Annotated in this window: 98 protein-coding genes, 2 tRNA genes and 2 pseudogenes (1 of these 102 cut by a window edge); 61 read left to right on the forward strand and 41 right to left on the reverse strand. The window is 71.0% G+C overall.

The window, feature by feature from the left end; all coding sequences use genetic code 11:
- The 3 genes from ACIQAC_RS10740 to ACIQAC_RS10750 form a co-directional block, all read left to right on the forward strand.
- Positions 1–364 carry the 3' portion of a hypothetical protein gene (locus ACIQAC_RS10740; protein WP_402189007.1) on the forward strand. It extends 125 nt beyond the left edge of the window, so only the last 364 of its 489 coding nucleotides appear in the window; its start codon lies off the left edge, out of view; its stop codon occupies positions 362–364.
- 170 nt (positions 365–534) lie between these two features.
- On the forward strand, positions 535–726 hold the full coding sequence (locus ACIQAC_RS10745) for a ferredoxin (protein ID WP_402189009.1): 192 nt from the start codon (positions 535–537) through the stop codon (positions 724–726).
- 1 nt (position 727) lies between these two features.
- Positions 728–1711, forward strand: a complete 984-nt coding sequence (locus ACIQAC_RS10750; protein ID WP_402189011.1) for an FkbM family methyltransferase — start codon at positions 728–730, stop codon at positions 1709–1711.
- A gap of 151 nt (positions 1712–1862) precedes the next feature.
- Here ACIQAC_RS10750 and ACIQAC_RS10755 read toward each other — a convergent pair whose 3' ends face one another.
- Positions 1863–2624: a glycosyltransferase family 2 protein gene (locus ACIQAC_RS10755; protein WP_402189012.1), complete on the reverse strand. Its 762-nt coding sequence runs from the start codon at positions 2622–2624 to the stop codon at positions 1863–1865.
- A gap of 200 nt (positions 2625–2824) precedes the next feature.
- Positions 2825–7000, reverse strand: coding sequence for an AAA family ATPase (locus ACIQAC_RS10760; RefSeq protein ID WP_402189014.1), 4176 nt, complete (start codon positions 6998–7000; stop codon positions 2825–2827).
- Between the two features lie 761 nt (positions 7001–7761).
- Between ACIQAC_RS10760 and ACIQAC_RS10765 the strand changes: the two genes are divergently transcribed.
- Positions 7762–8319 (forward strand): DUF4760 domain-containing protein, encoded by a 558-nt coding sequence (locus ACIQAC_RS10765; protein WP_402189015.1) that lies wholly within the window; start codon positions 7762–7764, stop codon positions 8317–8319.
- 30 nt (positions 8320–8349) lie between these two features.
- Here the strand turns inward: ACIQAC_RS10765 and ACIQAC_RS10770 are convergent, their stop codons facing one another.
- Positions 8350–8925, reverse strand: coding sequence for a GNAT family N-acetyltransferase (locus ACIQAC_RS10770; RefSeq protein WP_402189017.1), 576 nt, complete (start codon positions 8923–8925; stop codon positions 8350–8352).
- 112 nt (positions 8926–9037) lie between these two features.
- On the opposite strand from ACIQAC_RS10770, the gene ACIQAC_RS10775 reads away from it, so the two are divergent.
- On the forward strand, positions 9038–9901 hold the full coding sequence (locus tag ACIQAC_RS10775; RefSeq protein WP_402189019.1) for a DUF1932 domain-containing protein: 864 nt from the start codon (positions 9038–9040) through the stop codon (positions 9899–9901).
- A 51-nt stretch (positions 9902–9952) separates the two neighbouring features.
- On the opposite strand, the gene ACIQAC_RS10780 is transcribed toward ACIQAC_RS10775, so the two are convergent.
- From ACIQAC_RS10780 to ACIQAC_RS10800, 5 genes are all read right to left on the reverse strand, one after another.
- The gene (locus ACIQAC_RS10780) at positions 9953–10513 is read right to left on the reverse strand and encodes a guanylate kinase (RefSeq protein WP_402189021.1); all 561 of its coding nucleotides are present in this window, start codon (positions 10511–10513) and stop codon (positions 9953–9955) included.
- A 745-nt stretch (positions 10514–11258) separates the two neighbouring features.
- Positions 11259–11813 (reverse strand): hypothetical protein, encoded by a 555-nt coding sequence (locus ACIQAC_RS10785; RefSeq protein WP_402189023.1) that lies wholly within the window; start codon positions 11811–11813, stop codon positions 11259–11261.
- A 253-nt stretch (positions 11814–12066) separates the two neighbouring features.
- Positions 12067–13278, reverse strand: coding sequence for a helix-turn-helix domain-containing protein (locus ACIQAC_RS10790; protein ID WP_402189024.1), 1212 nt, complete (start codon positions 13276–13278; stop codon positions 12067–12069).
- Positions 13271–14074 carry a hypothetical protein gene (locus ACIQAC_RS10795; protein WP_402189026.1) on the reverse strand — a complete coding sequence of 268 codons (804 nt, stop codon included), beginning with the start codon at positions 14072–14074 and terminating at the stop codon, positions 13271–13273. Before ACIQAC_RS10795 ends, ACIQAC_RS10790 begins: the two co-directional genes overlap by 8 nt.
- Positions 14075–14226: 152 nt before the next feature.
- Positions 14227–14793, reverse strand: a complete 567-nt coding sequence (locus tag ACIQAC_RS10800) for a hypothetical protein (RefSeq protein ID WP_402189312.1) — start codon at positions 14791–14793, stop codon at positions 14227–14229.
- Between the two features lie 11 nt (positions 14794–14804).
- Here ACIQAC_RS10800 and ACIQAC_RS10805 point away from each other — a divergent pair.
- A pseudogene (locus tag ACIQAC_RS10805) lies at positions 14805–15614 on the forward strand (LacI family DNA-binding transcriptional regulator); the annotation flags it as partial.
- 192 nt (positions 15615–15806) lie between these two features.
- Here the strand turns inward: ACIQAC_RS10805 and ACIQAC_RS10810 are convergent.
- The gene (locus ACIQAC_RS10810; RefSeq protein WP_402189028.1) at positions 15807–16616 is read right to left on the reverse strand and encodes a hypothetical protein; all 810 of its coding nucleotides are present in this window, start codon (positions 16614–16616) and stop codon (positions 15807–15809) included.
- Between the two features lie 133 nt (positions 16617–16749).
- On the opposite strand from ACIQAC_RS10810, the pseudogene ACIQAC_RS10815 reads away from it, so the two are divergent.
- From ACIQAC_RS10815 to xerC, 3 genes and pseudogenes are all read left to right on the forward strand, one after another.
- Positions 16750–17409 (forward strand): annotated as a pseudogene (locus tag ACIQAC_RS10815) (replication initiator); the annotation flags it as partial.
- A complete protein-coding gene (locus ACIQAC_RS10820) occupies positions 17406–17594 on the forward strand; it encodes a helix-turn-helix domain-containing protein (RefSeq protein WP_402189029.1) in 189 nt (62 codons plus the stop codon). The pseudogene ACIQAC_RS10815 and the gene ACIQAC_RS10820, both read left to right, overlap by 4 nt.
- Entirely contained in the window at positions 17594–18763 is a 1170-nt protein-coding gene (xerC, locus tag ACIQAC_RS10825; protein WP_402189031.1) for a tyrosine recombinase XerC, read from the forward strand. Before ACIQAC_RS10820 ends, xerC begins: the two co-directional genes overlap by 1 nt.
- 103 nt (positions 18764–18866) lie before the next feature.
- Here xerC and ACIQAC_RS10830 read toward each other — a convergent pair.
- From ACIQAC_RS10830 to ACIQAC_RS10840, 3 genes are all read right to left on the reverse strand, one after another.
- Positions 18867–18940 (reverse strand) — tRNA-Pro (locus ACIQAC_RS10830).
- Between the two features lie 33 nt (positions 18941–18973).
- Positions 18974–19756, reverse strand: coding sequence for a Pr6Pr family membrane protein (locus ACIQAC_RS10835; protein WP_402189033.1), 783 nt, complete (start codon positions 19754–19756; stop codon positions 18974–18976).
- 260 nt (positions 19757–20016) lie between these two features.
- Positions 20017–20943: a metallophosphoesterase gene (locus tag ACIQAC_RS10840; RefSeq protein ID WP_402189035.1), complete on the reverse strand. Its 927-nt coding sequence runs from the start codon at positions 20941–20943 to the stop codon at positions 20017–20019.
- Positions 20944–21187: 244 nt separating this feature from the next.
- Between ACIQAC_RS10840 and ACIQAC_RS10845 the strand changes: the two genes are divergently transcribed.
- Positions 21188–21652, forward strand: coding sequence for a GatB/YqeY domain-containing protein (locus ACIQAC_RS10845; RefSeq protein ID WP_402189037.1), 465 nt, complete (start codon positions 21188–21190; stop codon positions 21650–21652).
- Positions 21653–21808: 156 nt separating this feature from the next.
- Here ACIQAC_RS10845 and ACIQAC_RS10850 read toward each other — a convergent pair whose 3' ends face one another.
- On the reverse strand, positions 21809–24145 hold the full coding sequence (locus ACIQAC_RS10850) for a transglycosylase domain-containing protein (protein ID WP_402189039.1): 2337 nt from the start codon (positions 24143–24145) through the stop codon (positions 21809–21811).
- Between the two features lie 407 nt (positions 24146–24552).
- Between ACIQAC_RS10850 and wblA the strand changes: the two genes are divergently transcribed.
- Entirely contained in the window at positions 24553–24891 is a 339-nt protein-coding gene (gene wblA, locus ACIQAC_RS10855) for a transcriptional regulator WblA (protein WP_362433732.1), read from the forward strand.
- A 135-nt stretch (positions 24892–25026) separates the two neighbouring features.
- Here the strand turns inward: wblA and ACIQAC_RS10860 are convergent, their stop codons facing one another.
- Entirely contained in the window at positions 25027–26595 is a 1569-nt protein-coding gene (locus tag ACIQAC_RS10860) for an ArsA-related P-loop ATPase (protein WP_402189040.1), read from the reverse strand.
- The gene (locus tag ACIQAC_RS10865) at positions 26592–27569 is read right to left on the reverse strand and encodes an ArsA family ATPase (protein WP_402189042.1); all 978 of its coding nucleotides are present in this window, start codon (positions 27567–27569) and stop codon (positions 26592–26594) included. Before ACIQAC_RS10865 ends, ACIQAC_RS10860 begins: the two co-directional genes overlap by 4 nt.
- Positions 27570–27745: 176 nt before the next feature.
- Between ACIQAC_RS10865 and ACIQAC_RS10870 the strand changes: the two genes are divergently transcribed.
- The 4 genes from ACIQAC_RS10870 (at position 27746) to ACIQAC_RS10885 (ending at position 30240) form a co-directional block, all read left to right on the forward strand.
- Positions 27746–27901 carry a DUF4177 domain-containing protein gene (locus ACIQAC_RS10870; protein ID WP_010350935.1) on the forward strand — a complete coding sequence of 52 codons (156 nt, stop codon included), beginning with the start codon at positions 27746–27748 and terminating at the stop codon, positions 27899–27901.
- Complete coding sequence (locus ACIQAC_RS10875; protein WP_402189044.1) at positions 27898–28365, forward strand: RidA family protein; 468 nt, start codon at positions 27898–27900, stop codon at positions 28363–28365. Before ACIQAC_RS10870 ends, ACIQAC_RS10875 begins: the two co-directional genes overlap by 4 nt.
- A 178-nt stretch (positions 28366–28543) precedes the next feature.
- Entirely contained in the window at positions 28544–29413 is an 870-nt protein-coding gene (locus tag ACIQAC_RS10880) for an NUDIX hydrolase (protein ID WP_402189046.1), read from the forward strand.
- The gene (locus ACIQAC_RS10885) at positions 29410–30240 is read left to right on the forward strand and encodes an MBL fold metallo-hydrolase (RefSeq protein WP_402189048.1); all 831 of its coding nucleotides are present in this window, start codon (positions 29410–29412) and stop codon (positions 30238–30240) included. The genes ACIQAC_RS10880 and ACIQAC_RS10885 overlap by 4 nt, the downstream gene beginning before the upstream one ends.
- A 76-nt stretch (positions 30241–30316) precedes the next feature.
- Here ACIQAC_RS10885 and ACIQAC_RS10890 read toward each other — a convergent pair whose 3' ends face one another.
- Positions 30317–31123, reverse strand: coding sequence for a nucleotidyltransferase domain-containing protein (locus ACIQAC_RS10890; protein ID WP_402189315.1), 807 nt, complete (start codon positions 31121–31123; stop codon positions 30317–30319).
- Positions 31120–31794, reverse strand: coding sequence for a Crp/Fnr family transcriptional regulator (locus ACIQAC_RS10895; RefSeq protein WP_141311739.1), 675 nt, complete (start codon positions 31792–31794; stop codon positions 31120–31122). The genes ACIQAC_RS10890 and ACIQAC_RS10895 overlap by 4 nt, the downstream gene beginning before the upstream one ends.
- A 392-nt stretch (positions 31795–32186) precedes the next feature.
- On the opposite strand from ACIQAC_RS10895, the gene nth reads away from it, so the two are divergent.
- The 3 genes from nth to ACIQAC_RS10910 all read left to right on the forward strand — a co-directional run bounded on the left by nth (position 32187) and on the right by ACIQAC_RS10910 (position 35267).
- Complete coding sequence (gene nth / locus ACIQAC_RS10900) at positions 32187–33134, forward strand: endonuclease III (protein WP_402189316.1); 948 nt, start codon at positions 32187–32189, stop codon at positions 33132–33134.
- 117 nt (positions 33135–33251) lie between these two features.
- Positions 33252–33947, forward strand: coding sequence for an NUDIX hydrolase (locus ACIQAC_RS10905; RefSeq protein ID WP_402189318.1), 696 nt, complete (start codon positions 33252–33254; stop codon positions 33945–33947).
- 120 nt (positions 33948–34067) lie between these two features.
- On the forward strand, positions 34068–35267 hold the full coding sequence (locus ACIQAC_RS10910) for a MarP family serine protease (protein ID WP_402189050.1): 1200 nt from the start codon (positions 34068–34070) through the stop codon (positions 35265–35267).
- A 24-nt stretch (positions 35268–35291) separates the two neighbouring features.
- Here the strand turns inward: ACIQAC_RS10910 and ACIQAC_RS10915 are convergent, their stop codons facing one another.
- The 5 genes from ACIQAC_RS10915 to acs form a co-directional block, all read right to left on the reverse strand.
- The gene (locus tag ACIQAC_RS10915) at positions 35292–35471 is read right to left on the reverse strand and encodes a hypothetical protein (RefSeq protein WP_402189052.1); all 180 of its coding nucleotides are present in this window, start codon (positions 35469–35471) and stop codon (positions 35292–35294) included.
- A 226-nt stretch (positions 35472–35697) separates the two neighbouring features.
- Positions 35698–36651: an alpha/beta fold hydrolase gene (locus tag ACIQAC_RS10920; RefSeq protein WP_402189054.1), complete on the reverse strand. Its 954-nt coding sequence runs from the start codon at positions 36649–36651 to the stop codon at positions 35698–35700.
- A complete protein-coding gene (locus tag ACIQAC_RS10925) occupies positions 36648–37136 on the reverse strand; it encodes a phage holin family protein (RefSeq protein WP_402189056.1) in 489 nt (162 codons plus the stop codon). Before ACIQAC_RS10925 ends, ACIQAC_RS10920 begins: the two co-directional genes overlap by 4 nt.
- 81 nt (positions 37137–37217) lie before the next feature.
- Positions 37218–38669, reverse strand: a complete 1452-nt coding sequence (nhaA, locus tag ACIQAC_RS10930; RefSeq protein WP_402189058.1) for a Na+/H+ antiporter NhaA — start codon at positions 38667–38669, stop codon at positions 37218–37220.
- 176 nt (positions 38670–38845) lie between these two features.
- Positions 38846–40804 carry an acetate--CoA ligase gene (gene acs / locus ACIQAC_RS10935; protein WP_402189060.1) on the reverse strand — a complete coding sequence of 653 codons (1959 nt, stop codon included), beginning with the start codon at positions 40802–40804 and terminating at the stop codon, positions 38846–38848.
- 279 nt (positions 40805–41083) lie between these two features.
- On the opposite strand from acs, the gene ACIQAC_RS10940 reads away from it, so the two are divergent.
- Positions 41084–41689: an RNA polymerase sigma factor gene (locus ACIQAC_RS10940; protein ID WP_402189062.1), complete on the forward strand. Its 606-nt coding sequence runs from the start codon at positions 41084–41086 to the stop codon at positions 41687–41689.
- Positions 41686–42438 (forward strand): hypothetical protein, encoded by a 753-nt coding sequence (locus ACIQAC_RS10945; RefSeq protein ID WP_402189064.1) that lies wholly within the window; start codon positions 41686–41688, stop codon positions 42436–42438. The genes ACIQAC_RS10940 and ACIQAC_RS10945 overlap by 4 nt, the downstream gene beginning before the upstream one ends.
- Before the next feature lie 66 nt (positions 42439–42504).
- Here the strand turns inward: ACIQAC_RS10945 and ACIQAC_RS10950 are convergent, their stop codons facing one another.
- Positions 42505–45120, reverse strand: a complete 2616-nt coding sequence (locus ACIQAC_RS10950) for a SulP family inorganic anion transporter (RefSeq protein ID WP_402189066.1) — start codon at positions 45118–45120, stop codon at positions 42505–42507.
- A gap of 347 nt (positions 45121–45467) precedes the next feature.
- On the opposite strand from ACIQAC_RS10950, the gene ACIQAC_RS10955 reads away from it, so the two are divergent.
- Entirely contained in the window at positions 45468–46733 is a 1266-nt protein-coding gene (locus ACIQAC_RS10955; RefSeq protein ID WP_402189067.1) for a hypothetical protein, read from the forward strand.
- A gap of 42 nt (positions 46734–46775) precedes the next feature.
- Here the strand turns inward: ACIQAC_RS10955 and ACIQAC_RS10960 are convergent, their stop codons facing one another.
- Positions 46776–47756, reverse strand: coding sequence for an ATP-binding protein (locus tag ACIQAC_RS10960; RefSeq protein WP_402189069.1), 981 nt, complete (start codon positions 47754–47756; stop codon positions 46776–46778).
- Between the two features lie 101 nt (positions 47757–47857).
- On the opposite strand from ACIQAC_RS10960, the gene ACIQAC_RS10965 reads away from it, so the two are divergent.
- Entirely contained in the window at positions 47858–48682 is an 825-nt protein-coding gene (locus tag ACIQAC_RS10965) for an oxidoreductase (RefSeq protein WP_402189071.1), read from the forward strand.
- Positions 48683–49151: 469 nt separating this feature from the next.
- On the opposite strand, the gene ACIQAC_RS10970 is transcribed toward ACIQAC_RS10965, so the two are convergent.
- Positions 49152–49985, reverse strand: coding sequence for an HAD family hydrolase (locus ACIQAC_RS10970; RefSeq protein ID WP_402189072.1), 834 nt, complete (start codon positions 49983–49985; stop codon positions 49152–49154).
- A 594-nt stretch (positions 49986–50579) separates the two neighbouring features.
- Here ACIQAC_RS10970 and ssd point away from each other — a divergent pair.
- From ssd to ACIQAC_RS11005, 7 genes are all read left to right on the forward strand, one after another.
- Positions 50580–51683, forward strand: coding sequence for a septum site-determining protein Ssd (gene ssd / locus ACIQAC_RS10975; protein ID WP_402189074.1), 1104 nt, complete (start codon positions 50580–50582; stop codon positions 51681–51683).
- Entirely contained in the window at positions 51680–52885 is a 1206-nt protein-coding gene (locus ACIQAC_RS10980; protein WP_402189076.1) for a TadA family conjugal transfer-associated ATPase, read from the forward strand. Before ssd ends, ACIQAC_RS10980 begins: the two co-directional genes overlap by 4 nt.
- A complete protein-coding gene (locus ACIQAC_RS10985) occupies positions 52878–53741 on the forward strand; it encodes a type II secretion system F family protein (RefSeq protein ID WP_402189077.1) in 864 nt (287 codons plus the stop codon). The genes ACIQAC_RS10980 and ACIQAC_RS10985 overlap by 8 nt, the downstream gene beginning before the upstream one ends.
- Positions 53738–54520 (forward strand): type II secretion system F family protein, encoded by a 783-nt coding sequence (locus tag ACIQAC_RS10990; protein ID WP_402189079.1) that lies wholly within the window; start codon positions 53738–53740, stop codon positions 54518–54520. The genes ACIQAC_RS10985 and ACIQAC_RS10990 overlap by 4 nt, the downstream gene beginning before the upstream one ends.
- A gap of 72 nt (positions 54521–54592) precedes the next feature.
- Positions 54593–54814 (forward strand): DUF4244 domain-containing protein, encoded by a 222-nt coding sequence (locus tag ACIQAC_RS10995; protein ID WP_402189319.1) that lies wholly within the window; start codon positions 54593–54595, stop codon positions 54812–54814.
- On the forward strand, positions 54801–55211 hold the full coding sequence (locus ACIQAC_RS11000) for a TadE family type IV pilus minor pilin (protein ID WP_402189081.1): 411 nt from the start codon (positions 54801–54803) through the stop codon (positions 55209–55211). Before ACIQAC_RS10995 ends, ACIQAC_RS11000 begins: the two co-directional genes overlap by 14 nt.
- Positions 55208–55579, forward strand: a complete 372-nt coding sequence (locus ACIQAC_RS11005) for an Rv3654c family TadE-like protein (protein ID WP_402189083.1) — start codon at positions 55208–55210, stop codon at positions 55577–55579. Before ACIQAC_RS11000 ends, ACIQAC_RS11005 begins: the two co-directional genes overlap by 4 nt.
- A gap of 16 nt (positions 55580–55595) precedes the next feature.
- On the opposite strand, the gene ACIQAC_RS11010 is transcribed toward ACIQAC_RS11005, so the two are convergent.
- A complete protein-coding gene (locus tag ACIQAC_RS11010; protein WP_402189085.1) occupies positions 55596–58121 on the reverse strand; it encodes a DEAD/DEAH box helicase in 2526 nt (841 codons plus the stop codon).
- 160 nt (positions 58122–58281) lie between these two features.
- Here ACIQAC_RS11010 and bldG point away from each other — a divergent pair, with 160 nt between their 5' ends.
- The 11 genes from bldG (at position 58282) to ACIQAC_RS11065 (ending at position 75628) form a co-directional block, all read left to right on the forward strand.
- Positions 58282–58623, forward strand: coding sequence for an anti-sigma factor antagonist BldG (bldG, locus tag ACIQAC_RS11015; RefSeq protein ID WP_402189087.1), 342 nt, complete (start codon positions 58282–58284; stop codon positions 58621–58623).
- A 119-nt stretch (positions 58624–58742) separates the two neighbouring features.
- The gene (locus ACIQAC_RS11020) at positions 58743–59180 is read left to right on the forward strand and encodes an ATP-binding protein (RefSeq protein WP_402189089.1); all 438 of its coding nucleotides are present in this window, start codon (positions 58743–58745) and stop codon (positions 59178–59180) included.
- A 480-nt stretch (positions 59181–59660) separates the two neighbouring features.
- Positions 59661–62075, forward strand: coding sequence for a sodium-translocating pyrophosphatase (locus tag ACIQAC_RS11025; protein ID WP_402189091.1), 2415 nt, complete (start codon positions 59661–59663; stop codon positions 62073–62075).
- A gap of 210 nt (positions 62076–62285) precedes the next feature.
- A complete protein-coding gene (locus ACIQAC_RS11030; protein ID WP_402189093.1) occupies positions 62286–62879 on the forward strand; it encodes a small secreted protein in 594 nt (197 codons plus the stop codon).
- A gap of 111 nt (positions 62880–62990) precedes the next feature.
- Positions 62991–64520: a methyltransferase gene (locus tag ACIQAC_RS11035; protein WP_402189094.1), complete on the forward strand. Its 1530-nt coding sequence runs from the start codon at positions 62991–62993 to the stop codon at positions 64518–64520.
- 490 nt (positions 64521–65010) lie between these two features.
- Positions 65011–65208, forward strand: a complete 198-nt coding sequence (locus tag ACIQAC_RS11040) for a hypothetical protein (RefSeq protein WP_402189096.1) — start codon at positions 65011–65013, stop codon at positions 65206–65208.
- A 516-nt stretch (positions 65209–65724) separates the two neighbouring features.
- Positions 65725–68553: a type I DNA topoisomerase gene (topA, locus tag ACIQAC_RS11045; RefSeq protein ID WP_402189098.1), complete on the forward strand. Its 2829-nt coding sequence runs from the start codon at positions 65725–65727 to the stop codon at positions 68551–68553.
- A gap of 192 nt (positions 68554–68745) precedes the next feature.
- Complete coding sequence (tmk, locus tag ACIQAC_RS11050; protein WP_402189100.1) at positions 68746–72264, forward strand: dTMP kinase; 3519 nt, start codon at positions 68746–68748, stop codon at positions 72262–72264.
- Positions 72265–72458: 194 nt separating this feature from the next.
- Positions 72459–73664, forward strand: coding sequence for a DNA polymerase III subunit delta' (locus ACIQAC_RS11055; RefSeq protein ID WP_402189102.1), 1206 nt, complete (start codon positions 72459–72461; stop codon positions 73662–73664).
- Between the two features lie 195 nt (positions 73665–73859).
- Positions 73860–75437 (forward strand): alpha/beta hydrolase, encoded by a 1578-nt coding sequence (locus ACIQAC_RS11060; protein ID WP_402189104.1) that lies wholly within the window; start codon positions 73860–73862, stop codon positions 75435–75437.
- A 117-nt stretch (positions 75438–75554) separates the two neighbouring features.
- A tRNA-Thr gene (locus tag ACIQAC_RS11065) sits at positions 75555–75628 on the forward strand.
- 108 nt (positions 75629–75736) lie between these two features.
- Here the strand turns inward: ACIQAC_RS11065 and ACIQAC_RS11070 are convergent.
- On the reverse strand, positions 75737–77668 hold the full coding sequence (locus ACIQAC_RS11070; protein ID WP_402189106.1) for a protein kinase: 1932 nt from the start codon (positions 77666–77668) through the stop codon (positions 75737–75739).
- 193 nt (positions 77669–77861) lie between these two features.
- Between ACIQAC_RS11070 and ACIQAC_RS11075 the strand changes: the two genes are divergently transcribed.
- Complete coding sequence (locus ACIQAC_RS11075) at positions 77862–78455, forward strand: TetR/AcrR family transcriptional regulator (protein WP_402189108.1); 594 nt, start codon at positions 77862–77864, stop codon at positions 78453–78455.
- Between the two features lie 72 nt (positions 78456–78527).
- On the opposite strand, the gene ACIQAC_RS11080 is transcribed toward ACIQAC_RS11075, so the two are convergent.
- Complete coding sequence (locus ACIQAC_RS11080) at positions 78528–79493, reverse strand: CU044_5270 family protein (RefSeq protein ID WP_402189110.1); 966 nt, start codon at positions 79491–79493, stop codon at positions 78528–78530.
- On the reverse strand, positions 79486–80103 hold the full coding sequence (locus tag ACIQAC_RS11085) for an RNA polymerase sigma factor (RefSeq protein ID WP_402189111.1): 618 nt from the start codon (positions 80101–80103) through the stop codon (positions 79486–79488). Before ACIQAC_RS11085 ends, ACIQAC_RS11080 begins: the two co-directional genes overlap by 8 nt.
- A 513-nt stretch (positions 80104–80616) precedes the next feature.
- Between ACIQAC_RS11085 and ACIQAC_RS11090 the strand changes: the two genes are divergently transcribed.
- Positions 80617–81840, forward strand: a complete 1224-nt coding sequence (locus ACIQAC_RS11090) for a styrene monooxygenase/indole monooxygenase family protein (protein ID WP_402189112.1) — start codon at positions 80617–80619, stop codon at positions 81838–81840.
- A 59-nt stretch (positions 81841–81899) separates the two neighbouring features.
- Here the strand turns inward: ACIQAC_RS11090 and ACIQAC_RS11095 are convergent, their stop codons facing one another.
- Positions 81900–82835: a LysR family transcriptional regulator gene (locus tag ACIQAC_RS11095; protein WP_402189113.1), complete on the reverse strand. Its 936-nt coding sequence runs from the start codon at positions 82833–82835 to the stop codon at positions 81900–81902.
- A 204-nt stretch (positions 82836–83039) separates the two neighbouring features.
- Between ACIQAC_RS11095 and ACIQAC_RS11100 the strand changes: the two genes are divergently transcribed.
- A complete protein-coding gene (locus tag ACIQAC_RS11100; protein ID WP_402189115.1) occupies positions 83040–84482 on the forward strand; it encodes an MFS transporter in 1443 nt (480 codons plus the stop codon).
- 74 nt (positions 84483–84556) lie between these two features.
- Here the strand turns inward: ACIQAC_RS11100 and ACIQAC_RS11105 are convergent, their stop codons facing one another.
- The 3 genes from ACIQAC_RS11105 to ACIQAC_RS11115 all read right to left on the reverse strand — a co-directional run bounded on the left by ACIQAC_RS11105 (position 84557) and on the right by ACIQAC_RS11115 (position 87835).
- The gene (locus ACIQAC_RS11105) at positions 84557–86257 is read right to left on the reverse strand and encodes a bifunctional 3'-5' exonuclease/DNA polymerase (RefSeq protein ID WP_402189117.1); all 1701 of its coding nucleotides are present in this window, start codon (positions 86255–86257) and stop codon (positions 84557–84559) included.
- A gap of 42 nt (positions 86258–86299) precedes the next feature.
- Complete coding sequence (locus ACIQAC_RS11110) at positions 86300–87106, reverse strand: Clp protease N-terminal domain-containing protein (RefSeq protein ID WP_402189118.1); 807 nt, start codon at positions 87104–87106, stop codon at positions 86300–86302.
- 99 nt (positions 87107–87205) lie between these two features.
- On the reverse strand, positions 87206–87835 hold the full coding sequence (locus tag ACIQAC_RS11115; protein ID WP_402189120.1) for a LysE family translocator: 630 nt from the start codon (positions 87833–87835) through the stop codon (positions 87206–87208).
- 144 nt (positions 87836–87979) lie between these two features.
- On the opposite strand from ACIQAC_RS11115, the gene ACIQAC_RS11120 reads away from it, so the two are divergent.
- The gene (locus tag ACIQAC_RS11120; protein ID WP_402189122.1) at positions 87980–89122 is read left to right on the forward strand and encodes a DUF2786 domain-containing protein; all 1143 of its coding nucleotides are present in this window, start codon (positions 87980–87982) and stop codon (positions 89120–89122) included.
- 298 nt (positions 89123–89420) lie between these two features.
- Here the strand turns inward: ACIQAC_RS11120 and ACIQAC_RS11125 are convergent, their stop codons facing one another.
- Positions 89421–89954 carry a DUF4232 domain-containing protein gene (locus ACIQAC_RS11125; RefSeq protein WP_402189124.1) on the reverse strand — a complete coding sequence of 178 codons (534 nt, stop codon included), beginning with the start codon at positions 89952–89954 and terminating at the stop codon, positions 89421–89423.
- A 59-nt stretch (positions 89955–90013) separates the two neighbouring features.
- On the opposite strand from ACIQAC_RS11125, the gene ACIQAC_RS11130 reads away from it, so the two are divergent.
- A complete protein-coding gene (locus tag ACIQAC_RS11130; RefSeq protein WP_402189126.1) occupies positions 90014–92221 on the forward strand; it encodes an FUSC family protein in 2208 nt (735 codons plus the stop codon).
- A gap of 33 nt (positions 92222–92254) precedes the next feature.
- Here ACIQAC_RS11130 and ACIQAC_RS11135 read toward each other — a convergent pair whose 3' ends face one another.
- The 3 genes from ACIQAC_RS11135 to rpmB form a co-directional block, all read right to left on the reverse strand.
- A complete protein-coding gene (locus ACIQAC_RS11135) occupies positions 92255–92803 on the reverse strand; it encodes a hypothetical protein (protein WP_402189128.1) in 549 nt (182 codons plus the stop codon).
- Between the two features lie 178 nt (positions 92804–92981).
- A complete protein-coding gene (rpsN, locus tag ACIQAC_RS11140; protein ID WP_402189130.1) occupies positions 92982–93287 on the reverse strand; it encodes a 30S ribosomal protein S14 in 306 nt (101 codons plus the stop codon).
- 18 nt (positions 93288–93305) lie between these two features.
- Positions 93306–93542, reverse strand: coding sequence for a 50S ribosomal protein L28 (gene rpmB, locus ACIQAC_RS11145; protein WP_402189131.1), 237 nt, complete (start codon positions 93540–93542; stop codon positions 93306–93308).
- Between the two features lie 65 nt (positions 93543–93607).
- Between rpmB and rpmG the strand changes: the two genes are divergently transcribed.
- The 5 genes from rpmG to ACIQAC_RS11170 all read left to right on the forward strand — a co-directional run bounded on the left by rpmG (position 93608) and on the right by ACIQAC_RS11170 (position 97107).
- Positions 93608–93772 (forward strand): 50S ribosomal protein L33, encoded by a 165-nt coding sequence (gene rpmG / locus ACIQAC_RS11150; protein WP_130438460.1) that lies wholly within the window; start codon positions 93608–93610, stop codon positions 93770–93772.
- A gap of 9 nt (positions 93773–93781) precedes the next feature.
- A complete protein-coding gene (locus ACIQAC_RS11155) occupies positions 93782–94039 on the forward strand; it encodes a type B 50S ribosomal protein L31 (protein ID WP_402189133.1) in 258 nt (85 codons plus the stop codon).
- A 4-nt stretch (positions 94040–94043) separates the two neighbouring features.
- Complete coding sequence (locus tag ACIQAC_RS11160) at positions 94044–95705, forward strand: GTP-binding protein (RefSeq protein WP_402189135.1); 1662 nt, start codon at positions 94044–94046, stop codon at positions 95703–95705.
- 6 nt (positions 95706–95711) lie between these two features.
- On the forward strand, positions 95712–95954 hold the full coding sequence (rpsR, locus tag ACIQAC_RS11165) for a 30S ribosomal protein S18 (RefSeq protein ID WP_402189137.1): 243 nt from the start codon (positions 95712–95714) through the stop codon (positions 95952–95954).
- Between the two features lie 853 nt (positions 95955–96807).
- Positions 96808–97107, forward strand: coding sequence for a DUF397 domain-containing protein (locus ACIQAC_RS11170; RefSeq protein WP_402189139.1), 300 nt, complete (start codon positions 96808–96810; stop codon positions 97105–97107).
- 249 nt (positions 97108–97356) lie between these two features.
- Here ACIQAC_RS11170 and ACIQAC_RS11175 read toward each other — a convergent pair whose 3' ends face one another.
- On the reverse strand, positions 97357–97833 hold the full coding sequence (locus ACIQAC_RS11175; protein WP_402189140.1) for an ATP-binding protein: 477 nt from the start codon (positions 97831–97833) through the stop codon (positions 97357–97359).
- A 352-nt stretch (positions 97834–98185) separates the two neighbouring features.
- Between ACIQAC_RS11175 and ACIQAC_RS11180 the strand changes: the two genes are divergently transcribed.
- The 7 genes from ACIQAC_RS11180 to ACIQAC_RS11210 all read left to right on the forward strand — a co-directional run bounded on the left by ACIQAC_RS11180 (position 98186) and on the right by ACIQAC_RS11210 (position 105626).
- Complete coding sequence (locus tag ACIQAC_RS11180; RefSeq protein WP_402189322.1) at positions 98186–99010, forward strand: helix-turn-helix domain-containing protein; 825 nt, start codon at positions 98186–98188, stop codon at positions 99008–99010.
- Between the two features lie 137 nt (positions 99011–99147).
- A complete protein-coding gene (locus tag ACIQAC_RS11185; protein WP_402189142.1) occupies positions 99148–100608 on the forward strand; it encodes an aldehyde dehydrogenase family protein in 1461 nt (486 codons plus the stop codon).
- Positions 100609–101167: 559 nt separating this feature from the next.
- On the forward strand, positions 101168–101716 hold the full coding sequence (locus tag ACIQAC_RS11190; RefSeq protein WP_402189144.1) for a DinB family protein: 549 nt from the start codon (positions 101168–101170) through the stop codon (positions 101714–101716).
- A gap of 61 nt (positions 101717–101777) precedes the next feature.
- Positions 101778–102419: a PadR family transcriptional regulator gene (locus ACIQAC_RS11195; protein WP_402189146.1), complete on the forward strand. Its 642-nt coding sequence runs from the start codon at positions 101778–101780 to the stop codon at positions 102417–102419.
- Between the two features lie 112 nt (positions 102420–102531).
- On the forward strand, positions 102532–103512 hold the full coding sequence (locus tag ACIQAC_RS11200) for an ATP-binding cassette domain-containing protein (protein ID WP_402189148.1): 981 nt from the start codon (positions 102532–102534) through the stop codon (positions 103510–103512).
- Positions 103509–104270: an ABC transporter permease gene (locus ACIQAC_RS11205; protein WP_402189150.1), complete on the forward strand. Its 762-nt coding sequence runs from the start codon at positions 103509–103511 to the stop codon at positions 104268–104270. The genes ACIQAC_RS11200 and ACIQAC_RS11205 overlap by 4 nt, the downstream gene beginning before the upstream one ends.
- 69 nt (positions 104271–104339) lie before the next feature.
- Complete coding sequence (locus ACIQAC_RS11210) at positions 104340–105626, forward strand: exo-alpha-sialidase (RefSeq protein WP_402189152.1); 1287 nt, start codon at positions 104340–104342, stop codon at positions 105624–105626.
- Between the two features lie 57 nt (positions 105627–105683).
- Here ACIQAC_RS11210 and ACIQAC_RS11215 read toward each other — a convergent pair whose 3' ends face one another.
- A complete protein-coding gene (locus tag ACIQAC_RS11215; protein ID WP_402189153.1) occupies positions 105684–106967 on the reverse strand; it encodes an ion channel protein in 1284 nt (427 codons plus the stop codon).
- A 117-nt stretch (positions 106968–107084) separates the two neighbouring features.
- On the opposite strand from ACIQAC_RS11215, the gene ACIQAC_RS11220 reads away from it, so the two are divergent.
- Positions 107085–107846, forward strand: a complete 762-nt coding sequence (locus ACIQAC_RS11220; protein WP_402189155.1) for a MerR family transcriptional regulator — start codon at positions 107085–107087, stop codon at positions 107844–107846.
- 239 nt (positions 107847–108085) lie between these two features.
- Entirely contained in the window at positions 108086–109018 is a 933-nt protein-coding gene (locus ACIQAC_RS11225) for a DedA family protein (RefSeq protein ID WP_402189157.1), read from the forward strand.
- A gap of 136 nt (positions 109019–109154) precedes the next feature.
- Here ACIQAC_RS11225 and ACIQAC_RS11230 read toward each other — a convergent pair whose 3' ends face one another.
- Together ACIQAC_RS11230 and ACIQAC_RS11235 are read right to left on the reverse strand one after the other, a co-directional pair.
- Positions 109155–110819, reverse strand: a complete 1665-nt coding sequence (locus ACIQAC_RS11230; protein ID WP_402189159.1) for a threonine/serine exporter ThrE family protein — start codon at positions 110817–110819, stop codon at positions 109155–109157.
- A 151-nt stretch (positions 110820–110970) separates the two neighbouring features.
- Complete coding sequence (locus tag ACIQAC_RS11235; protein WP_402189160.1) at positions 110971–111462, reverse strand: inorganic diphosphatase; 492 nt, start codon at positions 111460–111462, stop codon at positions 110971–110973.
- A 79-nt stretch (positions 111463–111541) separates the two neighbouring features.
- Between ACIQAC_RS11235 and dacB the strand changes: the two genes are divergently transcribed.
- Positions 111542–113131, forward strand: coding sequence for a D-alanyl-D-alanine carboxypeptidase/D-alanyl-D-alanine-endopeptidase (gene dacB, locus ACIQAC_RS11240; protein WP_402189162.1), 1590 nt, complete (start codon positions 111542–111544; stop codon positions 113129–113131).
- A 348-nt stretch (positions 113132–113479) separates the two neighbouring features.
- The gene (locus tag ACIQAC_RS11245) at positions 113480–114604 is read left to right on the forward strand and encodes a zinc-dependent metalloprotease (RefSeq protein ID WP_402189164.1); all 1125 of its coding nucleotides are present in this window, start codon (positions 113480–113482) and stop codon (positions 114602–114604) included.
- Positions 114605–114737 lie beyond the last annotated feature (133 nt).

The raw sequence follows: 114737 nt of genomic DNA on the forward strand, positions 1-114737 counted from the left end.
GGTCGCGTACGCGATCGGCGAGATGGCGCAGACGCTGCGTGCCCGCGGCGACGAACTGGCCGTCTCCCTGTGGGGGCCGGAGGACGGTCGGTGGCGGCGGCACGACGCACCGACCGCGGCGGACGCCGGTACGGGCACCGGCGTTGGCGTGTCGCCCTCTTCCGAGGGTCCCAGAGCGCCGGCCAAACTCGCCGAGCGGATGACCGACCGCCGTCAGCAGGTGCTCCTCGCCGGGCTCAGCAAGGCGGGGGTGTACGACCTCGCGGCGGACGACGACACGGCCGTACGGAACATCGTGGACCGGCTCGACGAGACGACCGTACGCAGACTCGCCCACTGGCTGGCGATCGCGGGCGGCAGGTAACCGCGCCCGCGCGGGCGAGACCTTCGCCGGGCCGGGTGCGAAGAGCCGGGTTCAATGGGCCGGGTGCGAAGAGCCGGGTTCAATGGGCCGGGTTCGAAGGGCCGGGTTCGAAGGGCCGTGTGCTGGGCAGGCACGTCGTGTTGGTTCCGGCCCGCGTGAGGGGAGCGCACGTGAAGATCTCTGTGGACCCCAGCCAGTGCTACGGCTCCGGCGACTGTGTCTACCGCGCCCCGGACGTCTTCACCGTCGCCGACGGATTCGGCTCCGTCATCCCGGGCCGGGAGGACGCCGGTGACGCGCCCGAGGTGCGGGAGGCGGTCGAGGGCTGCCCTTCGCAGGCGATCACGCTCGGCGAGCGGTGAGATGACGGATCCCTTCACGGCAGATCCCTTTGCGGCGGATCCCTATACGGCGGATCCCTTTGCGGCGGATCCCTTCACGGAGGCGCTGGTCACCCTGGGGCGCCGCTATGTCCGGGACGCCCCGGGCTCGTTCGGCAAGGGGTTCCTCGCGGGCCGCTGGCTCAACGCCCACCTCCGGGACCACCCCCGGCGCCGGATCGTGGACCTCGCCTCCGGCGACCGGTTCGCCGTCGACACCCGGGATCTGATCCAGCGGTACCTGTATCTCTTCGGTACGTGGGAACCGCACATGACGAACTGGCTGCGCGGCCGGCTCGGTCCCGGCGACTGCTTCGTCGACGTCGGCGCCAACATCGGTGTCTTCAGCGTGCTCGCGTCCCGGCTCGTCGGCGAGAAGGGCCGGGTCGTCGCCGTCGAGGCCTCGCCCGACTTCCATCAACGGCTGCTCCGCCAGGCCGCCCTCAACGGCTGCCACAACATCCGGGCCCTCAACGCCGCAGTCTCCGACACCCGGGGGCCCCTGACCTTCACCCTCGCCAGCTCCCGCAACATGGGCGCCAACAGCATCGTCCCCTACGACGGCCCCGCGGAGGCCGTGTTCGAGGTCGAGGCCGTACCCCTGCCGGAGCTGCTCGACGACACGGAGATCGCGAGCGCCCGGGTCATCAAGATCGACGTGGAGGGCGCGGAGGGCGCCGTGGTGCGCGGACTCGCGCCGCTGCTGGGCGAGTTGCGGCCGGACGCCGAGATCACCGTCGAGGTGACCCCCGACCGGATGGCCCGGCTCGGCGACTCCGTTGGCGAACTGCTCGACACGATGACCGCGGCCGGCTTCCACACCTACCGTCTGCCCAACGACTACGCCCCCGCGAGCTATCCGCCCGCGCTGGTCGGCGCTCCCCGGCTACCGGTGCGTCTGCGGTGTCCGGTGACGGGGGAGAGCGATCTGGTGTTCTCGCGGGTGAACGCGGAACTGCTCGCCTAGCGCTCCGCGTCCGCCGGCGCTCCTTGTGTGCCGGCCGTCTGTGTCCGTCAGCCCTCTTCGCCCGTCAGCCCTCTGTGCTCCGTCGGCCCTCTTTGCTCGTCAGCTCTCTGTGTCCGTCAGCCCTCTTCGCCCGTCAGCTCTCTGTGTTCCGTCAGCCCTCTGTGCCCGTCCACTGCCAGTCGAGCACCGCCAACGCCCGTGCCCGCGCCTCCGCCACCGTCATCCGCGCCTCCCGCTCGGCCGGGTCGACGTGCGAGGCCTGTCCGGTCACCTGCCCCTCCCACTTGCGGTAGAGGAGCCCCACCTCCGCGGAGAACCACCCCCGGCTCACCGCGTTGAGCGCGAGGAGCAGTCCGGTGTCCTCGGACGCGGGCAGCGCCATCCACCCGCCGAGCGCGAGCAGCAGCTCCCGGCGCACACAGAGGGTCGCCGGATGGACCTGGGCTCGGAAGCCGTTCGCCTTCCAGAAGTCGAGCACCGCGCCCCGCTCGACCGGCCCCTGCTCCGGATCCCCGGCAAACCCCACCGTCGAACCGTCCGGCAGCAGATCCAGCGCCCGCGAAGTCGCCCACCCCAGCGAACGGTCCGCCTCCAGCGCGGTCACATCACGCGCCAGCGCACCCGGCGCCAGCCGGTCGTCCGCGTCCAGGACCTTCACGTACTCCCCGTCGGCATACGCCAGCGCGATCGTCCGGGCCACACCGGGCCCGCCCGGCCTGCCCTGGCGGAAGGAGACCCGTGTGTCCTCCGGGACGTACGGGCGCACCTCGTCCGTACGGCCGTCCTCCTGGATCAGCCAGTGCCACTCCCAGCCCGCCGGGAGCCGCTGCTCGCACAGGGACGCGTGGGCGTCGGGCAGAAATCGGGCCGAGGGGGCGTGCACGGCCGTGACGATGACAACGCGCCGACTCACGCGGCACTCACCGCCTTTCGAGGGAGTGGGGGAGCGTCCTGCGTTCGGGAACGACAACGCCCGATCGCTGGCGACGGGGGATGCACCAGCGATCGGGCTATGGCCAAGACTAACAAGGCCGTTGGCGCAGTGGGAGCCGACTGTTCAGGTGTGGCAAGTGTGTGTGACCGGGATCACGTCGGCGCCGCGGTTCGGTGACACTAGGTGGCGCATGGGGGCTCGTACGACAACCGGGGCAGATACTCGTTCCATTTCTCCCTGGTCAGTACGTTCCGCGTCGCCGAGCAGATACGGCGTTCGGCCTCGTCGACGTCCAGGTCCCAGAGCCGGACCGTGCCGGCGCCGCTGGACACCCCGAGCATCCGGCTGGTGGGGCTGAAGGAGAGGAAACTGCCGGTCTTCGCGTTGGGGCTCATGGACTGTCCGATGGGCTCGGCCGCCGACGGCCGGCTGACGTCCCACAGCCGTACCGTGTCGTCGTTCCCGCCGCTGGCCAGCGTCTTGCCGCCGCGGCTGAACGTCAGTGACACGATCGCCTCCGTGTGCCCGACCAGCGCCGAGCCCAGCGGGGCCGCGTCCCCGGGGTCGGTGGTGTTCCACAGGCGGACCGTGTTGTCGTCGCCACCACTCGCCAGGGTGCGGCCGTCCGGGCTGAACGCGACCGCGTTGACCGGGCCGAGGTGCCCCTTGAGCGGCTCGCCGAGCCGGGACGCCTTCGCCGGGTCGGACACGTCCCACAGCCGGATCGCCGTGTCCGCGCTGCCACTGGCCAGCGTGTCCCCGTCGGGGCTGAAGGCCAGGGCGTTGACGTAACCGGTGTGCCCGGTGAGCGGCGGCCCGATCGCGCGCGGGTGAGCCGGGTCGGCGACGTCCCAGAGACGGATGGTGCGGTCGTCGTAGGCGGTGGCCAGCGTGCGCCCGTCAGGGCTGTACGCCAGCGCGTCGGGGCCCGCGTAACGGGTGCGCAGCGCGACCGGCGGGCCGTACGGGACGGGGTTCGACGGGTCCGTGACGTCCCACAGCACCACCGCACTGCTGCCGGTCAGCACCGCGAGCGTGTCCCCGTCCGGGGAGAACACCACCGACCGCACATCCCCCTCGGCCGGCACGAACGGTCTGCTCAACCGCACCGGCTCCTTGGGCCGCCGCACGTCCCACAGCCGGATGCTCTGGTCGCGCGCCGCCGTCGCCAGCACCCGCCCGTCCGGCCGGAACGCGCCCACCCGGCCCACCATGTCCGACGTCGGCAACGACCACAGCCGCACCCGGCTGTCACCGGTCCCGGTCGCGAGCGTACGGCCGTCCGGGCTGAAGCCCAGTGCGTACATCTCCCCGCTGCTGCCCGCGAGCGGCTCCCCGACCTGCGACGGATACGCCGGATTGCTCACGTTCCACAGACTCGCCGTGCTGTCCGCGCTGCCGACCGCGAGCATCGTGCCGTCCGGACTGAACGCCACCGACCACACCGGACCCGTGTGCCCGACCAGCGGCGCCCCGATCGCGGACGCCTTCCGTACGTCCGACACGTCCCACAACTGCACGGTGTCGTCGGCGCTGCCACTGGCCAGCGTCCGCCCGTCCGGACTGAACGCCACCGAGTGCACCAGCGCCCGGTGCCCGGTCAGCGGCTCGCCGATGGGCCGCGGCCGGTTCCGGTCCGTCATGTCCCACAGCCGGACCGTGGTGTCGTCGCCGGTGGACGCCAGCGTCCTGCCGTCGGGGCTGAACGCCACCGACCGCACGGGCGCCGTGTGCCCGGTCAGGGTGGCCAGCGCCTTCGGCCGGGTGAGGTCGGTCATGTCCCACACCCGTACGACGTGGTCGTCGGTCGCGGCCGCCATGGTCCGCCCGTCCGGGGAGAACGCCAGCAGGTAGACCGTGCCGTCCTGCCCGGTCCAGGGCGCCCCGACCGGCTTCGGGTGCGCGGGATCCCGTACGTCCCACAGCCGCATCGTGCCGTCGTCGGAGGCGCTGGCGAGCGTGCGGCCGTCGGGGCTGAAGACGGCGGTGCTGACCCAGCTGGTGTGCCCGGTGAGGGGCTTGCCGAGCGGCTTGGGGTCGGTCGGGTCCGCCACGTCCCACAACCGGACCGTCCGGTCGTAGCTCGCCGTGGCCAGGAGCCGGCCGTCCGGACTGAAGGAGGTGAGGTAGACGGCGCCCGTGTGGCCGGTCAGCGGGGTGGCCAGGGGGGCGTTGACGATCGAGATCAGCCGGTTGTTGGTGTCCTCGTCGGTCGGGCGCAGCCGGTGGGCGACCAGGTCGATCTGCGCGGACAGCGAGGGGTCCGAGTCCTGCACCCGGTCCGCCTCCGCGAGGACCTGCGCGAACACCGCGTCGTCGCGCTGCTGCCAGGCCACCGCCGCCGCGCCGACCGCCACGATCACCAGCACCACCAGCGCCGCGACCGCGCCCCGGCTCAGCCACACCGTCCGCCGGCGCAGCCGGACCGAGGCGGCCAGGAACTCCACCGCGCTGCGCGTCATAAAGGTGTTGCCCGCCGACTTCGCCCAGGTGTGCGCCTGCTCCAGCCGCGAACCCCGGTACAGCAGCGCGCTGTCCCGGTCCGTCGTCTCCCAGGCCCGGCCGTCCTCCTCAAGGCGCTGGCGCAGCAGATTGCCGTTGCGGTCCTCGTCGATCCAGTCGCGCAGCCGGGGCCAGGCGTGCAGCAGCGCCTCGTGGGTGATCTCCACGGTCTCCGCGTCCAGCGTCACGAGCCGGGCGCGCACCAGCGCCTCCAGTGACTCCTCCGTCTTGCCCGGATCGGTCGACTCGTCCGCCAACTGCCGCCGCGTGCCCCGCCGACGGGTCGCCTGCGTGTCCTCGCCCAGCCTCACCAGCCGCATCAACAGCAACCGGGCCGCCGTACGCGCCGCCGGATCAAGACCCGACCAGGCCCGCTCGGCGGTCGCCGCCACCGCGCCCTGGATACCGCCCGCGGCCCGGTACCCCGACAGCGTCAGCCGGCCGCCCTTGCGCCGCTGCCAGGTGGCCAGCAGCGCGTGCGAGAGCAGTGGCAGCACACCGGCGTCGTGCGCGCCGCGCGGCCCGTCGTCGCTCACCTCGCGCACGATCAGCTCCGCAAGGCCCGGCTCCAGCTCCAGCCCCACCGCCTTCGCCGGCCCGGTCACCGCCTCCCGCAACTCGGCCGTCGTCAACGGCCCGAGCACCATGTGCCGGTGCTGCAACGCGTCGGCCAGCTCGGGATACCCGAGACACTGCTCGTAGAAGTCGGCCCGTATCCCGAGAACGACGAGAACGGGGGTGGTCGTCCGGTCGAGGTCCGCACGGGATCCGCCGCGGGGGTCGGACCGGGGCGCGGGGCCGGGAGCAGGGCCGGGAGCGGCAGCGGGGCCGGATCGGGGACGGTGACCGGGCTTGGGCTCGGGACCGGGACCGGGACCGGAGCCGGCCTCGGAATCGCGTTCAAGCGCGGGCTCGGGCTCGGGCTCGGGCATGGAGGCCGCGGCGTGCAGCAGCTGGACGAACGTACGGCGCTCGGACTCGTCCGGGCAGAGGGTGAACGCCTCCTCGAACTGGTCGACGATCAGGACGGGCGGGGAGTCGGGAGCCTCACGCCGGGCCCAGGCGAGCACGGCGTCCCGCACGGCACGGTTGAACCGGGGCGATCCGGGCTCGGGCCGACCGGCCTCCGGGAGTACGTCCGCCAGCTCGGGGATGCGCTGCACCAGCTCGCCGAGTGGATCGTTCCCCGGCAGCAGCTGCACCACCCCGCGCGCCCGCCCCAGCACCCCGGTCTGAAGGGCCGGCACCAGCCCGGCGTTGAGAAGGGAGGACTTCCCGGCGCCCGAGGCCCCGACGAGCATCACCAGCCCGCCGGTCGGCTCGGCGGCCCGCAACTGCGTCACCAGCGCCTCGGTACTGCGCTCCCGCCCGAAGAACCACCCCGCGTCCTGCTCCCGGTAGGAAGCGAGCCCGCGATACGGGCACACCCCGCCCGGCACGGCAGCGGCAGCGGCGGCCTGCTCGGCAGACGCCCGCTCGTCCTTCTCCGCCCCGCCCGGCGCCCGCTCGGCGATCGGATCGGCCAGTGCCAGCTCCCACAGCCGCTGCCACTGCGCGAGATCGTAGAGACCGCTCGACACGGGAACGGGCCTGGATCGCCGCGCCTGGGGTATCAACACATGCAGCACGGCGGCGAGGGCGGCGAAGTGGGCCGGCACGTTCTTGGCGCGGCGCCAGTCACTGATCCGCTGCGCGGAGACCCGTACGGGCCGCCCGCGCTCGTCGACCCGCTGCAACCGCACCACCGCCTCGGCGACGCTCTTGAGCGGAGGGTTGCCGGCCTCCTTGTACAGCAGCGCGAGACGCTCGGCGAAGGCCGTACGCGCCCCTGACTCGGACTCCTTCGCCTCCACCCCTGCTCCTCCCGCGAACCTGTACGAACCCTGTGCCCGACCTGTATGTCCGGCTGTAGGCGGGGCATTACATCCGCCCTTACCCCCGGCATCACGTCCGGACCGGAAAACTCACCTTATACGGCTGACCTGCGGATAAGCCGAAGTCCGGACTCCGGAGCCTCCTAGGTACAAGCCACGACTGGCAGGATCACAACGCAACAACGCACCCACGGTGCGTAGCCAAGGCAGGTCACCAGCTCAGTGCTCGGAGAGGCATCTCATGTCGCCGCATGATCTGGGTCAACTTCCGCCAAACTTCCGAGCCGGCCGCGTCGGCCCGGCCGTGGCCGCCTGAGGCCCGCGAGGCCTTCCGGGCACCACCGGCCGACGACCTGACCAACCCCCTCGATCCGTCCCGCCCCTTCTGTCCGGGTTGGCGCGGATCGACCCCGAACGCGTCGTTCGGCACCGGTCTCCACGTGGGGAGGGACCGGTGCCGAACGACGTGGCCAGCCACGTGGTGCGGCACCCTTTCCCTCCGGCGGCGCTCGGCCCGCCGGAGATCCGGCTGACGGCGTCCCGACGGACGGCGTCCCGGCAGACGGCATCCCGGCTGACGGCGATCAAGCCCTGTCGGCTGCCCCGGCTGCCCCGGCTGTCCCGCTGTCCCGGCTGCCCCGCCCTCCCCGGTGGCGCCGGCGTCCCCCGCCCCATCCGGCTTGAGCCATTGAAGCCGGAACGCCCCCGTCAGCAGGCCGTATTGCATAGGGTTTCGGTCCGTGACGTCGTATGAGCACTGGTCCCTGCTGGCGGCATTCGGCTCTCTGGCGATGGGAGTCATCGCGTTCGGCGCCGTGGCGTGGCAGCTGATGATGCTGTCGCGCAGCACGGAACGCGATCACGACAGGCGCCGCAAACAGGCGACCATGGAGTACCTCACGGCCAACATGGACCGCCGCAAGGTCCTGTTCGACGACGGAATACCGTACGAGCGCGATCACGCGGCCATAGAGGCCCTGATAGGCCGCTCACTGTCGGGCGACGCGGCGGCGACGAAGCTCATCACGTCGTACCTGACGACGTACAACTTCCTTGGTGTGGGCGCCCAGTCGGACGCGTTCGACCGCCAGGTCATCGACGAGGCATGGGGTGGCCTCATCATCTCGGTCTGGAACAACTACCGCCCCTGGGCCGAGGCCCAACGCCTCCTCCACGGCGAACCCCGCCTGTGGACCAACCTCCAGTGGCTGGCGTCCCAGATGACACCTAGACGTACGGCGGTGCCACGCGCAGCCGACGGAAACGTACCCCCGCAGGCAGACCCGGCGACGAGATAGTCCCGCGAAGCCCCCTACTCCCCTACTTCTCTACTCCTCCCCGCCGACCCGCTCGGGCGGAGGAGTCCGGTCGCGGAACCCATGCTCGGCCCCACAGGTCCGCCGCTGGGCCAGCCACCCGCTGACCCGGGGCCCGCCGTACCCGGCGACGCCATCAACAACCGTACGAACATGCTGAAACCCATGCCGAAGGTAGTAAGCCTGAAGCCCTTCATTGCTGGTCCAGGCATCGAGCCGCAACCACCGCGCGCCCGCCGCGTACCCGCGATCCCCGGCCCAGTCGAGCAGCCGCCCCCCAAGATTCATCCCGGCATACGCCCGCGCGACGGTGAGCTTGCTGACGTAGAGGGAGGGCTCAAGAAGCTCCTCCGCGGTCCACAGCCCGGCCCCGGCCCCGACCTCGACGGACAGACCCACGGCCGCGGCCGCAACGTCCCCATCCTTGACAAGAAACACCCTCCCGCCCTCAATCTCCGCCACCAACTTCTCAGCGGGATACCCCCGCTGCCACTGATCCGACCCCCGCCCAGCCAGCCAGCCGGCAGCCTCAACCCGAAAGCCGAGCAGGACGGCCACATCGGGGACTTGAGCGGGGACGATACGCACGGGGACTCGTATTCGGTGGGGTGGTCATTGGCCGTCGGCCGCTGGTTGGGTCGGATGTGGCTCGTTGGCCGTTGACTGCTGGTCGTAGAGCAAGGATCCCAGGAGCGAGCAGGTGGGACGGATCGATTCGGACTACGACATGACGTACACCGTCGGACTGCTGCATCCCGGCAGCATGGGCGCCGCCTTCGGCAGGCAGATACGTTCTCGTGGCCACGTGGTGCTGTGGTGCCCCGACGGACGTAGCGACACAACCCGCCGCCGCGCCGAGCGGGCCGGCCTCGAACCCGATTCTCTGCGCGGGCTGGTCTCCCGCTCCGACGTGCTGCTTTCCCTGTGCCCTCCCGCCGCCGCCGAGGAGACCGCAGCCCGTGTGGCCGAGTTCGTGAGCACCGACACCCACGCGCTCTACATCGAGGCGAACGCAGTCTCGCCGACGCGTGTGCAGCGCATCGCGGATCAACTGACTCCGATGCATGTCATCGATGCCGCGGTAGTCGGATCACCTCCGGAAGGCGGCAAGTCCCCGACGCTGTACGTCTCCGGCGCGGCTGCGGGAACCGATGTCACCACCAAACTGTTCGCAGGCACAGATGTGACAATTCGCGTCCTGGGTGAGGACCTGGGCAAAGCCTCGGCCCTCAAGCTCGCGTACTCCAGCTACCAGAAGGTCTCCCGGGTGCTGGCAGCCGTGGCGTACGGGGCGGCGGACGCACACGGTGTCGCGAGTGAACTGCTGGAGATAGCGGCGAAGCGCAATCGCAGCTACCTCGTGGAGACCGACTACATCCCGAAGGCCGCGGCCCGCGCATGGCGTTGGGGCCCGGAACTCGAAGACGCGGCGACCTTGCTCGCCGAAGCGGGCCTCCCGGACTCGCTACTGCACGCCGCAGCCACGACACTCGCCCGCTGGAACGAGAACCGGGACGAGCCGATGAACATCGCTGACGCGCTGGAGGCACTACGCACGGAGTAGTCCGGTGCAGCCAGTTCGACGGATGCCCGCAGAGATGATGACGCCGCACGGTCACGCAGACGGCTGGACCCCACGAACAACCCGATCAATCACCTCCGCGACTTCACGCGGTGCCATCACATCCGTATCCAGGCGCAGCTCCCACTGAGCCCGAGGATGACCCGCGAGATCCGCACGGACGTCATCCCACGCGCGCAGCCGAGCGACCGTATCGACATCACCCCGCTGCCGTGAACGCCGTGCGGTGGTCTCTTTGGAACACCACAGCAGAACACGCACCCAGCGCGCCCGACAGAGCCCGGCCACCTGCCGCACACCGTCCACCTGCCCGAGGTGTACGACGAGAATCCTGCCGCCCTCCATAGCCCGATCGAGCCCGGCCCGATCAACGACATAGGTGTTGCCGTACCGGCCGTTCCGGTAAACGACATCACCCCGAGCCTCCAGCAAGGCCAACTGCTCCGGCGTGCGCATCCGGTAACCCTGAGTCTTCCCGTTCCCAATCTTCATCCGGGCGAACTGGACGTACCGACTGTCGAGTTCATTGAGCGCCGCAGTGATCGTGTCCTTACCCACGGCCGGTGGCCCATACAACAGAATGCCCCGCTTCATGCGAACACTGTCCCGTAGATCAGGCGCTCGTTCGGCAGTGACAGAGATCGGTCGCCGGGAATCCGGCCCGGCCCCCGACCATGTCGTTCCGTTGGAGCGGATCGCCCCCTTGATCGGCCAAAGCAGTCGGGCGAGCACCAGGGCCACCCACTGCTGGCAACTACGGGCCGCGTTCACCAGAGGCTGCCGAACCCATGGACATGCAACCCCGCCGAAGATCAAGAGAGGGAGGCTGCGGCGAATGATGAAAAGGGCAACATGGTGGCCCGACCAAAATCGGTCAGCCCTCTGTCTGACCCCCAGGACACGATAAAGGACCAACCGCGATCACGCGGTTGGCCCTCTGACCAGCGTCTGGGGGCGGGATTTGAACCCACGACGTCTTCGTCCCGAATAATGTGCGGAAAGATCGCTGACCAGGATCGTTGAACGTATGTGCAGGTCAGGTCCTCGGCGTGCGTTGGTCAGCATAGGTGCAGCGCGGCATGATTCTCTTGATCCACTCCCCGTTCACTCTCCGGGGCTTGGCTCTGAGGCGAGCACGAGGCGCCAGTCAAGCGTTTCTACCCGCAGGACTCTTAGCTTCGACGCATGGCGCTGTTCGCTGTATGGAGGGGTACGACCAAATCGTCATCGCCAAGCAAGGCGGATGGGCCCCCACCCTACGGTCCCCGTTGGCTACCTCGTAGTCGCCAACCAGCGGGAGGGCGAGGTCCTGTCGGCGTGCTGTAGTCCCTGCTGCCCGTCAGTCCTGCCCAGTTTGCTTGGCTCTTTCCCGCTTTTCGCGCTCTTTGTCGCGCCGTTTACTGCGGCCCTTCTTCGTGAATCCCTTGTTGCGGAAACCGAGACGCAGGCTCCGCCAGACGTTCCTGCGGCGCTGGCGCAGCCTTTGTCTCCGGCTCCGCCACTTGGCTCGCCGTGTCTCCCGGGCGCTTCCAGGGAGAGGCGTGCCGCCCACCCGGACCGGTAGGTTGAAGTTCTTGCGGCTCCACCGGGTCCCTGCTGCGTCGGTGTACTCGACCTTCACGTCAGGAGACTGCCAGCGCAATGCCGGGTCGTCCGGCGGGTCTTGCCAGTTGAAGACGAAGTGCACCGTTTCACCGGCGGGCAGCAGGTCCTTCTTCCGCGGGGTGGCCGTGGCGGGCACCAAGGCAATGGTCAGCCAGCCCACGTCCGGTCCGCCGTCTTCGTCGAGGTGCGCCTCCGCCTTGACGGTGACCCTGGTGACCGGGGTCAGCCCGAAGTTGCGGACTCGTACCCCGTCACGGTTGAGGTCTTCGATCCCGGTGTGCGCAGCCATTTCGCTTCGGGTGCCAGCCAGCACCTGGTCTTGGGCGGCCCGCTGCCGGGAGGCGATCCATAGAGCCGTGACAGTGGCAGCGATAGTCCCAGCGGCAGACAGTCATTGCGGGAAGGTGCCCCAGTCCCATTGCGACGTTGTCGCCGGGACGGTTCCGCCACACGACAGCCACTGAGCAGTCACCTCAGCAACATAGCCGAAGGTACTGCCTCGTGACTTCGACCTGCCCGGTCCACAAGAGCGTGGCTGCCGTCTAGGGCGCGCTACTGACTAGTCGGAGGGCTGGCCGGTCTTCCTCGGTGCCGAGCATTCGACGAACTTGGGGCACGCTCCAGGCCAGTTCACGTGCCAGTTCCGTGATTGTCAGGCCGTTGTCGCAGGCAAGGGCGAACGCCTGAGAAAGTAGAGCGGGTTGCTCGCTGGGGTAGCCAGCTAGGGAGTCCGGAGCGAAACCGGGTTGCCCCTGGAGGCCGTGCAGGCGCTGATAGGCGCGGCTTGCCGAAGAGTCCGACAGGAGGCCGAGTTCTCGGCAGCGGTACAGGAGGGAGTGCACCGACACTCCCCAGGTGTCGCGCAACTTCGACAGCTTGTGCAGGTCGGCTCGTGCGGGCAGCTCGGACAGGATCGACTCGCGGGGCGTTAGGAACTCCGCTGCAAAGCTGTCGGCTTCACGCTCTTGGGAGATGTCACCTGGGCTGGCGTCGCCGTGCAGGATGAGATGACCCAGCTCGTGGGCCGCGCTGAAGCGGTGCCGGTAGACGTCGTCGGTCCTGTTTGGGGTCAATACGATCAATGGTCGGGGAAGGCGCGAGGTAGAAAAGGCGTCGACGGATCGCAGGTCCTCGTCCCGCTGGGGGGTGATCACCACTATCCCGTGCGCTTCCAACCGTCGGATCAGGTGGGTGATCGGGCCGGCGCCCAACCCCCACGTGACTCGTAGGGCGCGGGCGGCGGAAGCTGGGTCGCTGGGCAGTTCGGTGCCCGAGAGGACCTCCCCGCCGGCGAAGCCGGGCAGGTCGACCGTAGGGAGCCGGACACGCTTTTCGAGTGCGTAGGTCAGCTCCCATGCCTGTTCGGTGAACGCAATGGCTTTGGCGCGTTGGTAGGACCTTGTGCTGCGCAGGCTGCGGAAATGTGCGGCCGAGAGATCCAGTCGTGCGTGGGGGCGCCCTGACAGGAAGTATGTCAACGGTACCTCCAAGATCTCCGCCAATCGCGGCAGGAGGTCAGGGCGAGGCCGGTTGGTGCCCATCTCGTACTGACTCACTGCGGCCGGGGTTACTCCAAGCTCGTCGGCCAGACTTCTCTTCGTCATCCCCAGGAGGTTCCGTGCCTGAGCCAGCCGGGCGGGATCGAATGCTTCATGCACTGCGGCCGGGGAGGGCTGTTCCAGCCCGGCGCGGCCTTTGCGAGCGCTGCGGCTGCCAGGCGCCGTAAACAGCGGGGGTTGGGTCTTGTCACTCATCGCCGTCTTCTGTTTCGGGGGTCGTCGGTTCATGCTCGGCGGACGGATCCTTGGCGATCCCGAAGCGTGGCGTGACATCCAGCGAAGGCACCTCGCCCCTGGCGAAGCCTTGTTCGGGTGTGTTGCCTGCGTCGTGCAGAGCCTGGCGAGAGCTGCCGGAGTCTTGCGCGGTGGCGATGCTCATGTCGAGCCGCTCGGGCTCCCACAACATGGTGCCGTCGTCTTCCAGCGAGTAAGGCGTACCCCACCAGGCGGCCAGAATCTCGTCGCTGTCGGCGTTGGCCACATACGCTACGTAGATCACCTTCAGCTTCTCTTTCTTGGCCGCTGCGGCGGCTTCGGCGACCGTTGGGTTTGCCTCCGCCTCGGTGGCGGCGGGAGTATCGAACAGGGTCGGAGCGGGGTCTACGCCGTTGTCACGGGACACCTTCTGAGGGATCTTCGTGCTCAGCTTCGCACAGGAGATCGGCTCCTTCAGCGACGTGGCGTGCCGGAACGGGATCAGTACGCGCCCGTTGACCACCGCCAGGCTGTACGACGCCCCCTTGGGCTTGTGGGGTTCGTAACCAGGTAGCGAAGCCAAGTCGAATTGCGAGACGACTTGGTGGTAGCGCGTGGCCCACATGCTGCCGTAGGGGCGCTTGTCCTCGGCCCCTGCTGCCTCGGCTGTCACCTGAACCAAGCGAGCCGCCTTTTGGCCACGCGCCAGGCCGGTGACCACATGCCGCATCACCTCCGCGGTGTGCTCACCAAATTGCTCGACACCCCACCGCGACGGCGTAACCTCACCAGCCATGATCCCCTCCCAGGAGACTAGGCACTTACTGAACAAGCGGCAAAGTACCACGGGGGCTTAATTTCCACTCAGGAAATGCCCATGATGATGGGCGGTTTCGACATGAGCCCCGCGCCGTCGCACCCCTCTCCGGTTCATCTTCTTCCGCGGACTCAGGACGCGGGCCGGTATGTGGCGGCCGGGCCGATCGCGCCGGGCCCGAACCTCTCCCGGATTCGGTCTGCGGTGGACTCCGCTACCAGGCGCGCCTGTCGGGCGGCGTCGAGGTTGAGTTGTTCGGCGACTTGGTCGGCGTCGACCAGGTCCTCGCCGCGCAGTGCGAGCCCGGTCAGCCGGCCGCGCTGGAGGCCTGCGGCGCCCATCACCTGGTAGGCGAGCAGGCGCAGATCGTCCTCGTGCCCGGACGGCTCCACCAGGCGGCGGGTCTTCTCCCACGTCGTTCCCCCGGCGAACCAGAGGGTCAACGTGAGGGCGCGGGCGGCCTGCTCGCGGCGGCGTAGCTCGGCACCGAGCTGCACGACCAGACCGAGCAGGGCCGACCGCACGGGAGCTCCGTCCAACACGTCGTGGGGGAAGCGATGCCGGACGGTGGCAGAGGCGGGCTGACGGCGTGGGGTGACGGTGCGGGGGTCGATGCCGCGGGCCCGGTCGACGGCCATACGGCCGGCCTTCCCTCCGAGGATCCGCTGGACCGTCGCGGGCGGGAGCGCGGCGAGCATGCCGACGTGGCGACTCAGGGGAGTTCGAGCGCTGCCCACCCAAGGACGACTCCTACCGGACCATCGACACGCCCAAGTGGCTCTCTGGCTTGGTCGCAAGCCACATCGCCAGGACCGAGTCGGCACCGTGCCCATGCCACGAGCACGACTACGTGTTCCGTGGTCACGGCCCCGCCAACGGCGCTGCCCGGCAAGTCGGCGCCAAGCTGATCGACGTCGCCCGCCGTGCGGAAGTCTCCGCCGCAACGGTGTCGAATGTGCTCAACCGGCCGGATACGGTCGCGGAGCAGACGCGGATCAGAGTGGCGACAGCCATTGCAGAACTTGGCTACGTCCGTGCGGGCCAGACGGCAGAGACCGCAGCCCACTGGCGTCGAACTGGTTTCGCGACCTGGCTGTTCCGCCCGGCCGCAACAGGGTGGTACCCGAAGAAGGCTCCGCAGGAAGCGCGTCCCGTACCCGTGATGGCTCACCCTTGGCCGGCGGTGCCTGCGCGAGGCCGGATTGCGTCAGGGCGCGCCGATGCTTGCTGGCTGCCGATCGCGCGGGGTCTCACTCCGCACGGGCTCAGGCACTCCCACAAGACAGTCATGGAGGAACTCGGGACCCCACCCAAGCTGATGGACCAGCGTATGGGGCACGAGGACGGCTCGGTGCAAGCCCGCTACTCGCACATCACCGCGAGGATGCGGAACCGGCCTATGGACGAACTGACCGAGCAGTGGGAGGAAGCGTTGGCGGCACGGTCTGCCATGCATCCGCGGTCACCGGTGCGCGCGCTTGATGCTCTGCTGAGCGCACCCACTCCGGAATTGGCGTGATCTGACCGCAGTTGGCGTCTTACAGGTCCATCGGGACGTATCAGGTGACTTGCTGGACGCGCACGTTGAGCTGGAACTGGAGGAACCCGTTCTGCTTGAGCTAGCTATGCGACGCCGCATTTAGGGGCCCGTCCCCCTGCGGTCCGGGCGCCTAACCGTGGCGCGGCGCCCGGGCCTTCCTCCTCCGGCCGGTCACGCGGGCGGGGTCACGCGCTCCTTGTAGAGCTGGAAGCCGTACTCGACCATCTGCACGGTGCGCGTCGTGACCCAGACCATGATCTTGGAGTCGGTGGAGAGACGGGTAAGGGCGACGTTGCCCACCTGGCCGACTATCTCCTTCTCCAGGAAGCCCATGCTGTGGACGTCCCCGTGCGCGAGCGCGCTGCATGCGCTCCAGACAGCTTCTGCCTGGGCCTTCCCCATGCCGGCGAGGTGTTCGCCAGCGGTTTGGACCATCTTCGTGTAGCCGAAGGCCAGCTCCTTCTTCACGTCGCTCTGCGGGATCCCGGCGCCGACGGCTAGGTCCCGGATCTGCTTCGCGCGCTCGGCCGTGGGGCGCGGCGGGGTCGTGCCGAGGAGCTCGTGCATACGGTCCGAGTGCTTGTCGTTGTCCGCCTGGAGGGCCAGTCTGCGCTTGATGCGCGTCAGGCGCTTGCCCGGCGCGAGCAGCCAGACCGAGCGAGCACTGTTCTCGAACGCCCCCCGCAGCAGCGTCGCCTGGGCGTAGGGGTGCATCGTGACCGTGATGTGATCGCCCTGCTGGTCGCCGATAAGGCTGCGGCGGAGGGCATTCAGGTGATCGGACGCGACGGTGAGTGCCTGCCAGGCCAGATGCGACACCTGATACGGGTTGGTCTTGGCGTCGTCGCCCGCCAGGGCGCTGCCCACCTGCACATCCCAGGCTGACGAGTGCGTGGAGGTGAGCGCTTCGTAGGGTTTCGTCTTCTCCAGCTGCGTCAAGATGGCCTGGAGGTACTGCTGTTCGTCGGTGCTTGTTGTCACGGGATGAGCGTATTCAGGGAACTCGCCCGTATGCGACCGACTTTCGAGGGCGGGCAAGTGGGCGCCAGCGGGGGCAGCCCGGGCGTCCAGCCGTGGTGTGGTGCCCGGGCCGATAGGTGGGCGGGGTGACAGGGTCCGCCTCGACGGGCCGGAAGGCGGGGATGCCGCACCGCCGTCCTGGGCAACGGCCGAGCTGCTGACGGATGCGATCCAGGCCGCTGCGACCGCCGCGCGCGTCAATGGCCCAGAGATCGACGGTCGTAGCCACACCTTCGGGTTTGGCCGCCAACTCGACGTCCGCCCGATCCGCTCGGCCGACTTCGACGGCGGCCAAGAGCTGACCGATAGGGCCGTTGCGGCGTACATCGCCAAGTACGCCACCAAGGGTGCCGAGACAGCGACCGGCGGCCTGGATCGCCCGATCCGGTTCCTTGCCGAGCTGGCTCAGGCGCGCATCTCGGAACACGCCCGCCGAATGATCCGTACCGCGTGGGCTCTCGGAGCGCGCCGCGAGTTGGCGGACCTCCGTTTGCGCGCCTGGGCTCACATGCTCGGATTCCGCGGCCACTTCTCCACCAAGTCCCGCCGCTACTCGACCACTCTCGGCGCTCTCCGCGACGCCCGCGCCGACTGGCGCCGGACCCAAGTCGCCCAGCCCGTCCCGAACGACGGCGAAACGACGCTCGTCCTTGCCCACTGGGTGTTCGCCGGGACGGGTCTCAGCACCGCTGAGAGCTGGCTGGTCACATCCCTCGAACCCGCCCCCGGAACGGAAGGAGAACCCACCGCATGACCTCGGGCGCGCCCGAATTACTGACCGTTCCGGAGGTCATGACGCGACTCAGGCTCGGCCGCACCAAGGTCTACGACCTCATCCGTGCCGGGCGCCTGGTCTCCATCAAGGTCGATGGCTGCCGTCGCATCCCTGACACCGCTGTACGTGCCTTCATCCGAGGCCAGATGGGAGAGGCGGCCTGATGACCAAGCGTCGTAGCCGCGGTGACGGCGGTCTGCACTGGGACGAGAAGAGACAGCGATGGATCGCCACGGCGAACCTCGGCTTCGATCCGAGCGGCAAGCGGATCGTGAAGCGGGGGAGCGGCAAGACCAAGACGGAGGCGAAGAACAAGCTCAAAGAGGTGCTGCGGGACCACGAAGACGGCCTCGCTATCGCGCCCACCAACTACACAGTCAAGGACGCGGTCACGGACTGGCTTGCATACGGCCTTGCCGGCCTCGATCCCAGCACAGTCGAGACCACAACCCTCCTGAGCGAGAAGCACGTCATCCCGTCACTCGGCGCCCGTAAGCTCCGCGACCTCAGTGCGGAGGACGTAGACCGCTGGCTCGCCACCAAGGCGAAGACCCTCAGCACCCGCACACTCCAGGGCCTCCACTCCTGCCTGAACCGCGCGGTTAAGCGGGCCATGGCGCGGGACAAGGTGAAGCGGAACGTCGTCGAGCTGTGCTCGGTGCCGCAGGGCCAGGCCGGGCGGCCGTCCAAGGCGCTCACGTTCGTCCAGGCCGAGGCCGTACTCAAGGGGGCCGAAGGGACCACGATGTACGCGTACATGGTGGTCGCGCTCTTGACCGGTGCCCGCACTGAGGAACTCCGCGCCCTCACCTGGGACCACGTCTTCCTGAAGGGACGTCCGGACTTCGATCCGCCGCAGCCTCCGCACATCGCTGTCTGGCGGTCGGTTCGGCGGAGCGGGGACACCAAGACCCGGAAGTCCCGGCGCACCCTCGCTCTGCCGGCGCGCTGCGTGGACGCGCTCTGGCAACAGTTCGAGGATCAAGGGTGGGACCGGCTTGCCGCTGACGAGGAGTGGGAGGAACACGGACTCGTCTTCTCCTCGGCTGTCGGTAAGCCGCTCGATGCAGCCAACGTCCGCCGTGCCTTCCGCCAGGCGCTCAAAGACGTTGACGGTGTCGACGCTGCCGAGTGGACGCCCCGGGAGCTCCGGCACAGCTTCGTGTCGCTGCTCTCCGACCGGGGCGTCCCTTTGGAGGAGATCTCCCGGCTCGTGGGGCACTCGGGTACCGCCGTGACCGAGGAGGTCTACCGGAAGCAGATCCGGCCGGTCATCCAGACCGGCGCCGTCGTCATGGACGGCATCTTCGGAGCCGATCCGCGGAAGCCGTAGACGCTAAGTCACTCAGGAAGCGATAGTCACGCAGTTAGACACTCAGCAACGCCAGAGGGCCCTTACCGATTGGGTAAGGGCCCTCTGAACTGCTATTTGGCTGTCGGGGTGGCGGGATTTGAACCCACGACCTCTTCGTCCCGAACGAAGCGCGCTGCCAAGCTGCGCTACACCCCGATGTCCCCACGTGTCGTGGCGACGACGATTACTTTAGCCCACCGGTGGCTGGAGACGAAATCCGGTTTTCGCCCGGTGGCGGATGGGGTTCGGGCGGATGTGGTCGAGGGCGACCAGGAACACGGCGACGGCGTAGAAGGAGAGGCCCAGCAGGAGCGCGTTGGCGAGGACGCTGCGGTAGCCGTGCTGGTCGACGTCCAGGAAGGAGTAGAGGTAGCGGTCCGCCGCGCCGGGCAGCAGCAGCTCGCCTCTCGCCAGCGAAAACACCAGGTAGGCCATGGGATACAGGAGCCACGGCGCCGCCTGGCGCAGACGGAACGCACCCGGCGCCGTCAGGAACAGCCAGTCCACGACCGCGGCCGCGGGAACCACCGTATGCAGGAGATGGTTCGCCACCGCCGCCCAGCCCGCCGGCTGCGTTGGTTCCGTCATCGAGAACGGGCTCGAGTCGTTCGCCAGCAGCAGGTGGTACACCAGCGCCGCCGCCACGACGTACAGGAGCGCCGCACCCGACCACGCCCCCGGCATCGGGCGCCGTGCCGACCACGCGCGCCGGGCCGAGTCCAGCAACAGCAGCGCCAGCAGGATGCTCGCCTGGATCGTGAAGTAGCTCAGCACCCTGAGCGGACTGCCGAGGATCAGGTAGATGGCGACGCCCCCGCCCGCGGCCAGCGCCACCAGCACGCGGAACGTGGCGACCAGGGGGCGGCGTACGCGGGCCACGACGGCCGACGCGGGGACGGGCGAGGGCAGCAATGAGGGCATGCCCGGGACAGCGGGGAGGTCCGGGATGTCCCTGGGTATCGGGGCGGTCATGCCCTCACGCTAGGCAAAACCGGCATATCGGGCCATGTGGGGGAGGCTGTGTGGGTTACGGGACGCCGGGGTATGCCATCGCAGGGACCCGCCCCACGGGGACTCGCCCCCGCGGGGACCCGTCCTCACGGGGACCCGCCCCCACTGGAGACCCGCCCCCGCGAGGGATACGCCCCTCCGGCACACGTCCCGCCGCCCCGCCAGGACCCGCCCCGCCAGGACCCGCCCCGCCAGGACCCGCCCCGCCAGGACCCGCCCCCTTACCCCCGCCCCACCAACGTCAACAACGTAGCCTCCGGCGGGCACGCGAACCGTACTGGTGTGTAGCGGTTCGTCCCGCACCCCGCCGACACGTGCATGTACGACGTACGCCCCCCCGACGTATGCGTCGACAGGCCCTTCACCCGTTCCGTGTCCAGGTCGCAGTTGGTGACGAAGGCGCCGTAGAAGGGGAGGCAGAGCTGGCCGCCGTGGGTGTGGCCGGCCAGGATCAGCGGGTAGCCGTCGGCCGTGAACGCGTCCAGGCTGCGGACGTACGGCGCGTGCACCACGCCGATCGAGACGTCCGCCGAGCCCGACGGGCCGCCCGCCACCCGCTCGTACCGGTCCCGCTTGATGTGCGGGTCGTCCACGCCGGTCAGCTCGATCGACACACCCTCCGACTTCAGCGTGCCGCGCGCGTTCGTGAGGTTCAGCCAGCCCGCCTCGTCGAAACCGTCGCGCAGCTTCTCCCACGGGTTGTGGAGGGCTCCTACGGCGGGTGCGTTGCCGTTGAGACCGTGGCGGCCCTGCGCCTTCTCGAACAGATAGCGGGCCGGGTTGCGCAGCTTCGGTCCGTAGTAGTCGTTCGAGCCGAACACGTACGCGCCCGGCAGATCCATCAGCGGGCCCAGCGCGTCCAGTACCTCCGGGACGCCCTCCGGGTCGGACAGGTTGTCCCCCGTGTTGATCACGAAGTCCGGGCGCAGCCCCGCCAGCGAACGCAGCCAGCGCTGCTTTTTGCGCTGGCCGCTCACCATGTGGATGTCCGAGACGTGCAGCACGCGCAGGGGGCCCATCCCGGGCGGCAGTACGGGAACGGTGACCCGTCGGAGCCGGAACGAGCGGGCTTCGAAGCCCGCCGCGTAGATCAGTCCGGCGGCGCCGGCCGCCGTGATTCCCAGGGGTACTCCGTATCGCGCGCGCATACGACCATCGTGTCAGAACCACGCCCTGGACCCGCATTCCGCCCGGTCATCCGGCCAACCTCCGCCACGCGCCCGCTCCCTGTCCGCTCCCTGTCCGCCCCCTGCCCGGGACCTTCCCCACCCCCCGGGCACGCGCCTCACCCGGAGCCTGGACCACCCCGTACCCGCGCCCCCAGTCGGCCCCACCTCCACCCCACCCGCAAATCCCCGGCACCCCACCCCCCGTACCTGCGACAATCAATCCATGACCACGCTCAAGTCGAAGCTCCAGGACGACCTCAACGCCGCGATCAGGGAGCGCAACGAGCTCCGCTCCTCCACGCTCCGGCTGACCCTGACCGCGATCACCAAGGAGGAGGTCGCGGGCAAGGAGAAGCGCGAGCTCTCCGACGACGAGGTCCTCAAGGTGATCACCCGCGAGGCGAAGAAGCGCCGCGAGGCCGCCGACGCGTTCGCGCAGGGCGGTCGTCCCGAGCAGGCCGAGCGGGAGAAGGCGGAGGGCGAGCTGCTCGCCGGGTACCTGCCGAAGCAGATGTCCGACGAGGAGCTGACGCAGATCGTCGCCCAGGCCGTCGAGGAGGCCAGGGCCGCCGGCGCGGAGGGGCCGCGGGCCATGGGCGCGGTCATGAAGATCGTGAACCCGAAGGTGGCCGGCCAGGCGGAAGGCGGCCGCGTCGCCGCCACGGTCAAGAAGCTGCTCGCCGGCTGAGAAACGGCAACATCGGCCCAGGAGTTCGTACGAGGACGGGGGCGCCCCCAACCAAGGGGCGCCCCCGTCCTCGTACCGGAAATACCTGGGCCTCGGCCCAGTCCGTTCCTAGGCCCAGCCCATCCCTAGGCCCTGGCCCTAGACCTAGACCTAGACCTACGGCCAGTTCCCGCCGTTGTCCCCGTTGCCGCCGCCGTTCTCGTTCCCCTGGATCCAGCCCTCGGGGATCGAGAACGTGGGGTCGGGCTCGGCGCCGCCGTTCGTGCCGCCGTTGTCCTGGCCGCCGACCGTGACGCCGCCGTCGGTCAGGCCGCCGATGACGCCGCCGTTGTCACCGCCGCCGGCGTTGTTCCCGTCGTCGCCGTTGTCCCCGTCGCCGTTGCCGCCGCCGTCCTCGTCACCGCGGCCCCGGTCGCGCTCCTGGGGGTTGGGGATGTCGATGATGTTGAACGGGGGCGCGTCCTTGCCGGACAGCGCGCCGGTCATGGCGTCCCGCCAGATCGGGCCGGGGACCCGGCCACCGAAGACCAGGTCGTGGTAGACCCCGCCGATGGTGATGTTCCGCATCTGGACCTTCTGGCTGGCACTGCCGACCCAGACGGCACCGGACAGGTTCGGGGTGTAGCCCACGAACCACGCGTTCTTGCGCTCGTCCGTCGTACCCGTCTTGCCCGCGCTCTGCCGGTCGTTGAGACCGGCCTCCTGACCCGTACCGGAGTCGACCACACCGCGCAGCAGGGTGTTGACCGTGTCCGCGGTCTGCTCGGACATCGCGCGCGAGCACGTGGACTTCGGCACCTGGAGCGACTTCTGCTCCTCACCGAGCTTCTGCGTGATCGACTCTATGGCGATCGGCGTGCAGTACATCCCGCGGGACGCGAAGGCGGCGTAGGCGCTCGCCATGGTCAGCGGGGAGATGCCCTGCGAGCCGAGCGCGATGGCGGGGCCCTGCGGCAGCTTCTTGTTGTCGCCCTGCACCACGTGCAGCGCGTCGGTCATGTCCACCACGGGGCAGAGCCCGATGTCGGAGATCATCTGCACGAAGTAGGTGTTGACCGACTTCGCCATCGCCTCTTCGAGGCGGTACGGGCCGACCTCCGACTCGTTCTCGTTCTCGGCCCTGGTGCCGTCCTCGTTGATCCACTGCTTGCCGTCGCACGCCTGGATCGGGCTCGGGTACTCCATGTCGTACGGCGAGGAGTACTCCTGCGTGGGCGGCCTGCCCTCCTCCAGGGCGGCCGCGGCGACGAACGGCTTGAACGTCGAACCGGTCGGGAAGCCGAAGTTCGAGCCGCCCATGCTGTGGTCGACCGAGTAGTTGATCTCGGTCTCGTCCTTGCCGTAGCCGTACGGCTTGGACTGGCCCATGCCGAGGATCTTGCCGGTGCCGGGCTCGACCAGGGTGGTGGCCGCGGCGACCGAGTCGGACTGGTTGACGTGGTCCTCAAGCGACGCCTGCACCGACTCCTGCGCCTGCGGCTCCAGGGTCGTGCGGATCGTCAGGCCGCCCTGGTTCCAGACCTTGGCCCGGGCCTCCTTGGTCTTGCCGAAGACCGGGTCGTTCAGGAAGACGTTGCGGACGTAGTCGCAGAAGAAGCCGGCGCCGCTGACGGCCGTGATGCAGCCGTTCTTCGGCTCGCTCACCTTCAGGCCGAGCGGTGCCTTCATCGCCTTGTCGGCCTCGGCCTTCGAGACGTCACCGACCTCGGCCATGCGCTGGAGCACGGTGTTGCGGCGCTTGGTGGCCTCGGCCTCGTCGTTCACCGGGTCGTACCGGCTGGGCGACTGGACGATGCCGGCGAGCAGCGCCGACTCCTGGAGGTTCAGGTCCTTCGCCGGCTTGGAGAAGTAGCGCTGCGCGGCCGCCTCGACGCCGTAGGCCTGCTGGCCGAAGAACGTGATGTTCAGGTAGTTCTCGAGGATCTTCTTTTTGCCCAGCTCCTCCTCGACCTGGATCGCGTACTTCAGCTCCTTGATCTTCCGGCCGAGGGTCTGCTGGGTGGCCTGCGCGACCTTCGTCGGGTCGTCGCCGGCCTCCTCCACGAAGACGTTCTTCACGTACTGCTGGGTGAGCGTGGACGCGCCCTCGGCTACGCCGCCGCTCTGCGCGTTGGCGTTCACCGCGCGCAGCACGCCCTTGAGGTCCACCGCCCCGTGCTGGTAGAAGCGGGCGTCCTCGATCGCGACGATCGCCTTCTGCATGTACGGCGAGATGTCCTTGAGGCCGACCACCGTGCGGTCGCGCGAGTAGACCGTGGCGATCTGGCCGCCGTCGGCGTCGAGGATCGTGGTGCGCTGGCTCAGCGGCGGGGTCTTCAGGTTGGCCGGCAGCTCGTCGAAGCTGTCCACCGAACCCTTCGCGGCGAGACCCAGCGCGCCTACGGCGGGCAGCGCGATCCCGGCCATCACGGCACCTGCGAGCACACTGACACCGAGGAACTTGGCGGCCTGTTGCGTCGGCGACAGACCACCGCCCGAGCGGTTCTTTGGCATGGGGGCAGCCTACGTTCTCATTCACCGGACACGCGTATATGCCTTGGCCTAAGCTGCTCTCAACTGTCACAGCAGCAGGGCTACGTATCAATACGTCCGGCGACCCCGAATCGTTCCGGAAGTTCCCCAACTTTTTGTTGGGGGCGTGTCCGAATCCGCCTTGTGTGTCACATGGCGTCCGTTGTGACTCAACGCAAGTGTCCCGCTTTGCCGGGATGATCACGCATGTCGCAGCCTCACTCCCCCGGGTGATCTGCCGCTTACGCATAGTCCGTTCGGGCCATTCAAGATTGGGCCCGAAGGGGGTGTTGCGCTGTGCCCACCTTCCGTAACGTCCTCAACTGGCGGCGGTGAATATGCCGCTGCCGCCGTGGGGGAGCCTCGATTCGGGAGAGGACGGCGCCGGTATGGGCTGGGTAACCGACTGGAGTGCGCAGGCGGCCTGCCGCACTACCGATCCGGATGAACTGTTCGTTCAAGGAGCAGCGCAGAACAGGGCCAAGGCGGTGTGCACCGGATGTCCGGTACGCACGGAATGTCTGGCCGACGCGCTCGACAACCGCGTCGAGTTCGGCGTGTGGGGAGGAATGACGGAGCGGGAGCGCCGCGCGCTGTTGCGCAGGCGACCCACTGTCACCTCTTGGCGCCGGCTGCTGGAAACCGCGCGCACGGAATACGAGCGGGGGGCCGGCATCCTGCCCCTCGACGACGACGAGGTGTACGAGCACTACGCGGCGGTGAGCTGAGGCCGGTCCCCTTCGGGGGGCTTCGGCCTGCGACGGTCCCCTTCGGGGGGCTTCGGCCTGCGACGGTCCCCTACGGGGGGCCTCGGCTTCGGGGGCCTCGGCCCGCTCATCCTCCGTGACGCGCTCGCCTTGCCGTCACCCAGGCTCCGGCCGGTCCGCATGGGCCGCGAGCCGGTCACCGATGTCCCGCAGTCCCGCGAGATCGTGTACGTCGCCGGGCAGCGCGGCCACTTCGGCCACCGCCACCTCGGGGTGGCGCGCCGTGAAACGGTCACGTGTGCGCTGCTCGCGGGAGAGCAGACGCATACGTTCGGCATGCAGTCTCAGCAGGTTCGCGGTGAGTCGGTCGACCGCTCGGGCCTCGCTGTCGTCGGAGTCCGCTCGGCCCGGGTGACCGGAGTCCGAGTCGCTGGGGTCCGGTTCGGCTGCGGCGTGCGGGGTCGGTTCGGTCGCCGGGGTCGGTCCGGCGTCCGTGTCGGCTGTGTCGTGGGTGGCGTCCGGGGTGTTTGGGGTGTCCGCGTCGCGTACGGCCTGGTCGGCCTGGTCCGGTCCGGAGTCCGTGCGCACCGGGGGGTTCGAGTCCGCTGTGGCGGGGGAGCCTGCGTCGTCCCGGGCGGCGGGGGAGCCTTCTTCGGGAGCGGTGGCCTCGGAACCGATGGGCGCTGAACTGCCGTACGTGTCGGGAGAGTTACGAAGACCAGCTTTCCCGCCCCCCTGATCCACAATGCGGGGCTCCTCAAGATTTTCCGCGGCGGCGAGCGCCCGCTCGGCCGACAGCCGGTCGGCGCCGCTGCCGTGGACCCGGTTGAGGACCAGACCGGCGAGCGGCATGTCCTCCGCCGCTAGCCGCTCCACGAAGTACGCGGCCTCCCGCAGCGCGTCCCGCTCCGGCGCGGCCACCACCAGGAACGCCGTGCCGGGCGCCTGGAGCAGCTTGTACGTGGCGTCCGCGCGGGTACGGAAACCGCCGAACATCGAGTCCATCGCCGCCACGAAGGTCTGTACGTCCTTCAGCAGCTGACCCCCGAGCAGCTTGCCCAGCGCGCCGGTCATCATCGACATCCCGACGTTCAGGAACTTCATGCCCGCGCGGCCGCCGACCTTCGCCGGCGCCAGCAGCACCCGGATCAGCTTGCCGTCGAGGAACGAACCGAGCCGCTTGGGCGCGTCCAGGAAGTCCAGCGCCGAACGCGACGGAGGGGTGTCGACCACGATCAGGTCCCAGTCGTCCCGCGCGCGGAGCTGCCCCAGCTTCTCCATCGCCATGTACTCCTGCGTGCCGGCGAAGCCCGCGGAGAGCGACTGGTAGAAGGGGTTCGACAGGATCGCGGCGGCCCGGCCGGGGTCCGCGTGCGCCTCGACGATCTCGTCGAACGTGCGCTTCATGTCGAGCATCATCGCGTGCAGTTCGCCGTCGCCGTCCACGCCCTTGACCCGGCGCGGGGTGTTGTCGAGCGAGTCGATGCCCATCGACTGGGCGAGCCGGCGCGCCGGGTCGATGGTGAGCACCACCACCTTCCGGCCGCGCTCGGCGGCCCGCAGGCCCAGCGCCGCCGCCGTGGTCGTCTTGCCGACCCCGCCCGAACCGCAGCACACCACGATGCGGGTGGCCGGGTCGTCGAGCAGCGGGTCGACGTCCAGCACGTTCGCCGACGAGATCCGGCGGGTGCCGTCCTGGCCGTGGGCAGCCGGGTCCGAAGTCATGAGATCCCCTGCTTCCGCAGCTCGGAGGCCAGTGCGTACAGGCCCGCCAGGTCCAGGCCCTCGGCGAGCAGCGGCAGTTCGTGCAGTGGCAGGTCCAGATCGGTCAGCACCGCCCGCTGCTCGTGCTCCAGCGCGTACCGCTCGGCGTACTCCTCCGCCTGCCCCAGCAGGGGGTCCACAAGCCGCTCGGCGTTCTGCCCCCGCCGCGCGCCGCCCAGCCCCGCGGCCGACAGGGACTGCGCGAAGGCGGACCGGTCCGTCGCCCGTACGAGGTCGAGGTCGGTGTGGTCGAGCAGCTCGGGGCGGACCATGTTGACGATGACCCGGCCCACGGGCAGCCGCGCGGTGCGCAGTTCGGCGATGCCGTCGGCGGTCTCCTGGACCGGCATCTCCTCCAGCAGCGTCACCAGGTGCACGGCCGTCTCCGGCGACTTCAGCACCCGCATCACGGCCTGCGCCTGATTGTGTATCGGGCCGATCTTCGCGAGCCCGGCCACCTCGTCGTTGACGTTGAGGAAGCGGGTGATGCGGCCCGTGGGCGGGGCGTCCATGACGACGTAGTCGTACACGAACCGGCCGCTCTTGTCCTTGCGCCGGACCGCCTCGCAGGCCTTGCCGGTCAGGAGTACGTCCCTGAGGCCCGGGGCGACGGTGGTGGCGAAGTCGATCGCGCCGAGCTTCTTCAGGGCGCGGCCCGCACCGCCCAGTTTGTAGAACATCTGGAGGTAGTCCAGAAGGGCCAGTTCGGGATCGATGGCGAGGGCGAACACCTCGCCGCCGCCTCTCGCGACGGCGATCTTCCGCTCCTCGTAGGGCAACGCCTCCGTCTCGAAGAGTTGGGCGATGCCCTGCCTGCCCTCCACCTCGACGAGAAGCGTCCGCTTCCCCTCCGTGGCGAGGGCGAGCGCTAGTGCGGCGGCGACCGTCGTCTTTCCGGTCCCGCCCTTGCCGCTGACGACCTGGAGCCTGCTCACGTCTTCGAGCGTAACCAGTCCACGCCCGAACCAATCGGGAGGCTGTGGACAACCAGTGTCCGAACCTGTGGACAAACAGGGCCCGAGGCCTGTGGACAAACAGCCCCGGGACCGTGCCCGGGTGGGGCCCGAGGTCGGCCGTGGGACCCGCCTCCCGCAGCGGATACAGTCGCCCCATGACCAAGTGGGAATACGCAACCGTGCCGCTGCTCGTCCACGCCACGAAGCAGATTCTGGACACCTGGGGCGAGGACGGCTGGGAGCTCGTCCAGGTCGTGCCCGGGCCCAACCCCGAGCAGCTCGTCGCCTACCTGAAGCGGGCGAAGGCGTGAGCGCCGTCGAAGCCCGCCTTGCCGAACTGGGACTGACGCTGCCGCAGGTCGTGCCCCCGCTGGCCGCGTACCAGCCGGCCGTGCGGAGCGGGCCGTACGTCTACACCGCAGGCCAGCTGCCCATGGTGGACGGCAAGCTGCCGGTCACCGGCAAGGTCGGCGCCGAGGTCACCGCGGAGGAGGCCAAGGAGCTGGCCCGCACCTGCGCGCTGAACGCCCTGGCCGCCGTCAAGTCCGTCGCCGGCGACCTGGACCGCGTCGCGCGCGTGGTGAAGGTCGTCGGATACGTCGCCTCCGCGTCCGACTTCACCGGCCAGCCCGGCGTACTCAACGGCGCCAGCGAGCTGCTCGGCGAGGTCCTCGGCGAGAAGGGCGTGCACGCGCGCAGTGCCGTCGGGGTGGCCGTGCTGCCGCTGGACTCACCGGTCGAGGTCGAGATCCAGGTGGAGCTGACCGACGCCTGAGGGATGGCCGGCGCCTGTGCGTCCGCCGGTGCCCGAGCGTCGGCCGATCCCTGAGCGGCGTCGGTATCCGGGCAGCCGCCGGCATGAGGGCGTCCGCCGCTGTCGGGGCGTCCGCCGGTGCCCCGGAGGGTGATCGTCGTCTCTCGAACATCCGCTCCCCAGGGGATAGCCTCCGCCCATGGCTAACGGGCAGTGGTACCCACCGGAGTGGCCCGACCGTATCCGCGCCCTCGCGGACGGCACGCTCACCCCGGTCGCTCCCCGGTCGGCGGCCACGGTGATGCTCCTCAAGGACACCGCCGTCGGTCCCGCCGTCCACATGCTGCGCAGACGCGCCTCCATGGCCTTCGCCGGGGGCGCGTACGCGTATCCGGGCGGCGGCGTCGACCCGCGCGACGACGACCAGCAGATCCGCTGGGCGGGCCCCACGCGCGCGTGGTGGGCCGACCGGCTCGGCGTCGACGAGACCAGGGCCCAGGCGATCGTCTGCGCGGCCGTCCGGGAGACGTACGAGGAGGCGGGTGTGCTGCTCGCCGGGCCGGACCCGGAGTCCGTCGTCGGGGACACCACGGGCGACGACTGGGAGGCGGACCGGGCGGCGCTCGTCGCGCGTGAGGAGTCCTTCGCGGAGTTCCTGGACCGCCGCGGGCTGGTGCTGCGCTCCGATCTGCTGGGCGCCTGGACGCGCTGGATCACACCCGAGTTCGAGCCCCGGCGCTACGACACCTGGTTCTTCGTCGCGGCCCTGCCCGCGGGCCAGCGCACCCGCAACGCCTCCACCGAGGCCGACCGGACAGTGTGGATCGCGCCCGCGGAGGCCGCCGTCGGCTACGACAGGGGCGATCTGCTGATGATGCCGCCGACCATCGCGACCCTGCGCCAGCTGGCGCCGTACGGCACCGCCGCCGACGCGCTGGCCGCGGCGGCCGGCCGCGATCTGACGCCGGTACTGGCCGAGGCCCGGCTGGAGGACGGCGAGATCGTGCTCGCCTGGCCCGGACACGACGAGTTCACCAAGCACATCCCGACCGGTGGAGCCCCCGCATGACCGACGCAAGCGCCCTTCCCGGCCAGCCGCGCGGCGGGGTCCTCTCCGGACCGGCCACCGCGCGGGCCGTCAACGTCCTCGCGCCCAACCCCTCCGCGATGACCCTGGACGGCACCAACACCTGGATCGTCGCCGAGCCCGACTCGGACCTGGCGGTCGTGATCGACCCGGGCCCGCTGGACGACGTACACCTGCGGCATGTCGTCGACACCGCCGCACAGGCCGGCCGGCGGGTCGCGCTGACCCTCCTGACCCACGGCCACCCCGACCACTCCGAGGGCGCCGCCCGCTTCGCCGAGCTGACCGGCAGCCCCGTACGGGCCCTGGACCCGGCACTGCGGCTCGGCGACGAGGGACTGGGCGCCGGGGACGTGGTCACCGTCGGCGGCCTGGAGCTGCGGGTCGTGCCCACGCCCGGCCACACCGCGGACTCGCTCTGCTTCCACCTGCCGGCCGACCAGGCCGTCCTCACCGGCGACACGGTCCTGGGCCGCGGTACGACGGTCGTGGCGCACCCCGACGGCCGCCTGGGCGACTATCTGGACTCCCTTCGCCGTCTGAGGTCCCTCACGGTCGACGACGGCGTCCACACGGTCCTCCCGGGCCACGGCCCCGTCCTGGAGGACGCCCAGGGCGCCGTGGAGTACTACCTGGCCCACCGGGCCCACCGGCTCGCCCAGATCGAGACAGCGGTCGAGAACGGCCACCTGACGGCCCCCGAGGTAGTCGCCCACGTCTACGCCGACGTGGACCGCTCCCTGTGGCCGGCCGCGGAACTCTCGGTCCGCGCCCAACTGGAGTACCTCAAGGAACACGGGCTCATCTGACGAGGGGCGCCCTCTACGAGGGCGAGCATGCTCCCCGGTGGGCCGGCCCTCGTCACGGGCGCGAGACTGGCGCCCTCTACGCGGGCCTGGGCGCTTTCACGCCGTGCACGCGCGCGTACTCGCCCGCGAGCCACGGCCCGAGATCGTCGACGTACGCCCGCAGCACGGCAGCGTCCCCGACCGGGTCCAGCCCGCGGGCCGCCGCGGCGCACATCTCGTCCCCGCGCGCGGGGTAGTACCCGGCGAAGGCCCCGGCCATCTCGCGCAGATCGCTGGTCCAGCCGTTCCAGCGAGGCATGACCAGCGTGAAGCCGGTGCGGACGAGGTGCCGGGACATGTACCGGACGAGGCGCCGCAGGGCCGCCTCGGAGTCGCCGGCCGCGACGATCCGCTCGCGCCAGCGGGGGAGCAGCAGAGCGAGGTCGCCGTTCGTCTCGCGGGCCAGCAGCGTGTCGGGCCGGTATCTCGGGAGGTGCGCGGAGAGGTCCTCGCCCAGCAGGGGCGTGCACAGACAGGCGACGAACCAGCCGAGGTCGTACCGCTCCGGCTCGCTCAGCACCTGCGCACGGCCGGCCAGCAGCGAGGCCGCGCCGTCGATCTGCGGGAACTCCTCGTCGAGGGCCTCGTCCAGTGCCTGCCGATCGGCACGGTCGCTGTCCGTGGGCCCGTCCCGCAGCACGACCAGCAGATCCAGGTCGCTGCGGCCCACGCGTGCCGTGCCGCGCGGGATCGAGCCGTAGAGGTACGCGCCGTTCAGCCGTGCCCCGAACACCTCCGGGATGCGGTCCCGTGCCGCGGCGACCACCGGGCCGAAGGCGTGCGGTACGCGCGTGAGGGAGCCCTCTGGGGCGATGTGCCCCTCGGGGTCAAGGCCCCGGGTCAGCGGGAGCGCTTGGCGAGGCGTTCCACGTCCAGGAGGATCACCGCGCGGGCCTCCAGGCGGAGCCAGCCGCGCTGGGCGAAGTCGGCCAGGGCCTTGTTGACCGTCTCGCGGGACGCGCCGACCAGCTGGGCCAGCTCCTCCTGCGTGAGGTCGTGGACGACGTGGATGCCCTCCTCGGACTGCACGCCGAAGCGGCGGGAGAGGTCCAGCAGCGCGCGGGCGACGCGGCCCGGGACGTCCGAGAAGACCAGGTCGGACATGGCGTCGTTGGTCTTGCGCAGCCGGCGGGCCACCGCGCGCAGCAGGGCCGCGGCGACCTCGGGACGTGCGTTGAGCCAGGGCTGGAGGTCGCCGTGGCCGAGACCGAGCATCTTGACCTCGGTCAGCGCGGTGGCGGTCGCCGTGCGCGGGCCCGGGTCGAACAGCGACAGCTCGCCGATCAGCTCTCCGGGGCCGACGACGGCGAGCATGTTCTCGCGGCCGTCGGGGGAGGTGCGGTGGAGCTTCACCTTGCCCTCGGTGACCACGTACAGGCGGTCGCCGGGGTCGCCCTCGTGGAACAGGGAGTCGCCCCGCGCGAGGGTCACCTCGCTCATGGAGGCACGCAGCTCCGCGGCCTGCTCGTCGTCAAGAGCCGCGAAGAGCGGATTGCGCCGCAGAACGTCGTCCACGAGTTCTCTCCTTGTCGACCTGCTCAGGGGATCTTGCTCCCCCGTGTGCCAGGGGAGCTGGGTCCCCATTTTGCCGGACCTTCCAAACAGTGTGATCTGTCACAAGGATGCCGCACTGGTGTCCCGGGGTACGCGGCAGGGGTCCAATTGGGCGCCGATCTTCGAGGTCCGGGGCGGATGTCAGTGCCGGGTCGTAGGCTGGCCGGATGTCCAAATCGCCGGTGAGAGCGCAGGCCGAGGGGGCTGGACGGGTGGTAGCAGGGCGTGATTCCGCTGTGGGCGAACAGGGGTCCGACGGTGGAACGAAAGCAGCAAAAAGCGCGAAACGCGCTGGCGGGAAAGCGTCGGCGCCGGTGAAGCGGACGGCGGCGGAGCGAGTGACGGCGAAGGCGATGAAGACGGCGAAGACGGCGAAGGCGACGAAAGCCAAGAAGACGGCTTCTGGTGCATCGGCCAAGGCGGTGACCCCGGCCAAGGCGCCCGCCAAGAAGGCCGCGCCCGCGAAGAACGCCGCCCCCGCCAAGAAGGCCGCCCCCGCGAAGAAGGCCGCCCCCGCCAAAAAGGTCGAGTCCCATACCGCCCTCGTCCGGCGAGCCCGCCGTATCAATCGCGAGCTCGCCGACGTCTACCCGTACGCCCACCCGGAGTTGGACTTCGAGAATCCCTACCAGCTGATCCTCGCCACGGTCCTGTCCGCGCAGACCACGGACCTGCGGGTCAACCAGACGACCCCCGCCCTCTTCGCGAAGTACCCCACCCCCGAGGACCTCGCCGCGGCCAACCCCGAGGAGGTCGAGGAGATCCTGCGCCCGACCGGCTTCTTCCGGGCCAAGACCAGGTCGGTGATAGGGCTGTCGAAGGCCCTGGTGGAGGACTTCGGCGGTGAGGTCCCCGGCCGCCTGGAGGACCTCGTCAAGCTGCCCGGCGTAGGCCGCAAAACGGCGTTCGTGGTCCTGGGGAACGCGTTCGGGCGGCCCGGCATCACCGTCGACACGCACTTCCAGCGGCTGGTGCGGCGCTGGCAGTGGACCGACGCGACGGAGCCGGACAAGATCGAGGCGGCGGTCGGCGAGCTGTTCCCGAAGAGCGACTGGACGATGCTCTCGCACCACGTGATCTTCCACGGCCGCCGGATCTGCCACGCCCGCAAGCCCGCCTGCGGCGCCTGCCCCATCGCCCCCCTCTGCCCGGCGTACGGCGAGGGCGAGACGGACCCGGAGAAGGCGAAGAAGCTGCTGAAGTACGAGAAGGGCGGCTTCCCCGGCCAGCGGCTGAACCCGCCACAGTCCTACCTGGACGCGGGCGGCAGGCCGGCCCCACCCCTGGGGGCGACCGGATGACCGGACCGACCCGCGACGCCCCCGGCACGCACCCGGCGCCCGCGCACCCCACCACGCCCCGGCAGGAACGATCTCGGGGGCTCCGCGCGTTGAGCACGGCAGGACACGGGGGTGATGATGACGCGCGCGAGTGACACGCAGGGTGGGTCGATCGTGCTCAGCAGGGACGGCCTGCCCGGCTGGCTGGACCCGGTGGCGCACGCCATCGACACGGTCGAGCCGCCGCAGCTGAGCCGATTCCTGCCGCCGGAGGACGGCGCGGGCCGCCAGTCGGCCGTACTGATCCTGTTCGGCGAGGGCGCGCGCGGGCCCGAACTGCTGCTGATGGAGCGGGCGTCGTCCCTGCGCTCGCACGCCGGTCAGCCCTCCTTCCCGGGCGGCGCCCTGGACCCCGAGGACGGGGACCCGCAGGGTGACGGCCCGCTGCGCGCCGCGCTGCGCGAGGCCGAGGAGGAGACCGGCCTCGACCCGTCCGGCGTCCAGCTGTTCGGAGTGCTGCCCCGGCTCTACATCCCGGTGAGCAGCTTCGTGGTCACCCCGGTCGTCGGCTGGTGGCGCCGGCCCAGCCCGGTCGGCGTGGTGGATCCGAACGAGACGGCCAGGGTCTTCACCGTTCCCGTGGCGGATCTCACGGATCCCGCGAACCGCGCCTCCGCCGTCCACCCCAGCGGCCACACAGGCGCGGCATTTCTGGTCGAATCAGCCCTTGTCTGGGGTTTCACGGCCGGGATCATCGACCGGCTGCTGCACTTCGCGGGCTGGGAGCTGCCATGGGACCGCGACAAGCAGGTCCCGCTCGACTGGCGGTCGTGACAGGGTGGTCGCCGTGTTGTGTTCCGCCGGGGAAAGCTCTGTCCGCATGCCGTTGTGCGCCAGGTCACTTCCGGGGCGGAGCGCGTGTGAGCGGAGAATGACGAGGCGAGGCCTGAAACGGTGAATGTGCTGGACATCCTGTTGCTGGTCGCTGCCGTCTGGTTCGCGATCGTGGGCTATCGCCAGGGGTTCGTCGTCGGCATCCTCTCGGTGATCGGTTTCCTCGGGGGCGGTCTCGTCGCCGTCTACACCCTGCCGGTCATCTGGGACGCGCTCACCGACAACTCGGAGGTGAGCACCACCGCGGCCGTCGTCGCCGTGGTGGTGGTGATCGTCTGCGCCTCGATCGGACAGGCCCTGACCACCCACCTCGGCAACAAGCTCCGCCGGTACATCACCTGGTCCCCGGCCCGCGCCCTGGACGCGACGGGCGGCGCCCTCGTCAACGTCGTCGCGATGCTCCTGGTGGCCTGGCTGATCGGCTCCGCGCTCGCCGGCACCACCCTGCCCACCTTGGGCAAGGAGGTCCGTGGCTCCAAGGTCCTGCTCGGGGTCTCGCGCGCGCTGCCCAACCAGGCCGACACCTGGTTCGCCGACTTCTCCTCGGTCCTCGCGCAGAACGGCTTCCCGCAGGTCTTCAGCCCGTTCTCCAACGAGCCGATCACCGATGTCCGGCCGCCCGACCCGGCCCTCGCGAAGAGCGAGGTCGCCACCCGCGCCCAGCGCTCCATCGTCAAGGTGATGGGTACGGCGCAGAGTTGCGGCAAGGTCCTGGAGGGCACCGGCTTCGTCTTCTCCGACCGCCGTGTGATGACCAACGCGCATGTCGTCGGCGGCGTCGACGAACCCACCGTCCAGATAGGCGGCGAGGGCCGCCGCTACGACGCGACGGTGGTGCTCTACGACTGGCAGCGCGACATCGCCGTGCTCGACGTCCCCGATCTGGACGCGCCCGCACTGCGGTTCACGTCCACGGACGCCAGGAGCGGCGACAGCGCGATCGTGGCCGGCTTCCCGGAGAACGGCGCGTACGACGTCCGCGCGGCCCGCGTGCGCGGCCGGATCCCCGCCAACGGCCCGGACATCTACCACCGCGGCACCGTGCACCGCGACGTGTACTCGCTGTACGCGATCGTCCGTCAGGGCAACTCCGGCGGCCCGCTGCTCACCCCGGACGGCGAGGTCTACGGCGTGGTCTTCGCCAAGTCCCTCGACAACGCCGAGACCGGCTACGCCCTCACCGTGGACGAGATCCGCGAGGACATCACCAAGGGACGTTCCGCGAGCCAGCAGGTGGACAGCGACAGCTGTGCCCTGTGAAGAAAACCGTTGACGGTGCGTGCGTCAGCCTCGCGGGTGACGCAATCGTACGGAGACCCAGCGGGCCCGGCGGCGAAGGATGATGGGAATGCCCACGCGCGGGTCGGTGCCCTGTAGTTGCGGCGTACTCCGCTGGTGGGAACTCGGACCGCCGGTCGAGCGGCGGTCGCGTGCGGCGTCACTGTAGTCGTGCGTCCAGCCCATACCGGGACGTCTGCCCCTGCCCCAAGGTCGATAACCCCGCGGGAGCCCCCCAATCGGCCTATGCGCCGGGCAAGTGGCCGGTCGTAGTACAGGCGTTCAGATCCGGATACCGGGCGCAGTGGCGCGATTACCGAGCGGGTCCGCGGCGATTCGGCCGTACGGCCGATCGCCGACGGCGGTCACCGCCATGGCGAGTGCCCCGGCACGCGACCGAAACCGTCGTGGTTCACCGGTCCGGCTCGGGGTCCTTCAGCCAGTTCACCAGCTCCGTGGAGAAGGCCACCGGGTCCTCCTCGTGCGGAAAGTGCCCCAGCCCGTCGAACAGCCGCCAGCGGTACGGCGCTTCGACGTACTCCCCGGACCCGGCGGCGCTCCGCGTGCGCATCACGGGGTCGAGCGAGCCGTGCAGATGGAGCGTCGGCACCCGCACCGGCCGCTTCATCCGCCGGTTGAACTGGATGCCGTCGGGACGGGCCAGCGAGCGGACCATCCAGCGGTAGGGCTCGATCGAGCAGTGCGCCGTGGACGGGATGCGCATCGCGCGGCGGTACGTCTCCACCGCGTCGTCGTCGGGCAGCTTCGGCCCCGACCAGTCCCGGATCAGCCGGCCCACCAGCGCGCCGTCGTCGGCGAGGAGCTGCCGCTCGGGGATCCAGGGCCGCTGGAACCCCCAGATGTAGGAGCTCGCGGCCGACTGCCTGCGGTCGGAGACCATCGCCGAGCGCCAGCGCCGGGGATGCGGCATCGAGGCGACCGCGAGCCGGCGTACGAGCTTCGGGCGCATCACCGCCGCCGTCCACGACAGATAGCCGCCCAGGTCGTGGCCGACGAGCGCGGCGTCGGGCTCGCCGAGGGAGCGGATCACGCCGGTGATGTCGAGGGCGAGGTTGGCCGGGTCGTAGCCGCGCGGGGTGCGGTCGCTGCCGCCGACGCCGCGCAGGTCCATGGCGACGGCCCGGAAACCGGCGTCGGCGAGCGCGACCAGCTGGTGGCGCCAGGTCCACCAGAACTGCGGGAAGCCGTGCACGAGCATGACCAGCGGACCGTCGCCGAGCTCGGCGATGTGGAAGCGCGCGCCGTTGGCGGCGACGTCGCGGTGTGTCACCGCCTGCCCGCCGGGGAGGTCGATCCGTACGACCGAAGCGGGTTGCGCCGAAGGGGTGGCTGCCGGGTCCGTCATGACGACGAGCGTGCCACAGCCTCGATGGCTTCGGGCGCACGGTCCTGCGGCAGCGCGGGCCGCGGGTGCGGCTTCGCGTTCTGGAGGACGCCCGCGGTCTCCTTCACCGACGCGGCGACCTTCTGCGGGCCCTTGCTCTTCATGGCCTTCTTCGCGAAGAGCACACCGACCAGTGCGAGGACCAGCGCGATCAGTACGTTCGCCGCGAACGACAGCACAAAGCAGATCGCGAGGTTCCAGCCGCTCCAGGTCCGGATGCCGTACGCCAGCGCGAAGTTCAGCATCGGCAGGGAGAACAGGAGCACCACCGCGGCCACGGTGAACGCGCCGCCGCTCGTGACACCGCGCTTGACGTCCTGCTTGAGCTGCGCCTTGGCCAGCGCGATCTCGTCGTGCACCAGCGCCGACATCTCGGTGGTCGCCGAGGCGAACAGCTGGCCGATGCTGCGTTCTGCGCCGACCGGGCTGCCGTCGGGTGCGCTCATCGCGGTCTCCCTCTTTGTACGTACGGTTCCGTGCTGTGTGTGTCTACGTCCGGTCCCGCGGTTTTGTACCGTCTCGTCAGATCATGCCGGACCGGAGTTCTCCTCGCCTGCCCCGCCCGGCACTTCGGCAAGCTCGTGGCGCGCGGCGGCCTCCCGTTCGGCGGCGATCCGGCGGTGCTCGGCGGCCTTGCGCTCGTAGATCTCCGCCATCCGCAGGTGGTACGCCGGGTCGTGCTCCTCGTAGATGTCGGGGATGCCGTCGAGGTCGTCGTCGCGCTCCTCGTCCTCCCACATCCGGCGGTACTTGGCGTTCCGTATCTTCAGCAGGACGCTCGCCAGCAGGGCCGCGATCACCGAGCCGGTCAGGACGGCGGCCTTCACCTCTCCGGTCAGTGCGGTGTCGCCGCCGAAGGCGAGGTCGCCGATCAGCAGCGAGACGGTGAAGCCGATGCCGGCCAGCGAGGCGACCGCGAAGACGTCGGCCCACTCCAGGTCGTCGCTGAGCGAGGCCCGTGTGAACCGGGCGGTGAGCCAGGTGCCACCGAAGATTCCGACCGTCTTGCCGACCACGAGCCCGAGCACCACGCCCAGCGTCTCCGGTTGGGTGAACACCTCCCGCAGCGCCCCGCCGGACACCGGGACACCCGCGCTGAACAGGGCGAACAGCGGCACGGCGAGGCCCGCGGACAGCGGTCGTACGAGGTGTTCGATGTGCTCGCCGGGGGAGTGCGGCTCGTCGTCGCGCCGGGTGCAGCGCAGCATCAGGCCCATGGCGACGCCCGCGATGGTGGCGTGGATACCGCTGTTGTACATGAGCGCCCAGATCACGAGCGCGAGCGGAACGTAGACGTACCAGCCGCGGACACCCTTGCGCAGCAGCAGCCAGAAGACGACAAGGCCGATCACCGCGCCGGCGAGGGCGGCGAAGTTCAGCCGGTCGGTGAAGAAGACGGCGATGATCAGGATCGCGAACAGGTCGTCCACGACCGCGAGGGTCAGCAGGAAGGCGCGCAGGGCGCTCGGCAGGGACGTACCGATGACCGCGAGCACGGCCAGCGCGAAGGCGATGTCGGTGGCCGTGGGCACGGCCCAGCCGGCCGCCGAACCACCGCCGATGCCGACCGTGAGCGTGTAGACGAGGGCGGGTACGAGCATGCCGCACAGGGCCGCGACGACGGGCAGCGCGGCGGCCCTCGGATCGCGCAGGTCGCCGGCGACGAGTTCGCGCTTGAGCTCGATGCCGGCCACGAAGAAGAAGACGGCCAGCAGGCCGTCGGCGGCCCAGTGCGCCACGGACAGGTCCAGGCCGAGGGCCTCGGGACCGAGGTGGAAGTGGGCGACCGTCTCGTAACCGTGCTGGATCGCGGGGAGGTTGGCCCAGATCAGGGCGGTGACCGCGGCGATCAGGAGCAGGACACCGCCGACCGTCTCGGTGCGCAGCGCCTCCGCGACGAAGTTCCGTTCGGGGAGGGAGAGGCGTCCCAGGATCTTGCGGGAGCCTGCGCTCTTGTGCGGCGGGACGGGCGCGGACACGGTCGGACCTCCGGTCGGTGGGCAGGACTGAGCACTCGCCGACCAGACTTCCCGGCACACCTTTGTGATCACGTATGTTTTGTTTAGTTTACCTAAAAGGGGCGTCCGGCGCGCATCTCGCGCCGGACGCCCCTTTTTCACGGGCCCTGTGGCTCAGCTCTTACGGGTCCTGAGGCTCAGTCCTCGCTCGACGTCGCCGGGAGCTTGGCGGTGATGAGGTCCATGACCGTGGAGTCGGTGAGCGTGGTGACGTCGCCGAGCTCACGGTTCTCCGCGACGTCCCGCAGCAGCCGCCGCATGATCTTGCCGGAGCGGGTCTTGGGCAGCTCCGCCACCGGCAGGATCCGCTTGGGCTTGGCGATCGGGCCGAGGGCGGTACCGACGTGGTTGCGCAGGTCGTTGACCAGGTTCTCGTCGTCGGCGTTCGCCGTCCCGCGCAGGATCACGAAGGCGACGATGGCCTGTCCGGTCGTCTCGTCCGCCGCGCCGACGACGGCCGCCTCGGCGACCGAGGGGTGCGAGACGAGCGCCGACTCGACCTCGGTGGTGGAGATGTTGTGGCCGGACACCAGCATCACGTCGTCGACCCGGCCGAGCAGCCAGATGTCGCCGTCGTCGTCCTTCTTCGCCCCGTCACCGGCGAAGTACCTGCCCTCGAAACGCGACCAGTACGTGTCGAGGAACCGCTGGTCGTCGCCCCAGATGGTGCGCAGCATCGACGGCCACGGCTCGGTCAGGACGAGGTAACCGCCGCCGCCGTTCGGGACCTCGTTGGCCTCGTCGTCGACGACGGTCGCGGAGATGCCGGGCAGCGGGGTCTGCGCGGAGCCCGGCTTGGTCTCGGTGACGCCGGGCAGCGGCGAGATCATCATCGCGCCGGTCTCGGTCTGCCACCAGGTGTCGACGATGGGGGCCTTGTCGCCGCCGATGTGCTTGCGGTACCAGATCCACGCCTCGGGGTTGATCGGCTCGCCGACCGAGCCGAGGACCCGCAGGGAGGACAGGTCGAACTTCGCGGGGATGTCGTCGCCCCACTTCATGAACGTACGGATCGCCGTGGGCGCCGTGTAGAGGATCGTCACCCCGTACTTCTGCACGATCTCCCAGAAGCGGCCCTGGTGCGGCGTGTCGGGCGTGCCCTCGTACATGACCTGTGTGGCGCCGTTGGAGAGCGGCCCGTAGACGATGTAGGAGTGCCCGGTGACCCAGCCGACGTCGGCCGTGCACCAGTAGACGTCGGTCTCCGGCTTGAGGTCGAAGACGGCGTGGTGGGTGTACGAGGCCTGGGTGAGGTAGCCGCCGGAGGTGTGCAGGATGCCCTTGGGCTTACCCGTCGTACCGGACGTGTAGAGGATGAACAGCGGGTGCTCGGCCTCGAACGCCTCGGGGGTGTGCTCGGCCGACTGGCGGCCGACGATCTCGTGCCACCACACGTCCCGCTCGCCGTCCCAGGCCACGTCCTGGCCGGTGCGGCGCACCACGAGGACGTGCTCGACGTTGCCCGCCTTGGTGGCGGCCTCGTCGACGGCCGGCTTCAGCGCGGAGGGCTTGCCCCGGCGGTAGCCGCCGTCGGAGGTGATGACGACCTTCGCGTCGGCGTCCTGGATGCGGGTCGCGAGCGCGTCGGCCGAGAAGCCGCCGAAGACCACGGAGTGCGCGGCGCCGATCCGGGCGCACGCGAGCATCGCGACCGCCGTCTCGGGGATCATCGGCATGTAGACCGCGACCCGGTCGCCCTTCCGGACTCCCAGCTCCAGCAGGGCGTTCGCGGCCCGGGAGACCTCGTCCTTGAGCTCTGCGTAGGTGATCGCGCGGCTGTCGCCGGGCTCGCCCTCGAAGTGGATGGCGACCCGGTCGCCGAGCCCGGCGTCGACATGCCGGTCCACGCAGTTGTACGCCACGTTGAGCGTGCCGTCCTTGAACCACTTGGCGAACGGCGGGTTCGACCAGTCCAGGGTCTCGGCCGGCTCCTCGGCCCAGGTCAGGCGGCGGGCCTGCTCGGCCCAGAAGCCGAGCCTGTCAGCCTTGGCCTGCTCATACGCCTCCGCCGTGACGTTGGCGTTCGCTGCCAGGTCGGCGGGGGGTGCGAACCTGCGCTCTTCCTTGAGCAGGTTGGCCAGGCTTTCGTTGCTCACGACATCTCCCTTTCCAAGGGTGTCCGTTGTGTCCCAGGCCACAGCTCATCAGACCCGGGGGGCCGATGACAAGGGTCGACGGCCATATTGGTTTAGACCTGTGAGAGGAGTGTGCCAGGGCGCCGGTCGGACCCTCGCCCGTGGTCCCCGTGGTGACTCCGCCGTGGCCGGGTCATCCGTAGTCACGGACGCGGACCGTACGAAGTTCAGCGCGTGTAACGCCTTTCGCCCTCCCGGCCAAGTACAGATGAAGCGCCACCGACGAGGAGGGGAGTCCGAGTGAAGGGGATTCGGGGCGGGCCGGCCGAGGCAGCGCGCGACCCACAGCTCTTCGAGGAGTTCTACCGGCGCCACGTGGACGCCATGACGTCCTTCGTGGCCCGGCGTGTCACCGACGCCCACACCGTCGCCGACCTGACGGCCGAGATCTTTCTCGCCGTCCTGGACTCGGCCCACACCTACCGTCCGTCCCGGGGCAGCGAGACCGCCTGGCTCTACGGCATCGCCCGCAACGTCGTCTCGTCGGAGTACCGCCGGGTCGCCCGCGACGCCGAACGCGACCGGCGTATCTCGGGACGCCGGTTGCTGGAGGCCGACGACATCGCCCGGCTTGAGGACAAGCTCGACGCGGAGAGTCCCGGCCGCCGGGCCCTGTCCGCGCTGGAGCGGCTACCGGAGGGCGAACGGGCGGTACTGGAACTGATCGCGGTCGACCAGCTCACGGTCACGGAGGCGGCTGCCGCGCTCGGCATCCGCCCCACCACGGCCCGGGTCCGGCTCCACCGGGCCCGCAAGTCCCTGCGTCCGGAGGCGGATGTGCCGCCGCCGGGGCCGCGGGGCGCGGCACTGTCGTACGTCAACGGAGGAAACGGGGGAGAGGCATGACCACGAAGACGAGGTTCGAGGACCGGCTGCTGGCGGAGCTCCAGGGGGAGATCGCGCGGCGGGAGCAGGAGGAGGCGACCGCGGCGCAGGGGGAGCGGGCACACGGGGCCGGGCACGTGACGGCCGGGCACGCGAGGGCCGGGCATGGTGCGGGGGGTGGCTTCGGGACCCGCGCGGGGGGCGGGTCCGGGACCCCTGCCTCCCGGCGTCGGTTGCTCACGCGTCCTCGGCTCGTCATCGCCGCCGGGGTCTGCGCGGTGGCGGGATTCGCCGTGACGCTGGCACCCGGCTCGCCCGTCGTCTCGCCGGCGTACTCGCTGGAGCGGCACGACGACGGCAGCGTCACCCTCGACCTTCGCGAGATGAGCCTTGGCCCGGACGCCCAGAAGGAACTCGCCGAGAAACTGGGGGCCGCGGGCATCCACGTCACCATCGACGACCTGAAGCCGGGTTACCGGTGTGCGAACACGCGCGGCGAGTCCCTGCTCGGTTTCACGAGGGCTTTCCTCGGGGAGGACTGGCCGCCCGGTGAGGAGGACACCCCAAAGGACAGTCGGCCCGATCAGAACCGTCTCTCCGAGGACGATCGGAAGCGAACGACTGTCGTCCTGCATCCCGGTGACTCCCTGGGCATCGAGAACATGCGGCCCGTCGACCCCTCGAACGCGTTCAAGAAGTCCGAGTCGTACGTTCCGGTCAAGGGCGAGATCGGCCCGTGCCGGCCGGAGCGGGATCTGACGCTCGGGTAGCGGGATCCGTGGCGGCCCGGTCTCCGGATCGACGGAGGCCGGGCCGCTCGCGGTGGCGGGACCGGATCAGGCGGGTACGTCCGCGGCTCTGACCCGGTGGAACCGCTCGTCGCCCTCCGTGCCCGCGAGCAGATACGCCTGCGCCTCACCCACGTGGAAGTACATCCCGTGCAGCTCCAGCGCGCCCTCGCGCAGCGCCTGGGCCACCACCTCGTGGGCCCGCAGATGCTCCAGCTGCTGAACGACGTTGGTCAGACAGAGCTGCTCCACCGCGTCGGCCGGCGGTCGGCCCGCCAGCCGGGGCCAGGGGCGGCTGTCGTCGGCCATCCACTCCAGGCTGGGCATCCCGTGCCGCAGCCAGCGTCTGAGCGGCGTAGGCGCCCCGCCGGGCTCCGCGTTGAACAGCGCCTGCATCGCGCCACACCCAGAGTGCCCGCACACCGTGATGGACCGTACGTTCAGCACGTCCACCGCGTACTCGATCGCGGCGGCCACCGAGTCGTCCCCGCCGTCCCTGCCGTCCCTGCCGTCCGCGCCGGGCAGCGGCACGAGGTTGCCCACGTTGCGCACCACGAACAGGTCGCCCGGGCCGCTGGAGGTGATCATTGAGGTGACCACCCGGGAGTCGGCACATGTGAGGAACAGCTGGGAGGGCTGCTGTCCCTCGCGTGCGAGACGGGCCAGCTCACCCCGCACCAGCGGCGCGGTGTTCCGCTGGAACGCGCTGATGCCACGCGCCAGTTGCTGCCCGCTTGCCGCGCTGTCGGCCGCGCGCAGGCCCCACGGGACGGGCCCGGGCGCGTCGGCGCCGGGTGTGGTGTGCGGTGCTCCGGCCGGTGTCGCCGGGAACTCCCGCCCCTCGGCCGGTCCGGACGGCTCGCAGTGGTGGTTGCGCCAGGGCGTCCAGGGGCGGCAGCGGCAGTCGGTGAGGGGGTCGCCCGGTGCGCCGGGTGCCGTGTGGGCGCGCTCGTGCGGGCGGCCGTGGGCGTGCTCGTGGGTTCGGTCGGGTGTCCGGTCATGTGCGCGGTCATAGGTGCGGTCGTGCGGGCGGTCGTGCGCCCGGTCGTGGTCGAGGAGATGGGACACCGTGGGCTCGGTGATCCGGGTCCCGCCGCGGCGGCCGGTGAGATCGACGGTGCCGCCCTGCGCGAGGTGGGTGTTCCGCCAGTCCTGAAGCGTCTCGTACGCCGCGTGGTCCATGAAGGAGCCGTCCAACTCGACGACCGCGTGGGCGCCGTGGGGCACGTGGTGCAGGGCGCGGCTGAGCCGGGGAACCGCCAGGAACGTCAACTGGCCGCGTACGTGGACGTGGTGGACTCCTTCCTTCTCGTCGTGGGTGATCCGGGTGCGGGCGAGGCGGTTCAGGGCGACGGCCACGGCGACGGCGATTCCCAGCGTCACGCCCTCCAGGACGCCGAAGAGCACCACGCCGAGGGTGGTGACCGCGTAGACCAGCACTTCTCGGTGGCGGGTCACCGTGCGGATGTGGTGCAGGGACACCATCTGGATGCCGACGGCCATCACCAGGGCGGCGAGCGAGGCGAGGGGGATGAGCTCAAGGACCGGGACCATCAGCAGCGCGGCGACTACTACGAGAACGCCGTGCAGCATCGTGGAGTTCCGGCTGACGGCACCGGCGTTCACGTTCGCCGAACTGCGTACGGCGACGCCGGCGACGGGCAGTCCGCCGAGGGCGCCGGAGGCGATGTTGGCGGCGCCCTGGCCGAGCAGTTCGCGGTCCAGGTCGGAGCGGCCGACGCGGCCGGTCAGACCGGGGCGGGAGGCGGCCATCTTGTCCACGGCGACCGCGCCGAGCAGCGACTGCACACTGCACACGAGGGTGGTGGTGAGCACGGCGGCGAGCAGGCCGAGCACGGGTCCCTCGGGCAGGCCGGCCAGCGCGTGGCTCTGCCAGGACGGCAGGTCGACCTTGGGCAGGCCGATCCCGGCGAGCGAGGCGGTGGCGGTAGCCCCGGCGACGGCGACGAGCGGGGCGGGGATCACTCGCAGCAGACGGCCGGGGCGGCCGGGGATCCGGGGCCAGAGCAGCAGCAGGGCGAGGGTGAGCGCGCTCATCGAGACGGCCGCGGGATGCAGCCGGGCCAACTGGGCAGGCAGGGCCTGGAGGTTGTCCAGGACGGCGCTCTGCGGGGTGCCGCCGAGAACGATGTGCAGCTGGGCGACGGCGATGGTGACGCCGATGCCGGCCAGCATGCCGTGCACGATGGCGGGGCTGACGGCGAGCGCGGAGCGGGCCACGCGCAGGCAGCCCAGGCCCAGTTGGGCCACGCCGGCGAGGACGGTGATGGCACACGTCGTACGCCAGCCGTAACGGTGGATCAGGTCGGCGGTGACCACCGTGAGTCCGGCGGCGGGGCCGCTGACCTGGAGTGCGGAGCCGCCGAGCCGGCCGGCGACGAGGCCGCCCACCGCGGCGGCGACCAGGCCCGCCTGGAGGGGGGCGCCGGTCGCGAGGGCGATGCCCAGGGAGAGCGGCAGGGCGATGAGGAACACGGCGATGGCGGCCGAGACGTCGGCGCCCGCGACGCGGAAGCGGCGGCGCCTGCCGGACGGCGGGCTGTGGGGCCGGTGGACGTGGCGCGAGCGGCGCGCCTCGACGATGCGGGTGCCCTTGGCCCGTGCGGTCTCGAGGGCGTGGGGAAGCGTGCGGAAGGCTGACATGGGTCCCGTCTCCTCCGGGGCGGCGCGGTCGCGGATCAGGTGGTCCCCGCGCGGGGCGGGGGTCGGGTCGCGGCCGTGGGTCACGGCGTGCAGTGCGGCGGGAAAAATCAACGCTCAGTAAACAGATCGTAATGCAGAGTAAAGGTCATGCATGGATTTTCGTAGCAAATGGGGTAATGCATCACCTCTATGAGTGAACCGATATTTAAGTCGGCTTGTCGTACTAATTCCTTCTCGGATCCGTGCGAGGTTGGCGGCGCTGTCGGCCGGCCCGGCAGCTCACCCCCGAAGAGGGCCCGGTCAGCGTCGGCCTGGTCGGCCTGTGAGAAGGAAGAAGGTGGGCGGACATGGCCGCCACCCAGAGGATCGCCGCGGTCGTTGCGGTCGCCGCGGTCGGTGCCGCGTCGCTCGCAGGCTGCGGTTCCGGCTCCACCGGTGCCAAGGAAGGTGCGCCGGGACCGCAGAAGGCGCAGTCCGCTCCCAAGAGCGCCGTCCGGCTCATCGGCGACGGCTCCACCGCCTTCACCGGGGCGCAGCCGCACCTGCCGAGACCCGAGCGGCTGAAGCCCGGTCAGAAACCCCCGCAGTTCGTGGTGTTCTCCTGGGACGGCGCCGGAGAGGACAGCCAGAAGCTGTTCTCCCACTTCCGCCAGGTCGCCAAGGACAACAACGCCACGATGACCTACTTCCTCAGCGGCGTGTATCTGCTGCCCGAGGAGAAGCGCGACCAGTACCGGCCCCCGCAGCACTCACCGGGCCGCTCCGACATCGGCTTCAACGACCGCGAGGGCATCGCCGAGACCGTCAAGCAGCTGCGGCTGGCCTGGCTGGAGGGCAACGAGGTCGGCACCCACTTCAACGGCCACTTCTGCGGCGCGGGCGGAGGCGTCGGCGAGTGGTCGGTGGAGGAGTGGAAGGACGAGATCTCCCAGGCCAAACGGTTCGTCAAGTCCTGGAAGACCAACACCGGGATGAGCAAGGCCGCCCCGCTGCCCTTCGACTACGACAAGGAACTGATCGGCGCCCGCACGCCCTGCCTCGAAGGCCAGAAGAACTTCACGAAGGCCGCCCGCGAACTGGGCTTCCGCTACGACACCAGCGGCGTCAACGACCAGATCTGGCCCGGCAAGAAGGAGGGCCTGTGGGACCTGTCCATGCAGCTCGTCCCCTTCCCCGGCCACTCCTACGAGCAGCTGACCATGGACTACAACTTCATGGTCAACCAGTCCGGCACCACCACCCAGGGCGACCCCGGCAAGTACGAGTTCTGGGGCGACCAGATGCGTGACGGCCTGCTCCAGGGCTTCCGGCGGGCCTACGACGGCAACCGCGCGCCCCTGATCATCGGCAACCACTTCGAGTCCTGGAACGGCGGCACGTACATGCGGGCCGTCCAGGAGGTCGTCGAAGAGGTGTGCACGAAGTCCGACGTGCGCTGTGTGTCGTTCCGTCAGCTCGCCGACTGGCTGGACGCCCAGGACCCCAAGGCCCTGGCGAAACTCAAGTCCCTGAAGGTGGGTCAGGCGCCCAAGCAGGGCTGGGAGTCCTTCCTGTCGGCCCGCCCGGCCCCGGCACCGAAGGGGGCGCCCGGAGCGCCGGCGGTCAAGCGGTAGCCGCACCGCCGGTCCCGCCGCACCGGGGACCGGCGGCGGGCGTCATACGGGGGCGGTGAGGCTCTCGCCGAGCACAAAACCGGGGTCGACCTGGGCGGCCAGGTCGGCTCCGGTGCGCTCGTTCCCCCACGACTGGGCGTTCTTCAGGTGGAAGTGGACCATCTGGCGTGTGTAGCGCTCCCAGTCGCGCTGCTCGTACGTCGCGTCGGCGGCCGTCCGCAGCTGCTCCAGGGCGCGCTGGTTGACGTCCTCCAGGAGCTCGAACCGGGGCGGGCGGCCCTTCTCCATGGCGCGCACCCAGTTCGAGTGCCCGACCGTGACGAGCAGGTCGTCCCCGACCTCCGCGCGCAGGAAGTCCAGGTCGTCCTCGCCCTGCACCTTGTTGCCGACGACCTTCAGGGTGACGCCGAAGTCGCGGGCGTACTCCTTGTACTGGCGATAGACGGAGACCCCCTTCCGGGTCGGCTCGGCGACGAGGAACGTCATGTCGAAGCGGGTGAACATGCCGGAGGCGAACGAGTCCGAGCCCGCGGTCATGTCGACCACGACGTACTCGTCGGGGCCGTCGACCAGGTGGTTGAGACAGAGCTCCACCGCTCCGGTCTTGGAGTGGTAGCAGGAGACGCCCAGGTCGGCCTCGGTGAAGGGGCCGGTGACCATCAAACGGACGGCACCGCCGTCGAGTTCCACGGCGCGGGCGCAGGCGTCGTACACCGGATTGGTCTCGCGCACCCGCAGCAGCCGTGAACCCTCGCCGGGCGGCGTCGTCTTGATCATCGTCGCCGCGGACCGCACACGCGGGTTGGTGCCGCGCAGGTAGTCCTTGATCAGCGAGAGCCGGTCGCCCATGGCCGGCAGGGCGGCGGCCTCCGTGTCGTCGAGGCCGAGCGCGGGACCGAGGTGCTGGTTGATGTCGGCGTCGACGGCGACGACCGGAGCGCCGGTGGACACGAGATGCCGGACGAACAGGGAGGACAGGGTCGTCTTGCCGCTGCCGCCCTTCCCGACGAAAGCAATTTTCATGTTCAGTAAGCCTAGCGGTCCCTGGTGGGGCACGGATGCCGGGACGTGAAGAAGACCACTCCTTCGTGGGGTGTGCGCCCTGGGTGCGTAGGGTCGTACCCATGAGTACGACAGGCGCGACCGATGACCCGCTCGCGGCCCTCGGGTCGCTCCCCGGGGTCGCCGACTCCGTGGAATCCGTGCGCAAGGCCGTGGACCGCGTGTACGGACACCGGGTCATGCGGCGGCGCAGCAACGAGATCACCTCCGAGGCCGCCCTGCGCGGCGCGCGCGGCTCGGCCGCCGTGTCCGGCGCCGACTGGGCGCTCGAAGAGGTGCGCAGGCGCAGCGACTTCGGCGTCGACGAGGACGCGCGCGTGGTGGGCGCCGCACTGCGACTGACCGCGGAGGCGGGCCAGTTGCTGTCCGTCTGGCGGCAGTCGCCGCTGCGGGTGCTGGCCCGGCTGCACCTGGTTGCCGCGCCCGGACAGGGCGACGAGGTGGGGCGGCCCCGGCAGGCCGGCGAGGCCGTCGAGGAGCCGCTGATCGAACTGCCGCTGCCCGGCGCGGACGAGGTCTCCGGCCGGCTGGAGGGCCTGTCCGGGCTGATCATCGCCGGGGGTTCCGCACCCGCGCTGGTGACGGCCGCGGTGGTGCACGGCGAGCTGCTCGCGCTGCGCCCCTTCACCTCGCGCAACGGGCTGATCGCGCGCACCGCCGAGCGGATCGTCCTGATCGGCAGCGGTCTCGACCCCAAGGCGGTCTGCCCGGCCGAGGTCGGCCACGCCGAGCTGGGACGCGCGGCCTATCTGGCGGCGCTCGACGGCTACGCGTCCGGTACGCCGGACGGCATGGCGGCGTGGATCGCGCACTGCGGGCGGGCGATCGAGCTGGGCGCGCGGGAGTCGACGGCGGTGTGCGAGGCGCTTCAGCGCGGGGCGGCGTAGCCCTTCGGGGCCGTGCCGGGCGGGCTTCGGCCGAGCGGGCTTCGGGGCCGAGCGGGCTTCGGGGCCGAGCGGGCTTCGGGCGTGGAAAAGGCCTCCGCGCGGAGGCCTTTCAGGGTTGCGGCGGTACGAGGACTCGTACCGCCGCTGGCATGGTCACCGGGTTACCAAGCGTCCTCGAGATATTGCCCATCAGGTCGGGAGCTTCGCCCGTCACCTGGTGCGGCTGGCCCGTAATCGACGGGTCGACGTCGCGTGGGTGCCCTGTGCACATGCGCGGTCCGTGGGGCCAAAATGCGTTAGTGAAGGTGATCCTCTCGGATGTCCTTGGTCTCGCGGGCCGTTGAGTCCTTTGTACTCCAGCTCCGCAGGGAGTGGAAGGCCTGCCTTCGCTTCTTTACTTTTAGGTTCAAAGAGGGTGAAAGGGGCCGTGTTCAACCGCGCGGACCCCTGCTGACGGCGCCCTGGCAGGTCAGACCGCTGCCGCGCGGCGCCGGCTCGCGTACCAGACCAGGCCCGCGGTGGCCGCCGCGGCGCCTATGGCGGCGGCCGCGACGAGCGCCGGGCGCGGCGGCACCGAGAACGAGGGCAGCCGCTGCTTGAGCCGGACCGGACGGTTGAAGTCGAGAACGGGCCACCCGCGCGCGAGGGCCTCACGGCGCAGCGTCCTGTCGGGGTTCACGGCGTGCGGATGGCCCACGGCGTCCAGCATCGGCAGATCCGTCGCCGAGTCGCTGTAGGCGTAGCAGCGGGAGAGGTCGTAGCCCTCGGAGAACGCGAGGTCCCTGACCGCCTCGGCCTTGGTCGGACCGTAGGCGTAGTACTCGACCTCGCCGGTGAAGCGTCCGTCGTCGCCGATGACCATCCGGGTGGCCACCACGCGGTCCGCGCCCAGCAGTTCACCGATCGGCTCGACCACCTCGGCGCCAGACGTGGACACGATCACCACGTCGCGCCCAGCGATGTGGTGCTCCTCGATCAGGGACGCGGCCTCGTCGTAGATGATCGGGTCGATGATGTCGTGCAGGGTCTCGGCGACGATCTCCCTGACCTGCTGGACGTTCCAGCCGCGGACCAGTTGGGACAGGTACTCGCGGGTGCGCTCCATCTGGTCGTGGTCCATGCCGCCCACGAGCAAGACGAACTGCGCATAGGCGGTACGCAAGACGGCCCGGCGGTTGATCAGGCCGCCTTGGTAGAACGACTTGCTGAACGAGAGCGTGCTCGACTTCGCAATGACCGTCTTGTCCAGATCAAAGAAGGCCGCTGTGCGGGGCAAGGAGTGGTTTTCCACGCACCCGAGCATAGGCGCAGCCCATTCGGCGTAAGGTGAGGCGCGTGGGTTTGCCTGAGAAGGCTCTCGGGTACACCATGGAAGTCACGGATCGTTCGCGACCGTGCTAACCCGGCCCGACTCCTCCCCCCCCGAGTCGGCCGTGGGGACGACCCCCGCTCTCCCCCCCGGCGGGGGTCGTCGCATGTCCAGGCGGGGTTTCGCTTTCCTCCTCAACTTTCCACGGCTGTACGGCCGTGTCGGGGCGGCTGCTGCCGCCCCTTTCGCATGTCCATGATCCGTCACCGTGTGTAGTGGTCGGACTGCTCTGCGGAAGTCGCACAGGAGGGGGTGCGGACCTCACCGGTTTGGGTGACGGAGATATTCGCAAGAGTCGAGTTGTCCACAGTTTTCGACCAAGATCCACATGATTTTCCGGATCGCTGCACCGTGATTCCAACGCGCCACGATCGACGCGAGTTCGTGACCGGATCTCGTTAGTCGGACGCGTTTTGGCCGGTTTCCTTCGGCCGTTCATATGGAGGCCGGTTGCCGGTTCTTCACACGTATGGGAATCGCGGCGACTCAGGAGCCGCGCGAGTCGAGCAGCGAAGGGGGAGTCCCACCATGTCCGGAGCCGTCACCCACGATCCGTCGTCCACCACCGAAGGACGGCAGGGCAGACCACTGATCGTCACCGAGGACGCGGTGCTTCTCGACGATCTGCTGCGGCTGTGCGCGGCCGCCGGGGCCACACCCGAGGTCCACCACGGGATGCCGGAGCGCAGAGGCGGTTGGGAGGCCGCGCCGCTGGTCCTGGTCGGGGACGACGCCGCCCGGCGGGTGCGCGGAGCCGTGCGCCGCCGCGGAGTGGTGCTCGTCGGCCGGGACCAGGACGACTCGGGGGTGTGGAAACGAGCGGTCCAGATCGGCGCCGACCATGTGCTGATGCTGCCCGACGGCGAGCAGTGGCTGGTCGACCGGATCGCCGACGTCGTCGAGGGGGTCGGACGGCCGGCGCTCACCGTCGGCGTCATGGGCGGCCGGGGCGGCGCCGGCGCGTCCACGCTGGCCTGCGCGCTCGCCGTCACCTCCGCGCACGAGGGACTGCGCACCCTGCTCGTGGACGCCGATCCGCTCGGCGGCGGACTGGATGTACTCCTCGGCGGCGAAACCGCCGAGGGCCTGCGCTGGCCGGCTTTCGCCGCCTCGCGCGGCCGGCTCGGCGGCGGCGCCCTGGAGGAGTCGCTGCCCGAACTGCACGCGCTGCGGGTGCTCAGCTGGGACCGCGGCGACCGTGTCGCCGTCCCGGCCCAGGCCGTCCGCGCGGTGCTGGCCGCCGCCCGGCGCCGGGGCGGCACGGTGGTGGTCGACCTGCCCCGGCGGATCGACGACGGGGTCGCCGAGGTCCTCGCCCAGCTCGACCTGGGCCTGCTCGTCGTCCCCGCCGAACTCCGCGCGCTCGCCGCGGCCGGACGGGTGGCGTCCGCCGTGGGAATGGTGCTGCGTGACCTGCGCGTGGCGGTACGGGGTCCCTACGCACCCGGCCTCGACGACCGCGAGGTGGCCCGCCTGCTGCGGCTGCCACTGGCCGGCGAAGTACCCGTCGAGGCGGGGCTGTTGCGGCCGGACGGGAGCAGGACACCGCCGGGCGCGGGCGGACGCGGTCCGCTGGCCCGGTTCTGCAAGCAGTTCTGGGAGCGCGCACTGACCGAGGCGGGTGCGGCATGAGCGCGCCGCCCGCTCCGGGCCTGCTGGACGGGGTACGGCAGTGGCTGGCCGAGAGCGGTGCCGAACCGACACCCGCGCGCGTGGCGCAGGCCCTGCGCGAGCAGGGACGGGTGCTCGGCGACGCCGAGGTCCTCGGCGCGGCCGAACAGCTGCGGTCCGAGCTGATCGGCAGCGGGCCACTGGAACCACTGCTGTCCGACCCGTCGGTGACCGACGTGCTCGTGTCCGCGCCGGACCGGGTGTGGGTGGACCGCGGCGGCGGACTGGAGCTGACGCCGGTGGCGTTCACCGACGCGGCGGCGGTACGACGGCTCGCGCAGCGGCTCGCGGCCGTCGCCGGGCGGCGCCTCGACAACGCCCGGCCCTGGGTCGACGCCCGTCTTCCCGACGGGACCCGGCTGCACGCGGTGCTCCCACCGGTGGCCGTCGGCTGCACCTGCCTGTCCCTGCGCGTGGTGCGGCCGCGCGCCTTCACCCTCGGCGAACTGGTGGCGGCGGGCACGGTGCCACCCGGCGGCGACCGGATCCTGCGGGCACTGCTGCGGGCCCGGCTGTCCTTCCTGATCAGCGGCGGCACGGGCACGGGCAAGACCACGCTGCTGAGCGCCCTCCTCGGCCTGGTCGGACCCGGCGAACGGATCGTGCTGGCCGAGGACTCGGCGGAGCTGCGCCCCGACCACCCCCATGTCGTACGGCTGGAGAGCAGAACCGCCAACCAGGAGGGCGCGGGCCTGGTCACGCTGGAGGACCTGGTGCGCCAGGCCCTGCGGATGCGGCCGGACCGGCTGGTCGTCGGCGAGGTGCGCGGCCCGGAGGTCGTCCATCTCCTGGCCGCCCTCAACACGGGCCACGAGGGCGGCTGCGGCACCGTCCACGCCAACGCGGCGGCCGACGTGCCCGCCCGGCTGGAGGCGCTCGGGACGGCGGCGGGGCTCGACCGGGCCGCCCTGCACAGCCAGTTGGCGGCGGCCCTGTCGGTGGTCCTGCATCTCGTCCGCGACCGCGGTGGGCGGCGACGGATCGCCGAGATCCATGTGCTGGAGCGGGATCCGTCGGGGTGGGTGCGGACCGTGCCGGCGCTGCGCTGGGGCACGGAGGCGTTTGTGCGGGAGCGGGGGTGGGGGCGGCTTTCGGAGGTGCTTCGGGAGGCGTGTGACACATCGGAGTTCGGCGAGGGCGGGAGTGGTGAGTGGGATGGGTGAGGTGTGGACCGGGGCCGCGCTGGGGTGTGTGGGGGTCGCCGTCTGGCTGACGGGCGGCCGGCAGTCCGGGGCGCGGCGGGCGCAGTTGCTGTTCGCCGGTGGGGGTGTGGTGGCGCAGGGGCCGCCCGCGTGGCCCCGACTGGCGGCCGGGGGGCTGCGGCGGGCGCGGGAGCGGTTGCGGCCCGAGTGGTGGTCGCTGGTCGCCGGGCTCGCGCTCGGTCTGCTGGGCGCTTCGGTGGTGCCGGTCGTCGCGGGGGCGGCCGGGGTGCCGCTGGTACGGCGGGCCCGGCTCGCCCGGGAGACACGGGTGGCCGGGGAGCGCCGGGCGGACGCGGTGATCGCGTTGTGCGGGGTGCTCGCCGGGGAGGTGCGTGTGGGGCGGCAGCCCGGCGAGGCGCTGCTGCGGGCCGCGCGGGACTCCGGTGGGCTCGGTGACGCACAGGCGGCGGTGCTGGCGGCGGCGCGCTTCGGCGGGGACGTGCCGGAGGCGCTGACCGGGGCGGCACGGCAGCCGGGCGCCGACGGGCTGTTGGGGCTGGCGGCGTGTTGGCGGGTGGCCGTGGACCAGGGCGCCGGGCTCGCGGCGGGGCTCGACCGGCTCGACGCGGCTCTGCGTGCGCAGCGGGATCAACGGGCGGATCTGCGTGCCCAGTTGGCCGGGGCCCGTGCGACGGCGCTGATGCTCGCCGGGCTGCCGGCGGTCGGACTCCTGCTGGGCGCGGCGCTGGGCGCGGATCCGTTGCGTGTCCTGCTGCACACGGGCGCGGGGCTGGGCTGTCTGTTCGTCGGCGGAGCGCTGGAGGGCATCGGCCTGTGGTGGGCGCTGCGGATCGTACGGGGAGCTGAGTCGGTGTGAGCGCGGAAGTTGTCCACAGGCTGGGGGTAGTGGTGGGGGCGGTGCTGGCTCTCGCCTGGGCGGCGCACCGGGTGGAGACGGTACGCCGGGAGCGTTCGGCCCGACGCCGGGTGGCCGAACTGCTGGCGCGGGAGGAGGCGTTGTCCCGGCCCCGGATCCGGGTGGGTGCCGTGGTGAAGCGGTGGGCGCCCTGGGCCGGTGTGGTGTGCACCGGCTGGGTGCTTGTCGGCGGAGTCGCGGGAGTCGCGCTGGGTGTGGCCGGGGCGGTCGCCCTGTGGCGATGGCGTCAGCGGCAGACGGCCGGTGGTCTTGAGGAGGAGACCGACGTGGCGGAGGCCGCGCGGCAACTGCCGCTCGCCGCCGATCTGCTGGCCGCGTGTGTCGCCGCGGGTGCCGGTCCGGTGATCGCGGCGCAGGCGGTGGGCGAGGCGCTCGGCGGGCCCGTGGGCGGTGCGCTGGCGCGGGGCGCGGCGGAGGCCCGGCTCGGGAGCGAACCGGGCGACGCGTGGCGGGGGCTGGCGTCGATACCGGGCGCGGACCCCCTGGCACGGCTGCTGGAACGGGCCGATGTCTCGGGCCTTCCCGCCGCGGGCCCGGTCGCCCGGCTCGCCGCGGACGCCCGCGCCGACTGGACACGCGAGGCGACGGCCCGTGCGCGGCGGGCGGCGGTTCTGGTGAGCGCTCCGGTGGGGCTGTGCTTTCTGCCCGCGTTCATCGCGGTCGGGGTGCTGCCGGTGGTGATCGGGCTGGCGGGTGAGGTGCTGGGAGGGGGTGGCTGATGGAGCTCACATGACTGACGTCCGGTCACGAAGCAAGCAATGGAACTGAAGCGGGAAATCACGGGGGTTGAGATGTACGGACAGGTGTGGGCGCGGGTGCGTGCCCTGGTCGGGCGGGTACGTGCGGCACGCGCGGTGCGGGGGAGGGACGCCGGAATGGTGACCTCCGAATACGCCCTGGGCATTGTGGCGGCGGCCGCCTTCGCGGTGGTGCTCTACAAGGTGGTGACCAGCGGCGAGGTCGGCGCGGAGTTGCAGGCGATCGTGAAGAAGGCCCTCGATGCGAGCATGTGAACGACGGTCGGACCGTGGGTTCGTGACCGTGGAGACCGCGGTGGCGCTGCCCGTGCTGGTGACGTTCGCGATGGCGCTGGTGTGGGGGCTGCTTGTGGTGGCCGCGCAGATCCAGTGTGTGGACGCGGCCAGGACGGGCGCCCGCGCGGCGGCCCGGCAGGACCCGGACACGGCGGTCGTCGAACTGGCGCGGGCGGCCGCGCCCCGCGGTGCGGAGGTCACCGTCAGCCGGGAGGGCGATCGGGTACGGGTGGTGGTCGTGGCTCGGCCACCGGCGCTGGGGGACCTGGCCTTCGACGTACGGGAGGAGGCCGTGGCGTCGGTGGAGGGGGCCGGTGGCGCGGATACGGGTGGCGCGGGTGGAGGCGGGTCGGTCACCGGGGAGCCCGGCTCATGAGCCGCCGGGTCCGGGCCTGGTGGGCCGCGAGGACCGGTGAGGACGGGGACCGTGGTTCCGCGACCGTCTGGAGCCTCGCCGTGATCGCCGTGCTGTGTGTGGTGTTCGGCACCGTGCTCGCCCTCGGACAGGCCGTTGTGGTCCGGCACCGAGCGGCCGGCGGCGCGGATCTCGCGGCACTGGCGGCGGCGGACCACTGGACGCAGGGCGCCACGGCGGCCTGCGCGCGGGCGGAGGAGACGGCACGGGCGCACGGCGTACGGCTTGTGCGGTGCGTGGTGGTGGGCGACGTCTCGGATGTGACGGCGGCGTCGGGCCGGGGACTGTTCGAGGCGGAGGTACGGGCGCGGGCGGGGCCGCCGGGGTGACGGTGGGCCGACCGACCTACCTCCCGGCCTCCGAAGGAGCCACCGTCGAAGCGCCAGCCCCAGCCCCAGCCCCAGCCCCAGCGCCTGCGCCTGCACCAGCCCCAGCGCCTGCACCAGCTCCCGCGTCCGACTCCGCCCCCTCCTTCGCTCCCGCCCCCTCCTCCGACGTCCCCGCCCCCGGTGCCTCCCGCAGCAGCTCCGTGAGGAGCCGTACCGCCCCCCGCTTGTGCAGCGGATCGTTGCCGTTGCCGCACTTGGGGGACTGGATGCAGGACGGGCAGCCGGCGTCGCATTCGCAGGACGCGATGGCCTCACGGGTGGCGGTGAGCCAGGCGCGGGCCGTGTGGAAGGCGCGCTCGGCGAAGCCCGCACCGCCCGGGTGGCCGTCGTAGACGAAGACCGTGGGGAGGAGGGTGTCGGGGTGCAGGGGGACGGAGACGCCGCCGATGTCCCAGCGGTCGCAGGTGGCGAAGAGGGGCAGCATGCCGATCGAGGCGTGTTCGGCGGCGTGCAGGGCGCCGCCCAGGATCTCGGGGTTGATCCGGGCCGCGTCGAGCTGGTCCTCGGTGACCGTCCACCACACCGCGCGGGTGCGCAGCGTACGGGGCGGGAGGTCGAGTCTGGTCTCGCCGAGCACCTCGCCGGTGATGAGGCGGCGGCGGAGGAAGGAGACGACCTGGTTGGTGACCTCGACGGAGCCGAAGCACAACCGGCCCGTGCCCCAGGGGACTTCGACGTCGGTGTCCAGGACGGAGATGGCGGTGGTGTCGCGGGCGACGGTGGAGTAGGGCGGGCTCGCCTGCTCGACGAGGGCGACGTTGTCGTCCAGGTCGAGGGAGCGTACGAGGTAGGTACGGCCCTGGTGGAGGTGGACCGCGCCCTCGTGGACGGTGGTGTGGGCGGCGCCCGCGTCGACCGTGCCGAGCAGCCGGCCCGTGCCCGCCTCGACGACCTGGACGGGGTTGCCGCCCCCGCCGCGGATGTCGGTGAGGTCGGCGGCGCGTTCCCGGCGGGTCCAGTGCCAGGCCTTCGTACGGCGGCGCAGCAGTTTCGCGGCCTCCAGCTGCGGCAGCAGTTCCGCGGTGCCGGGGCCGAAGAGTTCGAGGTCCTCGTCGGTCAGCGGTACCTCGGCCGCCGCCGCGCACAGGTGCGGGGCGAGGACGTAGGGGTTGTCCGGGTCGAGGACGGTGGATTCGACGGGCTGGTCGAAGAGCGCCTCGGGGTGGTGGACGAGGAAGGTGTCCAGCGGGTCGTCGCGGGCGATCAGGACGGCGAGGGCGCCCTGGCCGGAGCGGCCCGCGCGGCCGGCCTGCTGCCACAGGGAGGCGCGGGTGCCCGGGTAGCCGGCGATGAGGACGGCGTCGAGGCCGGAGACGTCGATGCCGAGTTCGAGGGCGGTGGTGGCGGCGAGACCGAGGAGTTCGCCGGAGTGCAAGGCCTGTTCGAGTGCCCGGCGCTCCTCCGGGAGATAGCCGCCGCGGTAGGCGGCCACGCGGCGGGGCAGTGAGCGGTCGACCTCCGCGAGGCGTTCCTGGGCGATGACGGAGATCAGTTCGGCGCCGCGCCGGGAGCGGACGAAGGCGACCGTACGGACGCCCTGGACCGTGAGGTCGGTGAGCAGGTCGGCGGTCTCGGCGGTGGCGGTGCGGCGGACCGGGGCGCCCTTCTCGCCCTGCATCTCGGTCAGGGGCGGTTCCCAGAGGGCGAAGACGAGTTCGCCGCGCGGGGAGGCGTCGTCGGCGACCTCGACCACGGGCAGGCCGGTGAGCCGGCGGGCGGCCACCGCGGGCTCGGCGGCGGTGGCGGAGGCCAGCAGGAAGACCGGGGAGGCGCCGTAGCGGGCGCAGAGCCGGCGCAGGCGGCGCAGTACCTGGGCGACGTGCGAGCCGAAGACGCCGCGGTAGGTGTGGCACTCGTCGACGACGACGTACTTGAGCGATTTCAGGAAGGAGGACCAGCGGGGGTGGGACGGCAGTATGCCGCGGTGCAGCATGTCCGGATTGGTGAGGACGTAGGTCGCGTACTGGCGGATCCACTCGCGTTCCTCGAAGGGCGTGTCACCGTCGTAGACCGCGGTCCGGACGGACGTTCCCAGCGGTTGTGAAAGTTCCTTCACGGAGCGGCACTGGTCTGCGGCCAGGGCTTTTGTGGGAGCGAGGTAGAGGGCGGTGGCGCCGCGGCCGTTGGGGGCCTGCGAGCCGTCCAGGAGGGTGGACAGGACCGGGACGAGATAGGCGAGGGACTTGCCGGAGGCGGTGCCGGTGGCGACCACCACCGAGTCGCCGTCCAGGGCGTGTTCGGCGGCGAGTGCCTGATGGGCCCAGGGGTGTTCGATGCCCGCGGCCTGCACGGCGGCGATGACCTCGGACCGGATCCGGTCCGGCCAGACGGCATGGCGGCCCGCACGTGGGGGCAAGTGCTCCGTATGAGTGATGCGGGAAGCCCTGCTCGGACCCGAGGCGAGGCGGTCCAGGACCGTGCTCGGCGCGGGTCGGGGTGCGGAGTCCGTCGGGAGTCGATCGGATCGGTGATTCTTGGCCATCGGCACCGAGTGTGTCACTGGCGTGACGGACAATGGGGCGGAAGGCGTCGTGCACGCCTGCCGGTAAGTGATTGAATGCCATCGCGGCTGGCGAACCAACCCGGGGGCTCTGCCGAGGCGCCCAAGGGTGACCGCTCGATAGCAAGGTGCTGGAGGATCCGTGGACCTGTCCCTGTCGACCGAGACCGTCGGCGATCGCACGATCGTCAGGGTCGGTGGCGAAATCGACGTATATACCGCGCCCAAGCTGCGCGAGCAGTTGGTCGAGCTGGTGAACGACGGGAATTTCCACCTCGTCGTGGACATGGAGGGCGTGGACTTCCTCGACTCCACCGGGCTCGGCGTGCTGGTCGGCGGCCTGAAGCGAGTGCGTGCCCATGAGGGCTCCCTGCGCCTGGTCTGCAACCAGGAGCGCATTCTGAAGATCTTCCGCATCACCGGCCTCACCAAGGTGTTCCCGATCCACACCACGGTCGAGGAAGCGGTGTCGGCCACCGACTGAACACCCGGTCCGGGCCGCACAGCCCGGACCGGTCGTTTGTGAACTCGTTTCAACAGGGGGGTCCGGGCGTTCGGCGGTCCGGCCCCTCGACAGCACGCCCGTAGCTCCGAGGGGGATGCATGGCCACCGTCGAACTCCGCTTCAGCGCGCTTCCCGAGCACGTCCGTACCGCCCGGCTGGTGGCGGCCGCGGTGGCGCGCAGGGCCGGAGTGGACGAGGCCGTACTCGACGAGGTGCGCCTCGCCGTGGGTGAGGCCTGCACCCGCGCGGTGGGGCTCCACCAGAGTGCCGGCATCACCGCGCCCGTGAAGGTGGCGCTGATCGAGGAGGAGAAGCAGTTCTCCATCGAGGTCGGTGACGAGGCGCCGCGTTCGAACCCCGGGGAGCGCGCGTCGGGGGCCGCGGCCCCCGAACCGGACGTCGAGACCGAGGAGGACGAGATGGGCCTCGCGGTCATCAGCGGCCTCGTCGACGACGTAGAGGTCACCGCCGGCGAGCACGGCGGCCTGATCCGGATGACCTGGCCGACGACACCCGCGGCGACCACGCTGTCGTGAACCGCCCGCAGACGTCCGTGCTGTCGTGAACCGCCCGCAGACGTCCGTGCTGTCGTGAACCGGCCCACGTCGACTCTGTCGTGAACCGGCCGTTGTTGTGCCTGCCGTGAAGCGCTTGGTGCCGTAGTGAACCGAGTGTCGCGGCGCTCCGAGGGTCCCGCACGCCGGGGCCCTTGATTTTTTTGTCCGGCCGGGTTCGCCGGGTTTCCACGGGGTTTTTCCTGGTGGAGCCGTTGTGGCAGAATTCGTGAATGAATTCACGATCGAGCGACCCCGGTCTTTTCGATCACTCACCCGATAATTGGATCAAGTGTCAATGCCTTCAGGGCATTACCTCTTTCGGGTTCCGTGAGTTTGGCGCGATCATTTGCTGAAGAGCATGTGAAGGCGAATTCCGCTTACCGTGCACTGTTTTGATCAGGATCAGCTCCCTACAATCCGTCCACATCTTGAGCTCAGCAGAAGCGTCAAGGAGGACGAATGGCGGGGCTTTCTACCCCTCATCAGTTGGACCATCCCTCAACCCTCGCGGCCGCAGTGCTGACCGACGACAACCGAGTCATCGTGATCGTCATCGCGGTCGTGGCGCTGGCTGCGCTCGTGGTCGCCGGTGTGCTGCTGCGGCAGGTGCTCGCCGCCGGCGAAGGCACCGACAGCATGAAGGAGATCGCGGCAGCCGTGCAGGAAGGCGCCAACGCCTACCTGGCCCGGCAGCTGCGCACACTCGGCGTATTCGCCGTGATCGTTTTCTTCCTGCTCATGCTGCTCCCCGCGGACGACTGGAATCAACGTGCCGGGCGATCGGCGTTCTTCTTGATCGGCGCGGCGTTCTCGGCGGCCACCGGCTATATCGGCATGTGGCTCGCCGTACGCAGCAATGTGCGGGTCGCCGCGGCGGCCCGTGAAGCCACTCCGGCAGAAGGCGAAGCCGAGAAGGATCTCACCGAGGTCTCGCACAAGGCGATGAAGATCGCTTTTCGCACCGGCGGTGTCGTCGGCATGTTCACGGTGGGGCTCGGTCTCTTCGGAGCCTCCCTCGTGGTGCTGGTGTACGCGGCCGACGCACCCAAGGTGCTGGAGGGCTTCGGCCTCGGCGCCGCGCTGATCGCCATGTTCATGCGTGTCGGCGGCGGCATCTTCACCAAGGCCGCCGACGTCGGCGCCGACCTGGTCGGCAAGGTCGAGAAGGGCATTCCGGAGGACGATCCGCGCAATGCCGCGACCATCGCGGACAATGTGGGCGACAACGTCGGCGACTGCGCGGGCATGGCGGCCGACCTCTTCGAGTCGTACGCCGTGACCCTGGTGGCCGCGCTGATCCTCGGCATGGTGGCCTTCGGCGACGCGGGCCTCGCGTTCCCGCTGCTCGTGCCCGCGATCGGTGTGGTCACGGCCATGATCGGCATCTTCGCGGTCGCACCACGCCGCAGCGACCGCAGCGGGATGACCGCGATCAACCGGGGCTTCTTCATCTCCGCGGTGATCTCGCTCGTCCTGGTGGCCGTCGCGGTCTTCGTCTACCTGCCGTCTTCGTACGCCGAACTCGACGGCGTCACCGACGCGGCGATCGCCTCCAAGGACGGCGACCCGCGCATCCTCGCGCTGATCGCGGTGGGCATCGGCATCCTGCTCGCGGCCGTCATCCAGCAGCTGACCGGCTACTTCACCGAGACCAACCGGCGCCCCGTCCGGGACATCGGCAAGACCTCGCTGACCGGTCCCGCGACCGTCGTCCTCGCCGGCATCTCCATCGGCCTGGAGTCGGCCGTCTACACCGCGCTGCTGATCGGCCTCGGCGTCTACGGGGCCTTCCTGCTCGGCGGTACGTCGATCATGCTGGCGCTGTTCGCGGTGGCGCTGGCCGGCACCGGCCTGCTCACCACGGTCGGTGTGATCGTCGCGATGGACACCTTCGGACCGGTCTCCGACAACGCGCAGGGCATCGCGGAGATGTCCGGCGACGTCCAGGGCGCCGGCGCCCAGGTGCTCACCAACCTGGACGCCGTCGGCAACACCACCAAGGCCATCACCAAGGGGATCGCCATCGCCACCGCGGTCCTCGCGGCGTCGGCGCTCTTCGGGTCGTACCGCGACGCGATCACCACCGGCGCACGGGACGTCGGGGAGGCGCTCTCCGGCGACGGCGCGCCGATGACCCTCATGATGGACATCTCGCAGCCCAACAACCTGGTCGGGCTGATCGCGGGTGCCGCGGTCGTCTTCCTCTTCTCGGGGCTGGCGATCAACGCCGTGTCGCGGTCGGCGGGCGCGGTGGTCTACGAGGTGCGGCGGCAGTTCCGCGAGCACCCCGGGATCATGGACTACACCGAGAAGCCCGAGTACGGAAAAGTCGTCGACATCTGTACGAGGGACGCGCTGCGGGAGCTGACCACACCGGGTCTGCTCGCGGTCATGGCGCCGATCTTCATCGGGTTCACGCTCGGCGTCGGACCGCTCGGCGCGTTCCTCGCGGGCGCGATCGGCGCGGGCACGCTGATGGCGGTGTTCCTCGCCAACTCCGGCGGCGCCTGGGACAACGCCAAGAAACTCGTCGAGGACGGTCACCACGGCGGCAAGGGCAGCGAGGCCCACGCCGCGACGGTGATCGGCGACACCGTCGGCGACCCGTTCAAGGACACCGCGGGCCCCGCGATCAACCCGCTGCTGAAGGTGATGAACCTGGTGGCGTTGCTGATCGCACCCGCGGTGATCAAGTTCTCGTACGGCGAGGACGAGAACCTCGGGGTACGGATCCTGATCGCCGTGCTCTCGTTCCTGGTGATCGCGGGCGCGGTCTACGTCTCCAAGCGGCGCGGGATCGCCGTGGGTGACGAAGACAACGCGGAGGACACCGCGAAACCGGCCGATCCCGCGGTGGTGTCGTCGGGCGGCTAGCACGGGCTCGGCCCGGGGCCCTGTTCACGGGCCGGTTCCCAGGGGCGGGCGGATGGCGCGCAATACGGCGTCATCCGCCCGCCCCGTGCCGTTCACACCCCTCCCGTGAGCCTTCTCTCGCTTGGTGCAAACGGTGGGAAAAGTGCGTTTAACCGACCTACGCCACAGATGCGTCGCCCGCGCGCCGTGTATGTTCCGGGGCCGAGAGCCATGGAAGGGACCAAACCGGTGAACAAGAAGCTCGGGGCCGCACTGTCCGGCGGTGCGGTACTGGTACTTGCGCTGTCGGGGTGCAGCAGCGGCGACGACGGCAACGAGAAGCTCGACGCCTGGGCCAAGCAGGTCTGCGACGCGGTCAAGCCGCAGGCGCAGAAGATCGAGGCCGCCAACTCCGCCATCCAGAAGGAGACCTCGGACAACAGCGCGCCGGCCGACGTCCAGAAGACGGACGCCGCGGCGTTCCAGAACATGTCCGACGCCTACAAGGCAATCGGTACGGCCGTCAGCAGCGCCGGGGCACCGGACGTGGAGAACGGCGACAAGAAGCAGAAGGACGCCGTCACGGAGCTCAACGGCATCGCGACGCAGTACGCGTCGCTGAAGAAGCAGGTCGACGAGCTCGACACGAAGGACCAGGCCAAGTTCGCCGACGGTCTCAAGGACATCGCCACCGCGCTCGACAAGCTGAGCCAGAGCGGCAACGACGCCCTCAAGACCCTCGAAGAGGGCGACGTCGGCAAGGCGATGGCCAAGCAGGAGAGCTGCCAGAACGCGTCGACCGGGGCGACCGCGGCGGCGGGCTGAACCGGGGCCCACGGGCCGGGGCCGGGCGGGGTGCCGGAGCCGGGCGGGTGTGGCGGGGTCGGGCGGGTATGCCGGGGTCGGGCGGGTGTGATGGCGGGTTCTACGGACACAATGGGGGGCGTGAGTGATGCCAGCCTGCCGACCCTGCCCTCCGCCGACCACCCCGACGTCGCCGCCCGGCTGCGGGAGGCCCTCCTGGGGGCCGCCTTCACCGCCGACGGACTGCTCGAACTGCTCGGCGCCCCCGCGTACGCGGCGCTCGCGCGCAGCGAGACCGTGCCCGCACTCCGGGCGACACGCGGCGACACGCCGCTGGAGATGCTCGTAAGGCTCTTCCTGTTGCAGGAGCCCGTGCCGCACGCGCGCGTGGCGGCCGTCCTGCCCGTGGCCGACTGCCTGGAGACCGGCTGGCTGACGCGCGCCGGCGTGGACGAGGTCGCCGCGACCGTGGACGTGCGGCCCTACGGCGGGCCCCACGGCGAGGACTGGTTCATCGTGTCCGACCTCGGGTGCGCGGTCGGCGGCGCCGGCGGGATCGGGCGCCGGGACGAAGGTGTGGTGCTCGGCGTGGGCGGCGCGTCCACGACACTGGCCGGCATCACGGTCCGCACCCCCGTCGCCTCCGCGCTCGACCTGGGCACCGGGTCCGGCATCCAGGCGCTGCACGCCGCGCAGCACGCCACGCGTGTGACGGCGACCGACGTCAACCCGCGCGCGTTGCACACCACCGCCCTCACCCTCGAGCTGTCCGGCGCACCGGTCGCGGACCTTCGCGAGGGCTCGCTCTTCGAGCCCCTCAAGGCGGGGGAGACGTACGACCTCGTGGTGTCCAACCCGCCGTTCGTGATCTCGCCCGGCGCGCGGCTCACGTACCGCGACGGCGGGATGGCCGGGGACGATCTGTGCCGCACGCTCGTTCAGGGAGCGGGGGAGCGGCTGAACGAGGGCGGGTTCGCGCAGTTCCTCGCCAACTGGCAGCACGTGGAGGGGGAGGAGTGGCAGGACCGGCTGCGCTCGTGGGTGCCGCGCGGGTGCGACGCCTGGATCGTGCAGCGCGAGGTGCAGGACATCACGCAGTACGCCGAGCTGTGGCTGCGGGACGCCGGCGACCACCGCGGTGACGTGGCCGACTACCAGGCGCGCTACGACGCGTGGCTGGACGAGTTCGAGGCGCGCAAGGTGCGCTCGGTGGGCTTCGGCTGGATCACCCTGCGCAAGACGGGCGCCGCGGTGCCGTCGGTGACGGTCGAGGAGTGGCCGCACGCCGTCGAGCAGCCGCTGGGGGACACCGTGCGCGCGCACTTCGAGCGCCTCGACTACCTGCGCGCGCTCGACGACGCCGCGCTCCTGGAGGAGCGTTTCCTGCTCTCCGCCGAGGTGGTGCAGGAGCAGGTCGGGCTGCCGGGCGCCGAGGACCCGGAGCACCTCGTGCTGCGGCAGAACCGCGGTATGCGCCGGGCCACCCGGGTCGACACGGTGGGCGCGGGCTTCGCGGGCGTGTGCGACGGGACGCTCACCGCCGGCCGCATCCTCGACGCGATCGCGCAACTGGTCGGCGAGGACCCGGTGTTGCTGCGCGACCGTACGCCCGCGCAGATCCGGCTGCTGGTGGAGCAGGGGTTCCTGGAGCGGGCCAGGTAGGACGCCGGGCTGGCTGCGTGCCTGTGGTGCGCCGGGGGGCGCCGTAGTGCGTCGGGGTGAGCCGTAGTGCGTCGGGGTGAGCCGTAGTGCGTCGGGGTGAGCCATGGTGCACGAGGCGGGTGACGGCTCGTACGGGGGTGCGGATCCGGCCAACATCCCCGGGCGCCCCCTTCGCCGTACCGAAACCGCCCACCGCGCGGGAGTGTCCACAGCGCGAAACCGTCCACAGCGCGAAACCGTCCACCGGGCGAAACCGCCCCCCCCAACGCGGTGCCGCACCGCGCACAACCGCCCCGCCCCGGAGCCGCACCGCGCACACCCGCCCACCGCGCGGGGCCGCATCGCGCATGACCGCCCACCGCGCGGCACCGCGCAACGCACAGGTGCCTCGCCACGACGTTCACCCGGGGTTCTCCCGGACGCAGGGCGGGCGTGGCAGTCTCCCTGGCAGCGGCATGCGCGAACGGCACGGAAGAGGGCGCGAGGGAACATGGAGAGCGGACCGGCGATCTTCGCGGGAGTGGTCTTCGCACTCTTCGGCTGCGGGCTGCTGACGTGGACCGCGGTCCGGGTCCGCCGCCGTGAACCGGTCGCCCTCGGTGTGAGCCCCGTCGCTTCCGCGACCGTCGCCACCATCGCCTCCGTGATCGCCCTGGTTCTCGGCGTGTGGTGCTTCACCCGCCTGTGACCCGCGCCGCGCGGTGGAACCGGGGCGAGGACGGCGGGACGCGGGGCTCCTGAGCCGGAGATCACGGCCGACGCCCGCGGGGAGCGCGGCGGCCGACGCCCGAAAGCCGCCCGGACCTGCGCGGGGTCGAGACCCGGGGCGAGGGCGAACTGTGCCCGATCCGTGCCCGGAAGCCGAAGTGCACCGCGCCCGGCGCGCTGTCCGGAGCCGGGGCGGCGGCCGCCCGATCCGCGGCCCGGGCCGGCGCCCGTCCCCGCCGCCGGGACCGCGAACGCATCGCCTCCGCCGTGATTGCCAGTAACTGAGAGGCGACGCTCCGGATAGAGCCGAACAGGCTGGTGGGCACTCCGGGCGGCAGGAAAGGCGGTAGTCGGGTTACCGTTCGAGTGGCCGTTGCGGGCTTTTCCCGTTTGACACGGGGGCGGGATGTACCGTCACACTCCGCAGCGTCACCATGACCCGACCCCGGCTCGAAGGCCTGGGGAGGCCCAGCGTCGACCGGAGAGAAGAGCGAAGTTGTCCCCGACCAGCGAGACCGCACACGGCGGCCGCCGACTCGTCATCGTCGAGTCGCCTGCCAAGGCGAAGACGATCAAGGGCTACCTCGGCCCCGGATACGTCGTCGAAGCGAGCGTCGGGCACATCCGCGACCTCCCCAACGGCGCCGCGGAGGTGCCGGAGAAGTACACCGGTGAGGTCCGCCGCCTCGGTGTGGACGTCGACCATGACTTCGAGCCGATCTATGTGGTCAACGCCGACAAGCGGGCCCAGGTCAAAAAGCTCAAGGACCTGCTGAAGGACTCCGACGAGCTCTTCCTCGCCACCGATGAGGACCGCGAGGGCGAGGCCATCGCGTGGCACCTCCTCGAAGTGCTGAAGCCCAAGGTCCCGGTCAAGCGCATGGTGTTCCACGAGATCACCAAGGACGCCATCCGCGCGGCCGTCGCCAACCCGCGCGACCTCAACCAGCGCATGGTCGACGCCCAGGAGACCCGCCGCATCCTCGACCGTCTCTACGGCTACGAGGTCTCGCCGGTCCTGTGGAAGAAGGTCATGCCCCGGCTTTCGGCCGGCCGTGTCCAGTCGGTCGCCACCCGGCTCGTCGTGGAGCGGGAACGCGAGCGCATCGCGTTTCGTTCTGCCGAGTACTGGGACCTGACGGGCACCTTCTCGACCGGCCGCGCGGGAGATCCGTCGGACCCGTCGTCGCTGGTCGCCCGCCTCCAGACCGTCGACGGCAGGCGGGTCGCGCAGGGCCGCGACTTCGACTCCCTGGGACAACTCAAGAGCGCGAACACCCTCCACCTCGACGAGGCCAACGCCCGCGCCCTCGCCGCCGCCCTGGAGAACACCCGGTTCGCCGTCCGCTCGGTTGAGTCGAAGCCGTACCGCCGCTCGCCGTACGCCCCGTTCCGTACGACGACCCTCCAGCAGGAGGCCAGCCGCAAGCTCGGCTTCGGCGCGAAGGCGACCATGCAGGTTGCCCAGAAGCTGTACGAGAACGGCTACATCACCTACATGCGTACGGACTCCACGACGCTGAGCGACACCGCCGTGGCCGCCGCCCGCGCCCAGGTCACGCAGTTGTACGGCGCCGACTACCTGCCGGCCCAGCCGCGGACGTACGCCGGGAAGGTCAAGAACGCGCAGGAGGCGCACGAGGCGATCCGCCCCTCGGGTGATCGTTTCCGCACTCCCGCCGAGACCGGGCTGACCGGCGACCAGTTCAGGCTCTACGAGCTGATCTGGAAGCGGACCGTCGCCTCCCAGATGAAGGACGCGGTCGGCAACAGCGTCACCGTGAAGATCGCCGGCACCGCGGCCGACGGCCGGGACGTCGAGTTCAACGCCTCCGGCAAGACGATCACCTTCCACGGCTTCCTCAAGGCCTACGTCGAGGGCGCCGACGACCCCAACGCCGAGCTCGACGACCGCGAGCGCCGGCTGCCGCAGGTCGGGGAGGGCGACGCGCTCTCCGCCGAGGAGCTCACGGTCGACGGCCACGCCACCAAGCCGCCGGCCCGCTACACCGAGGCCTCGCTGGTCAAGGAGCTGGAAGAGCGCGAGATCGGCCGCCCGTCGACGTACGCGTCGATCATCGGCACGATCCTCGACCGCGGATATGTCTTCAAGAAGGGCACGGCACTCGTCCCGTCCTTCCTGTCCTTCGCCGTGGTCAACCTCCTGGAGAAGCACTTCGGCAGGCTCGTCGACTACGACTTCACCGCGCGGATGGAGGACGACCTCGACCGCATCGCGCGCGGTGAGGCCCAGGCCGTGCCGTGGCTGAAGCGGTTCTACTTCGGTGAGGGCACCGCCGGCGGCGCGGCCGAAGCCGGCAACGGCGACGGGGACCACCTCGGTGGCCTCAAGGAGCTGGTGACCGACCTGGGCGCGATCGACGCGCGCGAGGTGTCGTCGTTCCCCGTGGGCAACGACATCGTGCTCCGCGTCGGGCGCTACGGCCCCTACGTCGAGCGCGGTGAGAAGGACAGCGAGATCCACCAGCGGGCGGACGTGCCCGAGGACCTCGCCCCGGACGAGCTGTCGGTCGAGTTCGCCGAGGAGCTGCTCGCCAAGCCGAGCGGCGACTTCGAACTGGGCGCCGACCCGGAGTCCGGGCACCAGATCATCGCCAAGGACGGCCGCTACGGCCCCTACGTCACCGAGGTGCTGCCCGAGGGCACGCCGAAGACCGGCAAGAACGCGGTCAAGCCGCGTACGGCGTCGCTGTTCAAGTCGATGTCGCTGGACACGGTGACGCTGGAGGACGCGCTCAAGCTGATGTCGCTGCCGCGTGTCGTCGGCACCGACGCGGACGGTGTGGAGATCACCGCGCAGAACGGCCGCTACGGGCCGTATCTGAAGAAGGGCACCGACTCGCGGTCGCTGACGGCCGAGGAGCAGCTCTTCACGATCACGCTGGAAGAGGCGCAGGCGATCTACGCCCAGCCCAAGCAGCGTGGCCGCGCGGCCGCCAAGCCGCCGCTGAAGGAGCTCGGCGAGGACCCGGTCAGCGCGAAGCCGGTCGTCGTCAAGGACGGCCGCTTCGGGCCGTACGTCACCGACGGCGAGACCAACGCGACACTGCGCTCCGGCGACAGTGTCGAGGAGATCACGCCGGAGCGCGGCTTCGAGCTGCTCGCCGAGAAGCGGGCGAAGTCGCCCGCCAAGAAGACGGCGAAGAAGGCCCCCGCCAAGAAGGCTCCCGCGAAGAAGACGGCGGCCAAGAAGACCACCACGGCCAAGAAGACGACGGCCGCGAAGAAGACCGCCGCCAAGAAGACGAGCACCGCGAAGAAGACGACGGCGTCCACGGCGTCGAAGGCTGCTGCGGAGGACTGAGGGCAGCCACCGAGGGCAGCCGCTGAGGTCCGTCGCCGCTGTGTGAGGTCCGTGTCCGTGATGCACGGGAGCCGTGACCGGGCCTCACACGACGTTCGCGAACCGAACGCCCCGATATCGCTTCGGTGTCGGGGCGCGCGTGCGTTCGGGTGGGCGACTCGGAGTGTCGGTGCGTGCCGATAGGCTGAACGCATGACGCGAGCCGAGCAGCCAACGGCCCACCAACCAGCTCCCGACGACGCCCTCGTCGCGGACTCCCGCGAGCGCGCCGTGCGCGCGCTGCTGCGCCAACCGCAGCTGAAGCGGTTGTGGAGCGCGCAGCTCGTCGGCGGTGTCGCCGACACGCTCGCACTGCTGGTGCTGGTCGTCCTCGCCTTCCAGGCGGCCATCGCCGAGGGCGCGTTCGGCGGCGGATATCGCGGTGTGGCCTTCGCAGTGGCGACCGTGTTCGCGACACGGATCCTCGCCGTGCTGCTCTTCGGTGCCGTGCTCCTCGGCCCGCTCTCCTCGCTCACCTCGCAGGACGGTCCGCTGGACCGGCGCTGGACGATGGTCGGCGCGGACGGTGTGCGGGCCGCGCTGCTGATCATCGCGCCGCTGTGGATCGACTGGACGCCGGACGACGCCCTGGCCGTCCTCCTGGTCACCGCCTTCGTCACCGGTGTCGCCGAGCGGTTCTGGACGGTCAGCCGCGAGAGCGCCGCGCCCGCACTTCTGCCGGCCCCGCCCCTGGAGGGGGCTACGGTACGGCCGCTGCCGGACCACGTGGACGCGCTGCGCCGCCTGTTCCTGCGGACCAGCTTCGCGGCGATCCCGCTGGCCGGCGCCGCGCTCGTCGTCGCCGGACTGGTGAACAACCTGCTGGGCGCGGGCATCGACTGGTTCGACCAGCACCAGGGCGCGCTCGCCTCGTATGTCGCGGCCGGACTCTTCGCCGCCTCGCTGTCCGTGCTGACGTTCCTGGAGGTGCCGGGCACGCGCACCCCGCGCGCGCGGTCGCCGCTCGAAGGACTGCGCCGCCCGAGGACCGGCACCAGCGCCGACAAGGGCCGTACGGGCGCGATCGCGCTGCTCGTGGTCGCGTGCGCCGCCGTCGCGGGCGCGATCGCCGCGTCGGTCGCCGTGGCCGTGCTGCACGCCAAGGACCTGGGCGGCGGCCCGGTGACCTACGGCCTCCTGGTGCTCGCCCTCACCGGCGGCGTCGTGATCGGTGTCCGTACGGCGCCCAAGCTGCTGGTGTCCCTGTCGCGCCGGCGGATGCTGGCGCTCGCGACCGCCTTCACCGGCATCGCGCTGCTGGCCGCCGGACTGGTCCCGGACGTCACCACCGTGCTGCTGATCGTCGCCCTCGCGGGCGCGGGCGCGGGTGTGGCCGCCAACACCGGGCACGCGCTCCTTGACCAGGAGACCGAGGAGTTCCGCCGGGCCCGTACCACCGAGCATCTGCACGCGGTGGTCCGGGTGTTCGTGGCGCTCGGCGCGGTGATCGGGCCGGTCGTGGCCGCGCTGATCGGCCCGCACCGGCTGGAGAACGGCAAGTTCGTGTTCGCGCACGGCGGCGCGGCCTTCACGCTGATGCTCGTCGGCGCGCTGCTGCTGCCGGTGGCGGCACTGGTGCTGGCCAAGCTCGACGACCGCTCGGGCGTGCCGCTGCGCAACGACCTGCGGGACGCGGTGCTCGGCGGAGACGACCCCGTCGAGGTGCCGGCGACCGCCGGGTTCTTCATCGCGCTGGAGGGTGGCGACGGCGCCGGGAAGTCGACCCAGGCCGACGCGCTCGCCGAGTGGATCCGGGCCAAGGGCCACGAGGTCGTGCTCACCCGCGAGCCCGGGGCCACCCCGGTCGGCAAGCGGCTGCGCTCGATCCTGCTGGACGTGTCGAGCGCCGGTCTGTCGCACCGCGCGGAGGCACTGCTGTACGCCGCCGACCGCGCGGAGCACGTCGACACGGTCGTCCGGCCCGCGCTGGAGCGGGGCGCCGTGGTCATCTCGGACCGGTACATCGACTCCTCGGTCGCCTACCAGGGCGCCGGGCGCGACCTGTCGCCGACCGAGGTCGCGCGGATCTCGCGCTGGGCGACCGCCGGGCTCGTACCGCATCTGACGGTGCTGCTCGACGTGTCGCCGGAGGCCGCGCGGGAGCGGTTCACGGAGGCGCCGGACCGGCTGGAGTCGGAGCCGGCCGAGTTCCACACGCGCGTGCGGTCGGGTTTCCTGACGCTGGCCGCCGCCGATCCCGGCCGTTACCTGGTCGTGGACGCCGGACAGGAGGCCGAGTCGGTCACCACGGTGATCCGGGCCCGGCTCGACCAGCTGCTGCCGCTCTCCGAGGCCGAGATCCGGGCCCAGGAGGAAGCGCGCAGGAAGGCGGAGGAAGAGGCCCGCCGCAAGGCCGAGGAAGAGGCCGCCCGCAAGGCCGAGGAGGAACGCCTGGAGCGCGAGCGCCAGGCACAGCTGGAGCGGCTGCGTCTCGAAGAGGAGGAGCGCAAGCGGCGCGAGCTGGAGGAGGCGCAGCGGCGCGAGGCCGAACGGCAGGCGGAGGAGGCCCGCCAGCGTGCCGAGGAGGCCGCCCGCCGTGCCGAGGAGGAGCGCGTCCGGCTGCTCGCCGAGGAGCGCGCCCGCGCCGAGGAGGAGGCCCGCCGCAAGGCGGAGGAGGACCGGCGCCGCAAGCAGGCCGAGGAAGAGGCCCGGCTCCGCGCGGAGGCCGAGGCCCGGCGCCTGGAGAAGCAGCAGAAGGCCGAGGAGGCGCTGCTCCGCGCCGAGCAGGCCCGCCGCGCGGCGGAAGAGGCCGCGGCGGCAGCGGCGGCGGGCCCACGCCGGCCGGCGACACCGCCGGTTTCGGGGGCGGAGGCGGCGACTGTGGCTACGCCGGTGGTTTCGCCTGGGGGGTCGGGGGCGCCGGGGTCGTCGGGGGGTTCGGAATCTTCGGGTGCGTCGGACTCGCGGAGGGGCGCGGATTCCTCGGGGGGTTCGGGTTCCTCGGGTGCTTCCACCGCTTCCACCGCTTCCAGTACTTCCGGTGGTTCCCGTGCTTCGGGCTCGTCCGGTGGGGCCGGGGGGGCGGAGGCCTCGGGTACGGCTGAGGGTGCGGCCGGGAAGCCCGGGGTGTCCGGGGTGTCCGGGGCGGCTGACGGGTCCGGGGCGACTGATGGGCCCAGGGTGCCTGGGCGGGGTGCGGACAATGACGTGACCGCGGAGCTGCCGCAGCCGCCTGCGCCGGCCGGGGCCGGGGACGAGACGACGGTGTTGCGTCCCGTGGTGCCGGGGGCGGCGGACGAGACGGCTGTGCTGCCTGCTGTGGTGCCGGGTGCGGCCGATGAGACGGCTGTGTTGCCGCCGGTCGTGCCGGGGGCGGCGGACGAGACCGCCGTACTCCCGCCGGTGCGGGAGGACAACCGCGCGGGCGGGGAGACCCCTGCCGGGTCCGCGGATCAGGGTGACCCGGCGGATCGGGTGCCGCCGGGGTTCTTCCGGGAGGAGTCGCGGCCGGAGGACGGTATGGACCGTACGCGGGAGATGCCGCAGGTCGGGGCGGAGGAGCCGCGGCGACGCAGGCCGCGTTCCGACTGGGCCGAGGAGACTCCGCTGGACGATCTGCCGACGCTGGCGGACGAGTTGCTCGGTCCGCGGGATGACGACGACGAGTTCGGTGACGACCGGGGCCGTGGGCATGGGCCCGGGTCGGGGTCCGGGCGGGGTCGTCGGGGCTGACACGGCGGATGGTGGGGCTGGGCCGGTTTGTGCCCCCCCGCATGTCTGACTCGGCTCGGCGGAGCCGGTCGTGGCGGTCGTTGTCAGTGCCCACCCGCACAATGGAACCCGGACGGCGAGAACCGGACGGGGAGAACCGGACGGCGAGACCTGGCCGACGTGGCCGGTGGGACGAGATGGCGGGGGTGTGACCCATGACCGTGTGGGACGACCTGGTGGGGCAGGAGCGGGTGAGCGCGCAGCTCGACGCGGCCGCGCGGGACGCCGACGCCCTGGTCACCGCGGTGACCGCGGGCACACCGCTGCCGGAGGCGTCGAAGATGACGCACGCGTGGTTGTTCACGGGCCCCCCGGGCGCGGGGCGGGTGCAGACGGCGAGGGCCTTCGCCGCGGCCTTGCAGTGTGTGAGCCCGGACCGGGCGCTGGGCGGTTCGCCCGGCTGCGGTTTCTGCGACGGCTGTCACACGGCGCTGGTCGGGACGCACGCCGATGTCACGACGGTCGCCGCCGTGGGTGCGCAGATCCTGGCCGACGACATGCGTGACACGGTCCGGAAGTCGTTCACGTCACCGGCGACCGGCCGTTGGCAGGTCATCCTCGTCGCGGACGCCGAGCGGCTGAACGAGAAGTCGGCCAACGCGGTCCTCAAGGCGGTGGAGGAACCGGCCCCGCGTACGGTCTGGCTGCTGTGCGCGGCATCGCTGGAGGACGTGCTGCCCACGATCCGCTCCCGCTGCCGCCACCTGAACCTGAGTACGCCGTCGGTGGACGCCGTCGCCGACATGCTGGTCCGGCGCGAGGGTATCGAGCCGGCGGTCGCCGCCGCGGCGGCACGTGCGACGCAGGGGCACGTCGACCGGGCCCGTCGCCTCGCCACGGACCCGGCCGCGCGCGAGCGCCGCGCCACCGTTCTCAAGCTGCCCCTGCGGGTCGAGGACATCGGCGGCTGCCTCAAGGCCGCGCAGGAGCTGGTCGACGCGGCGAGCGAGGACGCCAAGCAGCTCGCGGAGGAGACGGACGGCAAGGAGACCGACGAGCTGAAGGCGGCGCTGGGCGCGTCCGAGGGCGGACGGATGCCGCGCGGTACGGCGGGTGTGGTCAAGGAGTTGGAGGACCGGCAGAAGCGGCGCAGGACCCGGACCCAGCGGGACAGCCTGGATGTCGCGTTGACGGATCTGACCAGCCTCTACCGGGACGTGCTCGCCCTCCAGCTGGGCTCGCGCGTGGCCATCGCCAACGCGGACGCGGAGGACACGCTGGAGCGCCTAGTCCGGGCCGGCACACCCGAGGCCACGCTGCGCCGGATCGAGGCGATCGGTGCCTGCCGCGACGCGCTCGACCGCAATGTGGCGCCCTTGCTCGCGGTGGAGGCGATGACGATGGCGCTGAGAGCGGGCTGACGCCGGGCTGATACCGGCCTGACCTCGGGCGGGCTGACCCCGGGCTTGCATCGGGCCGAGGAGGAGACGGGCCGCCGGTCTCCACCTGGGCAGTCGCCCCCTCCCTCTGGCTTCCGGCGTTGACGACGTACCTCATCCGTGGCGGTACCGTGCGCGCAGAGCATCCAAGCGATCGCGCAGAGTTACGCTCGCAGGATGCACACAAGGCGCTCTCACCGCGGTTCCCGAACTGCCGCCACCCTCCTCGCCTCCCTCGCGCTGCTCGTCTCGGCGTGTTCCTCGGGGAGTGCGACGGGTTCGTCCTCGTCGGCGGCGGACGCGGCGCTGGCCGCGTTGCCGCAGGCCACGCCCAAGGCCCTGGCGCCGTACTACGGGCAGAAGCTGTCGTGGCGTTCCTGCGGTGTCCCCGGTTTCCAGTGCGCCACGCTGCGCGCACCGCTGGACTACGCGGCCCCCGACGGGAGCGAGGTCCGCCTCGCCGTCGCCCGCAAGAAGGCGACGGGACCGGGCGCGAAGCTGGGCTCGCTGCTGGTGAACCCGGGCGGGCCGGGCGGCTCGGCGGTGGACTACCTCCAGTCGTACGCCGGTGTCGGCTACCCGGCGGAGATCCGGGCCCGCTACGACATGGTCGCGGTCGACCCGCGCGGAGTGGCCCGCAGTGAGCCCGTCGAGTGTCTGAGCGGACGGGAGATGGACCGCTACACGCAGACGGACGTGACGCCGGACGACAAGAAGGAGAGGGACGCGCTGGTCGCGTCGTACAAGAAGTACGCGGAGGGCTGCGGTGCCCAGTCGCCGAGGCTGCTGCGGCATGTCTCGACGGTCGAGGCGGCGCGGGACATGGACATCCTGAGGGCGGTGCTGGGCGACAAGAAGCTGAACTACGTGGGGGCGTCGTACGGGACGTTCCTCGGGGCGACGTACGCCGGGCTGTTCCCGGAGCGGTCGGGCCGGCTGGTGCTGGACGGCGCGATGGACCCGTCGCTGCCCGCGCGGCGGCTGAACCTGGACCAGACGGCGGGGTTCGAGACGGCGTTCCGGGCGTTCGCGAAGGACTGCGTCCGGCAGTCGGACTGCTCGCTCGGCGGCAAGGGCACCAAGCCCGAGCAGGTGGGCCGTAACCTCAAGGGTTTCTTCGCCAGGCTCGACGCCCGGCCCGTCCCGGCCGGCGACGCGGACGGCCGGCGTCTGACCGAGTCGCTGGCGACGACGGGCGTGATCGCGGCCATGTACGACGAGAGCGCGTGGCCGCAGCTGCGCGAATCCCTCACGTCGGCGATGCGGGAGAACGACGGGGCCGGGCTGCTGGTCCTGTCCGACAGCTACTACGAGCGTGAGGCGGACGGCCGCTACACGAACCTGATGTTCGCCAACACGGCCGTGAACTGTCTGGACCTCCCGGCGGCGTTCGACACCCCGGAGCAGGTGAGCGAAGCGCTCCCGGCCTTCGAGAAGGCGTCCCCGGTCTTCGGCGAGGGCTTCGCGTGGTCCGCCCTGAACTGCGCGTACTGGCCGGTCGCGGCGACCGGCGAGCCCCACCGCATCGAGGCCGACGGCGCGGCGCCGATCGTGGTCGTCGGCACCACCCGTGACCCGGCGACCCCGTACCGCTGGGCCCAGTCCCTGTCCGGCCAGCTCTCGTCCGCCCGCCTGCTGACGTACGACGGCGACGGCCACACGGCGTACGGTCGTGGCAGCGCCTGCATCGACCGTACGATCGACGCCTACCTGCTCCGCGGCACCCCGCCCACGGACAAAAAGCGCTGCTCATAGCAGTCGGCGACAGCCCCGTCGGCCCCGGGCCCTGCACGCCCGGGGCTGGTTCGGAGCACACCTCGAAACTGTGTAGACTTACCGGCGTTGCTGATCGCACCATGGTGTGGACAGCGCGCCGCCTTAGCTCAGATGGCCAGAGCAACGCACTCGTAATGCGTAGGTCTCGGGTTCGAATCCCGAAGGCGGCTCTGTGGAAGCCCCAGGATTCTCACTCGCCGTGACCTGGGGCTTTTGCTTTTTTGGAGGGTGTGGCGGGGGCGGAACTCGACGGTCCTCGGCTTGCTCGCCGCCGGGTTCTACGTCCGCCGCCAGTTCTGGGACGCCTGTCCCGGCGTGCACCGGTTGGCCGAAACGCCGCCGCCATGGGCCAGGTCGAGGCAGCCGCCGTTGGCGACGCTCGTCAACGTGCCGCCCGAGCCCCAGCGCCAGAGGCGGGCGGTGCCCTGGGTGCAGTCGCCGACGAAGACCGCCTGGCCCAGCATGTTGGCCACCAGGCATCGGCCGGACTCCTTGTTGACGACCGTGAAGCCGTTGTTCTCCGCGCTCACGGTCTTCCAGGACGCGCTCGTTTCCGCGCAGCTGCCGTCGTCCGCTGATCCGTACACCGGGATCAGGCAGTTGCCGTTGTCGGCGTTCTTCAAGCGGAACGTGCCGGAGGAGGGCTGCGGAGGCGGGTCTCCGCCCGGTAAGCCCGAACCGGATGATTCGCCCGAACCGCCTGAGCCGCCCGAGCCGCCTGAACTGTTCGAACCGGCCGATCCGGACGCGCCCGAGCCGCCGGAAGCGGACGAGTCGGAGCCCGATGCGCTGCCGTCGGCTGTGCCGGAGCCGCCGCTGCCGCCGGATGTGACCTGTGTGCCCGACTCCGAACCGCCGCCGGCCACACCGGCGTTGGCCGTGCCGCCGCTCGGAGGGGTCGTTCCCCTGTCCTTGCCGTCCGGGGATCTGGGGTTCTCCCGGGCCGACTTGGACGCGGCCGGGGCCGGTGAGTGGGCGGGGCCGGCCGGAGCCGCGGATGAGGTGGCGGGCGGTGCGCCGTCGGCCCGGTCCTGGCCGGCGTCGTACGGGAGGAGGCGGGTGGCCAGCGTCGTTCCGCCCGCGATCAGGACGATGGGGACGGCGACCAGCGCGATCCGGGTGCGGCGCCGTTCCCGTCCCGGCGGGCGGGAGGAACCGGAACCCGGGCGTGCTGCGGGTTCGTCGCCGCCCATGGGCGGGGCCGCGGGTGGGGGTGAGGCGATCGGGGGCCTCGCTGAAGGCGTCGGTGCCGCCGGCGGGTGGGGCTCGGGGGTCTTCGGCACCCTTGCCGCGAACGATGCCCGTTCGACCAGTACGTCCGTGACCGGCTGTGGCCATGCGAGGGGCACCGACGGGCCGTGTTCTCCGGTGGCCGCGACCAGTTCCGCCGCGGTGGGGCGGCCCTCCGGGTCCTTGTCCAGGCAGCCCGCGACGATGTCGGCGAGCCGGGCGTCGCGCTCCCGGACCGGTGCCAGGTCCGGCTCGTCGTGGACGATGCGGTAGAGCGGGCTGCCCTCGGCACCGTCTCCGAACGGCCAGCGGCCACTCGCCGCGTACGCGACCAGCAGACCCAGGGCGAACACGTCGGACGCGCCGGTCAGGCGGCTGCCGCCGGTCGCCTGCTCGGGCGACATGTAGGCGGGGGTGCCGACGACGAGTCCCGTCCGGGTCAGCCTGCTCTGTTCGGCGGCGCGGGCGATCCCGAAGTCGATGAGCGTGACGCCGTCGAGCGTCAGCATCACGTTCGACGGTTTGAGGTCGCGGTGCACCATGTCCAGCGTGTGCACGGCGTCCAGGCACATCGCGGTCTCCCGCAGCAGCCGCCACAGGGCGGCGCCGTCCAGTCCGCCCCCGTCGCGCTCGACCGCCTCGGACAGGGTGACTCCGGGGACGTACCCGGTGGCGAACCACGGTGGTTCGGCGGTGCGGTCGCTCGCGAGCAGGGGTGCGGTGGCCCGGGGGGTCAGGCGCGCGAGGTTGTCCATCTCCTGGCCGAAGCGGCGTACGAAGCCCTGGTCCTCGGCGACGACGGACGCCAGCATCTGCTTCACGGCGGCAAACCGCCCGTCGGCGATTCCGAGGTAGACCCGCCCCATGCCGCCCACTCCCAGGCGGCCCACCAGCGGGATCGATCCGATCCGCCGTGGATCCTGCGCGCGCAGCGGCTCCGCGCCACTGCCCGAGAGGTCGAACCCGTCTGCCCCGTCCACGATCTCCCCGGTTTCGGGCCCGGCGCGGCCGGGCCCATGCCGGTCCGTGCGCTCTCCCGTCCTGCCTGTCCGGCCCGTCCACATGCGGACGCCGGTCCGGTTACGGGTTCAGTGTGGACCATCAGCCCACGCGATTGGAAGATCTTTCTAGAAAATCATTATAGTTCCCTCTGCCTCTACCCTGGTGGTCACCATGAGCCCCAAGCAACAACGTGGCGAGGAGACCGCCGACCGCCTGCTGGACGCCGCACTCCAGGTGTACGCCGAGTCCGGCGAGCAGGGGGTGACCGTCAGCGCCCTCACCCGGGCCAGCGGCGTCAGCCTGGGAAGCCTGTACCACCACTTCGGCAGCGTCGACGGCCTCATGGACGTCCTCCTCCAGCGCTGGCTCGGGCGGCTCCTGGACGAGCTGGCGAGGACCGTGGGGTCCTCCCGTACGGCCGCGAACGGCATTCGTGCTCTCGTACGGACCTATCTGGCGTTCATCCAGGAGCACCCGGACGCCGCGCGGCTGCTGCACTCCTCCTACGCCGACCGGCTCGGAATGGCACAGGCCAAACAGCTTCGCGATGCTCAGGAGGCCAGGCTGTCGCCGCTGGCCGCCTGGGTGCAGCAGCACATCGACTCGGGCGAACTGGCACCACTGCCCGTGCCCCTCGTCGAAGCACTGGCCATGGGGCCCGTCGTGGCCACCGCACGCCGCTGGCTGTCCGGCATCGACGACGTCGAACTGGACGAGGCCGTACGCGTCCTGCCGGAGCGGATCATCCGGTCCCTCAGCCCCTGAACCGCGCAGAAGCACAGCTCAGGGGTCTGTCGTCGAGGCTTCGGGGGATGTCGCCGACGCTTCGCGGGATGGCTAAGGGCGCTGCCTCGCGCGGTCGACGATGGCCCAGTCCGCCACGTGTGACAGCTGGATGTACGTCGTCTTCCCGCTGGTCCGCTCGTTCCGGAAACCCAGGAACTCGTAGGACTTCGCGTCGAAGATGAAGTACCTGTCCTTGTGCCACTTCCGTGTGGGGAGGGAGATGCCCACCCCGGCGCGGCCGGCGGAGTCCTTCATGCCCGGGGTGGCCTTGACCCCCGGGACCATGGCCAGCGCCTCGTACGCGGCGGGACGCAGTCCTTCGGGCAGCAGGGGCCGTTGCAGGAGGAGGCTGAGCATGACGTAGGTGTTGTCCCACGTCTCCGCGGTGTAGTCGTCGATCGGCTTGTGGGGTGACTGGCCCGCGTCGACTATGGCCGAGATGAGTTTCTCCGGGTCGGTGGGCAGCCTTTTCAGCTCGCTCCACTTCTGAGGTGGCCACACACGCTGGCTCTTCCCCGCGTTCTCCTGCCAGACCTCGGTGTCGAGCTCCGAGCCGATGGACCGCTGGGAGCCGTCCACCGAGTTCCAGCTCTCGTCCACATAGGTCGTGACCTTGCCGGTCTCTCGGTCCGTCACCGTGGTGACGCGCTTCGAGTAGATGAACTGGTCGTCGCGCGGCACCACCGGCTTCTCGTGCCGGCTCTCCCACGCCGCCGCCCCGTTCAGCACCGTCGCGGCGGCGACGTTGCTCATCCGGGGCGCGTTCGCCTCCGTCCTGCCGGTGCGACCGTCGTCGTCCGCGGTGATCAGTACCGCGGTACCGGTGACGGCCACGGCGACCGCCGCGGCCGTCGCCATACGCAGTGCGTGGCGGCGGCTCGGTGAGGGGGCGGCGGGGTGCTGGTTCGTGCGCGCCATCGTGTTGAGGAGCCGGTGGCGGGCCTGTGCCCGCGCCGTCTCGGTGAGCGGGGCCGCGTCCGCTTCCCACTCCCGCAGGAGTTCCAGTTCGTCATTCATGGCCGGGTGCCTCTCGCAGTGTTGTCGGATCGGATCCGCCCAACGCTTCGCGCAGCTTGCTGCGAGCCCGGTGCAGCCGTGATCTGACCGTACCGATCGGGACACCGAGGGCCTGGGCCACCTCCTCGTAACCGAGACCTCCCCATGCCACCAGCAACAGCACGTCCCGGTGGCGCGCGGGCAGTGCGGCCAGCGCCGCCGCCAGTTCGTGGCGTACGGCCCGTGCCCCCACGCGGGCCGTGGCCCGGTCGGCCAGCGGCTCCTCGTGGTCGGCGGGAGCCGGTACCCGGGCCATGGCCTTGAACCGGCGGGCCTCGGCCCGTCGGTGCCGGCCGACCAGGTTGGTCGCTATGCCGAACAACCAGGGCCGGGCGTCGCCACCCGTGGCCCGCGCGGGGTCGTACCGGTGCCGCTGCTGGAAAGCGGTGGTGAAGGTCTCGGCCACGAGGTCGTCGGCGGACTCGCCGCCGAGCCTGCGGGCCAGATAACGGTGTACCGCGTCCGCGTGCCGGTCGAACAGCACGGCGAACACCTCGGGCTCGTCCCGGGACCGTGCAATGACCGAGGCATCTCTCTCCGCTCCGGTGCGGACGCCTGGCTCGACGGTCATCGGGGCTCCTCTCGTCCTGGGGAACGCTTCGAAGGTTTGGGCTTACATCTCTCCTTCGCCGTTCGCGCCGGGCGAGTTCCCTCGGGGCCGGAGCAGCTCATGACGGCCGTGGTGCCTGTGCGGTTCAACGGACTTGGCCGTGGTGCCGGTGCGGCTCGATGGGCATGGCCGTGGTGTCTGTGCGGTTCGACGGGCATGGCCGTGGTGTCTGTGCGGTTCAACCGACTTGGACGGGGCTCTCGTTCACCACACATACCGCTGAGACCACGCCACCCACCAATCGATTCGAGCCGTTCACTCGCCGGTGTGGGGCCTTCCGAGGGGCTCGGCGCGGCGCGTTGTCAGTGGTGAGGGGCATACTTTCGACGTGGGGGACGTCCAACTTGTCCGGGTCAGAGGCTTGTTGGGCGATGCCCGGCGGGCCGTACTCCCGAACTGCCCGCGCCTGCCCTGTCTGCCCGACTTGCCGCCTGCCGGGCCCCTCGCCCGCCCACCCGATCACGAAGGAGCCCCATGCCGGACATCGCCATCGTCGGAGCAGGCATCTCGGGTCTGCATCTCGCTCTGCGGTTGCAGCAGGCCGGACTGACCACAACGGTGTACGCGGAGCGCAGCGCCGAGGAGGTCGCCGCGGGCCGTCCGCTGAGTCTTCCGGTGTGGTTCGGACGCACGCGGCAGCGGGAGCGCGAGCTGGGCGTCGCCCACTGGGACGGACCGGACAACCAGGTCCGCGGCGTGAACTTCGTGGGCCCCGCCGGTTCGGGCGTCGGCTTCTACGGTGATTTCGACGAGCCCGCGAGCGGTGTCGACCTGCGCATCTACCTGCCCCGCCTCACCGCCGACTACCTGGAGCGGGGCGGCCGCGTCGAGGTGCTGCGTCCGGAGGTGGCGGAGATCGACCGGGTCTCCCGCGACCACGACCTGGTGGTGGCGGCGAGCGGCCGTGCCGCGACCACGGGACTGTTCCCCCGCGACCCGGACCGCTCGCCGTACACCGTGCCCCAACGAGCGCTCACCGCAGGCCTGTTCCACGGCATAGCGTCCGTCGACCCGAGCTTCGTCCACTTCCAGGTCACCGAGGTGGGGGAGGTCTTCTCCACCCGGCTCGTCACCTCCGACGGGCCCGTGCACGGCATGGTCGTGGAGGCCCTGCCCGGCAGCCCGTTCGAACAACTGGCCTCCTACGACCACATGGCGGACCCGGCGGGCTTCGAGAAGACCCTGCTGGGGCTGCTCACGGTCCACGCGCCCGAGCTGCGGGAGCGGATCACGGACGGCGAGTTCGCGATCCGCCGCCCCGGTGACGTGATCCAGGGCGGTATCACCCCGACGGTCCGTCAGGGCTGGACCACGCTGCCCTCCGGCCGGGTGGCGCTGGCCCTGGGGGATGCCTGGGTGCTCAACGACCCGCTGACCGGGCAGGGCGCGAACCTCGGCTCGGCCTGCGCCTTCGAGATGGCCGAACTCATCGTGGCCGGCGGACCGTTCGACGCGGGCTTCGCCGAACAGGTGGCCGAGCGGCTGTGGCGGCTCGCGGAACCGGTCGTCGCCTGGTCCAACATGCACCTCGGACCGCCCCCCGAGCACCTCAACGGCCTGCTCGCCGCCGCCACCGCCGACCCCCGCGTCGCCCACGCCTTCATCCCCAACTTCAACCACCCGGCCGCGATGTGGGACACCATCAAGTCCCCGGAGGCCACCCGCTCCTGGCTGGATACGGTCACGACGTCCGCCTGACCACCGAACGCCCTCGGCGGACGGCCGAACGCCGGGTGACCCGGCGTTCTCCCCCGCCCTCACCCCATCGCCCCCCGAATCGTCTCCCTCAGCCACCGCTGCGCCGGGTCCGCTTCCAGTCGGGTGTGCCATTGGAGGCGTACATCGACCTTGGGGAGGTCGGCGGGGATGGGGAACCAGCGGATTCCGAGGGACGCGCTGTGCTGTTCGGCCAGGCGTTGGGGGACCAGGCCGATGTACTGGCTCGACGTGACGAGGAGCGTGGCCACCGCGAACGTGGGGACCACGGCGGCGACATGGCGTTGCAGGCCCGCCGCGTCGAGCACGTCGTCGAGCGGGCCGCGCATCCGGCCCCGGCGGGACGCCGAGACGTGGGGATGGCGGCACAGTTGGGCCAGCGTCGGGCGGCGGCCCAGCGGGTGGTCCGCGCGGACGATACCCACCAGGCGTTCGTGGTAGAGGATCGTCGTGTGGATGTCGGACGCCGCCATGTCCCGCGCGCCGATGTCCAGATCGACCGAGCCGTCCCGCAGGGCCTCGACGCTCTCGCTGCCCTGTTCGACGAAGCGCAGCGCCACGCCCGGCGCGACCGCCGCCGTCGCCTCGACCACCGCCGTCACCAGAGTCGCCGCGATGCCGTCGTTGATACGGATCGTGAACGTGCGCTTCAGCTCACCGATCGCGATCTCGCGATCCGCGCTGATCAGCGCCGCCGCCTCGTCGAGCAGCGAACGGATCCGCGGAGCGGTCCGCAGCGCGAACGGCGTGGGGGCCATTCCGCGACCGGCTCGTACGAGGATCGGGTCGCCCATCGCCCGCCGCAGCCGGCCCAGCGCCCTGCTCGTCGCCGGGATGGACAGATGCAGCCGCTCGGCCGCGTCCGTGACGCTCCCCTCCTGGAGCAGTGCGTCGAACACACGCAGCAGATTCAGGTCCAGGTGGTCGGAGCGACGAGTGCTATCCCGGTGGTTCGAGCCGTCGGAGCGCGTGGGCATATTTGCATCGTACGCAATTGACTATTGCCTAAGTTGCGTGGCGCGATGGGTGCCCTTCTCCCTACTTTCGTGGGCATGGCATCACCCAACGTTCCTGTTCGTGCCCGTCGGCCGACTCCGTCGGACTCGGGCCGTGAGTCCCCTCCGTCCACCCCGTCACCTGTATCCCTCCCTCCCCGTGCGCTGCGCGGCCTGCTCTGGGTCATGTGTGCCGGAGTCGTGCTCGTCGTCGGCATGGTCGCCGCCGTCAATCTCGCCATTCCGATGCTCGCGGCGAGCGAATGGCATCCGTCCGCGTCGGTGATGGTCTGGATCGTCGACACCTACGTGATCTTCTTTGCCTGCCTCGTCATTCCCGGCGGCGCCGCGGGCGACCGCTTCGGGCACAAGGGCGTACTGCTCGCCGGACTGGGGCTGTTCGCGACGGGCGCCCTGTTGTCCGCCACGGCCCCGAACCTCGCGCTGCTGCTCGCCGGCCGGGCGATCACCGGCGTCGGCGCCGCCGCCGTACTGCCCAACACACTGGCCGTTCTGCTGCACGCCGTGCCCGCCGAACGCAAGGGTCCGACCATCGCTATATGGGCGTCGATGACCGGCATCGGAGGTGTCGCCGGCAACGTCGGCGGCGGTGCGCTGCTGGCGGGCGGATCCTGGCGTGTGCTGTTCGCCGCCGCGGTGCCGGTCGCGCTGCTGCTGGCCGTACTGGTCGCGCGCGTCGCCCCCGTGTCCGCGCGTCACAACCGCGGACTCGACCCGCTCGGCACCCTGTTGCTCGTCGCGGCCTCGCTCGCCCTGCTGATCGGCATCGTCGAAGGTCCGGAGCGGGGCTGGGGAAGCGCGATCGTCATCGGCGGATTCGCCTGCTCCGCCGTGCTGTTCACGGTGTGGACGCTTGTCGAGCTGAAGGTCGAACACCCGCTGCTCGACCCCCGTCTCTTCCGCCTCCCGGCGCTGCGCAGCGCCTCCCTCGGTATGACGGCCGTCTTCTTCGGGATGTTCGCGCTGTTCTACGTCAACGCCTCGTTTCTCCAGTACGGCAAGGGATTCGGCGTTCTCCGGACCGGACTCGGGATCATTCCGGTGACCGTCCCGATCATCCTCGGCGCCCGGCACGTCGGGCATCTGGCGCGGCGCGTCGGGCTCAACGCCACCATCGCGCTGGCCTTCGCCTTCGTCGGCTGCGGACTCCTCGGACTGTCCACGACCGACGCGCAGACGCCGTACGTCGGATACGCGGCCTGGCTTCTCGTCACCGGGGTCGGTGTGACCCTCGCGCTGCCGACGCTCTCCGGCGCGATAGCCGGGTCGCTGCCGCCGGCGCAGGCCGGAGTCGGCGCCGGACTCCAGGCCACCACACGGGAGTTCGGCAGCGCGCTCGGCGTCGCCGTCATGGGTACGGTGCTCACCGCGCGGTTCGTCGACGCGCTTCCCGCGGACATCCGCGCCGACCATGATCCGCACACCGTGGCCCAGGCGCTCGCCGCGACGCCCGCGGCCCGCTCGCACGACGTCATCACCGCGTTCGTCTCCGGCACACAGGCCGCCCTGCGGGTGATCGCCGTGACCGTACTCGTCGTGGGGCTCCTGGTGTTCGTCGAGTCCCTGCTGTCACGGCGGAGGGAAGCCGGGCGCGGGGGACGGTCGTGACATGCGGCCTCGGTCATGACGAGCGGGCGCAGCGCTGACGTACCCGCACAGCCCCGACACGACATACCGCCTCCTCACTTCGCATCGCCGTAGCACTCCACCACCGCCGTGGTGAACGGAAACCGCACCGGCGTCTCCCCGAACGTCAGTCGTCCCGCCAGCTCCGACGCCTCCCGGATCGCCGCTACGACCGTCTGCGCCTCCTCCTCCGGGCAGTGCACGATCACCTCGTCGTGCTGGAAGAAGACCAGTTCGGCGGCGAGCCCGGAGCAGGCGCGGCGCAGCGCGGCGAGCAGCAGCAGGGTCCAGTCGGCCGCGCTGCCCTGCACCACGAAGTTGCGGGCGAAGCGGCCGCGGGCGCGCGAGTTGCTCGACGCGTAACCCGGCACCCAGTCCTGAGCGCCGGTCCCCTCACCACCGCCCGCCTCCTCCTGCGGCATCCCGCCCTCCTCGCCCGCGTCGTCCGCCGACGAGCCGGCCGCAGGTGGACAGGTCCGCCCCAGCCAGGTGCGCACCAACCGCCCCTCCTCCCCCTCGCGGGCCGCGTCGTCCACGTAGGCGACCGCCCGGGGGAAGCGGCGTCTGAGCGCGGCGAGGTTCTTGAGGCCGTCGCCGGAGGTCTGGCCGTAGATCGCGCCGAGCACGGCGACCTTGGCCTGGTCGCGGTCGCCGGAGAAGGCGCGGTCGGAGACCGACTGGTAGAGGTCGGTCGCGCGGCCCGCGACCTCCATCAGCCCGGGGTCGCGGGAGATCGCGGCCAGCACCCGCGGCTCCATCTGGTCGGCGTCGGCCACGACCAGCCGCCAGCCCGGGTCGGCGACGACGGCCCGCCGGATCACCTTGGGGATCTGAAGCCCGCCCCCGCCGTTGGTGACCCAGCGGCCGGTGACCGTCCCGCCCGCGAGGAACTCCGGCCGGAACCGCCCCTCGCGCACCCAGTCCTGCAACCAGGACCAGCCGTGCGCGACCCAGATGCGGTACAGCTTCTTGTACTCGACCAGCGGCTTCACCGCCGGGTGGTCGATGGACTCGATCTCCCAGCGGCGCGTCGAGCTGATCTTGATCCCGGCGTGCGAGAAGGCCTTGATGACGTCCGCGGGCAGGTCGGGCCGGACCCGGCGGCCGAACGCGGTGGAGATCTCGTCCGCGAGCTCCGCGAGCCGGCGCGGCTCACCGCCGCCGGCATACCGCTCGCCGAGGAGTTCGTGCAGTACGTTCCGGTGGACGTCCGCCCGCCACGGCAGCCCCGCGGCGTTCATCTCCGCCGCCACCAGCATCCCGGCCGACTCGGCGGCCGTCAGCAGGCGCATCCGGTCGGGCTGCTCGGCACGCGCGTGCCGGCGCTGCTGCTCGGCGTAGACCGCGAGGAGGTCGGTGAGCGGCAGCCGGGTGGACTCGGGCTCGAACAGCGGGGACTGCGCGCCCGGTTCGGCCGCGCGCTGCGGTGGGTCCGGCGGTACCGGGCCGCCGCGCAGCCGGGCCAGGGCGGCGGCCGCGGAGTGGGGCTCTCCGTGCCGGCCCTCGTGGCCGAGGAGGAGGGTCTCGGCGTCCTCGATGTCGTAGCACCGCTCTACTCGCACCCCCGTGGCGAGCAGGCGCGGATAGACCTCCGCGGTGGACCGCCACACCCACCGCACCACCTCGGGCCGTCCCCGCACGGCCTCCGCCAGGTCCGCCTCCCGCTGCGGCGGCCCGGCGGGCAGCCCGTCCGGGCCGAGGGGTGCGACCTCCACGCCGCCTCCCTCGACCGGAGCGAGCGCCCACCGATCGACCATGCTGCGAGTGTGACACCGGGGTCTGACAACGCCCCTTTTCCGTCACCCGGACTGCCGAGGACCGTCCTGCTCAGGACCGTCCTGCTCAGGACCGTCGTGCCGGGGGCCGCCCTGCTGCTCGGCCCCGTCCCCCGGGGCCTCCCGCAACTGCGACAGCAGTCCGACCAGGTACTCCTCCGACCTCGCCTTGGTGATGCCGAGGCCGGACAGGACTCCCCGGCCGTTCTCGAACTCCAGCAGGGCGAGGAGGATGTGCTCGGTGCCGATGTAGTTGTGGCCGAGGCGCAGGGCCTCGCGGAAGGTGAGTTCGAGGACCTTCTTGGCGTCCGGGGCGTACGGGATCAGCTCCGGGACCTCCTCGGCGGCCGGCGGCAGCGTGGCCGTCGCGGCCTGCCGTACGGTGTCGAGGAGGACGTCCTGCGCGAGGATCGCCCTCGCCGCGAGGCCCTCCGGCTCGGCGAGCAGGCCGAGGACCAGGTGCTCGGGACGGCCCTCGGTGTTCCGCGCGGCCAGCGCCTCGTTGTGCGCCGCCACCACGGTGTTCCGCGCGCGGGGCGTGTAGCGGCTGAAGCCCTGGCTCACGTCGAGATCCACGGACTCCTTCGGCACGAACCGCTTCTGCGCGGCCTGCCGTGTGACGCCCATGCTCTTGCCGATGTCGCTCCAGGAGGCGCCGGAACGCCGGGCCTGGTCCACGAAGTGCCCGATCAGGTGGTCGGCCACGTCGCCCAGGTGTTCCCCGGCGATGACGGCGTCCTGGAGTTGGTCGAGGGGTTCGGGGTGGACTTTCTTGATGGCCACGATGAGGTCGTCGAGACGTACGGACGATGCGATGGGGTTCGTCGACATGTGTCAACCGTAGGTTGCCCCCCTGGTGGTGTCAACCGATGGTTGACATCTCTCGCCGGTCTACGGCGGCCCCCGCTTCGGCTCCCTTGGCTCCCTCGGCTACTTCGGCGACGACGCCGCCAGCCGCAGCGCCAGTCCCGCGAACACCGTCCCGGAGACGATGTTCAGCCATCGGTTCACCCGCTCACTGCGTCGCAGGAAGGCCGCCAGACGCCCGGACGCGAGGCCGATGAAACCGTCCACCAGGAGCCCCATCACCACGAGCGTCACGCCCAGTAGCAGGAACTGCCCCGGCACCCGCCCCAGTTCCGGAGCCACGAACTGCGGCAGAAAGGCGACGAAGAACAGGATCACCTTGGGGTTCAGCAGGTTCGTGATCGCGCCCTGCCAGAACGCCTGCCGCTTCCCCGCCCCGCCGGCCGCCGTCTCCTCGGCCGGCACGGCACGCTCCCGGAACGCCTTCACCGCCAGGTACAGCAGATAGGCCACGCCCGCCCAGCGCAGTACCTGGTAGAGCGTCGGCAGCGTCGAGAACAGCGCCGACAGCCCGAGCGCCGCCGCGACCGCGTGCACGAGCATCGCGGAGGCGACCCCGCACGCGGCCAGCACCCCCGCCACGGGTCCGCCGCGGCCGCCCATGGCCACGATGAACATCATGTCGGGGCCGGGAGTGACGCAGAGCGCGAAGGCGGCGATCAGGAACGCCGCATAGAGATGAATGTCCACCATGGGGGCCATGCTGCAAGCGGCACCAGGCGGCTTCGACCGAGTTTCACGGACCGAGACACCCGCGCGGTGGCCTACGAGGATGCCGCCCGCTTCCTCGCAGGCGGACCCCGGTGCCCATGACACGGCCCATGACACGATCGACCCGTGAGTACGCCCACCACCGTCGACCGTGCCTTCGAGACCGCCCTGTACGTGACCGCGGACACCGGCGCGGACGACGTCGCCCTCGACACCGCCGCCTCCCTCCTCGCGGCCGACCCCACCGCGGACGCCGAACTGGACCGGCGGGGCCGGGACTTCGTGGCAGCGGCCTGGCGGCGCGGCTGGCAGCCCGCCGACGTCGTACGCCTGGTGCGCCGCGACCTGGACGACGTACACACCCGTCTCGTCGCGGCCGTCATCCGCGCGCAGGTGCCGGACGACCGTCCGCGCGGACCCCGCTGGGCCGCCCAGCTCGCCGAGCTGCCCGCCGAAACCGCCGAAACCCCGCCCCGCGCGGACCGCTTCTCGCACGCGACGGCCGTCCTGGAGCTCTACCGTCTGCTGCTGCGCCTGCCCACCCTGGAGTCGGTCGACGAGCCGAAGGCCGGTTCCAGGAGCGCCTCGAAGACCGAGTCCCGCATGCTCGCGCGGATCCGCGCGCTGCTCGCCAAGGCGGAGGCGACCGGGTTTCCGGACGAGGCCGAGGCGCTCAGCGCGAAGGCGCAGGAGCTGATGGCCCGGTACAGCGTCGACGAGGCGTTGCTCGCCGCGCGGGCGCCGGCTCCCGACACGCCCACCGCGTGGCGGATCGGGGTGGAGCCACCGTACGAGCAGGCCAAGGCGGTGCTCCTGGACGTGGTCTCCACGGCGAATCACTGCCGCGCGGTGTGGAACGAACCCTTCGCGTTCACCACGGTCGTGGGTTTCGAGCCCGATCTCGCGGTCGTCGAGATGCTCTACACGTCGCTCCTCGTCCAGGCGACGAGCGCCATGACCAAGGCGGAGGCCGATCAGCGCAAGGGCGGACGCAGGCGGACCAAGACCTTCCGGCAGTCCTTCCTCGCCGCCTACGCCCATCGCATCGGCGCCCGACTCGCCGCCGCGGCCGAGACCCAGGTGTCCGAGGATCTGCTGCCCGTCCTGGCCACGCGCGAGGTGGCGGTCACGGACACGACGGACCGGATGTTCCCGGCGACGACCACGACCCGGCTGCGCGGTGTGACCGACGAGGCCGGCTGGACCCAGGGCTCCCGGGCGGCCGACCGCGCGGAGGTCGCATCCCGCCATCGCATCCGCCCGAACTGACCTCAGGGTCATCCAGGGTCATCCAGGATCGTTCAGGGTCGTTCAGGGCCGTCCCGAGCCAGATCCTGGCCGCTTGAGCCCGACCCGACCGACCCGACCGACCCGACCAACCCGGGCCACCCGGGCCACCCGGCCCACCCGGCCCACCCGGGCCATCGCGGGCCGCTTGAGGCCAACCCGGCTCATCGCGGGCCGCCTTGAGGCCAACCGCTCCCACCCGGGCCCGTCGGACCACCCCAGGTCACCCCAGGTCACCCCAGGCCACCTCAGGCCACCTCAGGCCAACGCCCCGCCCCGGTCAGTCGCCCGCCTGCTGGAACGCGCTCACCGACGCGTCCGGCGCGCCGCCGTCCGCCGCCGCGACCGGCCCGTACGACCAGGGCAGGTCCGTCGACTCGTCTCCGCCCGGCAGGCTGAGCCGCACGTTCGTCGCGTCGACGGTGCCGGGGCCGCCCTTCTCACCGCGCACGTACGTGATCGTGAAGGTCGCGGCGGTGTCCTTGGCGAGGGTCAGCTTCTGGGCCGTGGCGGCCTTGTCGGCGGGCACGTCGACGGCGTCCTGCCCGCTCTCCAGGCGCAGGCCCGGAAAGCCGTCCAGGACGCATTCCGCGCCCTGGTTGGTGAGTGTGACGGGCAGGTTGCCGGTGTCCCCGGCGGCGGGGGCCTCGGCGGCGGGCCCGGCCTCGATCTTCACGTCACCGATTCCGCACGCGCCGCCGGGAGCGGCGGAGCCGGCGCCGGCTCCGTCCGTCTCGCCCTCACTGTCACAGGCGCCCAGCAGCAGAGTGCCCACCAGGGCGACGACGGTGAGCGGAAGCGGATACGCGCGCATGTACGGGATCCCCACGGGTGGCCGATGACGACGATGTGCGAGGAGCTTACGCTGGCCGGATGAGCTGGTTCCGGGCGCTGAGGGAGACCGGGCGTTCGGGGCTCGCGGTGGAGCGCAAACGGCTGGAGCCGCTGCTCGCCGCGCGGGGCGCCGCCGGGCTCGCGATCACCATCGCGGTGTGTCTGTGGACGCTGGGTCCGGAGGCGGCGGCGAGTTCGGCGTTCGGGGCGTTCCAGGCGGCCATCGCCACCTTCCAGCGCAGCTGGCGCCCGCGTCCCGAACTGGCCCTGGCCTCGGGTACGACCCTCGCCGTCTCCACGTTCCTCGGCTATCTCACCATCTCCCATCTCGCCCTGTTCCTGGCCCTGCTGGTGCTCTGGACCTTCGTTTCGGGGCTCAGCTGGGCCGCCGGCCCGACCACCGGCCTGATCGCCTCCTCCAACGTGGCGATGATGGTCGTCACGGTCACCCTGCCGACCTCCGTCGCCCAGGCCGCCGTGCACGCGGGCACGATGATCGGCGGCGGCCTGGTCCAGGCGGCCCTGATCGTGCTTCTTCCGGTACGACGCTGGGGGGCGCAGCGCGACGCGCTGGCCGACGCGTTGGCCGCCGAGGCCGACTACGCGCGCCGGCTCCGGCAGGACCCGTCGGCCCCCTTCGACGCGCTGCCTCTGATGGAGGCCCGCAGGGCGGCCGCCGTCACCCCGCGCCAGGCCCGCCGCCGCCCGGCCGCACTGCACGGCGCCCGTGGCCTCGCCGAGCGCATCCGCCCGGTCCTCGCCGCGCTCGCCGACCCGGCGATGGGCGTACCCGCGGAGGGGCGCGAACGGGACCGCGTCCGTGAACTCCTCGCTGCCGCCGCGACCGTCCTCGACGCCACCGCCCGGGCCATCCGGCGCGGCGAACCCACCGTCCTGCCGCCGGCCGCCGTGGCCGCCCTCCGCACCCCCGACACGGGCTCCCTCCTCGACGGAGCCCCCTACCGCGCGGCAGCCCGTCTGGCCCGCCTCCTCCGCGACGTGGCGGAGGTCGCCGACTCGGAGGCGGGCGGCCGGCCACGCTGGGGCGAGCGGGGAAACGATCACCCGCCCCCGCCCCCGCCCTCGCCACTTCCACACCCCGCGCAATCCCCCTCCCACCTTCACCGCCCCACCCTCCTCGCCCTGGTCCCCCTCACCCTCAGGTCCGTCCGCGAGGAGGCCCACAAGGCGGGCTCACCGGTCAGGCGCCATGCCGTCCGGGTCTCAGCGGTCGCCGCCGTCGGCTATCTGCTGGGCACCGCCCTGCCGCTCGGCCACGGCTACTGGGTCCCCCTGGCATCGGTCATGATCATGCGGCCGGACTTCTCGGAGACGTACAGCCGCGCGGTGGCACGTTTCGCCGGCACGCTCGTCGGGGTGGCGGTCGCCACCGGGGTTCTCCAGGCGGCCGGTTCCGGGACGCTGCTCGCGGGCGGGCTCGCGGTGGCCAGCGCCGCCCTGATGTATCTCCTTATGCGCACCGGCCAGTTCGCGGCCCAGGGCTGTATCGCCGCGTACGTCGTGTTCCTGCTCGGCATGGGTGGCGAGGAGTGGACACAGACCGTCCCCGAACGTGTTGTCCTCACACTCCTGGGCGGGCTGCTGGCGATGCTCGCCTATGCGGTCTATCCGGCCTGGGAGACCCCGCGGCTGCGCAGCCGGCTCGCCGACTGGCTGGCCGCCCAGGGCCGTTACGCGGCCGCGGTCGTCCGGCACTACGCCGAACCCGTCGGCGCCACCGCCCCCGACGTCCGTGAGGCGTTGCTCGCCGCGCGGAGCGCCCGCGCCGCCTGGCACGCGGCCGTCGCCCGCGCGGAGGGCGAACCGGTCCGGCAGCGCGGCCTGCCCCGCGTGGCGGCCGACGACGCCGAGGATGCCCTCACCCACCTGGGCCGCGCCGCCCTGCTCATGGAGGCGCACCTCCCGGAACGGGACGCCACGCCGGTCCCGGCCGCCGCCGTCCTCGCCGACACGCTGCGCACCGCCACGGAGAAGGGTGCCCGCGCGGTACGCGAAGGAAAGGTCCCCACCTGGGACGCGGTCCGCGATGTGCTCGAAAGCCCCGACTGGTCCGAAGGCGACGCCTGGTCCGACGGTGACGCCACCGGTCACATGGGGAAGTCGGTCGTACGTACCACCGCGCGGTTGCTGCTCCGCTCACTCACCGAACTCTCCGAGGCCCTCGACCCCACCGTCCCGGAGAAGCCGGACGGGCCGCGGAACCCGGAGAGTTCCACGACCCGTTGAGCGTCATTCGGTGCTGCTACGCCGGTGTCGGCGTCACTGTCCCAGGCCCGCCGTCGGCAGCCCCGAGGGCAGCTTTCCGCCCTCGGCCTTGGTGTACGTCTCCTCGCCGAACGCGCCCTTCCAGGTCACCTTGAGCGTGGTGGTGTCCACGGAGTCGACCGTCCCGGAGGCCCGGTCGCTGGTTCCGTCGCTGTCGTCGGTGCACTTCAGGCTGATCACGCGGTCGCCGTCGGACTCGCCGGCGGTGCCGCTGCACACGGAGCCGTCGGTCGAGAACAGCGCGGCCTGGGCGCCGGTGATGACCAGGGCCACCACCTTGCCCTTCTGCGTGGTGCCGGCCCAGCTGCCCTCCAGTTCACCGGCGACCGAGGGCGCGTCGCCGGTGCCCGCGGACGCGGATCCGGACCCGGACGCGGTCGGCGTGGCGGAGGACGTGGAGTCGGCGGTGTCGGCGGAGTCACCAGAGCCACCGGAGTCGTCGCTGGTGCACGCCGTGAGCGCGAGCGCGGCCACCAACCCCACGGCCACGGCCGCGCACCGCCGCCTGCGCGCCGCATCGCGCGCGTACGTCGCCGAAGTCACTGCAAGCCCCCAGGGGGTGAACCGGTTGGACAATACGACCAGCAGCAAGCTACCAGGCCGTAATCGCACCGAACCGGGCCAGCGAGCCACGCACCGGGCCGGCGGGCCACGCACCGGGCCGGCCGCTGTGCACCGGGCCATGACCTGCCAGGCGCCAACCAGGGCGATGCCGGAACGCCTACCAGGAAGACTTCCGCACCCCGGGCAGGAACCCCGAGTGTGCCTGCCCCCGCAGGTTGACGCGTGACAGTCCGAACGTACGGAAGTACCCGCGCGGGCGCCCGTCCACCGAGTCCCGGTTGCGTACGCGCGTGGCGCTCGCGTCGCGCGGCTGCCTGCGCAACTCCCGCTGGGCGGCGAGCCGTTCCGCCTCCGTGGACGACGGGCTGCGGAGGATCTCCTTCAGCTCGGCCCGCCGCGCGGCGTACCGCGCCACGATCTCCTGCCGCTGGTCGTTCTTCGCGATCTTGCTTTTCTTCGCCATGTCGGTCGTCCTCTCCCCTCAGACCTTCACGCCGCGCGCGCGGATGCGGGCGACGGCCGCCTCGACACCGATCGTGTCGACGGTCTTGATCCCCCGGGCGCTCAGCCGCAGCCGTACGTGCCGGCCCTCGCTCGGCAGCCAGTACCGCTTGGACTGGATGTTGGGGTCGAACCGGCGCGAAGTGCGGCGATGGGAGTGGGAGATGCGGTTGCCGAAGCCCGGCTGGGCCCCGGTCAGCATGCAGTGCGCGGACATCGGTGGTGACGTACCTCTCTGGATCAGGATATGGAAATGGGAGTCGTTTTCAGTAAGATAGCAGCATGGCACGCAACGAACTCCGTCCGGTGGTGAAGCTCCGTTCCACGGCCGGCACCGGCTTCACGTACGTCACCCGCAAGAACCGGCGCAACGACCCGGACCGTATGACCCTGCGCAAGTACGACCCGGTCGTCGGCCGGCACGTCGACTTCCGAGAGGAGCGCTGAACCCCCGCCATGCGCAACGAAATCCATCCGCAGTACGGGCCCGTCGTCTTCCGTGACCGGGCCGCGAACCACGCCTTCCTCACCCGTTCGACGCTCGCCGCGCGGCCGACGGGCAGGACCGTCGTCTGGGAGGACGGCGAGACCTACCCGGTCGTGGACGTCGAGATCTCCAACGTGAGCCATCCCTTCTACACCGGCACCGCCCGCGTCCTGGACACCGCGGGACGCGTCGAGCGCTTCGAGCGCCGGTACGGAAAGCAGGGCTAGCGCGGTGCCCGAACTCTCCGTCGTGATCGTCGGCGGGCTGCACGCCGAGGCCCGCAGGGCCGCGGTGGCCCGGCTGCTCGCCGACGTGCCCGGCAGCGTCGTACTCCACCACGACCTGTCGACGGCCGCCGCCGGCACCGTCGTACGGACGGTCTCGGACGCGACCGGTGTGCTGTCCGAGGGGGAGACGCCGCTCGTCAACGACTGCGCGTGTTGCGCGCTGCGCGAGGACCTGGTGCCCGAGCTGCGGCGGCTCGCGGACGCCGGCCTGACCCGGCTCGCGGTCGTCGAGCTGTGGGACTCCGTCGAGCCCAAGGCGATGGCCGAGGTGGTCACGGCCGGCGGGCTCACGGTCACCGGTGTGATCACCGCCGTGGACCCGGCGCTGCTGCTGCCCTGTCTCGGCGACGGCGAGGACCTGTCCGTACGCGGCCTCGCGGCGGCCGCCACCGACCAGCGCACGGTCGCGGACACGTTCGCGCGCCAGCTTGAGTACGCCCCCGTCCTCGCGATCGCCGATTCACCCGAGGCCGACGAGGAGGACCACGAACTCCTCAACCAACTACACCCAACGGCCCACCGGATCCCGATCGGCAGCCCGCCCGACCGGCCCGGGTCCTACGACGGTCCGCCCGACCCGTTCGGGCCCCACGGTGGTTCGCCCGACCGGTCCGGGTCCTACGACGGTCCGCCCGACCCGTTGGGGCCCCACGGCGGTTCGCCCGACCGGTCCGGGTCCCACGGCGGTCCGCCCGACCCGTTGGGGCCCCACGGCGGTTCGCCCGACCGGTCCGGGTCCCACGGTGGCCTGTCCGGTCCGGCCGGGAACCAGGGCGCTCCGTCCGACGCGGCGTGGTCCGACGGCGGTCCGTCGGAGCCGGGCGGCGGGCCCCGTAGCGGGTCGTCCGACGAGGCGTGGTCCGACGCGGCGTGGGCCGACGGTGGTCTGTCCGATCCGGTCGGACCCAGTGGTGGTCTGTCCGACTCGGCCGCGCCCCGTGGCGGTCTGTCCGACCCGGCCCGCGCCGACGCCGGGTCGTCCGACCCCGGCACGGCCCAGGGCGAACGTTCCGGCCCTGCCGGGACTCATGCCGGGCCCGCCGCGGCTCGCTCCGCCCCGGCCAGGGGGTCCGCGCTGGCCAGAGCGGCCCTCACCGGGTTCGATGTCGAGGCCGCGGCCGCGGCTCAGCATCCGGCGTGTGCGCTGTTGCCCGCCGAGGCGGACGCGCACGGTGTGTCGACGCTCGTCTGGCACCGGTGCCGGCCGTTCCACCCCGAGCGGCTCTTTGAGGCGCTGGAGGACCTGACCTGCGCGGCAGCGCGCAGCAGGGGCCGGTTCTGGCTCGCCGACAAGCCGGACACGCTGCTGCACTGGGACGCGGCCGGCGGCGCGCTCTGCGTCGAGGCGGCCGGCCCGTGGCTGGCCTCGTTGCCGGACGCGGCCTGGGAGTTGATGCCGCCGGTGCGCAGGGCCGCCGCCGCGCTGGACTGGGACCCGGAGCACGGCGACTGCTGCCAGCACCTGGTCTTCACATCCCCCGGCCTCGACCGCGACGGGCTCGAACTGCTGCTGGAGTCCTGCCTGTTGACCGATGCCGAGTACGCCGCCGGGCGCGATGCCTGGAAGCGGATGCCGCCCGTCTTCGACACCTTCCTGGAGGTCTGAAACCCCATGCCCCGCAAGCCCGTCGACCGCAGGCCCGCGAAGAGCCGTCCCAACCCGCTGGACCAGGCGGGGATCACCTACGTCGACTACAAGGACACCGATCTGCTGCGGAAGTTCATCTCCGACCGCGGCAAGATCCGCAGTCGCCGTGTGACACGGGTGACCGCCCAGCAGCAGCGGCAGCTGGCCCGCGCGATCAAGAACGCCCGCGAGATGGCATTGCTGCCGTACTCGACCACGCCCCGGTAGGGCGCCCTTCGCCCCGCCAGGGCGTCCCTCGCCAACAGGTAGGAGATTCCCCACGTTTGAAACGCGGGGAATCTCTTATAGGGCGTTATGTGTCCGGGGAGCGGTCCGGCAGGGAGCGTACGCACCGCCTCGACACAGCCCCGCAGGGCGACGTACAGGACAAGCCCATCCGTACGAGCGGGTCTGGCGCGGACGGCTGACCACCCTCGGCGCTCCGCGCGGGCACGTGCCCGACGATGAGCCGACACACGCCCGGCACATCCGGCCCATGCCGACGACAACCTCTCGGTCGTCCGCGGCGCCCCCTTCGACCGACCCGCAAGCGCTTGTGCAATGGCAGACGGTGGGTTCGGAGAATTTCCACCTGCGTATCGGGCACCGCCGCCGGACGACCTCGATGCCGCGCCCCACACCCGTTTCCCGGGTGTCGCGGAGGCGACTGTGCCGGCCCACGACACGGAACGGATGCCTCGGGTCCGCTGGGCGGACACACATCCGGCCAACCCTTCGGAGTGGACCATTAGCCGGACCCTGGAACAGGAAGGCCGCTGAACGCGTCCTTTCCTAGTACACGAAGGATTCGATCCGGACGATCCGGCGCGGACAACGGCACGGAACAGCGCGGAAGAGCACGGAAGATCATGGACGGGGGCCGACGGTCGCATGGCGTGCGATCCCTGGGGCAGACGCTGGAACGGCACCGGTAAAGCGGTCGTCAAAGCTGTAACCGCAGGAACACCCCGCGTGCACGTGCATCTTCACATGCAACTGCACATGAACAGGGCTATGATCCGGCACAGTTGACCGATGCATCAATGGCCACACCAGCCAGTGCACCACCGGGGAGCGACCTGTGGACCACGACGTGTACGACGGTGATGTGTACGACGGTGCCGGGCGCGGCGCAGTTCCCGCCCCCGGCGTCTACAACGGCATGGCCGCGACGAAGCTCAGCGGCGTCGCCTGGCAGAAGAGCAGGCACAGCAACTCGCAGGGATCCTGCGTGGAGTTCGCCCAGTTGCCCGGCGGCCGGGTTGCGGTCCGCAACTCGAACTTCCCGGACGGCCCCGCGCTCGTTTACACCCGCGCGGAGATCGAGGCCATGCTGCTGGGCATCAAGGACGGGGAGTTCGACCACCTCGTCGCCGGCTGACCCGCGGTCCTGCCGGGCACGGGAGCCGGACGGGCCGCGGGCCTCATGACGCGCCACGACGTGACGCGCGTAGAGCATGGAACGCGCGTAGAGCACGGAACGGGTGTCGAGCATGGAACGGGTGTCGAGCAGAACTCATATCGAGCGGATCGCGTAGTGCGTGGAACTCGAAATAAGGACGCGAGACGCGCGGAGAACCTGAGGTGCGCGTGCGCGTCGAAGCCCGGCGCGAAGACGCGCCGCCGCGCGTCAGGCGCCGTCCTCCAGGCGGAACAGCGCCCAGACGACCTTGCCGGGCAGCATGCCGGCGAGCGGGTGCCAGCCCCAGCTGTCGCTGAACGAGTCGACGAGGAACAGACCGCGGCCGGACTCCGCCGAGAAGTCGTCGGTGTCCCGGGCAACCGGGCTCTCCCGGCTGGGGTCGCGCACCGCGCACACCAACCGCTCGCTCCAGTGCATCAGATGCAGCCGCACCGGCTGCTCAAGGAGGGAGGTCTCCGGACCGGTGTCCGGCAGTGCGTGCCGCAGGGCGTTGGTGACAAGCTCGGAGACGACAAGACAGATGTCGTCGAAGCGGTCGCCCACGTCCCAGCGGTCGAGAGTGCCGCGCGTGAACCGGCGTGCCTCGCGCACCGCTTCGTAGCGAGCGGGCAGTGCGCAGGAGGCGGCATCGGACACAGCCGAGGGGTCCATTGGCGGAAGGCCCTGCCGTAACGGCTTGAGCATGGTCGATCCATTCGTCCCCATGCGAGGCACTCCCGGGAATTCGCGGTCGTTGCGATGCAGCGGTGGCGCGAGACCATGGTTTCGGATGCGTACAGCAGATGCAAGGGCAGATGCACGTGCACGCGACCGAATTGGACCCTCCCGTACCGCTTCTTGGCCATTTTTTCTGTCACCTTTGCGCCAGCTGTGCTTCCAACTGATCCCTGAACGGATCCGGAACCTTTGGCTTCTTTCCGTCTCCGTAATCGGACGAGTACTGCTCGAAGTGTTTTAGTGGCAGACTGCGGGCCCTGAAGACGGTTGGGAGGCGGCGAACGTGAGCGCGGGAGAGCCCGGATCGGTGGTGCGGCGCATGCTGCTCGGCTCGCAACTCAGGCGACTGCGCGAGGCGCGCGGCATCACGCGCGAAGCTGCGGGGTATCACATCCGCGCCTCCGAATCGAAGATCAGCCGGATGGAGTTGGGCCGGGTGAGCTTCAAGACGAGGGACGTGGAGGACTTGCTGACGCTCTACGGCATCACGGACGACACCGAGCGCGCATCGCTCGTCTCGCTGGCCCGTGAGGCCAACGTCGCGGGCTGGTGGCACAGTTACTCGGACGTCCTGCCGAGCTGGTTCCCCACCTATGTGGGCCTTGAGGGCGCCGCCTCGCTGATTCGCGCGTATGAGGTGCAGTTCGTGCACGGTCTGCTACAGACCGAAGCGTACGCCCGCGCGGTGGTGCGGCGCGGTATGAAGGGCGCGAGCGAGGCGGACGTCGAACGGCGGGTCGCCCTGCGCCTGGAGCGCCAGAAGCACCTCGTCGCCGAGGACGCCCCCGACTTCCACATCGTCCTGGACGAAGCTGCCCTGCGCCGCCCGTACGGCGACCGCGAGGTGATGCGCGGCCAGCTCCAGCACCTGATCGACTTCTCCGAACGCCCCAACGTACGGCTCCAGATCATGCCGTTCGGGTTCGGCGGCCACTCCGGCGAGTCCGGTGCCTTCACCCTCCTCAGCTTCCCCGAGTCCGACCTGTCGGACGTGGTCTACCTGGAGCAGCTCACCAGCGCCCTCTACCTCGACAAGCACGAGGACGTCACCCAGTACGAGACCGCCCTCAAGGAGCTCCAGTCGGACAGTCCGGGCCCTGCGGAGAGCCGGGATCTTCTTCGTGGACTGCTCCAACTCTCCTGAAACACAAGTACGATGACGCGTGATCAGAGCGTCAGGTTTTCCGGTTGGTTCTCGGACGGCTCTCGGTGGCCCTCCGCAGCGACTCTCGGGACGGCCGGCCTCTTCGACTGCGCGATCGGCAGGGATTGAGGGATCACATGTCGTCGTACTTCACCGACCTGGCCCAGCAGTACATCGACGGTGAATGGCGTCCGGGATCGGGCTCCTGGGACATCATCGACTTCAACCCGTACGACGGTGAGAAGCTCGCGTCGATCACCATAGCCACGGTCGACGAGATCGATCAGGCCTACCGGGCCGCCGAACGCGCGCAGCACGGCTGGGCCGAGGCGAGCGCGTTCGCCCGCCGGGCCGTGATGGAGAAGGCGCTGCGGCTGGTCGAGGAGCGCGAGGGCGAGATCGCCGAGGCGATCATCGCCGAACTCGGCGGCACGCGCGTGAAGGCCGGTTTCGAACTCCACCTGGCCAAGGAGTTCCTGCGCGAGTCCATCAACCTGACCACGCGCCCCGAGGTCAGTCTTGTCCCGTCGCCGGTGGACACCAAGGAGAACCGCCTCTACCGGCTGCCGGTCGGTGTCGTGGGTGTCATCTCCCCCTTCAACTTCCCCTTCCTGCTGTCCCTGAAGTCCGTCGCGCCGGCGCTCGCCATCGGCAACGGCGTGGTCCTCAAGCCCCACCAGGACACCCCGGTCTGCGGCGGCTCCCTGGTCGCGAAGATCTTCGAGGACGCGGGACTGCCGCCCGGCCTGCTCAACGTCATCATCACCGACATCGCCGAGGTCGGTGACGCGTTCATCGAGCACCCGGTGCCCAAGGTCATCTCCTTCACCGGTTCCGACAAGGTCGGCCGGCACGTGGCGACCGTCTGCGCCGGGAACTTCAAGCGCTCGATCCTCGAACTCGGCGGCAACAGCGCGCTGGTGGTCCTGGAGGACGCCGACATCGACTACGCGGTCGACGCGGCGGTCTTCAGCCGGTACGTCCATCAGGGGCAGGTCTGCATGGCCGCCAACCGGGTCCTCGTGGACCGTTCGATCTCGGACGAGTTCACGGAGAAGTTCGTCGCCAAGGTCAGGTCCCTCAAGACCGGCGACCCGAGCGATCCGGAGACGGTTATCGGCCCGGTGATCAACTCCTCGCAGGCGGAGGCGATCTCGGCCACCGTGGAGCAGGCGATCGCGGACGGGGCGACGGCGCTGGTGCACGGTGTCACGCGCGACAACCTTGTCGAGCCGTCCGTGCTCACCGACGTGGCCGCGGATTCGCCGCTGCTGCGGCAGGAGGTCTTCGGGCCGGTCGCGTTCCTCGTCCTGTTCGACGGCGAGGAGGAGGCCGTGCGTCTCGTCAACGACACTCCCTACGGGCTCAGTGGTGCCGTCCACACCGGGGACGTCGAGCGGGGGGTGCGGTTCGCTCAGCGCATCGACACCGGGATGTTCCATGTGAACGACGGGACCGTGCACGACGAGCCGCTTGTGCCGTTCGGTGGGGAGAAGAACTCCGGGGTGGGGCGGCTCAATGGCGAGACGATGGTGGAGGCGTTCACGACGCTGAAGTGGATCTCGGTACAGCACGGCCGCAGCGGGTTCCCCTTCTAGGGTGGGGGCACGGGGGCGCTGCCGCAGCTTGGTGAGCAGGCGCGCCCCGGTGGACCCCTGATCGCGCAGTTCCCCGCGCCCCTGGGGGTGACCGGTCGTGGTGTGGGTGCGGGTCCGTTGTGGCTTGTCGCGCAGTTCCCCGCGCCCCTAAAAGCCTCGCAGCTCGCGCCCACTGAATCGTGCCCACCCACTCACCACCGCAGGCAACCCGCCCACCCGCCGCCGTCGCGGGCAGGCGTGCCGCGCGCGTGCTTCCCACCCCCACCCGCCGCCGTCGCGGGCAGGCGTGCCGCGCGTGTGCTTCCCACCCCCAACCTCCCGCCGTCGCGGGCAGGCGTGCCGCGGGGCGGCACGGGTGGGCGCGACGGCACCCCGTCGCGCCGGGTTGCGTTGATGCCCCCTTGCTCAGCCATCCCCAGGTCGCGGCTCATGCCGACTTTTTTCGGGGGCGCGGCTCATTGCGGACAGAACCTGTCCTCAAAGGGCCGTAGCTTTCTCTGTGTCAGGCAAGAGGGGCCGAAACGCCGGCCCCGGGACACGCTGGAAAGGCGGACCGAACATGGTCACTCACGTGCGAGCCGAAGCCGCAGGCGACGAACGCGGCGCACTGCTGTCCTTCATCGAGGAACAGCGCGGCGGCATCCGCCGAGCCGTACTCGGACTGACCGACGAGCAGGCGGCATCCCACCCCAGCGCGAGCGAACTGTCGCTCTCCGGCCTGCTCAAGCACGTCACCGAGGTCGAGCAGGGCTGGATCGCACGGGCCAAGGGCGAGCCGCCCGCCATCCAGCGGGACGCGTCCAACTGGCACGAGAACTTCCGGCTCATCGCCGACGAGACCGTGGAGTCCCAGCTCGCGTACTGGGAGAAGGTCGCCGCCGAGACGGAGGCGTACGTCCGCGCGGCGCCCAGCCTCGACGACACGTTCCCGCTGCCGAACGAGCCCTGGTTCCCGCCGGACGAGCAGGTCTCCGTACGCTGGCTCTGTCTGCATCTGATCCGCGAGATCGCCCGGCACGCCGGCCACGCCGACATCATCCGCGAGTCGCTGGACGGCAAGACGGCCTTCGAGCTGGTGGCGCTGGAGCGCGGCGAGTCCTGGGGATGAGCCGGGCGCCGGAGCGCGGGCCGGAGTCCTGACGCCGGCCCGCTCCGCCTACCCTGAACCCATGTCAGCGATCCGTCTCCTGGTGCTGGGCGCCGTCCGCCAGCACGGGCGGGCCCACGGCTACCAGGTCCGCAACGACCTGGAGTTCTGGGGCGCGCACGAGTGGTCCAACGCGAAGCCCGGCTCGATCTACCACGCCCTGAAGCAGATGGCCAAGCAGGGCCTGCTGCTCGCGCACGAGATCGCGCCGTCCACCGCGGGCGGCCCACCCCGTACCGAGTACGAGATCACCGAACAGGGCACCGAGGAGTACTTCTCCCTCGTACGCACCTACCTCACGGCGTACGACGAGGGCCCCGACATGCTCACCGCGGCGCTCGGCTTCATCGTCGACCTGCGCCGCGAAGAGGCCCTCGAACTGCTCGCGGAGCGCGTGCGCCGCATCCAGGAGTGGCGCAAGTCCGTCACCGAGTACTACACGCCCGAGGGCGGCCCCGAACAGCCCGACCACATCGGCGAGATCATGAACTTCTGGGTCCACTCGGCCGACTCCGGCGCGGAGTGGACGCAGGGCCTGATCGAGCGGATCCGCGGCGGCGCGTACACGTTCTCCGGGGAGGGCGCCCCCTTCGTCGCGGTGCTGGCGGACGGCGAGGAGAACCCGTACGCCACACAGGAAAGGCATCCGGGCGACGAGCGCTGAGGGCACGCCGTCCCGGAAAATTCGCTAATCAAGTTTGACCAATTGGTCGTCCGGGTACTAGCCTTCCGCTGAAGCTGGTAGTCAAGTTTGACTAGCGAGAGTGGGTGCCCCTGTGGCCCGAACGGCGATCACCGTCAAAGGCGCACACAAGAAGTACGGCGACAAGAAGGCACTGGACGGCCTCGACCTGACGGTCGACCGCGGCACAGTGCACGGAGTACTCGGTCCCAACGGGGCGGGCAAGACGACCCTGGTCCGTGTGCTGGCCACCCTGCTGCGCCCGGACGCCGGCCACGTCGAGGTGGCCGGGCACGACGTCCTGACCCACGGCCAGGAGGTACGCCGCCGGATCGGTCTCCTCGGCCAGCACGCGGCCCTCGACGAGGAGCTCGGCGGCCACCAGAACCTGGAGATGTTCGGCCGCCTCCACCACCTGGGCGCCCGGCACGCGCGCGTGCGGGCCGACGAGCTCCTGGAGCGCTTCGGGCTCGCCGACACCGGCCGCAAGGCCGTCAAGCAGTACAGCGGCGGAATGCGGCGCCGCCTCGACCTCGCCGCGTCCCTGATCGTCGACCCGGAGGTGCTCTTCCTGGACGAACCGACCACCGGACTCGACCCGCGCGGCAGGGCCGAGGTGTGGGCCGCGGTCCGCTCACTGGCGGGCGGCGGCACCACGGTGATGCTGACCACGCAGTACCTGGAGGAGGCCGACCAGCTCGCCGACCGCATCTCGGTCGTCGACCGCGGCCGGGTCATCGCGGACGGTACGGCGGACGCGCTCAAGAACCTGATCGGCGGCGACCGCATCGACGTGGTGCTCCGCGACGCCGGGCAGCTCGGCGCCGCGGTCGCCCTGCTGCCCGTGAACAAGGACGAGGTGACGGTCGACACCGACCGACGGCTGCTCAGCGCCCCGGTCACCGACCGTATGACGGCACTCTCCGAGGTGGTACGCGCGCTGGAGGCGGCCGGCCTGGAGGCGGAGGACGTGGCCCTGCGGCGGCCCACGCTTGACGAGGTGTTCCTGCACCTCACGGACCGCGACGAGCAACCCGCCGAAGCCCCCGTGGCAGTGAAGGAGACCGTGGCATGAGTGTGTACGCGCTGACCGACTCCTGGACCATGACCCGCCGCGAACTCGCCCACTGGGCACGGCAACCGGTCCAGGTCGTGGTGGGGCTCGTCTTCCCGGTGATGCTCCTGCTGATGTTCGGCTACCTCGTCGGCGGCGGGCGCGGGGTCTCCGGCGAGTACGTCGACTTCCTGGTGCCCGGCATGCTCGCGCTCACCATGGCCTTCGGCCTGGAAGCCACGATGATCGCCGTCACCCAGGACCTCAACAAGGGGGTGATCGACCGCTTCCGGTCCATGCCGATGACCAACGGGGCGGTGCTGGTGGGCCGTTCGGTGGCCGACATGCTCCAGTCCGCGGTGACGCTGCTGGTGCTGGTCGGCGTGGGATACGCGCTGGGCTGGCGGGCGACGGGCGGAGTGGGCGGCTTCCTCGGCGCGCTCGGCCTGCTCCTGCTGTTCCGGTTTGCGATGCTCTGGATCGGCATCCAACTGGCCCTCGTGGCCGGCAAGACGGAAATGGTGCAGGCCGTCCAGATCCTCGTCTGGCCGGTGGGCTTCCTCTCCAACGCCTTCGCCGACCCGAGCTCCATGCCGGACTGGCTCGGCACGGTGGTCCAGTGGAACCCCATGTCCCAGACGGCGACAGCGGTCCGTGACCTGTTCGGCAACCCCGGCGGAGAACCCGGGCACGTCTGGGCGGCGGTGGTGTGGCCGCTGGTGCTCCTGGCCGTGTTCTTCCCGCTGGCCGTGCGCAGATTCGGAAAGTTGAGCAAGTAGCGGAACCCGGAGGCGGTGCGCGGTGTACCAGAAGCAGAAGCTGGTTGTCGCGGACGGGGGAGGGTCTCCATGGCCATGGTGGTACGTCGATTGCGGCTGCGTCGATCGCGGCTGTTCGGAGCCGTGCTGCTGAGCCTCGCACTGGCCTGCGGGGCGTGCGCGGACGGCGGGGAGGACCCGGAGGACCGAGGGGACGGGGAAGGCCAGGGCACGGCGGCCCGGGAGGGCGGGGACGGTCGGGGCGTGGAGGGCCGGGATGGTGGGGGCGGTCAGGTGGCGGAGGGCCAGGAGGTGGACTCGCCGCCGCCCGACATCCCCTCTACGACCGGGCTGCCCGGCGCTTCCTACACCGTGGCCTTCGCCGCCGACGGCAGCGGCATCACGCTGCGCGCGGACTGCGACGAGAAGGGCTGCACGCAGTACGTCGGGGCGCTCGCCGCGGGCGCCCCGAACTGGCACCGGGTCAAGTCGCCGCTGCCGTATCTCACCGAGGGCAGGGGCATGTCGGCCGGGGTGGAGACGCTGGGCCCCGGCCGGGCCCTGATCACCGAGGAGTCCGAGCAGTGGTCGGCCCCGGACCGCACCTGGTTCACCCGCGACGGCGGCACCACCTGGAAGCGCGGCTCGTCCAAGCCGACGGGGACGACGGCGACGGTGCCGAAGGACGCCGTACTGGTCGGCGACTGCCTGGAGTTGGGCCCCGACGGCAACGACTGTCTGCGCAACAGACTGCTCGTGGTGCTGCCGGACACCGGCGAGCACAAGGTCCTGGACACCGGCGCGATACCGCTTGAGGGGCTGCTGGCGCCGGCGGGCGAGGTGTCGCCGGACGCCCTGTTCGTCTCGGGCGAGGACCCACGGACCGGTCTGACGGCCCTGGCGGTGACCGCGGACCGGGGCCGCACCTGGCGGTTCTCGCACCTGCCGGAGCCCGCCAAGCCCGGCTGGCCACCTCGTGTGGTCGGAGGCGGCAGCGGGCTCTACGCCGTGCAGACCGGCGAACTCCCGCGCCACGTCGAGGTGAAGAACGGCCTTGTCTCCGTCTACCGCAGCACCGACGCCGGCCGCACCTGGACCAGAGTCTGGCGGCACCGCCCGGGGATCGAGCCCCTGTCCGTCCTCGGCGACCTGGTGGTGGCCGACGACAACAGCCTCACCCTGTACGGCGAGGACGGCTCCTGGCGCAGCACCGACCAGGCCCGCACCTTCCACTCCACCAGCACCGAGCGGGGCCCGGCCGGTGCCGTCGAGCGCACCCCGATCGGCTGGCTGTGGTCCGACAGTTACGGCAACGGCGCGTCCCGAATATCGGCGGACGGGGTGCGCTGGCACGACTTCTTCGTAGGGGAGGAATAACACCCGGGCGCACCCCCACCCCCCATCTCACTTGATCTCACCCCACCCCACCCCACGTCACCTGACGGCCGTCCCGTCCTCCCTCAGCTGCATCTGCGGGCGGCCGGTCACCAGCAGCCAAGCGGGAAGGGAGGCGATGCAGAGCACGGCCAGGATGCTGGGGGAGGAGACGAGGACCGCGGCGGTGAAGAGGCTCACCCAGCCCTGCCGGGTGATCGCCAGGAGCATGCCGAGTACGCCGGCGGACACGGCCACCGCGGGGTGCACGGCGGAGACCAGGGCGTGGGCGCACAGGCCGAACGAGACGCCGACGAAGACGGCCGGGAAGATCCGTCCGCCCCGGAAGCCGCACGCCGTGGCGACCAGGACGGCCGCCAGCTTCACGACAGCCATCACGGCGAACTCACCGGCCGTCCAGCCGTCCGGGTCCCGGGCCAGTTCCCCGATCTCGTCCAAGCCCTTGAAGAGCGTCAGATGGCCGCCCAGAGCCCCGAGAAGGCCCAGGACGAGCCCACCGACGGGAAGGATCAGCAGGGGATGCCGCAGCCGGGCGAACGCGCTGTGGACATAGGGGAAGAGGTGGACGGCACACATTCCGAGCAGCGCGGCGAGGGAGGCGATCACCAGGGCGGCGGCCAGGTCGCCCCAGCCGGGGCGGCCGAACGGTGGCAGGTGCAGGTCGAAGCTGGGGTGGGCCACCAGCGTGGTCGTCAGGGCGCCGGCCGCGGCGGCGACCAGCGGGGCGAAGACGTTGTCCCACAGATGCCCCTTCAGCTGCCGTCCGGCCAGCGCCTCGGAGATGACCAGGGCGGCGGCGACCGGGGTGCCGAACAGCGCGCCGATGGTCGCGGCCTCCGCCAGGGCCGCCCACACACCGCCGGGCAGCCGGGGGAGCAGCCGTCGGCCCAGCCAGAAGGCGAGGCCGACATTGACGGCGATGATCGGGTTCTCGGGGCCGAGGCTGGGTCCGCCGGCCAGGGTGAGCGCGGTCGCGAGCAGCAGGCCGGGCAGGACCACGGGCGGCAGTACGGGCGCCTCCAGGCCCATGGTGGCCGGGTCGGGGCCCGCGTGGCCCGGCACCTTCCACACCACGAGTCCCACCAGGACACCGGTCCCGGTGAGCACGACCAGCATCCAGAGCACCGAGTACCGGCCCACGCCCAGCGCGTCCGGCAGGTCAGCCCACAGCACGTGCTGGAGCTGCTCGGCGGCCTCGCTCACGCCGATGAGCAGCAGGCTCGCCACCACACCCACGACGAGAGCGGGGAGGATCAGGGGCAGCAGCGCCCGTGCCGGGGTCGCCGGGGCGATGGGCGCCGGCGGCGCGGTGTCGTGGGCCACCGGGACAAGATAGACGGACAAAAGCCGTGGATCCGGCAGAAAAGGCCCCGGATTCGGGCTTGAACCTCACGTGGCGTGAGGCGGCAGCGTGGAGGGCGTACCGAGAAAGGAGCGGAAGTGAGCTACTCCGTGGGACAGGTCGCCGGGTTCGCCGGGGTCACGGTGCGCACCCTGCACCACTACGACGACATCGGCCTGCTCGCCCCGAGCGAGCGCAGCCACGCGGGCCACCGGCGTTACAGCGACGCCGACCTCGACCGGTTGCAGCAGATCCTGTTCTACCGGGAGCTGGGCTTCCCACTCGAAGAGGTCGCCGCCCTGCTCGACGATCCGCGGACGGACCCGCGCGCGCATCTGCGCCGCCAGCACGAGCTGCTGACCGCCCGGATCGAGAAGCTCCAGAAGATGGCGACGGCCGTGGAGCACGCCATGGAGGCACGGAAGATGGGCATCAATCTCACGCCCGAGGAGAAGTTCGAGGTGTTCGGGGACTTCGACCCGGACCAGTACGACGAGGAGGCCCGGCAGCGCTGGGGCGACACCGACGCCTACCGGGAGACGCAGCGCCGCGCGGCCACGTACACGAAGGAGGACTGGAAGCGGCTGACGGAGGGGTTCGACGCGATCCACCGTCGGATGGCAGACCACATGACGGCCGGCATCCCGGCCGACTCGGAGACGGCCATGGACACCGCCGAGGAGCACCGGCTGTTCATGACGGACGCGCACTACGACGTCTCGCACGACATGCACACCCGCCTCGGCGAGATGTACGTGGCCGACGCGAGGTTCACCGCGACCTACGACAAGATCCGTCCCGGCCTCGCGGTCTATCTGCGGGACGCGATCGTCGCCAACGCGGCACGGCACAGCGGCTGATGACACGGCGGCACGGCGGTGGCCCGGTCACTCCGGGTGAGGGCCACCGCCGTCCGGCTCCCGTCCGAGGACGGCGGACCGTGGCCTCTCCGAGCCCCTGACCCCACAGCTTGGTCCCAGTCAAAGCACAGTGCATCCTGGAGGCGCCGGTGGAACCTGGGGCGGACACACAGCGTTGATAGCTTTGTCCGGCCGTACCGGACGCCGTAGTTCTCTTCACCCCTCAGGAGCCAGGAACCGTGACGACGCTTGCCCTCGGACCGAGCTGGCTCGATCCGAACTACCTGCTCGACAGCTTCGGCATCTGGGGCCTGCTCCTGATCGTCTTCGCCGAGTCGGGTCTGCTCATCGGGTTCTTCCTGCCGGGTGACTCCCTGCTGTTCACGGCGGGTCTGCTGATCACCTCAGGGCAGCTGGACTTCCCGCTCTGGGGTGCGGTCGCCCTGATCTGCGTCGCCGCGATCCTCGGCGACCAGGCGGGCTACATGTTCGGCAAGAAGGTCGGCCCGTCGCTCTTCTCCCGCCCGGACTCACGCCTGTTCAAGCAGGAGAACGTGACGAAGGCGCACGAGTTCTTCGAGAAGTACGGCCCGAAGTCCCTGGTCCTGGCCCGTTTCGTGCCGATCGTGCGCACGTTCACGCCGATCATCGCGGGCGTCAGCGGTATGAAGTACCGCTCGTTCCTGATCTTCAACGTCATCGGCGGTGTCCTCTGGGGCGCGGGCGTGACCCTGCTCGGCTCCTGGCTGGGCAACATCGCCTTCGTGAAGGAGAACATCGAGGCGATCCTGATCCTGATCGTCCTGATCTCGGTCGTCCCGATCATCATCGAGTTCCTGCGCGCCCGCTCGAAGAACAAGAAGGCCGCCGCCCAGGCCCCCGAGCAGCAGCGCCCCCCGCAGCAGCAGTCCCCGTACAACCACCAGCAGCAGTCCCCGTACGGTCAGCAGGCTCCCTACGGCCAGCAGCCCCCGATGATGGACGACGCCACCACCCAGCTCCGCCGCATCCCTCCGACGGACGAGGGCCAGGCTCCCCCGCAACAGCAGTACGGCGACCACACCCAGCAGCAGTACGACCCGTACTACGACCAGCAGCAGCCGTATCCGCAGCAGCAGTACCCCCCGAACTACCAGCAGCAGGGCGGCCAGTACCCCTACAACCAGGGCTGACCGCAGCGCACCCGAGGGGCGCGGGGAACTGCGCGACCAGCCACGCACGCACCCGCCACCACGCACGCACCCGCACCCGCCACCGCGCAGGCCCCCCACCCCGGTGGGCGCCCTCTGGAATCCCGGTGGGCGCCCTCTAGAACCCGCGGGTGCGCTTCGCGGCGCGCCGCCCCCCACCCGCCCCACCCGGTACCCGCAGCACCAGCCGCGAGATCTCGGACCCCAGATTGACCCCGATGGCGATCGCCATGGCCAGGGCGGCGGCCTTGGTCAGCGATCCCAGCCCCTTGTCGACCTCGTTCTGGGCGATGGACAACAGCCCGAAGTACGTGGCGGAGCCCGGAAGCAGGGGACCGATCGCGGCGGTCGTGTAGGGCAGCGCGGACGCGTACCGGTAGCGGGACAGCAGCTGTCCGAAGAGGCCGACGAGCCCCGCCGCGACGGCCGTGGAGGCCACGGGGGACAGGCCACCGGCGTAGTGCATGGCGCCGTACACACACCAGGCGACACCGCCGTTGAGGGTGACGGCGAGCACGGTGGATCGTTCCTGCTGGAGCAGTACCGCGAAGGTCAGCGACAGCAGCATGGACGCGCCGATCTGAAGCTCGGGGCGTTCGGCGATGCCCAGCGCGGTGTCGGGGTTCAGCTCGGCGCCCAGCTGGACGCCGAAGTAGAGCACCATCAGCACCCCGACGACGATCCCGACGAACAGGTACATGACTTCGAGGAGCCGTGCGGCGGCGGTGATGTAGAAGCCGGTCAGACCGTCCTGCACACCCGCGACCAGCGCTCTTCCGGGGAGCAGCGCGAAGAGTCCACCGGTGATGACGGCGGCGGCCTTCACGTCGACGTGCGCCACGGTGAGCGCGACCCCGACCGCGGCCGGCGGCATCGCGGCCACCACGAACTGGTAGAACTCCGGCAGTCCGCGCCCGGCACACCACCACGCCAGCCGGTCGCCGAGCATCGCGCCGAGTGCCGCGGCGAAGAAGACGATCACGTCACCGCCGACCAGTACGGAGGCGGCACCGGCCAGCAGTCCGCTCGCGGTGGTCAGGACCCAGGTCGGGTAGGGGTGCCGGTTGCGGCGCATCTCCGCGAGCCGCCGGTAGGCCTCCTCCAGGGAGATGTGCGCCTCGGGGTCGCTGAGGTCGTCCACGAGCTGGAACACGGCCGCGAGGCGCGTGTAGTCGGTACCGCGGCGGCGCACCGTGCGCGACGCGGTCACCGGGTCCTCGACGAGGGAGGGCTGGTGGGAGATGGACAGCAGGGTGAAGGTGACGGTCGGCTCGCAGCGGTCGAGGCCGTAGGAGCGGCAGACGGCGAACATCGCCGCCTCCACGTCCTCCGCGCCCTCGCCGCCCGCCAGCAGCAGCTCGCCGATCCGCAGGGTCAGGTCGAGCACACGCGGTACGGCGGGGCCGCTCTCGTCCGCCTTCTGCGGGACCTCGGGGGCGGGCCGCTCGGCCACCGGCATCCGCAGCATCGTGCGCATCCGGTCCTGCCAGGGCAGGTCCTTGGTCAGACTGACCTTCGGCATCCCGTCGGGTGGCGTGAACGCGGGCGGCGGGTGCTTGGCGCTGTAGGTGCTCGGCGTCGTGAACGCCGACCCCTCCGCCTCGGCGCCCGCCGGCGGTACGTCGAGCCCGCGCGGTACGGCGAACTCGGACGTGGTCTCCGGCTCGGCGCCCGTCCTGGGCACGGCCAGCCCGTCCGGGACCGCGAACTCGGACGTGATCTCGGGATCGAATCCACCCCGAGCCTCGTCCGACTGGGGCTTGCGGTCCTCCGTGTCCGTCACTTGGCGCGCTCCCTGTACGACTCCCATCGGCCTCAGTATGCGCACAGATACCCGAACGGGCCGCACGCTCACGCGTACGGCCCGTTCGGATTGCCGAGCTCAGGGGCCCTCAGGGGCTCAAGGGCTCAGGAGACGCAGGGGATCACGGTGCTCAGTGACCGCCGGACTCCTTGAAGCGCTTGTAGGACCGCTCGATCTCGATCTCGGCGTCCGTACGCCCGACCCAGTTGGCGCCCTCGACGGACTTGCCGGGCTCCAGGTCCTTGTAGACCTCGAAGAAGTGCTGGATCTCCAGGCGGTCGAACTCCGATACGTGGTGAATGTCCCGCAGGTGCTCCACGCGCGGGTCGGACGCGGGGACGCACAGCAGCTTGTCGTCGCCGCCGGCCTCGTCCGTCATCCGGAACATGCCGATGGCCCGGCACTTGATGAGGCAGCCGGGGAACGTCGGCTCCTCCAGGATGACCAGCGCGTCCAGCGGGTCCCCGTCCTCGCCGAGAGTGTTCTCGACGAAGCCGTAGTCGGCCGGGTAGCTGGTCGACGTGAAGAGTCGGCGGTCCAGGCGGATACGACCGGTCTCGTGGTCCACCTCGTACTTGTTGCGCGAACCCTTCGGGATCTCGATCGTTACGTCGAACTCCACCGGTGGCTCCTCCATGATCAGCACACAGTTCTGGTGGTTAAGTGTCCCTCACGCTGCTGTGTGATCGCGAAAGGGGCTGGTGGTCGTGGACGAGCTGAGGCCTTGGCGGGCCGCGAGACCGCATGTGACGCGGCTCGCGAACGCCGTACGACCCCGACTCGCACGGGCCGCCGTCGCCGCGAAGCCGCGTATCGCGCGCTGGGCGCGAGCCGCGAAACCGCAGGTCACGCGGGTGACAACGGTGAAGACCTGGCAGTACACGGCAGGCGCCGCGACCGTTGGCCTCGCGCTGGCGGCCGGGGTGGTGACCGCCGCGGGGCCCTGGGACTCCACGGGTCAGCGTAGGGCCGAGCGGGACTGGGCAGCCGCCCAGGAGGGCCCGGGTGGCGCAGATCACGGTCGTAGTTCCGGTACGGCGGCCGGCGCACCCCACCCCGCGCCCAGTGCCGGGTCCGTCCTCGCCGGGCTCGGCGGCTCGACCGACAACGTGAAGTCCGCGCCCAGGAGCGGCACACCCGTCGCGCAGATCCTCGACCCGCTCCTGGAGGACCCCGGGCTCGGGCAGGACCACGGTGCCGCGGTCGTCGACGTCGCCACCGGCAAGCGGATCTACGGCAAGGGCTCCACCAAGGCCCTCACGCCCGCCTCCACCACGAAGATCGCCACCGCCGTCGCCGCCCTGTCCGCCCTCGGCGCCGACCACCGCCTCAGCACCCGCGCCGCGTTCGAGCCCGACACCGGCGAACTCGTCCTCGTCGGCGGTGGCGACCCCACCCTCACCGCCCGCGCCGACGCCAAGGGGCAGGCCAGCCTGCGCGGCCTCGCCGAGCAGACCGCGAAGCAGCTCAAGAAGCGCAAGGTCACCGAGGTCACACTGTCGTACGACACCACGCTCTACGCCGGTGACGGGATCCACCCCAACAGCGACAACCGCAATCTCGCCGCCGTCACCGCGCTGATGGCCGACGAGGCCCGCGTCGACGACTCCGTCAGCGGGCCGGCCGACCGCCACACCGACCCGGCGGCGGAGGCGACCCGCTCCTTCGCGGGCTTCCTCAAGACCCACGGCATCAAGACGAGCGCCCCCGGGCCCTCCAAGGCCACGTCCCGCGCCACCGACCTCGCGACGGTCTCGTCACCGCCGGTGTCCACGCTCGTGGAGCGCATGCTGACCAACAGCGACAACGACATCGCCGAGGCGCTCGCCCGGCACACGGCCGTCGCCGGCGGTGAACGGGCCGACTTCGACGGTGCGGGCAAGGCCATGAAGGCCGGCCTGAAGAAGCTCGGCGTGCCGGTGGCCGGGGCGGTGTTCAAGGACGGCAGCGGCCTGAACCGCGACGACCGCCTTACGGCCGACCTGCTGACGTCGCTGCTGGCCAAGTCCGCCGATCCCGGGCGGCCGGGGTTGCGCGCCGCCCTCACGGGGCTGCCCGTGGCGGGCTTCACCGGCACGCTGAGTACGCGGTACGCGGACGGGGCGGCGGGCATCGTACGCGCGAAGACCGGCACGCTGACCGGTGTGAACACGCTGGCCGGGACGGTCGTGGACAGCACCGGCCGCCTCCTGGCCTTCGCCTTCCTGGCCTCCGAAACGACGGACCCGGACGCGGCCCAGACGGCCCTCGACAAAACGGCGACCGCTCTGGCGGCGTGCGGCTGCCGCTAGAACGCCGACTGCGGGCCGGTGGGGCTTGATCGCGCAGTTCCCCGCGCCCCTGGCAGGCGGCTGCGCCGCCATGGTGTCCGGCTGTGGGCCGGTGTGTTCCCCCGGCCGTTGGTGACAACCGGCCGGGATGGCGGCGCAGCCGCCTCCGAGGGGCGCGGGGAACTGCGCGGTCGAGCCCCACCGGCCCGCAGCCGGACACCACGGTGGTGTAGCCGCCTGCCAGGGGCGCGGGGAACTGCGCGGTCAGCCCCACTCACCCGCGGACGGACCGGCGCGGCAGGGGTGCCGCAAACCCCGCCAACCCCCACGACCCTGCCCCAAGCGGCAGCGCTCACGTACCGTTGACGCATGACGAGCATCGGTGGTGCCGAGATGGTCGACTGGAATCTCGCGGTGGCGACCGCGACCCGGCTCGTGAGGCCGGGCCCGGAGGTGAGCCGTGACGAGGCCAGGGCTGTCGTCGCGGAACTCCGCCGCCACGCCAAGGCCTCGGAACAACACGTCCGCGGATTCACCCGGATGGGAACCGAGGACATCCACGACACCCCGGTGCTCGTGGTCGACCGCCCCGGCTGGATCCGGGCGAACGTCGCCGGGTTCCGGGAAATCCTCAAACCCCTCCTGGACAAGATGCAGGAGCGACGCGGCAGCACCCCCGGGGGTGCCGTACTCGGCGCGGTCGGCGGCAAGGTGACCGGCGTGGAGCTCGGGATGCTCCTGTCGTTCCTGTCGTCCCGCGTACTCGGCCAGTACGAGACCTTCGCCCCCGCCACCCGCGAACTGCCGGCCGGCGCGAACGGCGGCGGCCGCCTCCTCCTGGTCGCCCCGAACATCGTGCACGTGGAGCGCGAACTCGACGTACAGCCGCACGACTTCAGGCTCTGGGTGTGCCTCCACGAGGAGACCCACCGCACACAGTTCTCGGCGGTGCCGTGGCTGCGTGACCACCTGGAGGGTGAAATCCAGTCGTTCCTCGGCGAGACCGAGGTCGACCCGATGACCGTCCTGGAGCGCATCCGCGAGGCGGCCCAGTCGCTGGCCGGCGGACGTCCGGAGGGCGAGGAGGACGACGGCGGGCGCTCGCTCGTCGAGATCGTGCAGACACCGGGCCAGCGGGAGATCCTCGGTCGCCTCACGGCCGTGATGTCGCTCCTGGAGGGCCACGCCGACTTCGTCATGGACGGAGTGGGTCCAGAAGTCGTACCGACGGTCGCGGAGATCCGGGAGAAGTTCCAGCAGCGCCGCGCCAAGGGCGCCTCACGCCTGGACATCGCCCTGCGCAAACTACTCGGCCTGGACGCCAAACTCCGGCAGTACCGCGACGGCGAACGCTTCGTCCGCGCGGTCGTCGACGAGGTCGGCATGGACGGCTTCAACCGCGTGTGGACCTCCCCGAACACGCTGCCGACCAAAATCGAGATCGCCAAACCGGCGGACTGGATCGCGCGGGTGCACCGCAAGGCCGAGTCGTGAAACGCCACCGATGTGGTGAACGGATCCGGCCGACGGCAGGCGAACGCCCCTTCAATCACCCGTCCGAGGGACCGTGAGGCCTGGGTAGGCGTGCAATGCTCGGGGAACGGCCCGGTTCTGTCACCATCTACAC

The organism is Streptomyces sp. NPDC088387 (assembly GCF_044753385.1).
In the GTDB taxonomy this organism is placed as follows: Bacteria; Actinomycetota; Actinomycetes; order Streptomycetales; family Streptomycetaceae; genus Streptomyces.

Coding starts and splice junctions, on each gene's coding strand:
- ACIQAC_RS10750 (WP_402189011.1), top strand. CDS start 728: ATGACGGATCCCTTCACGGCAGATCCCTTTGCGGCGGATCCCTATACG.
- ACIQAC_RS10780 (WP_402189021.1), bottom strand. CDS start 10,513: ATGAAGCGGGGCATTCTGTTGTATGGGCCACCGGCCGTGGGTAAGGAC.
- ACIQAC_RS10785 (WP_402189023.1), bottom strand. CDS start 11,813: ATGGCTGCGCACACCGGGATCGAAGACCTCAACCGTGACGGGGTACGA.
- ACIQAC_RS10790 (WP_402189024.1), bottom strand. CDS start 13,278: ATGAGTGACAAGACCCAACCCCCGCTGTTTACGGCGCCTGGCAGCCGC.
- ACIQAC_RS10795 (WP_402189026.1), bottom strand. CDS start 14,074: ATGGCTGGTGAGGTTACGCCGTCGCGGTGGGGTGTCGAGCAATTTGGT.
- ACIQAC_RS10800 (WP_402189312.1), bottom strand. CDS start 14,793: ATGCTCGCCGCGCTCCCGCCCGCGACGGTCCAGCGGATCCTCGGAGGG.
- ACIQAC_RS10820 (WP_402189029.1), top strand. CDS start 17,406: ATGACCTCGGGCGCGCCCGAATTACTGACCGTTCCGGAGGTCATGACG.
- xerC (WP_402189031.1), top strand. CDS start 17,594: ATGACCAAGCGTCGTAGCCGCGGTGACGGCGGTCTGCACTGGGACGAG.
- ACIQAC_RS10835 (WP_402189033.1), bottom strand. CDS start 19,756: ATGACCGCCCCGATACCCAGGGACATCCCGGACCTCCCCGCTGTCCCG.
- ACIQAC_RS10840 (WP_402189035.1), bottom strand. CDS start 20,943: ATGCGCGCGCGATACGGAGTACCCCTGGGAATCACGGCGGCCGGCGCC.
- ACIQAC_RS10845 (WP_402189037.1), top strand. CDS start 21,188: ATGACCACGCTCAAGTCGAAGCTCCAGGACGACCTCAACGCCGCGATC.
- ACIQAC_RS10850 (WP_402189039.1), bottom strand. CDS start 24,145: ATGCCAAAGAACCGCTCGGGCGGTGGTCTGTCGCCGACGCAACAGGCC.
- wblA (WP_362433732.1), top strand. CDS start 24,553: ATGGGCTGGGTAACCGACTGGAGTGCGCAGGCGGCCTGCCGCACTACC.
- ACIQAC_RS10860 (WP_402189040.1), bottom strand. CDS start 26,595: ATGACTTCGGACCCGGCTGCCCACGGCCAGGACGGCACCCGCCGGATC.
- ACIQAC_RS10870 (WP_010350935.1), top strand. CDS start 27,746: ATGACCAAGTGGGAATACGCAACCGTGCCGCTGCTCGTCCACGCCACG.
- ACIQAC_RS10880 (WP_402189046.1), top strand. CDS start 28,544: ATGGCTAACGGGCAGTGGTACCCACCGGAGTGGCCCGACCGTATCCGC.
- ACIQAC_RS10885 (WP_402189048.1), top strand. CDS start 29,410: ATGACCGACGCAAGCGCCCTTCCCGGCCAGCCGCGCGGCGGGGTCCTC.
- nth (WP_402189316.1), top strand. CDS start 32,187: ATGAAGACGGCGAAGACGGCGAAGGCGACGAAAGCCAAGAAGACGGCT.
- ACIQAC_RS10905 (WP_402189318.1), top strand. CDS start 33,252: ATGACGCGCGCGAGTGACACGCAGGGTGGGTCGATCGTGCTCAGCAGG.
- ACIQAC_RS10915 (WP_402189052.1), bottom strand. CDS start 35,471: ATGGGCTGGACGCACGACTACAGTGACGCCGCACGCGACCGCCGCTCG.
- ACIQAC_RS10920 (WP_402189054.1), bottom strand. CDS start 36,651: ATGACGGACCCGGCAGCCACCCCTTCGGCGCAACCCGCTTCGGTCGTA.
- ACIQAC_RS10925 (WP_402189056.1), bottom strand. CDS start 37,136: ATGAGCGCACCCGACGGCAGCCCGGTCGGCGCAGAACGCAGCATCGGC.
- ACIQAC_RS10945 (WP_402189064.1), top strand. CDS start 41,686: ATGACCACGAAGACGAGGTTCGAGGACCGGCTGCTGGCGGAGCTCCAG.
- ACIQAC_RS10950 (WP_402189066.1), bottom strand. CDS start 45,120: ATGTCAGCCTTCCGCACGCTTCCCCACGCCCTCGAGACCGCACGGGCC.
- ACIQAC_RS10955 (WP_402189067.1), top strand. CDS start 45,468: ATGGCCGCCACCCAGAGGATCGCCGCGGTCGTTGCGGTCGCCGCGGTC.
- ACIQAC_RS10960 (WP_402189069.1), bottom strand. CDS start 47,756: ATGAAAATTGCTTTCGTCGGGAAGGGCGGCAGCGGCAAGACGACCCTG.
- ACIQAC_RS10965 (WP_402189071.1), top strand. CDS start 47,858: ATGAGTACGACAGGCGCGACCGATGACCCGCTCGCGGCCCTCGGGTCG.
- ACIQAC_RS10970 (WP_402189072.1), bottom strand. CDS start 49,985: ATGCTCGGGTGCGTGGAAAACCACTCCTTGCCCCGCACAGCGGCCTTC.
- ssd (WP_402189074.1), top strand. CDS start 50,580: ATGTCCGGAGCCGTCACCCACGATCCGTCGTCCACCACCGAAGGACGG.
- ACIQAC_RS10980 (WP_402189076.1), top strand. CDS start 51,680: ATGAGCGCGCCGCCCGCTCCGGGCCTGCTGGACGGGGTACGGCAGTGG.
- ACIQAC_RS10985 (WP_402189077.1), top strand. CDS start 52,878: ATGGGTGAGGTGTGGACCGGGGCCGCGCTGGGGTGTGTGGGGGTCGCC.
- ACIQAC_RS10995 (WP_402189319.1), top strand. CDS start 54,593: ATGTACGGACAGGTGTGGGCGCGGGTGCGTGCCCTGGTCGGGCGGGTA.
- ACIQAC_RS11000 (WP_402189081.1), top strand. CDS start 54,801: ATGCGAGCATGTGAACGACGGTCGGACCGTGGGTTCGTGACCGTGGAG.
- ACIQAC_RS11005 (WP_402189083.1), top strand. CDS start 55,208: ATGAGCCGCCGGGTCCGGGCCTGGTGGGCCGCGAGGACCGGTGAGGAC.
- ACIQAC_RS11010 (WP_402189085.1), bottom strand. CDS start 58,121: ATGGCCAAGAATCACCGATCCGATCGACTCCCGACGGACTCCGCACCC.
- ACIQAC_RS11020 (WP_402189089.1), top strand. CDS start 58,743: ATGGCCACCGTCGAACTCCGCTTCAGCGCGCTTCCCGAGCACGTCCGT.
- ACIQAC_RS11025 (WP_402189091.1), top strand. CDS start 59,661: ATGGCGGGGCTTTCTACCCCTCATCAGTTGGACCATCCCTCAACCCTC.
- ACIQAC_RS11030 (WP_402189093.1), top strand. CDS start 62,286: ATGGAAGGGACCAAACCGGTGAACAAGAAGCTCGGGGCCGCACTGTCC.
- ACIQAC_RS11035 (WP_402189094.1), top strand. CDS start 62,991: ATGGGGGGCGTGAGTGATGCCAGCCTGCCGACCCTGCCCTCCGCCGAC.
- ACIQAC_RS11040 (WP_402189096.1), top strand. CDS start 65,011: ATGGAGAGCGGACCGGCGATCTTCGCGGGAGTGGTCTTCGCACTCTTC.
- tmk (WP_402189100.1), top strand. CDS start 68,746: ATGACGCGAGCCGAGCAGCCAACGGCCCACCAACCAGCTCCCGACGAC.
- ACIQAC_RS11055 (WP_402189102.1), top strand. CDS start 72,459: ATGACCGTGTGGGACGACCTGGTGGGGCAGGAGCGGGTGAGCGCGCAG.
- ACIQAC_RS11060 (WP_402189104.1), top strand. CDS start 73,860: ATGCACACAAGGCGCTCTCACCGCGGTTCCCGAACTGCCGCCACCCTC.
- ACIQAC_RS11075 (WP_402189108.1), top strand. CDS start 77,862: ATGAGCCCCAAGCAACAACGTGGCGAGGAGACCGCCGACCGCCTGCTG.
- ACIQAC_RS11080 (WP_402189110.1), bottom strand. CDS start 79,493: ATGAATGACGAACTGGAACTCCTGCGGGAGTGGGAAGCGGACGCGGCC.
- ACIQAC_RS11085 (WP_402189111.1), bottom strand. CDS start 80,103: ATGACCGTCGAGCCAGGCGTCCGCACCGGAGCGGAGAGAGATGCCTCG.
- ACIQAC_RS11090 (WP_402189112.1), top strand. CDS start 80,617: ATGCCGGACATCGCCATCGTCGGAGCAGGCATCTCGGGTCTGCATCTC.
- ACIQAC_RS11095 (WP_402189113.1), bottom strand. CDS start 82,835: ATGCCCACGCGCTCCGACGGCTCGAACCACCGGGATAGCACTCGTCGC.
- ACIQAC_RS11100 (WP_402189115.1), top strand. CDS start 83,040: ATGTGTGCCGGAGTCGTGCTCGTCGTCGGCATGGTCGCCGCCGTCAAT.
- ACIQAC_RS11105 (WP_402189117.1), bottom strand. CDS start 86,257: ATGGTCGATCGGTGGGCGCTCGCTCCGGTCGAGGGAGGCGGCGTGGAG.
- ACIQAC_RS11110 (WP_402189118.1), bottom strand. CDS start 87,106: ATGTCGACGAACCCCATCGCATCGTCCGTACGTCTCGACGACCTCATC.
- ACIQAC_RS11115 (WP_402189120.1), bottom strand. CDS start 87,835: ATGGTGGACATTCATCTCTATGCGGCGTTCCTGATCGCCGCCTTCGCG.
- ACIQAC_RS11125 (WP_402189124.1), bottom strand. CDS start 89,954: ATGCGCGCGTATCCGCTTCCGCTCACCGTCGTCGCCCTGGTGGGCACT.
- ACIQAC_RS11130 (WP_402189126.1), top strand. CDS start 90,014: ATGAGCTGGTTCCGGGCGCTGAGGGAGACCGGGCGTTCGGGGCTCGCG.
- rpsN (WP_402189130.1), bottom strand. CDS start 93,287: ATGGCGAAGAAAAGCAAGATCGCGAAGAACGACCAGCGGCAGGAGATC.
- rpmB (WP_402189131.1), bottom strand. CDS start 93,542: ATGTCCGCGCACTGCATGCTGACCGGGGCCCAGCCGGGCTTCGGCAAC.
- rpmG (WP_130438460.1), top strand. CDS start 93,608: ATGGCACGCAACGAACTCCGTCCGGTGGTGAAGCTCCGTTCCACGGCC.
- ACIQAC_RS11155 (WP_402189133.1), top strand. CDS start 93,782: ATGCGCAACGAAATCCATCCGCAGTACGGGCCCGTCGTCTTCCGTGAC.
- rpsR (WP_402189137.1), top strand. CDS start 95,712: ATGCCCCGCAAGCCCGTCGACCGCAGGCCCGCGAAGAGCCGTCCCAAC.
- ACIQAC_RS11175 (WP_402189140.1), bottom strand. CDS start 97,833: ATGCTCAAGCCGTTACGGCAGGGCCTTCCGCCAATGGACCCCTCGGCT.
- ACIQAC_RS11180 (WP_402189322.1), top strand. CDS start 98,186: ATGCTGCTCGGCTCGCAACTCAGGCGACTGCGCGAGGCGCGCGGCATC.
- ACIQAC_RS11185 (WP_402189142.1), top strand. CDS start 99,148: ATGTCGTCGTACTTCACCGACCTGGCCCAGCAGTACATCGACGGTGAA.
- ACIQAC_RS11190 (WP_402189144.1), top strand. CDS start 101,168: ATGGTCACTCACGTGCGAGCCGAAGCCGCAGGCGACGAACGCGGCGCA.
- ACIQAC_RS11195 (WP_402189146.1), top strand. CDS start 101,778: ATGTCAGCGATCCGTCTCCTGGTGCTGGGCGCCGTCCGCCAGCACGGG.
- ACIQAC_RS11205 (WP_402189150.1), top strand. CDS start 103,509: ATGAGTGTGTACGCGCTGACCGACTCCTGGACCATGACCCGCCGCGAA.
- ACIQAC_RS11210 (WP_402189152.1), top strand. CDS start 104,340: ATGGCCATGGTGGTACGTCGATTGCGGCTGCGTCGATCGCGGCTGTTC.
- ACIQAC_RS11245 (WP_402189164.1), top strand. CDS start 113,480: ATGACGAGCATCGGTGGTGCCGAGATGGTCGACTGGAATCTCGCGGTG.